Here is a 93246-nt window from a genome sequence, read left to right as displayed (position 1 = left end):
GTCATGCCGGGCCTGGCGACCACGAACTCCTTGATCAGGAGCTACGAAAAAGGTAACGGGGGGTGACGGGATGGACGACCTCGGAGCGCGGCTTCGGCGCGCACGCGACGACGCCGGAATCAGCCTCGCCGCGATGGCTGCCCGGACCCACTTCAGCAAGCCGCTGCTCGGGCTGCTGGAAACCGGGAAACGCACCATCAAGCCCGAACACGTCGTCGCGTACTCTCGCGCTCTCTGCGTGCCCGTGGCGGCCCTGTACGGGGCCCCGGACGACCCGCTGCGGGTCGCGCACGAATGGCTGGTGTCCGACACCCCCGCCGCCCGGCACACCGCCGCAGGACGCCGCGTCGGCGCCACCCTCGCCGCCGAGCTAGAGGAACGGGTGGTCGAACTCCGCCACCTCGACGACGTGATCGGCGGAGGCGACCTCATCCCGCTCGTCCGGCGCGAACTCGCCGACACCGAACGCGTGGTGAAGGAATCGAGCTACAGCGCCGACACCGGCCGCCGACTCCTCACCGCCGTCGGCGAACTCGCCCAGCTCGCCGGGTGGGTCGCCAGCGACGCCGGACAGTACGCCGAAGCGCAACACGTGTACCTGTCCGGCGTGTCCGCCGCCGCCGACGCCGGAAACCGGCCCCTCGCCGGGCAACTCCTGTCCAGCCTCAGCTACCAGATGGCGAACCTCGGCGACCCCGCCGACGCGGCGCTCCTGGCCCGCTCCGCCGTCGCCGGTGCCCGCGACGCCACCCCCGTAGTGCGCGCGCTGCTGCTCGAACGGCTCGCCTGGGCGTCCGCCCGGTCCCGCGACACCGACGCCACCCGCCGCACCCTCGACGCCGTCGACGACGCCTACGCGGCCCGCTCGACCGGCACGGAAGAACCGGAATGGGTGTACTGGCTCGACCGAAACGAAATCGACGTCATGGCCGGACGCTGCCTCATCGAACTCGGCGACCCGGCACGCGCGGAACCCCTCATCACCCACGCCGTGGACGCCTACACGCCCGAACACGCCAGGGAAGTCGCGCTCTACCGGACCTGGATCGCCGAGGCGTACGCCCGGTCCGGTGAACTCGACGCCGCGCGCTCCGCGCTACGGGCGGCCCGCGAGTCAGGCGACGGCGTCAACTCGACCCGGCTCGCCGTCCGCGTCGAACACGTCGCCCGGCTGGTCGGAGCGGACGCATAACGCCCGCCCCGGGCCACCGCGCCGACCCGGTAACCTACGCCGAACTCGCGTGAGAACCGGGGCAGCAGTTGCGAGTCAGGCTCGGTCGAACTGCCGCACCTTGGCCGCGTCCCGGCGCACCGGGGCCCGGCCGATCGGCTGGACCGGCGCGGGGCCCGGGTCCAGCTTCGGGATCGGCAGCTCCACCGGCTCCTCGGTCACGGTGAACCGCTCGCCGTGGTGGATCAGGTCCAGTGCCGGCCCGTTGAGCACCCGGTACGTCGCCGCTTCGTGCCCGATGGACACCTGGAACCGCGTTTCGCGGAAGGCGAGGCGGAACGTCAGGCCGTTGAGCTCGTCCGGCAGCCGCGGCGCGAACGACAGCTGGCCGCCGAAGTCCCGGAAGCCGCCGAATCCGGCCACGGCGGCCTGCCAGGCACCGGCCAGCGACGCCATGTGCAGGCCGTTGCGGACGTTGTTGTGCACGTCGTGCAGGTCGGTCAGCGCGGCTTCGGCGAGGTAGTCGTAGGCCAGCTGCAGGTGGCCGACTTCGGCCGCGATCACGGCCTGGGTGCCCGCGGACAGCGAGGAGTCGCGGACCGTCCGGGCTTCGTAGTAGGCGAAGTCGCGGGCTTTTTCCTCGGGGCTGAACGAATCCCCGCACAGGTGCAGGGCGAGCACGAGGTCGGCCTGCTTGACGACCTGCTTGCGGTAGAGGTCGAAGTACGGGTAGTTCAGCAGCAGCGGGTAGAAATCCTCGTCGGTGGCGGCGAAATCCCACTCGTCGTGCTGCAGGAAGCCTTCCGACTGCGGGTGCACGCCGAGTTCCTGGTCGTACGGCAGCGCCATCGCGTCCGCCGCGGCGCGCCAGGAATCGATCTCCGCGGTGTCCACTTCGAACTGTCCGGCGACGTCCGGATGCCGCTGGCACACGTCGGCCGCGGCGAGCAGGTTCTTGCGCGCCATCAGGTTCGTGTAGACGTTGTTGTCCGCCACCGCGGAGTACTCGTCGGGCCCGGTGACGCCGTCGATGCGGAAGTGCCCGTGGTGGTCGTAATGCCCGAGGGACGCCCACAGCCGCGCGGTTTCCAGCAGCAGTTCCGCGCCGCAGGTGCGCTCGAAATGCTCGTCCTGGGTGGCGTTCACGTAGCGCACCACGGCATCGGCGATGTCCGCGCTGACGTGGAACGCCGCGGTCCCGGCCGGCCAGTACGCGGAGCATTCGGCTCCGTTGATGGACCGCCACGGGAAAGCCGCGCCGCGCAAGCCGAGCTGGGCCGCGCGTTCCCTCGCTTTGTCTATTGTGGAGTGTCGCCAGCCGAGCGCGTCGCGGGCGGCGTCCGGCATCGTGTACGTCAGCACCGGCAGGACGAACGTCTCGGTGTCCCAGAACGCGTGCCCGTCGTAGCCCGGGCCGGTGAGGCCTTTCCCGGCGATGGCCCGGGTTTCGCCGCGGGCGCCGGCCTGCAGCAGGTGGAAGAGCGCGAACCGGACCGCTTGCTGGAGTTCCGGGTCGCCGTCGATTTCGATGTCCGATGTGGCCCAGAAGTCGTCCAGGAACTGACGCTGTTCGGCGGCCAGTCCTTTCCAGCCGGTCTGCCGGGCGCCGGCGAGCGCGGCTTCGACCTGCGCGCGCAGCGCGGGTGCGGACCGTTGCGCGGACCAGCCGTAGGCGAGGAATTTGGTGACCCGCAGCCGTCCGCCCTTGGGCACGTCGACCGCGGCGGTGAGCCGGGCGAGGTCCTCCTCCGCGTGGATGCGGGTGCGCAGGCCGTCGTCCACCTCGATCTTGTGGTCCATCGCGGCGGCGACCCGCAGCCCGGACATCCGGGTCTGGTGCACCAGCACGGCCTGATAGCCCGCGGCGTGGCAGAACTCGCCGACCAGCGGCGCGTCGAGCGCGGCGGCGACGCGCGGGTCGTGCGTGTCCGACTCGACCGGTTCGTTGGCCAGCAGGTCGGACTGGACGACGAGCTGCAGGTCCTCGTCGAGCGGTTCGACCTCGTAGCGGATCGCGGCGACCGCGCGCTGGGTGAAGGACACCAGCCGTTCGGTGGTCACCCGCACGCGCCGTCCGGTGGGGGAGGACCACTCGGTGACGCGGCGCAGCGTGCCGCGGCGGAAGTCGAGCACGCGGTCGTGCGCGGTCGCGATGCCGTAGCGCATGTCCAGCGGTTCGTCCTCGACCAGCAGCCGGATGATCTTGCCGTCGGTCACGTTGACGACGGTCTGGCCTTCCTCCGGATAGCCGTAACCGCCCTCGGCGTAAGGGAGTTCGTGCTGTTCGTAGAAGCCGTTGAGGTACGTGCCGGGCAGCCCGCGCGGTTCGCCTTCCTCGAGGGTGCCGCGCAGTCCGATGTGCCCGTTCGAGACCGCGAAGGCGGATTCGGTGCGCTGCAACGCATCCACGTCGAGGCCGCGCCAGCGCAGCTCCCACGGCGCGCATTCGTAACCGAGGTCCGTCACTTGTCCTCCAGCAGTTCGGCGAGGTCGTCCACCACGACGTCGGCGCCGTGCGCGCGCAATGCGGCAGCCTGGGCTTCGTCTTCCCGGTTCACGCCCACGACGTACCCGAAACCGCCGGCTTTGCCCGCTTGGACACCGGATTGCGCGTCCTCGAACACCACCGCCTGCTTCGGGTCCACGCCGAGCGCCTTGGCCCCGGCCAGGAACGAATCGGGCGCCGGCTTGCCTTTCAGGTGGTCGCGGCGGATGACCAGGCCGTCCACGCGGGCCTCCACGAAGCGGGACAGGTCGGCCGCGTCGAGGACCTTCGCGCCGTTCGCCGAGGAGGTCACCACGGCGATCCGCAGCCCGGCTCGCTGGGCCGCCTCGAGGTAGCGCACGGAACCCGGGTACGGGTTCACGCCGCGCTCGTCGATGATTTTCAGGACGAGTTCGTTCTTGCGGTTGCCGATGCCGTTCACGGTCGGCGCGTCCACGGGATCGTCCGGGCTGCCTTCGGGGAGTTCGATTCCGCGGGAGCGAAGGAATTCCCGGACGCCGTCGGCCCGGGGGCGGCCGTCCACGTAGGTGGAGTAGTCGGCGTCGGTGAATTCCTGGAAGGCGTCGCCGTCCTTGCTGCGCAGGTATTCGTCGAACGTCCGTTTCCACGCCTCGCGGTGGAGCACGGCCGTCCCGGTCAGTACGCCGTCCAGGTCGAAGAGGCAGGCGGTGATGGTGTCGGGCAGTCCGATCATGCCTGCAACGTACCTGTCCTGGGGGAGGTTCGCGGGGTGTTGGCGTGGGCGGCTCGTCGCCTGGCGGCGACATTGCGCCCGGGTGAGTGGCGTGGGGCACCCCGAAGCTTGATTGTGCTGACGGTTCGGGGGTGCTTGTCAAGGCGGGAAANNGGGAAAGCGTGCCTTGACAAGCACCCCCGAACCGCAGAGAGGCTTCGTATCGGGGTGCGGGGGAGGGGCTGGGTGCCTCGATCTTTGGGTGCGGCGGTGCGGTTTTAGGTCCTTCACGGAAAGTCAGGCGGCGCCTACTCGGCGGTCGAAGACCAGGCGTTCCGCGGCGCGCAGGCCTACGCTGATCGCGCCGGTGAGGACGCCGTCGTCGCCTAGTTCGCCTTGTACCACTGTGGTGGTTAACGGGGTGAAGGCGCGAAGAGCTCGGTCGATCGGTTCCAGCAGCAGGTCTGCTGCCGTTCCTACGCCGCCGCCTAGGACGATGAGTTCCGGGTCGATCACCGCGGCGACCGAAGCGACGGTGTAGGCGAGCCGGTCTGCCTCTGCCGACACCGCGCGTTGCGCCAGTTCGTCTCCCTCGCGGGCGAGGCGGAAGACCTCACGGGCGGAGCGTGCGGTGCCCAGGCCGAGTTCGCGGGCGCCCCGGACCACCGACTGGGCGGCGGTCGCTTCTTCCAGGTGCCCGCGCGCGGGCGGTTCGCTGGGTTCGTCGGTCACGCGCGTGCGGCCGTAGGGCAGATAGCCGATTTCGCCCGCCGCGCCGGTGGCGCCTCGGAAGACCCGGCCGTCGACCATCAAACCCATGCCGACGCCGGTGCCGATGGTGATGCAGCCGACTACCGACGCTCCGCGCGCGGCGCCGCTTTCCCATTCGCCGACCGCGGTGAGGTTCGCGTCGTTCTCCACCAGCAGGTCCGGCCCGAGCACCTGCTCCAGGTCGTCGAGCAGGCCCGGCCGGCCCCAGCCGGGCAGGTTGGGCGCATGCCGGAAGCAGCGTTTCACCGGATCTGCGACGCCGGGGGAGCCCAGCACGCGGACCACGATGTCGTCGCTGGTCAGCCCCGCCTCGGCGACGATGTCCGTCGCCAGTTTGCCCAGCGCGGAGATCAGCGCGCTGCCGGAGCGGGCCGTGTTGCGCACGTCGCGCCGGGCGACCGTGGTGCGGCCCAGGTCGGCGACCGCGACCCGGATGTGCTCGCGGCCGATGTCCAGGCCCAGCACGTATCCCGCGGTCGGGTCCGCCTCGTAGAGCACCGCGGAACGGCCGGTGCCGGTGGACGTGTGCCCGGTCGCGCGGGCGAGCCCGGCGGCCTCCAGCGCCAGCAGCGCCTGGCTCACCGTCGGCTTCGACAGTCCGGTGTCCTTGGCCACCTGCGGCCGCGTCGCGGGCCCGCCGCGGCGCAGCAGGTCGAGCACCGCCCGCTGGTTGATCCTGCGCATCCCGGCCGGGGTGCCGACCGGTGGTGTACCCGACCCTGCCACCTGCTGAGTTTCCTTCCCGTTCGGACTTCCGTCCTGCCACGGTAACCGGATTCGCCCCGCTTTGGCAGGAAAGTTTCTTTTCTTCCGGCTCGGGCGGGCAGGCGGGAGATCTTGCCCCCGACGATACGGGCTCGGCAGTCCGGACCCGGGTACGGCACGCGGAGTTTGCCGTCGGCTAGCCGACCCGGTCAGGCATCCGGCAGCCAGTTGCCGTGGAACCCCGCGGGCACGCGAGAAGGCAGATGGACGGTCGCGACCGGGTCCGCCTCGATGTCCTGCGCGTCGAGCACCACCAAGTCGCTGCGGTCGTTCGGGCCGTCGTAGACATAGGCGAGCAGCCAGCCCGCGCCGTCCGGACGGTCCTCCGCCGGAACGAAAACCGCTTCGCCCGGAATGTGCCCGTCCGGGAACAGATGCTCGCGCGAGGAGTTCGCGTGCAGGTCGTAGCGGCGGAGCACGAGCGGGCCCTCCGCGCCGTGCCGTCCGGTGACGTGCCCGAAACGGGCGTCGAGCCCGGCGAGCCGGTCGTCGATGCGGGGGGAACTCGCCGTCGCGGTCGTCGAGCGGATCCTCGGTCACGGCGCCCGCGCGCGGGTCGATCGTCCACCGCCACAGCACGCCGTCCGGGGCCGGCACATCCGGCTGGAAAAGCTGCTCGTACCGGACGACGTGCACCACGATCCGGCCGCCCGCGGTGTCGTGCGCGTTGAGAGTGTGGAAGACGTAGCAGGGATCGATCTCGAACCAGCGCACGCCGTCCTCCGGCCGTTCGCGGCTGAGCAGGCCGAGCCGCGCGCCGTACGTGTCGCTCCAGCGGTGCGGCAGGCCGCCGTCGGTCCCGCGGTGGAACACCACCGGCAGGTCGAAGAACACCACGTGCCGGCGGGTGAGCGCGAAGTCGTGCATCATCGTCAGACCGGGCACGTCGATCGGCTGCCGCAGCACCAGTTCCCCGGCGGCGTCGGCGCGGTAATAGCTCACGTGCGGGGCGGTGAGGCTGCCGTAGCCGAAGAAATGCAGTTCGCCGGTTTCCGGGCAGATCTTGGGATGCGCGGTCATCGAATCGGCGAGCTTGCCGTCGAAATCGTAGACGCCGACGGTGTCGAGATCCGTGGTGATTTCGTACGGCAGCGAGGATTCCACGAGCGCGAGCGTGCGTCCGGCGTGGTTGACGACGTGGGTGTTGGCGACGCTCGACCGGAGATTCCTGCTTCCGTCGGCGTTGTAGAGCAGGGGATTCGGGAGGTCGAAGCTCTCGGTGCGCACCCAGCGATTGCGATACCACGCCGCCCGCCCGTTTTCCAGTCGCACGCCGTGCACCATGCCGTCGCCGGTGAACCAATGCGCGCTGTCCTGGCGGGGATTCGGCCCGTTGCGCAGGTACCAGCCGGTGAGCTCCGGCGGCAGCACGCCGGTGACCGGCAGGTTGTCGGCGGTGAGCTCGTCGTGGACCGGGGCGTAATGGCTCTTGAGGTGGAAATCGGTGGTAGCCATCAATTCACGCGGCTTTCTGGGCGCGAGCCCGGACAATGCGCGGGTAGCGAATGGTGAACGAGATCGGAATCGCGAAGCCGAGCACCTTGATGACGATCAACCCGACGGTGGCGTGCGGCGCGTAATGCAGCAGCACGGCTTCGGCGATTCCGGCGAGCGTGAAACTGGCCGCCCACACCGCGGTGATGACGACGTTGACCCGGCGAAAGACTTCCGTCGCGGCGATTTCCGGCGGCGCCATGGTTTTCGCGATTCCCAGCGTGAACGGCCGTTTCGCGGCGATCGACCCCCAGGCGGTCACTGCCAGCCAAAGATCGGTGAGCGCGCCGACGTAATCCCGCAGCGGCGAGGCCGGGTCGCTGAAGGACCAGACCGAGAGGGCGGCGAAGAAGGCGACCGCGGAGACCTCGATGAACAGCGTGTCCCAGCCCTTGCCGCGCCGGCGTTCGAGCAGGAGCAGCCCTCCGGCGAGCACCAGCCCGGTCAGCCCGGACCACCGCCAGTCGGCCTGCGTCGACACGACCGCGAAGGCGATCCAGGGAAGGAAACTCTTCAGGTAGTTCATCGGTGCCCCTCGTCCACATTCCAGTAGTGACATGTCAAAGCTAGAACGTGCGGACTGGACATGTCAATAGTGGAAGGTAGGGTGAGGGCATGACGTTGCGACACGCGGTGCTCGGACTGCTCGCCACCGCCCCGGGAAGCGGCTACGACCTGCTGAAACGCTTCGAAACGGCGATGGCGAGCGTCTGGACGGCCACGCAGAGCCAGCTGTACGGGGAGCTCGGCAAGCTGGAGAGCGCCGACCTGATCGAGGTCTCCGCGGAGGGCCCGCGCGGCCGCAAGGAGTACGCGATCACCGAGGCCGGGCGCGCGGAACTGCGCAAATGGCTGCTGGAGGACCGGGCGCCGGCGCCGCGGCGCAACGAGATGCTGCTGCGGGTGTACTTCCTGGGCGAGGTCACGCCGGAGGAGGCCCGGGGCTTCTTGCGCAGGCACGGCGCTTTCGCCGAGGGGCTGGGCGACGAGCTGGCGAACCTGGAGGCCTCGATCGACTGGGACGACAGCGATCCGTCGCTGTACGGCCGCTTGGCGCTGGAATGGGGCAAGCGGTACGCGGCGATGGAACGGGACTGGGCGGAGTGGGCGGCGGAAACGATCCGCGCCCGCCGCGGGTGACGATCGTGCCCGGCAACGAGTCCCGCCACGGCGGCGACGAAGCCGTCTTCGCCGGTGATCTTCGGGACGAGGGCGAGCCGGAGGCCGAGTTCCATCCCGGCGTCGCCGCCCGGTTCCCGCGCAAGAACGCGGCCGCGGGAGTGCTCGCCCGCGACGAACACGGCCGGATCCTGTTCGTCAGTCCGACCTACAAGCCGTTCCTGGAGATTCCCGGCGGCTTGGTCGAAGACGACGAATCCCCGCTGGCCGCGTGCCGTCGGGAGGTCCGCGAAGAACTCGGCATCGACCTGTCGGTCGGACGGCTTCTCGTCGTCGATTGGCTGCCCTCGCACGGCGTTTGGCGGGACAGCCTGCAGTTCGTCTTCGACGGCGGGGTGCTGAGCCGCGACCGGATCGGGGCGATCCGCCTGGCCTCGGACGAGGTGAGCCGGTTCGAGTTCCTCGAACTGGCGGCCGCGCGTGCGCGATTGCGTCCGTCCAAGGCGCGGCGGATCGCTCTGGCGCACCAAGCGTTCCTGGACGGCGAGACGGTCTACGGCGAGTTCGGCCGGAGGCTCGGGTAGCGAAGCCTCCGGCCGTGCCGGGTCACGCGTCGGAAGACCGCTTCCAGAGGTTGATGTCCTCGTCGGTGGCGTGCTGGTCGATCTCGGCCAGCTCCTCGTCGGTGAACGACAGGTTGTCCAGCGCGGCCACGTTGTCCTCCAGCTGCTTGACGCTGCTGGCCCCGATCACCAGCGACGTCATCCGCGGATCCCGCAGGGCCCAGGCCAGCGCCAGCTGCGCCAGCGTCTGCCCCCGTCGCGCGGCGATCTCGCCCAGCGCCCGGATCTTGCCGAGCTTCTCCTCGGTGATCGTGTCCGGGTTCAGCGACTTCCCTTGCGCCGCGCGGGAATCCGCGGGCACTCCGGAGAGGTACTTGTCGGTCAGCAATCCCTGCGCCAGCGGCGAAAACGCGATGCACCCGGCCCCGACCTGCTCGAGCGTCCCGAGCAGATCGTCCGCCTCGGTCCAGCGGTTGAACATCGAATACGACGGCTGGTGGATCAGCAGCGGCGTGCCCAGGTCGCGCAGCAGCTGCGCGGCTTCGGCGGTCCGCGCGGAGTTGTAGGACGAGATCCCGACATACAGCGCCTTGCCCGACCGGACGGCGCGGTCGAGCGCGCCGACGGTTTCCTCCAGCGGCGTCTCCGGGTCGAACCGGTGCGAGTAGAAGATGTCGACGTAGTCCAGCCCCATCCGGCCGAGCGACTGGTCGAGGCTGGCCAGCAGGTACTTCCGCGAGCCCCATTCGCCGTACGGGCCGGGCCACATGTCGTACCCGGCCTTGGTCGAAACGATCAGCTCGTCGCGGTACGGCTTGAGGTCGCTCGCCAGCAGTCGGCCGAAGTTCTCCTCGGCGCTGCCGTAGGGCGGGCCGTAGTTGTTGGCCAGGTCGAAATGCGTGATGCCCAGGTCGAAAGCCCGGCGGACGATGTCGCGCTGGACGGTGAGCGGACGGTCGTTCCCGAAGTTGTGCCACAGCCCGAGCGAGATCGCGGGCAGCTTCAAACCGCTGCGCCCGCAGCGGCGGTAGGGCATCGAATCGTAACGGGCGTCAGCGGCTGTGTAAGTCACGCCGCGATGCTAGCCGCGAGGCTCGGCTGATGCCCGTGCACGGCGGGTGCCCAGCCGGCCAGTGGGCAAAAGACGGTTTTGCGCGCGACATCCCATTTGACTCCGTACTATGCGGTCGACCGTGGGTACGACGACGCCTGGTGAGGGTTTTCATGGCAATGCTTAGCCGGTTCGCGCCCGGGCTGGCGCTCGTCGTGCTGGCCGCGGGATGCGGCGGTGCCAGCCCGGCGGAGACGTTCTCGAAAACGAACGCCTGCGAGTTGCTGGCGACTGCCGCGCGGGGGACGCCGATCGACCCGCAGCGAAGCGAGTACCAGCTGGCGGAATCCACCTCGGCTGGGGGCGTCGGCGGCTGCCGCACCGAGTGGAACCCGCCGTCGGGCAAGCTGACCGGCGGCGACCTGGCCGCGACCCTCGAGCTGGGCGAGGCGGAAGACTGGAGCGGGCACAGCGAGCCGAGCACCCAGGCCGGGCACGAAGTCCGGAAGGACACCACGAAAGCCGGCGGCGGATGCCGGTACCAGGTCCGGATTCCCGGCTCCGACGCGGCGGTGCAGATCTGGTACCTCGACCGGTCGGTGAGCAACGAAGGGTCCTGCCCGGTCGCGAAACGATTGGTGGACCAGGTCATTCCGCGCCTGCCGTGAACCGGCTCCGCTGCTCCCGACACGGGCCTGCTGTCTGAGCGGTGCTGGTGTCCCGTCCATGGATCGGATGAATGCGCCGGCGAGGCGCGGTTTGCCGTGCTGATTCCGAGGGCTCGGCGACGATCGGTCCGATGTCTGCCCGGCGGGACGCCGTTCGACGCGGCCGCCCAGTACAGTGCAGGTGAGCGATCGCTTAGGGAGGCCACGTGGGCACCGGGTTTTTCTCGTCCGTCGACGACGTGTCGGCGCAGCTGGCCGAGGCCGGATACCTCGCGTCGACCGCGGTCGCGACCACGGTCTTCCTCGCCGACCGGCTGGGGAAGCCGCTGCTGGTCGAGGGCCCGGCCGGGGTCGGCAAGACCGCGCTGGCGACGGCGGTCGCCGAGGTCACCGGCTCGCGGCTGGTGCGGTTGCAGTGCTACGAGGGCATCGACGAGGCCCGCGCGCTGTACGAGTGGAACCACGCGAAGCAGCTGCTGCGGATCACCGCGGGCCGCGACGAGACGTGGGACGAGGCGCGCACCGACATTTTCGGCGAGGAATTCCTGCTCCGCCGCCCGCTGCTGACCGCGATTTCCGGCACCGAGCCGACCGTGCTGCTGATCGACGAAACGGACAAGGCCGACGTCGAGATCGAGGGCCTCCTGCTGGAGGTGCTCGGCGATTTCCAGGTGACCGTGCCGGAACTGGGCACGATCACCGCGACGCAGCAGCCGTTCGTGGTGCTGACGTCGAACGCGACGCGCGAGCTGTCCGAGGCGTTGCGGCGGCGGTGCCTGTTCTTGCACATCGATTTCCCGGACGAGGATCTCGAACGCGAGATCGTCCGGCTGAAAGTGCCCGGGATCGAGGCCGCGCTGGCGGATTCGGTGGTCCGGGTGATCGCCGCGCTGCGGGCGATGGACCTGCGGAAACTGCCGTCGGTGGCGGAGACCGTCGACTGGGCGCGCACGCTGCTGGAGCTGGGTGCGGGCGCGCTGGACGAGCGGGTGGTGCGCGAGAGTCTCGGCGTCGTGCTGAAGCATCAGGACGACATCGCTAAGGCCGGGGCCGGGCTGCGTCTCGACCAGGTGCTGGACGCGTCGTGACCGCCGCGCCGGGCCTGACCGGACGGCTCGCCGAATTCGTGCGGGCCCTTCGGGCGCAAGGCATCCCGGCCGGTCCCGGCGAGACGGCCGACGCGGCGGCCGCGCTGGAGGTGCTCGGCCTGGACGACCGCGAACTGGTCCGCGAAGGGCTCGCCGCCGCGCTGGTCCGCCGGGGCGGGCAGCGGACGGTGTTCGACGCCGCGTTCGACCTGTATTTTCCCGCCGGCGTCGGCGCCCCGGAGCTGGCGCGCGAAAATCCGCCGCGGGACCGGGAGGAACTGCGGGAAGCGCTCGCCGCCGCGTTGGCCGAAGGCGACGACCAGGCGCTGGACCAGCTCGCCGGGCTCGCCGTGGACCTGCTGGGACAGTACGGCGTCGGAACCGGCCCTGGCGGCGGGTACTCCGCGCACCAGACGCTCGACCGCCTGCAACCGCAGACGCTCATCGCCCAGGTGCTCGCCGCGATGCGCGCCTCCGGCTCGTCGGAGGAGTTCGCCGACCGGCTCGCCCGGGACGAAATCCGCCGCCGCGTCGAGGGTTTCCGCGGCCGGGTGCGGACCGAAGCCCGCCGTCGAGCGGCCGAACTCCGGGGCCGCGAACGGATCGCCAAGCACGCGATCGCTCCTGCCGCGGACCGCGTCGACTTCCTTCTCGCCAGCCGCACGCAATTGGCCGAACTGCGGCGCACCATCCAGCCGCTGTCCCGCAAACTCGCCACCAGGCTTGCCGCGCGTCGCAAACGCACCACACGCGGCCAGATCGACTTGCGCCGAACGCTGCGTCGTTCACTCTCCACTGGCGGCGTGCCCTTGCGCCCAGCCTACCGGCATCGGCGGCCCGGCCGCCCGGAAATCATCCTGCTGTGCGATCTTTCCGGCTCGGTGGCGGGGTTCGCGAACTTCACCATGCTGCTGGTGCAGGCTTTGCGGGACCAGTTCAGCAAAATCCGCGTGTTCGGTTTCGTCGACAGCACCGACGAGGTGACCCATCTCGTGGACACCGGCGCCGCCGATCCCGAACAGCTGGGCGCGCGAATGCTCAGCGAAGCCGCGGTCGTCCGCTGGGACGGCCACAGCGATTACGGCCGTGCACTGGGGCAATTCACCTCGCACTGGCTGGACGCGGTGGGTCCGCGAACGTCAGTCCTCATCCTGGGCGACGCCCGGACGAACGGCGGCGACCCGAACCTCGACGCCGTCCGCGCGATCCGCTCCCGAGCCCGGCACGTCCACTGGCTGAACCCCGAGCGCCGGTCCCTGTGGGGAACCGGCGATTCGGCCGCGCCGGACTACGCGGAACTGGTGGAGATGCACGAATGCCGGAACGCGCAGCAGCTGGGCGTGCTGGTCACACGCCTGCTGCCGACTTGAGCCAGCCCTCAACCTCCTTGCGCAGCAACGCTTTGGTCTCCTCCGGCGCGAACGACGCGTCCACCGCGTTGCGCGCCAGCTGAGCCAGGGCCTCGTCGGCGTACCCGAAAACTTCCCTCGCCCGAGTGAATTCGTCGGTGATCGTGGTGCCCGTGACGTCCGGGACATCCGTGTTGAGCGTGACTTTGAGTCCTGCCTCGACCAACCGGGGGAGCGGATGCTCCGGGAGGGACGGCACGAGTCCGAGCGTGACGTTCGACGAGGGGCACACCTCGAGCGCGATCCCGCTTTCCGCTGTCCGGGCAGTCAGTTCCGGGTCTTCCAGAATGCGGATTCCGTGCCCGATCCGCTCCGCGCCACCGATTCCGAGCGCCTCGCGAATGCTCTCCGGCCCGGCGTCCTCGCCAGCGTGATGCACCAGGTGCAGCCCCGCCTCGCGCGCCCGGACCAGCACCTCCCGGAACGGGGCGAGCGAGTGCTTTTCCTCGCCGGCCATCCCGATCGCGATGACCTCTTCATGCCGCGTGGCCAGCTCCAACGTCTTCTCCGCCCGGTCGACCGACCTCCGCCGTGAGTGGTCGAGAATCAGCCGCCAGTGCAGCCCATGCTCTTTCCCGCCCTCCGACAGTCCTTTGAGGACGGATTCCAGCGGAAGCTCAAGATCGCCGACGCGTTCCCCGTGCGAGGCGGCGGTGAAGGTGACCTCGACGTACCGAGTCCCCTGCGCCGCTTCGTCCGCACAGAACTCGCGCGCGATCCGCTCGAAGTCCGCGGCCTCGCGCAAACACGACCGAGTGAGACTGTTGCGATCCGCGAACGCCCGAAACCCGTCGAACGCGGCCGGTCTGTCCGGCACCTGGACTCCGTGGACGGCCGCGAGTTCCTTCAGCGTGCCCGGGCGGATGGTGCTCTCGAGGTGGACGTGGAGATGGACCTTGGGAAGGGCCGAAAGATCGCGCACGCGTGGATGATGCCTGCCACGGCGTCCCCTGTCATCCAAGTTTCGCCGGGAACCCGGGACGGCCAGTCGACGTTGGGTGGGTGACGGAGGTTTCCGCAGGGGAAGGGACTTTGCGCGATGGCTTTGATGAAGAAACTCACCATGCTGGCCGGTGCCGCGGGCGCGGTGTCGTACGTGCGGAAGAACCCGGAGAAGGTGAACGAGGCCGTGGGCAAGGCGGCGCGCTTCGTGGACGAGAAGACGAACGGGCGCTACCACTCGCAGATCGCGGGAGCCGTCCGCAAGGTCTCGGACACGACCCGTCCGCGGACGGCTGAATGAGCTCTGGCCTGACTCGGGTGCGGGCTTTTTGGGCCTGGCCGTGAGTCGAGGCGTGCGAGGTTCGTTGGTTGGCGCGTGTCGCGACGAGATGGAGCAGGTTCGCGAGTCCGGGTGTGTCGCGGCGAGGTAGGGGCGGACTCGTGGGCCGGGATGGTTGTGCTGCGGCGTGGTTGGCTCGTGAGACTGGCTGGGTTGCCGCGAGGCCAGCGGGTCTGGGGTTGTTGTCCTGAGGCGGGATTGGGTCGTTTGCTTGGGCGCAATGCGCTGGGCAGGGCTGCGGACGTGCGGTGTGGTGGGCACGGAGTTGCGCGGGTTCGGCTCACCGCTGCAAGAGAGGGTCGCAGGTTGCGGAGAGCTGCGCTGGGGCAGGGGAGGTTCCCCGGTGCGCGCGTGCTGCCCCGAGGCTGAGCCGTGGGTCCGGGGTGTGTCGCGGTCAGACGGGCTGGCTCGCGGGTCCTGGCGTGCTGCGGTGAGGTAGTGCGGGCCTCTTGAGCTCGAGTCTGTTGCCGTCAGGCAGTCCTGGCTCGTGTGCCGAGGTGCTTGCGCAGAGGTAGGGCGGTCTCGTGGGTCCGGGCGAGCTGCGTCGAGGCGGGCTCGCGGATGTTCGGTCGGGGTTCGTCCGGCCCGGCCTGACCCCGTTCGCCCGGGCTCGTGCCGCCCCGGCTGCCCCGTTCAACCAGGGGGCTAGTCCGCCCCAGCCCTCACTCTTCGGCCAGCGTCGCCAGCACGCTCTCCCCGTACTTGGCCAGTTTGCTCTCCCCGACCCCGCTCACCGTGCCCAGGACGTCGAGCGTCGTCGGCATCATCGCGGCGATCTGGCGCAACGTCGCGTCGTGGAAGATCACGTACGCTGGCACGCCTTGTTCCTTCGCCGTCGCCGCGCGCCAGGAGCGCAAGCGCTCGAACACCGGGGCCGCCTCCGGGGGCATCTCGATCGGCGCGGCTGGCGTGCGGCGGGACGTTCGCGGGGCACGCGCCGGGCGTTCCGGTTCGCGGCGCAGCTGCACTTTCTGGGAACCGTTCAGTACCGCGGTCGAGCCTTCGGTCAGCACCAGCGATCCGTAATCTCCTTCGACCGCCAGCAGGTTGCGCGCCAGCAGTTGCCGCACCACCGCGCGCCATTCCGGTTCGCGCAGTTCGGTGCCGATGCCGAAGACCTTCAGCGTGTCGTGCTGGAACTGGGTGACTTTCGGGGTCGTCTTGCCCAGCAGGATGTCGATGATCTGGCCGGCGCCGAACTTCTGCCGCCGCTCATTGCGCAGACGGACCACTGTGGACAGCAGTTTCTGCGCGGGAATGGTGCCGTCCCAGCTTTCCGGCGGGTTCAGGCAGGTGTCGCAGTTCCCGCACGGCTCGCCGGACTGCCCGAAATACGCGAGGATCTGCGTGCGCCGGCAGTCGACCGTCTCGCACAGCGCCAGCATCGCGTGCAGATGCTGGGCCTGAAGGCGGCGATGCCTCTCGTCGCCCTCGGAGTTGTCGATCATTTTACGTTGCTGCACCACGTCTTGCAGCCCGTAGGCGAGCCACGCGGTGGACGGCAGTCCGTCGCGGCCCGCGCGGCCGGTTTCCTGGTAGTAGCCTTCCACGGACTTCGGCAGGTCCAGGTGCGCGACGAACCGCACGTCCGGTTTGTCGATGCCCATGCCGAACGCGATCGTGGCGACCACGACGAGCCCGTCCTCGCGCAGGAACCTCGCCTGGTTCGCCGCGCGGGTCGCCTTGTCGAGCCCGGCGTGGTAGGGCAGCGCCGGAATTCCGTTCTGCACCAAGAAATCCGCCGTCTTCTCCACGGACGCGCGGGACAGGCAGTAGACGATCCCGGCGTCGCCCTCGTGCTCGGTGCGCAAAAAGTCGAGCAGCTGCTTCTGCGGCGAGTTCTTCGGCACGATCCGGTACTGGATGTTCGGCCGGTCGAAGCTCGCGACGAAATGCTTCGCGTCGTCCAGGCCGAGCCGCCGCGAGATTTCCTGGTGCGTGGCCTCGGTCGCGGTGGCGGTGAGCGCGATCCGGGGCACGTCCGGCCAGCGTTCGTGCAGCGACGACAGCATCAGGTAGTCGGGCCGGAAATCGTGGCCCCACTGGGAGACGCAGTGCGCCTCGTCGATCGCGAACAGCGCGATCTCGCCGCGGTCGAGCAGCCGCACGGTGGACTCGACCGACAGCCGTTCGGGCGCGAGGTAGAGCAGGTCGAGTTCGCCCGAGACGAACGCCTCCTCGACCTCTTGCCGCTGCGCGAAATCCTGCGTGGAGTTGAGGAATCCGGCGCGCACGCCGACGTTGCGCAACGCGTCGACTTGGTCCTGCATCAGCGCGATGAGCGGCGAAATCACCACGCCGACGCCCGGCCGCACCAGCGCCGGGATCTGGTAGCACAGCGATTTCCCGCCGCCGGTGGGCATGAGCACCAGCGCGTCGCCGCCGGAGATCACGTGCTCGACGATCTCCTCCTGGTCGCCGCGGAACGCGTCGTAGCCGAAGACGCGCTGCAAGGTCTCGAGAGCGGGGGAACGGGTGGCCTGCTCGGCCAGGTCGGGGTGCGCCACGCGGCCGATTCTAGGGCGGCGGACCGTCCGGGCGAGCCTGCCCCGCCGGGTCCGGCGCGAGAGTCCCCGTCGCACCGGCCGTTTTCGGCGCCTGCGGCAGGTCCGGTCGCGCAGGGTGAACAGCAGGGCGACTGGTGGCGGCGCGGATGAAGGGGCCCTTCACAACACCCTCGTGACAGACAGTGCCGAGTCGGTGGTCCCAGTGCCATTCGGCCTCGGTCCGGAGGCGCACAATGGGATCCGTGGCTTTTCCGATCCATGACCTGACCGGGTACTTCTCCGGCGAATGGCAGCTCGCGCGCGAAATCGTCGACGTCGACGGGGCGGCGCTGGGCGAAGCGAGCGGCCGCGCGACGTTCACCCCGGACAACGGCGTGCTCGTCTACCACGAGTCGGGAGAGCTGCAGCTCGGAGCGCATCGCGGACCGTTCGTCCGGACGCTGCACTACCGGCCGGCCGGAGGTTCGCGCGCCGCGGTGCACTTCGACCACGGCGGGTTCTTCCACGACTTGGACCTGGCGACCGGGGAGTGGACGGCCGACCATCCGTGCGCCGCCGACTGGTACCGAGGGGCGTATCGCGTGCTCGATGCCCGGCGGTGGGAGCAGGAATGGGTCGTGACCGGCCCGGCCAAGGACCACGTGATCACTACCCGGTTCTCCCGGGTGGAGTGAGGGCTTCGCGAGTCAGCGCACGATTCCGCACCGCCTTGCGGCGGACATCGAAGTGTCTTTACTTGCGCCGGTTGCGCAGGATCACCAGCAGCACCGCGATCGCGGAAACCGCGCAGGCCGCGGTGATCACCATGCCCGCCCAGGCGGGGATCGCGATCCCGGCGATGTTGTCGAAGCCGGGCAGGGCGCGGGGCGCGGTGATCGCCACGAGGCCCTCCGTTCGCGTGGTCGGCGTGCGGGTCGTTGTCGCGCCGCATTTTACCCGACGTCGGTCGTGCCCGTCAGGTCCGAAGTGGACAGTCCCGGTCACCGCTGGTAGTCAACGGTTTTTGCCGTGCGGAAGCGGTTCTGCCGGTGCGAGTGGACCCCTCGCGCCGGTTGAGTCACAGTGCTGGGCGCCGACGGATCTTCGAGGCATGATCGAGGCAAGCGCACGACGACGAAGGAGGAGCGCGAGATGAACGTGGCCGATCTGCTCGTGGACGGATTCGGCCGGGTGCGGGAAGTGGTGCACCAGGCAGTCGAGGGGCTGACCGCGGAGCAGCTGGCGGCGCGACCCGGCCCGGACGCCAACCCGATCGGCTGGCTGGTCTGGCATCTGGCGAGGGTGCAAGACGACCATGTCGCCGACGTCGCGGGCGCCGACCAGCTCTGGACAGCCAAGGACTGGCGCGAGAAATTCGCCCTGCCGTTTCCGGCCGGCGACATCGGCTACGGACACAGCAGCGCGGATGTGGCGAAGGTGCGGCCGCCGTCGCCGGATTTGCTCACCGGCTACTACGACGCCGTGCACGAGCACACGGTGTCCTGGGTGGCCGGCCTGGACGAGGCGGCGCTGGACCGCGTGGTCGACGAAGCCTGGAACCCGCCGGTGACGCTGGGAGTGCGGCTGGTCAGCGTGCTGTCCGACGATCTCCAGCATGCCGGGCAGGCCGCCTACGTGAGGGGGTTGCTGCTGGGATGACGCGGACGGGTTGACGAGGTGGGCGAGTGGCGGCCCTGCCTGGGATGGCGAGAGTCGGCTGCGGCGGGCGGCTTGGCGAGCGCCGAGTTCCTGTCCGGATAACGGCAGTCGACTGCGAACGGTTGCCTTGATTGGCTGAGCGCAGTGGCTCGCGGTCAGAAGGCAGGGTGGCGTCGGCCTGCAGGCTGAACGCGGCTGGCCAGCGACGCCCGGCGGTGGCTGGCCCCTGCGTGGCGAGATGCGGATCGGGGGCGCGGCCAACCCGAGCGGCTGAGCGGTGCGGGCGGTTTGGGGCGCGGCGTTGTGCGAGGTTCGAGCGGCTGTGGGATGTCGGCGGTTCCGGGCTGCGGCGATGTGCGCGGTCGCGCGACTCTGGGATGTCGGCGGTTCCGGGGCGCGGGGTTGTGGGCGGTCTGGCGATTGTGGGATGTCGGCGGTGTGCGGGGTCGGGCGACTGTGGGATGTCGGCGGTTCCGGGGCGCGGCGGTGTGGGCGGTCGAGCGACTGTGAGATGTGGGCAGTTCGAGCCGCGACGGACTCACTCGTACCCCGTTCCCCGGTGGTCCGGCAGGCGGCGCGGGCCGGGGCCGTCCTGGCCCAGTTGGTCGTTCGGGTTGGCGAGGCGGCATTTCGCCAGGGACATGCAGCCGCAGCCGATGCAGTCGTTCAGCTGGTCCCGGAGCTGTTCCAGCTGGCGGATGCGCTGGTCCAGGTCGGAGCGCCAGCAGGACGAGATGCGGGACCAGTCGGCGCGGGTCGGGGTGCGGTCGTCCGGGAGGAGGGCCAGCACGTCGCGGATCTGTGCCAGCGGCATGCCCACTCGCTGTGACATGCGGATGAACGTGACCCGCCGCAGGGTGTCGCGGCGGTAGCGGCGCTGGTTGCCCGCGGTGCGCCTGCTGCGGATCAGGTTCTCGTCCTCGTAGAACCGCAGGGCCGACGCCGGCACGCCGCTGCGGTGGGAGAGTTCGCCGACGGTCAGTTCGGGCGGGTCCGTTTTCGCCATGCGCTCAGCATAGCTTGACTTAAAGGGAGCTTGAAGTTCGAGACTCGCTTCCGGAGGCGGGAAACCTGTTCCGCCCCGGTGCGAAGGAGAAAAACGTGTCCGAAGCTCCCGTCCGGCTCGCTGTGCTCGTCGGCAGTGCCAGGGAAGGGCGGTTCGCCCCGACGGTCGTGCGCTGGTTCGCCCGCCAGGCCGACCGGCACGGCGGGTTCGCGGTCGACGTCCTCGACGTAGCCGAGATCTCGCTGCCGCTCGCGATGAACGGCGAGGGGGCCGCGCCGGTCGCGGCCCGGCTCGACGCGGCGGACGCGTTCGTCGTGGTCACGCCGGAGTACAACCACAGTTACCCGGCCGCGCTCAAGAACGTCCTCGACTGGTTCCGCACCGAATGGCACGCGAAACCGGTCGCATTCGTGTCGTACGGCGGGATTTCCGGCGGGCTGCGCGCGGTCGAGCACCTCCGCCCGGTCTTCGCCGAACTGCACGCGGTCACCATCCGCGAGACGGTGAGCTTCCACGGGGCGTACAGCCGGTTCGGGGAGGACGGCGAACCGGTCGACCCGGCCGCCGAGACCGCGGCGAAGGCGTTGCTCGATCAGCTCGAATGGTGGGCTCGCGCGTTGCAGGAAGCCCGGTCGGTGCGGGCTTATCCGGCCTAGTCCGGCCGGAACCGGGGTAGGCGAAGCGCCGGGGGTCGCCCTGGCCGGTCGAACGGGGGTGGTTGAAGCGCCGAGGGTGCTGGGCTAACGGTGCGACACTCCGGCCAAGCTCTCGATCGCGAAGCTTGTGCCCGGATTAGCACGAGAGGGGAAGCCGGGGCGGTGTCGCAGGACGGAGGGAGTGGTGGGTCGGGGGACGGTGCGGGAGGTTGGCCGAGGGCTGCGCTGGGAGCGGTGCCGCAAGCCGACGGGGAGGGGGAGTCGAGGCGGTGTCGCAGAGCGGGAGAGTCGTGGCCCGGCGGCGGTGCCGCAGGTAGGCGGGGACGTGGTGCGGTCGGTGCCGCACGCGGATGGAGCGGGGGCGGTGTCGCAGGACGAGGGAGTGGTGGCCGGGCGGCGGTGCCGGAGGCAGGCGGGGACGTGGTGCGGTGCCGCAGGTCGGCGAGTGCTGCGCCGAGAGCGGTGCCGCAAGTTGGCGGGAGGGGGTGTCGAGAACGGTGCCACAAGCTTAAGGGAGCGGGGAGCCGACAGCAGCGCCCCAAGCTGGCGGAAAGCTGAGTCGGGGCGGTGCCACAAGGCGAAACCGCACCGCCCCGCTCGCGGCAAAACGCTCAAGCCGCCTTGCTGTCCACATGAGACCGCCGGGCGAACGCGGGCGCGTGTTCCGGTCGCAATCCCACGCCGCCAAGGTAAGCGGTAACCCTGGAAAGCGCGGGGAATCGTTGCACCATCCGCATCGGTGCGGGCAAGCGGTTCAGGGTTCCGTCGAGTGCGGGGCGCAGCAGCATTTCGTGTTCGCCTCGCTGGCTGGACTGCACGGCGACCGTGGGCAGCAAACGGCGGCGGCGTACCGCCGCGAGGCGGGACACCGGGACTGCCCCGCGCCGCAACGGTTCCGCGAGGAGTCGTGCGGTGGCGACGGCGTCTTGCACGGCCAGGTTCACCCCGACGCCGCCGACGGGGGACATCGGGTGTGCCGCGTCGCCGATGCACAGTGCGCCCGGGGCGTGCCAGCGCGGCAGCAGGCCCATCGTCACCTCGAGCAGCTTCACGTCGTCCCATGAGCGCACAGCGGACAGTTGCGACGGGGTCCAGCCGAACAGCTCGCCCAGCCGGGAGCGGAAGCTTTCGATGGGGGCGGACCGCAATTGCGCGTCTTGGCCGCGGGGGATGAGGTACGAGGTCTGGTAGTAGTCGCCGCGGTCCATGGTCACCGAGGCGTATCCGGGGCCGAACCGGGCGAACACCCCCGGCTCGCCCGGTTCGGCTTTCGGCACCCGCACTTGCCAGACGTCCATCGGGACCTCCGACTCGCGCAGGGCGAGGCCGAGTTCGCGGCGCACGGTCGACCAGCGGCCGTCGCACCCGACCGTGAGCGGGGCTTCCAGTGCGACGACGGCGCCGGTTTCGTCGCGGTAATCGACTCCGGTGACGCGTCCGCCCTCGCGGCGCAGGGACACGACGGAAGCCCCCATGCGCAGGGTGAATTTCGGTTCCGCCGCACCGGCTTCGGCCAGCAGGCCCAGGAATTCGGCTTGCGGCACCATCGCGATGTGCTTGTGCGGGCCGCGCAGCCTGCTGAAGTCGGCGGCGATCACGGTTTCCTCGCCGATCTCCATTTTCATCCGCTCCAGGACCGAACGGGACAGGGCGGCGAACCGGTCGCCCAGGCCCAGTTCGTCCAGCAGCCGCAGCGTCGACGGGTGCACGGTGTCGCCGCGGAAATCCCGCAGGAAGTCACGGTGCTTCTCCAGCACCACCACCTCGACCCCGGCCCGGGCCAGCAGCAGGCCCAGCATCACGCCGGCCGGACCGCCCCCGGCCACCACGCATCCGGTCCGCTCCATCGGGACCTCCAATCTTAGAGACGCTCTAAGTTTAGAGTAACGCTAAGATCCTCGCCATGACCGGGTTGCGGGAAGAGAAGAAGCGGCGGACCCGCCAAGCGCTGATCGAGGCCGCGCTCACGCTGTTCGACGAGCAGGGCTACGACGGCACGACCGTCGCCGAGATCTCCGCGCGGGCCAAGGTGTCCCCGGCGACGTTCTTCAACTACTTCGCGACCAAAGAGGACGTCGTCTTCGCTGATCAGCATCTCTACGACGAGGTGGTCGACGAGGTCTTCGCCGCGGCGGAGCCAGGCGCGCCGGTCGCGGAGATGGTGACCCGGACCGTGCACGCGCTGGCGACGGCGGACGCGTGGAGCTTTCCGCTGGACCATCCGCTCACCGAGGTGCGGACCCGGCTGCTGGCCGGAGTGCCCGCGTTGCGCGCGGGCTATCTGCTGCGCAACGCCGCGGTGGGGGACCGGTGGGCGGAGAAGCTCTACGAAACGTGTGCGCCGCAGCTGGATCGGGTCGAGGCCGCCGCGCTGACCGGTGCGGCGCTGGGCGCGTTGGAGGCGGCGTTGCGGCAGGTGCCCGAAGGGCACAGCGCGACGGAAGTCGTCCTGGGGGTCGTCGAGCGGGTGGTGCACGGGTTTTTGCCCACGACGCCCGGCTAATTGCAGTACAGGGATTCGAGCTTGGTGTCCGAGGCGACCACGGTGATCCCTTTGCCGATCGGCTGCCCGGACGACGCCAGCGACGCGGAGACCGTGCAGACCACCTGCTGCAGCCCGATCGGGTACAGCAGTTTCATCGATTCGCCGACGGTCACGGTCACCGGTTGCGCCGAAGTGTCGACTGTGACGTGCCGGCCGGGCGGGAGCATCGAGTAGAACCCCTCTTGTTCCTCCGTCCGCGTCGGGCCGCCGAACAGTTCCGTCAGCACCGTCGTGGGCGTCGCGTCCCTCGCCCAGGCGCGCTGCACCGGGCTGAGCTGTCCCGCGTAGACGAAGTAGAGCGTGATCTGCGGACGCGGCTCGCCCAGCTGGAATCCGCCGGGAGCGTCGCCGGCGGGGACCACCCCGGTCGGCTGGATGCCGCAACCGGCCAGCGCCAGAACCGAAATCAGGGCGACGAAGAGCCTCCGGTGTTTCATCGCTCCTCCTGCGCGGCGCGGGGCAGCCGGAGCGTGAACCGGGCTCCGTCGCCGGTGTTTTCCGCTTCGATGTCGCCGCCGTGCAGCCGGGCGTTTTCCAGCGCGATGGACAGACCGAGGCCGCTGCCGTCGGACCGGGCCCGCGACGTGTCGGCCTTCGCGAAGCGGTCGAACACCTTCGGCAGCACCTCCTCGGGGATGCCCGGGCCGTGGTCGGCGACCGTGAGGAAAACCGTCGTGTCGTCGGTGCTCAGCCGGATTTCGACCGGCGGTGCGCCGTGGCGCAGCGCGTTGCCGACGAGGTTCGCGACCACCAGGTCGAGCCGCCGCGGGTCGACCGGCACGGTGACGTTCGGCAGGTCGGCCGCCACGGACTCGGTCCAGCCGCGGGCGGCGAGGCTGTTGCTCACCGCCTCGGCCAGGTCGACCTCTTCGATCCGCAGCTCCGCGCGTCCGGCGTCGAACCGGGAGATCTCGACCAGGTCCTGGACGAGCCGGGTCAGCCGCCGCGTTTCGGCCGACACCAGCCGCGCCGCCACGGCGGTGTCGGAGGGCAGCTGGTCGGCGTCCTCGTCGAGAACGTCGGTGACCACGTTCATCGCGGCCAGCGGGGTGCGCAGTTCGTGCGAGACGTCCGCGACGAACCGGCGCGCGTCGGCCTCCATCTCGCGCAGCGAGCCGACCGTGCGTTCCAGTTCCGCGGCGGTGTGGTTGAACGTGGTCACCAGCTGAGCCAGCTCGTCGGAACCCTTGGCGGGCAACCGCACGTCGAGCTGTCCGTCGCCGAGTTTGCGCGCCGCGGAATTCAGCGCGCGCACCGGCTGCAGCACCTGCCGCGCGGCCAGCAGCGCCAGTGCGACCGCGATCGGCAGGGCCAGCGCGGTCATCTGCCACGCGCGCGTCGCCAGCTGCTCGATCGCCGCCTGCTGGGTGGCCAACGGCACCGTTTTGTAGACCTCGATGCCGGTGTGTTCGCCGCGCGTCGCGCCGTAGCGCAGCAGCGGCATCCCGATGTAGAGCACCGGCTGTCCGCCCTCGATGACCCGCTGGAACTGGACCGAGGTCCCGCCGGCGACCGCGCTGCGCAGGCCGGCGGGGATTTGCGCCGGATTCAGCCCGACGCGCGAATGCAGCGACCCGAACACCACGGTCGTGATGCCCTTGAGCGAACTCGCCATGTTGTCGAGCTGCCGCTGGTCGGGCGGCAGGGTCAGCTGCGGCAGGTAGGTCCGGACCTCGTCGCGCAGCTGCACCATCGCCGGATCCTGCACGCCGGCCAGGATCGTGTTGCGCGCGGACACGTAGCTCGCGCCCGCCGCCGCGCCCGCACCGACCAGCGTCATCGCCGCGAACGCCAGCACCAGCCGCAGGCGCAGCCCGGACACCCACGACCGGAGCCGTTTCACGACCCGGCCCGCCTCACGAGCGACCGAACCGGTAGCCGAAACCGCGGACCGTCTGCACGTGGTCCGGCCGCGCCGGAACGTCCTCGATCTTCGCGCGCAGCCGCTGCACGCAGGCGTCCACCAAACGGGAATCGCCGAGGTAGTCGTGGCCCCACACGGCCGAGAGCAGCTGGCTGCGGCTGTACACCTGGCCCGGCGTGCGCGAGAGCTCCAGCAGCAGCTTCAGTTCGGTCGGCGTGAGCGAGACCGGCTCGTCGTGCTTGCGCACCAGCATCCCGGCCCGGTCGATCACCAGGTCGCCGTGCTGTTCGGGACCGGCGGCACCGGGCTCGGCGGCGGTGCGGCGCAGCACCGCGCGGATCCGGGCGTCGAGCACGCGCGGTTCGATCGGCTTCACGACGTAGTCGTCCGCGCCCGCTTCGAGGCCGGCGACGACGTCGAAATCGTCGCTGCGCGCGGTGAGCATGATGATCGGCACCTGGCCGAGCGCGCGGATCCGGCGGCACGTCTCGAACCCGTCGATGCCGGGCAGCATCAGGTCGAGCACCACCAGGTCCGGCGTCCGTTCGCGCAGCTGCGCCACGCCGTCCTCGCCGGTCGCCGCGGTGTGCACCGTGTGTCCTTGCCGGCGCAGCGCCAGTTCCATTCCCTCGCGGACGGACGCGTCGTCCTCGATCACCAACACCACAGCCACAGGGGCCATTATTCGGAATGCCCGCGGATTCGCGCGAGCCGGGCGGATCTTGTAGCGAAACCATGACACGGCACTGACGAGATCCCGAAATCCCGCGGCCAGGGTCGAAGACATGGCAGTGCTGACTCCTGAACCGCAGACCGTGCCCCTGTCCGCGCCGCGCCACGCGCTCGCCCCTCCCCGGCGGTCGCGGACCGCTGTGCTGATCGCGGCGGCGCTCGGGTTCGCCGGCGCGTTCGCCGTGGCGTACCTGCTGTTCGTGCGGACCGAGGCCGGACAGCGCGCCGAGGACGGCGTGGTCCGCTTCGCGCAGCGCCTCCCGCGGTCCACTGTGGACTGGGCGCGGCCGCTGGCCGGGATAGACGGCGTCGAGGTGTTCGGGGCGGCCGGGATCGTCATCGTGGCGCTGGCGCTGCTGCGCAAGCGCTTCGCGCTCGGGGTGACCGCGCTGGCGCTGTATTTGCTGCCGCTGGCCGCCGCGCAGCTGCTCAAGATCTACCTGCTGGACCGGCCGGACGTCGGCTCGACCGGAGCCCCGCACCACAACAGCTTTCCGAGCGGGCACGTGAGCGCGGCCACCGCCGTGCTGCTGGCGCTGGCCGTGGTGCTGCCCGCGCGGTTCCGGACCTGGGTGCTCGCCGCGGGTGCGCCCGGCGTCGCCTGGGTGGCCGCGGCGACCGTCGCGCTCGGCTGGCACCGCCTGTCGGACACCGTGGGCGCCTGCCTGCTGGTGGCCGCGGTCGTGTCGGCGGGCGCGGCGGTCGTCTCGGCGAGGCGTCCGGACGGCGGCCGGATCCCGCCGGTGCTGACCGCGGTCGCCCTGCTCGGGCCGGTAGTGGTGGTGCTGGGCGGGTACGCGGTGCTGGCGTCGGCGACGTCAGTGCCGGCCCGGTTCGTGGCGGCGCTGGTGCTGGCGGCGCTCAGCGCGGTGGCGGTGGTGTTGCTGGCCGCTGGACCGCTCCGGCGGGTGAACTTCGACCCGTCCGGGGCACGGAACCGGGTCAAAGGGGGCGGGGTCTAGTGAACGGCGATTCCGGTGCCGACCGCGAACGTCGCGTTACGACGGGTTGCGGCGCGGTTTGATCCGCACCGCGGGCAGCGGGGGAGCGGGCAGCCGCGCCGGGCCGCCGGGGTACGGCTCGATCGCGCCGAACTGGTCGGAATTCGCCTCCCACGCCGCGCGGTACTCGGCGATCTCCTCGTGGCTGCGGCCGACGAAGTTCCACCACATCAGGATTTCCTCGCCGAACGGCGGCCCGCCGAGCAGGATCACTCGCGCCGGTTCCGCCCCGGGGTTGCGCAGCTCGAGCTTCGCCGCGCCGATGCCGAGGTAGCCGAGCTGAGCGCGCTGCAGCGGGGTGCCCGCGAAAACGACCTCTCCGGTGTCGAGCAGGACGCCGTGCTCGAAGGACGGGTCCGCGGCGAGGCTGAGGCTCGCCCCCGGGTCGAGGACGATTTCCGCGCCCAGCAACGGGGTGAAGGTCTTCACCGGCGAGGTCGCGCCGGCCAGCGTGCCGAGGAAGACGCGCGCGACGGCGCCGTCGAGTCCGGTGGCCGGGGGCGCGTAATGCTGGAAGTCGCGGGCGGTGTGCCGGTGCTCGTCCGGCAGCGCGACCCAGAGCTGGACGCCGTGCAGCGTCGTGGTTTCCGGCGTCGACACCTCTTCGTGGCAGATGCCGTGCCCGCCGGTCATCAGGTTCAGTTCGCCGGGGCGGACCATCGCGTGCGAGCCGAGGCTGTCGCGGTGTTCGATCTCGCCGGTGAACAGCCAGCTCACCGTCTGCAGCCCGGTGTGCGGATGCGGGCCGACGGACATGCCGCCGCTGACCGAGGTGTCGTCGGGGCCGTAGTGGTCGGCGAAGCACCACGCGCCGATGAGCGACCGCTGGCGCTGCGGCAGGGTGCGGCGGACCGGCATCGCCCGCGGTCCGCCGAGCGGGACGGAGCGGGCGTCGAGGATCTCGACCTTGCCCGGGTCGACCGGGTCGCCGCCGCACTCGAGTTCGGCCGGGTCGGCCTCGACGTTGCTCATGCCTGACACGATAACCGGCGGTCAGCGGGCGAGGCGGTTGCGCAGCCAGTCGAGCGCCGTCGGGAGTGCGTTCAGCACCGAGATGTGCCCGTCGTGCGGACGGAGCCACAGCTCGGCGTCCGGGAGGTTCCGCAGCAGCCATTCGCTGTGGCTGGCCGGGACGACGCGGTCGTCGCCGCCGTGCACCAGCAGCACCGGAACCCGCACGTCGGCGGCCGCGAAGCCCCACGGCGCGACATACGCGAGGTCGTCGTCGGCTTCCGCGGCGACGTCAGCCGCCGCACCCGCGTCCTGTCCCAGCGGGCCCCACGTGCCGCGCAGCGCCGCCCAGTCCGCGTCGGTGAAACTCGCCGGGTCGAATTCCCGCGTTTCCCCGTGCCGCAGCCGGGTTTCGCGGCCCTCGCGGGCGGCCCGCAGCCAGCTGTCGTCGGCCATCCCGCCGTACCAGTCGTATTCCTCGGAGAATGGGGCCAATCCGGCGAGGGACACCGCGGCCAGCACCCGATCCGGCAGTCCCGCGGCGCAAGCCAATGCGTGCGGACCGCCGCCGGACGCGCCCGCCACGGCGAACCGCGGCAGGTCCAGCGCGTCCGCCAGGCGCCGCACGTCTTCGGCAGCCGAGCCGACCGTCCGTCCGGCCTTCGGAGTGGATTCGGCGTATCCCGGCCGGGCATAGGAAACGAGGCGGAATCCGCGCGCCGCGGCGGCCTCCGCCACCGGCGGCAGCAAACGGCCGGATTGCGGAGTTCCGTGGTGCCACACCAGCGGAAACCCGTCGCCCCCGCTGTCGTGCACTCGAAGATTCCGGCCGTCCGGCAGCGGCAGATCCGCGGTGGTCGTCCCCATTCCGAGGACTCTAGCCAGTCCGCCGCGTGCGATCGGCGAAATTGTCCCAGGCTTGGCGCACCAGCGCGGGATGCGCGAGCAGGTCCGACGCGGTCCGGGCCAGCGCCGCCGCCGTCGCGAGCAGCACGGTCCGGGCGCGCGGCGAGCCGGTCGCTTCGGCGAACGCCCGGCTGCCGACCGCGCGGACCGGATCGTGGAGCGCGACCGACGGATGGATCGTCGGCATCCGCACGCTCAGATCGCCCACCTCGGGCCGGCCGGGGACCGCCGCGATGCCCGACGGGGCCGCGTGGATCCCGCACGCCGCGAGATGCCGGGCGAAATGGCCGGACAGCACGGGGTTGTCGTGGAACCGCGCGTGAATCGGGCCGAACCGTTCGACATTCGCCTTGGTTCCGGTCGCCATCGCGGCTCCCTCGGCGGCGGTGGTCACTTCGGTGACGACCCGGCCGAGACTTTCCGCGTCCGGCGCGCGCAATCCGAACCGCGCCTCGGCGAAATCGGGCACCACATCGGTGGATTCCCCGCCGTGCGTCACGATTCCCTGTACAGCCGCACCGGCGGGCAGCCGGGCCCGCAGCGCGGCGATCGCGGTGAACACCTGCACCAGCCCGGCGACCGCGTCGGTGCTGTCTTCGGGGGCGGGGCCGGAATTCCCGTGCACGGTCACCCGCAGTTCGGTCCGCGCGGCGAGCGGCGCGGCGGCCCAGGTGTGCACGCCGGGCTGGAAAGTCAGCACCGCGTCGATGCCGTCGGCCGGGCGGTCGGTGACGACGACGGAACCGGATTCCAGTGTCCGGACGGTCGCCAGCGCCGCGCCGACGACCGCCGCGGCGACGAGGTTGTGCCCGAATTCCCGGCGCCGGTCGGACGGGAGCAGCAGGGCGACGCACGGACGCCCGCTGCCGTACCGCGCGGTGCGTCCGGTGAGGTCGAACCCGGCCTCGGCGAGCGGACCGAGATCCGGCTCCCGCTCGCCGTCCGGTTCACGGGACCAGGCCCAGAGCCGCTCGGCGAGCAGTTCGATCTCGTGGTCGGTCCGGTCGTGCCGGTCCTCGTCGGACTCCATGCCGCCCAGGTACCCACCGGGCAGCGATTCGATCCCCTCCGGAAGTGGGTAATTCGGCCGTTGGCGCGGCCGGGCCGGTGCGCGAGGGTCGCTGCCATGACAGCGGGAAGCTACCGGGTGCTGCCGGCCGAGGTGTCGGCGATCGTGAAGAACGTGGAAGGCCTCGGCGCCGCGGCGTTCTCGGCCGTGCGCGACCTCGAAACCCTCGTGATCGACTCCTTGTCGTTCGCGGGCATCGGCAGCGGGGTCGCCGCCGCGAACACCTTGCTGCAGTCGAAACTCGTGTCGTCGCTCGGCGATTTCGTGAAGCTGATCGAGCAGGTCAACGGCAAGGTGCGGCACGCGGCGCAGAACTACGCCGACGCCGACACCGCGGTGGCCCACGGCTACGGCGGCGGGGGAGCCGGGGCAGGCGGCGGCGGTGCGGCCGCTGGGGGTGCCGCACCGCGGCAGCTGGACGACCGGGTCGTCGATTCGATCATGCGGTCCGAAGGCGCGACGGGCGAACAGGGCGGGGTGCGCGAGGCGTACGGCTTCCGGGAGAGCATGCACAACGGCTACGACCAGATCATGGCCGCCCGCGAGCGGTACGGCGTCGGCAGCGCCGAGGAACGCGCGGTGGTCGCGCAGCTGATGACCGCGAACGCGCGCCATGCCGGGGCGCTGGAGTTCAGCGACCCGGGCGCGCAGGCGGCGATCATGTCCGGGGCGCACATGCGCGGCGCGGGCGGCGTCCGGGCGATCCTGAACCACATGGGCGGCGCGGACATCGTGCGGAGCGCGCGCACCCTCGACCCGGCCGCGGTCGAGCAGCTGCGGAGCCTGTCGCCGGAGGAGTTCCAGCAGCAGTTCCACGACGCCCGGATCGAATACGACCGGGAGATCTACGGCGACACGACCACCCGGCAGAACGGGCACACGCAGAACTGGTGGGACCGCTACGGAAACGGGCTGACCCAGCGCTACGACCGCGAGCAGCGGGAGTTCCTGCGGCTGTCGCGGTGACCCCGCTTCAGTCCAACTCGGACAACCGGGCCGTCAGGTCCTCGACGAGCCGCTTCAGCAGCTGGTCGAGGAGCTGGCGGTCCTCCTCCGTCCAGCCGCTGAGCGCGGAGGAGAACCAGCCTTCGATCACCTCGACGTAGCGTTCGGTCGCGGCCTTGCCTTCCGGGGTCAGCTCGATCAGCCGGGCCCGCTGGTCGTCCGGGTCGGCCACCCGGCGCACCAGGCCGCGGCTTTCCAGGCCTTGCACCTGCCGGGTCACGTGCGGCCCGACGACGTTCATCCGGTTGGCGATCTCGCCCACCCGCAGCGGCTGGCCCTCGATGTGCAGGATGCCGAGCACGCTCATCGCCGGCCGCTCCAGCGGCAGCCCGGTCGCCTCGACCGCGCGGTCGAAGAGCTTTCCCCGGCGCAGCGTCCCGCTCAGCTCGTTCAGCCGGGGGAGCAGGTCCCGGAGCAGGGAAGAGACGGCGGACATCGCGGGCTCCTTGATTAGATACCTAACTTAGGTATATGGTCGGGTCACCGGGATCGCGCGAAGCGGTTCCGGCCGGTCTCGAAAATGATACCTAAGGTAGGCATCTATCGCCTGCCGGGGGAAGGGGAGAACCATGAACGGGAGTGTGCTGATCTCGGGGGCGAGCATCGCGGGCCCGGCGCTGGCGTACTGGCTGAACCGGTACGGCTTCGCGGTCACCGTGGTGGAGAAGGCGCCGGCGGTGCGCGGCGGCGGGTACCCGATCGACACGCGCGGCCCGGCCGTCGAGGTGCTGCGGCGGATGGGCCTGGAGGACAAGGCGCGGGCGCGGCACGTCGCGACCCGGCGGCTTTCGTTCCTCGACGCGGACGGCGGCGTCATCCAGGGCGTCGAACCGGCCGTGCTGACCGGGGACCGAGCGGGTTACGACATCGAGCTGGCCCGCGGCGATCTCACCAGCCTGCTGTACGACGCGGTCCGCGACGACGTCGAGTTCCGCTTCTCGGAGTCGATCGCCACGCTGAACGACCGGGGCGACCGGGTCGACGTGACGTTCACCAGCGGCCGGAGCCAGACGTTCGACCTGGTCATCGGCGCGGACGGGCTGCACTCGAAGACGCGTTCGCTGGTCTTCGGGCCGGAGGAGCGGTTCCACCGCTACCTCGGCTACTGCTTCGCCGGGTTCACCATGCCCAACGACCTCGGGCTGTCGCACGAAGGCGTGGTGTGGGCGGTTCCGGGCCACAGCGCGGCGCTCTACGCCACCGGGGACGGCGACGGCGACATGCACGCGTTCCTGCTGTTCAGCCGGGAGGACGCGCCGTTCCACGCCTTCGCCGACCCGCGGGCGCAGCGCGACCTGGTCGCCGGCTACTTCGAGGGAGACGGCTGGCTGGTGCCCCGGATGGTCGAGGCGATGCGTACCGCCGATGACCTGTTCTTCGACGTGGTCAGCCAGATCCACCTGCCGGTCTGGGCGAAGGGCCGGGTCGCGCTGGCCGGGGACGCCGCGCACGCGACGTCGTTCCTCTCCGGGCAGGGCTCGAGCCTCGCGATGATCGGCGCGTATCTGCTGGCCTACGAGCTGGCCGAGGCCCCGCACGAGGAGGCGTTCGCGGCGTACGAGAGCCGCTCGCGGGAGTTCGTCGAGCGGAACCAGGCGCTGGCCACGGGCGGGGCGCCGGTCATGGCGCCGCGCACCGAAGCGGAGCTGGAAGCGCGGAACGCGGCGCTGCGGTCGATGGACGGATTGCCGGGGGAGGAGCACAACGAGGTGCACACGTTGCTGACGCTGCCGCCGGAGCGCGCGACCGTCTGAGCCTCGGTGGGCGAGTCGGGCTCGGACGCGCCGTCGCGGCGTGCGAGGCTACCCGGCGGCATTGCGCGGTGACGGAACGGGGCGGGATGAACGCGATTGCGCGCGGCGGCGGGATGCTCGCGGCGATTTTGGTGGTCGTCGGCGGCACGGCCGGGCTCGGGGTGGCGCTCGGGCTCGGCTCGACGGCGATGCTGGCCGGGCTGACCGCCTTGTTCTGTTTCATCGCCGCCACCGGCGGGCCGTTGCGGCCGGACCTGTGGCTGCTCGCCGCGTTCGCGCCGGCGGTCGTGCTCGGCGGCGCCGGGCCGCGGCTGCTGGGCGAGGTGTCGCCGGTCGCGTCGATCGCGTTGCTCGTGCTGGTGGTGTTCGCGGCGGCGCTGGTGCCCGCGCTCGGGTCGCGGTATGTGACGGTCGGGCTCGGACTCGGCATGGCCACGGTGTTCGGCTACGGCTTCCAGCTGAGCGGAGCGGCCAGCCCGGTGCAGATCATCTGCGCGCCGGCGCTGGCCGTCGGGGTCGTGTTCGTGCTGCGGCTGCTGATGGGGCTGAGCGATCCGGGCAAGCCGACCCGCACCGCACTGGCCGACGCGCTCGCCGGACCGGACCGCGTGAGCGCGGAGCGGGCGGTGCGGTTGTGGGTCACCGACCGGCCGCGGGCCTGGCAGGCGCGGGTGCTCGCCGGCGGCGCGCGCTACCACGGCACCGCCGCGTTGCTGCGGGACCGGCTGCGCGTCTTCGACGAAGAACAGGCGGCGGCGGTGACGCGCGTGCTCGAGGCCGCGGACGAACAGGTCGGGGCGCTCGCGGAAGCCGTGCGGGCCAAGGCGGTTTCGGAGCCGCCGGAGATCGAACGGGTCGACCCGGACGTCGCGCTGCCCGGCGACACCGGCGCGCTGCTCGACGAAGCCTGGGCGGGGCTGTGCGCGATCCGGGAAGCGGTGCTGAACCGCGACGAGTCCATTGTGGACTTCCCGCGGCATCTCGTGCGCGAGGCGTTGCGGCGCGAGGCGACCGGGGTGTTTTCGTGGCGGTCCGCGCAGTTGCGGCACGCGTTGCGGTGCGCGCTGGGGATGCTGGTCGCGGCGGTGATCGCGATGTTCCGTCCGGGCGACCCGCTCACGGTCTCGTTCCTGATGACGACCTTCGCGCTCATGCAGCCGGAATGGCGGGACACGCTGGCGAAGGCGGGGCAGCGCGCTGCCGGTGCGGCGGCCGGGGCCGTGGTGCTGGCGGTCGCTCTGTGGCTGTTGCCGCCGGGCGCGTTGCTGCCGCTGGGGATTGTCGCGCTGCTCGTCGGGTTCCCGTTCATGCAGGTGCAGCCGATGGTGTTCAACGGCTGCATGGTGCTGATGAGCGTCGGGATGAACGCCACGACGCGTCATCTGGACGCGGTTTCGGTGCTGGTGGAGTATCTGCTGCTGGTTGTGCTGGCGGTGGTGATCGGGCTGCTGTTCGGCTTCGCCGCGGTGCCCGGGGTGCCGAAACCTTCGGTGGCACAACGGCTTGCCGACGCCGTCTCCGAGACTGGCGAGCTGCTCGCGTCGGTGGCGGAACGGCTGCGCGGCGGAAGCAGCCGGCGCGAGGTCGGGCTGCGGTTCCGCGCCGCGGCCCGGACGCATCAGGACCTGCTGAGTCCCGAGCCGGGCAGCCGGGAGCCTTCGCCGGAGCAACGAGAAGCCCTGGAAGAGGCCGGGCAGGGATTGCGCGGTCTCGCGGCGTCGGCGGGCGCGCTGCTGCAACGGGACGCGCAGTCGGCGGCGATGGCGTCCTTCGCGGAGGCCGCGGCGGGTGCGCTGGCCGGGAACGGGGAACTGCCCGCGCGTCCGGTGGACGCGGACGAGGAGGAGCGGTTGCTGGCCGACCTCGTCCGAGCTGACCTGCTGCGCGTGCATCGCGGCGCGGAGGTGCTCGCGGGCTGAAAGGGCGCCGGATGCTTCCCTTGCGTCCCTTCACCTTGCGCGTTCGCGGTGTCACCATCCGGACATGAGGAAACTCCCGCTCGCCCGCACCGCGACGGTCGCCGCGTGCATGGCGCTGCTGTTCCCGGTATCCGCGGCGTACGCCGATCCGCCGCACAACCTGCCGCAGAACGCCAACGGATACGAGCAGTCCTTCTCGCCCGCCTACGACTACGACGGCGACGGTTGCTACGCCACCCCGGCGATCGGTCCGGACGGCACCCTCGCGCCCGGCCTCAAGACCACCGGCGCGGTCAACGGCAACTGCCACGACAAGTCCGACCTCGACAACTCCCAGACCTACTCGCGCTCGACGTGCAACCACGGCTGGTGCGCGGTCGTCTACGCGAGCTACTTCGAGAAGGACCAGGCCGTCGACGGCAGCGGCCTTGGCGGGCACCGGCACGACTGGGAGCACGTGATCTCCTGGATCGACCAGTCGTCGAACCAGGTCGAGTACGTCACGACCACGCAGCATTCCTCCCAGGTGACCTACCCGAGGTCGAAGGTGAGCTTCGACGGCGCCCACCCGAAAGTGGTCTACCACAAGGACGGCCCGGGCACGCACTTCTTCCGCCTCGCCGACGCCCACGACGAGCCCCCGGAGAACCACTACCACGACTGGCGCTACCCGCCCCTGGTCGGCTGGGACGGCTGGCCCTCGACCGCCCTGCGCGACCGCCTGATGGGCGCGGATTTCGGCGCCGCGACGATCAAGATCAGCGAAGGCCGGTACCAGGACCTGCTGGAGAAGTCGAAGCCGTCCGGAATCCCCTTCGCCCCGCGCGGCTGACCCGCCAACGCCACCCCGAAAACCGCAGCCGCCGCACCCGACGATCGAGGCACCCAGCCCTGGCCCTGCACCCCAAGACCGTCAGCACAATGGAGCTTCGGGGTGCCCCACGCGACACATCTCACCCCAGCGTCAAGAGGAAATCCGGGTAATAGTAAGCACCATGGACTCCGCGCTCCCGCTGGACGGAATCACCGTCGTCTCCGTCGAACAAGCCGTCGCCGCCCCGCTGGCCACCCGCACGCTCGCCGACCTCGGCGCTCGCGTGATCAAGGTGGAACGGACAGACGGCGGGGACTTCGCCCGCGAATACGACCACGTCGTCCACGGCACCGGCGCGCACTTCGTCTGGCTCAACCGCGGCAAGGAATCCCTCGCGGTGGACCTGAAAACCGAGGAAGGGCGCGACGTGGTGCGCCGCCTGATCGCCCGCGCCGACGTCTTCGTGCAGAATCTGGCCCCGGGCGCGGCCGCGAGGCTCGGCTTCGGGTCCGAAACCCTGCGCGCCGACCATCCGGAACTGGTGACCGTCGACCTCTCCGGCTACGGCACCGGCGGCCCCAGGGAGCAGCGCAAGGCCTACGACATGCTGGTCCAGGCCGAAGCGGGCCTGATCGGCATCACCGGCACCCCGGACACCCCGGTCAAGACCGGCATCCCGACATCCGATATCGCCTCCGGAATGTACTGCGCGCAGGCGGTCCTGGCCGCCCTCCTGCGTCGCTGGCGAACCGGCCAGGGCGCGACAGTCGAGGTGACGATGCTCGAAGCGACTGTCGAATGGATGGGCTACGCGATGTACAGCCAGATGTACTCCGGCCGCCAGCCCGCGCGGATGGGCCTGAGCCATGCCTCGATCGCCCCCTACGACGCGTACCCGACGAAAGACGGTCAGATGCTGATCGGCGTCCAGAACGACAGCGGCTGGCGAACCCTGGTCACCTCGGTCCTCGAAGCGCCGCAACTGGCCGAAGACCCGCGATTCACCACGAATGTGCTGCGCGTGCAGCACCGCGCGGAATGCGACGCCGCGGTCGCCGCCGAAACCGCCCGATGGTCCACAGTGGACTTGGACGAGCGGCTGGCGCGGGCGGGAATCCCGGCGGCGCAAGTGAAACAGGTCGCCGACGTCGTAGCCGATCCGCAGCTGCGCGCCCGCGACCGCTGGCGGAAAATCGGCACCGAGCACGCCGCCGTCGACGCCCTGCTGCCGCCGGTGACCTTCGCGGACGTCGAGGCGCGGATGGGCGACGTCCCGGCGTTCGGCGCGCATACCCGTGCGCTGCTTGAAGAAGCCGGGACCGACGCGGACGACCTGCTGCGCCGGGGGATCGCCGCCGAGCCGCGTTGACAGTTGTATGGTGCATCTCTAGCATGCGGGGACATGCCGGGAGAAGACCGCGACGGCGACGCCCTGGACGCTATCCACCGCGCGATCATCCTGTTTTCCCGCGGATCCCGGGTGCGTTCGAACGAACTGTACGAGGGGCTCGGGTTCGTGCAGTACACGATGCTGTCCTCGATCGACCTCGCGGACTGCGCGCACGCGGCGGATCTCGCGCAGGAATACGGGCTCGATCCCTCGACGGTCAGCAGGCAGCTCGCGGAACTGGAGAACGCCGGGCTGCTGGTGCGCGGCCCGGATCCGCGGCATTCGCGTCGGCAGCGTCTTGAGCTTACCGAGGCCGGGCGTCGCGCGCTGGCAATTACCCGTGCGGCACAACGGAAACGGCTCGAAGACCGGCTCCGGGACTGGCCGAGCGGAGATGTGGCGGAGTTCGGGCGGCTGCTGACCAAGTTCGTCGGGTCCTGACAGTCCACAGTAGACTTATCCGCGCGGCGGCCGCTGATTTGCCGCCGGTCGTCGCGGGCCCCGGTCAGCCGCGGCGGATCGGGCCGAGCTTCGCGGAAAGGTCCTCGGCGAGATCGGCCGGACGGGGCGGCCCGGCCGCGCGGTCGGCGGCCCAGGCGAGCGCGAGCCGGCTCGGTTCCCAGCCGTCCTCGTCGATCCGGACCAGCTTGAACTCCGGCGGCGAGAACAGCCGGCCGATCAACGACGCCGGCGCGTAGGACACGAGGGCGACCAGCCGCCGGTTGAAGACCCGCGCGGCCATTTCGACTTCGCCGCCGCGGCCGCTGACCGCGCGGACGATGTTCCGGACGCCGCGGTTCGCGAGCCTCCGGGTCAGCGCGGCGAGGATGAGCGGGTTCGGCCGGGCGAAATCGATGACCACCTCGCGGTCGCGCAGCTCCTCGATGTGCACGAGATCGCGGCGGGCGAGCGGATCGTCCGCGCGGACCGCGATCGCGCCCTGGTATTCGGCGACGGTCCGGGCCCGCAGCCGCTGGTCCTCGACAGCGAGGTGGATCAACCCGAGTTCCAGATGCCCGGACACGAGTTTCGCGGTGACCTCGGCGGCCGAACCGGCCACCTCGAACGTCGCCGGGACAGCCAGCCCGCCGACCGCGGCTTCGAGGTCTTCGAGCAGATCCGACGGCGCGTACGCGGTGGCTCCGACCCGGATCGGCGCGCCGTCCCCGAGCACTCCGGCCGCGATGTCCTTGAGGTTCTCGACCTGGCGCAGGATCGCCCGCGCCGGGCCGAGCAGCGCCTCGCCGAGCGGGGTGAGCCGGACCTCGTGGTAGTGCCGTTCGAACAGCGGGCCGCCGAGTTCCCGTTCGAGCAGCTTGATCTGCTTGCTGAGCGGCGGAGGCGTGATCCGCAGCCGGTCCGCCGCGCGCTTGAAGTGCAGTTCGTCGGCGACCGCGACGAAGTACTTCAGGCGGGTGAAATCGATCTCCATCGTCCAATGTCCAGCGAGGCGGCGGGTCGGGGCGATCATACGGCGGGCAGCGGCATCCGGCGGGTCGCCGGGCGGGCTGGGGGATGCGGTGCGGGGATGAGGGTCGGCGCGGCTGGGTCTCGGGGGAGGGGTTCGGCGGGCGCGGGATGGTTCGGCGGTGCGGTCGGGTAGGGCGTTGTTGCTTGGCGCAGCCGGGGCTTCGGGTGAGGGGGCGGTGAGGAGCGGGGCGGTTCGGCGGTGCGGTCGGGTAGGGCGTTGTTGCTTGGTGGCGGCGGGTCGTGGGTTGAGGGGTTCGGTGGGGCACGGGGCGGTGCGGTCGGGTGGGCGTTTTCACTTAGCGTCGCCGGGTCTTGGGTTGAGGGGGTCAGTGAGGCGCAAGGCGGTGCGGTGGGGCGTTGTTGCTGGGTGGCGCCAGGGTGTGGGTTGACGGGATTGGCGGGGCATGGGGCGGTTCCGTGGCGCGGCGGGTCGGGAGGGTTCTCGCTTGGCACCGCCGGGTCTTGGGTTGAGGGAGTCGGTGAGGCGCGGGGCGGTGCGGTCGGATGGGGCGTTTTCGCTCCACGCCGCCGGGTCCTGGGGATGGGCGCGGGGCGGCGGTCGGGCCGGGAGGGGCGTCTCTTGGCGCCGTCGGATCGTGGGCTGACCGGATCAGCGGGTTGCTGGAGCGGGGCGGGCTGTCGGGCCGTGGAGTGCTCGGCGTGAGGCCGCCGAACCCGGCGCGAGGGAACAGCCGAGGCACCGGGCCCGGCTTCGCGCGGAAAGCGAAAGCACTCCCGCCGTTTCGCTTGCCGCGCATCGCCTGCCCGCTTCCGCTCATCCGGCGCGAGCGGCGCGCCCCTCCTGGTCCTCCGGTGCCTCCAGCACCCCGCGCGCGATGAGCCCGGCCGTCTCGGCAGCGCTCAGCCCCAGCAGTTCGGCGGCGATCTCGAACGTCTGCTCGCCCAGCAGCGGCGCCTGTCCCAGCGGCGGATCGGCGACGTGTGCGGCGTGGATCTGCACGTTCTCCAGCACGTACGGCTCCTCCGCGTACGGATGCAGCTCCTCCCGAAACGCCCGCCGCTCGCGGTAGTGCTCCCATTCCGGCAGGTCAGCGGCCCGCAGCAGCGCCCCGGCGGGAACGCCGGCGGCTTGCAGCCGCTCCATCGCCGCGAACGGGGGCTGCCGCTCCGTCCACTCGGTCACCGCGGCGTCGATCCGGGGCCGGGAAGCGGCGCGGCCGGCGCGGGTGGCCAGACCCGGGTCGGCGGCCAGGTCGGGACGGTCCAGCACCGAGCACAACGCGCCCCAATCCGCGTCGTTTCGCACCGTGACCGCGAGCCAGTCGTCGTCGCCGGCGGTCGGGAAGATGTCCCAGGGCGCGTCGTGCGCGGGCTCGGTCAGGTGATGTCCTCGGCGGGCCAGGTCTTCGGCGGCGATGCGGTCCGCGAAGTGGCTCAGCATCACCTCCGACTGCGCGACGCTCACCGCGCCGCCCTCGCCGGTCCGTTCGCGCCGGACCAGCAGTGCCAAGGCGGCCAGCGCGCCGATCCGGGCGCACACGTGGTCCGGGTAGACCGTGACGGCGTCGCTGAACGTGCCCGGTTCGCCCGGATAGATCCACTCGCTGGTGAGTCCGGTCGCGGCGCGCACGAGCGGGCCGTAGCCGAGGCGTTTCGCCCAGGGGCCGGTCGGGCCGAAGGCCGAGCTGTCGACGACGACGATGCCGGGGTTCACCTCGGACAACGCGGCCCGGTCGAGCCCGAGCGAGGCGATGACCCCGGGTTTGAAGTTGGTCAGCACGACGTCCGACTGCGCGACGAGCCGCCGCACCAGCGCTTGCCCCTCGGGAGCGCGCAGGTTGACGCCGATGGCGCGTTTGTTGCGGTGCCCGGCGGCGAAACCGTGCGACATCAGGCCGGGCAGCGCGGCGCGGGAACCGTCCGGGAAAGCGGAGTTTTCGATTTTGACGACGTCCGCGCCGAGGTCGCCGAAGAGCCGTCCGGTGTCGCCGCCGACCACGATGACGCCGAGGTCCAGGACCCGGATCCCCTCCAGCGGGCGCCCTTCGCCGCGACGAGGGCGGGCGGCGAGGATCGGCGCGGCGGCGACTCGGGCGCCGGTGTCCGGGCCGGCGACGGCGCGGTGTCCGTCGATCTCGGCGATTCCGGCCGGGACCGGGGCGACGAGCCCGGGCGACAGTTCGGTGTCGCGGAAGAAGCCGCGGGCGGCGAGCTGGTCGGTGTGGAGTGCTTCGGCGAGGGTGAGCACCGCGGCGGTCGGCACGCCGTGGCGCTGGCCCTCGGACTCCAGCGAAGCCCGGGTGCGGCCGGCGAAGAAGCGGCCGATCGCGGGCAGCAGGTCCGGCGACGCGAAGCGTTCGCGCACCTGGTCGTACTTCGGATCGGCGAATTCGGCCGGGCTGCCCATCCAGGCGAACATCCCGCGCCACTGCCGTCGCGACAGCAGGCAGATCCGGACGTATCCGTCCCGGCAAGGGAAAATCGGGTACCGGTGGCGTTCCTCGGTGCGTCCGCGCGGCAGCTCGGCCAGCGGCACCCCGGCGGCAGCGCTGCCGACCATGCCGAAGGCCGGGTCCAGCGTTTGCATCGCGCCGTCGAGAACGGAGAAGTCGATGCGGTCGCCGCGTCCGGTGCGCAGCCGGTCGAGGTACAGGCTCACCGCCTGGAACGCGGCTTGCGCGGCGGCGACGTGGTAAGGCAGTTCGCCGGGCGGCAGCAGCGGCGCGCGGCCGGGGATGCCGGACCGGGAGAGTTCGCCGGTCAGCGCGTGGAAGACCGGGGTGGTGGCCTGCCAGTGCCGCCGGGTCGTGGCGCGGCCGAAGTCGCTGACGGACAGGACGACCAGCGCGGGATGCCGGGTGCGCAGGCCGGGGACGTCGAGCAGCTCTTCGGCGGGCGAACCCGGCGGGGTGGTCTCGATCAGCAGGTCGGCGTCGGCCAGCAGCTGTTCCCAGCCGTGCGAGCCGGGTTCGGCGGTCGCCTGGGCGAAGCCGTGCCGGTCGACGGCGGTGCCGATCGCGACCCCGTCGACGACCGGTCCGGTGGCGTCTTCGCCGGTGACGCCGGCCAGGACGACCCGGGTGACGCGCGCGCCGAGATCGGCCAGCAGCCGTCCGGTCGCGGTCATCGGGCCGGAGGACAGATCGAGCACGCGGACCCCGGAAAGCGGCGGGTCGTAGGCATCGGGCACGGAAACCAGCCTCCTCGGGGCTCAGCTGCGGCGGACGGCGCGGAAGGGCAGGTCGCGGTCGATCTCGGGTTCCTTGGGAAGGCCGAGGACGCGTTCGGCGATGATCGTGCGCTGGATCTGGTCGGTGCCGCCGCCGATGGAGGTGAAGAACGCGTTGAGCGCCAGGAAGTTCACGTCGTCGGCGACCGGGTTTCCGTCCCCGGCGAGCAGGGTTTCCGGACCGGCGATGTCGGTGCGCAGCCGGCCCTCGGCGTGCAGGACGCCGGACATCGCGAGCTTTCCCAGCGACATCACCGAACTCGACGTGCCCTGTTCGGCGGCGGCCTTGGCCCGGGCGTTGTTCAACGCGTTGAGTTCGCGCAGGGCGAGCACGGTGGCCAGGCGGTCGCGGATCACCGGGTCGTCGAGCCGGCCGCGTTCCCGGGCGAGCCCGACGAGGTCGTCGGCGATCGAGCCGTGCCGCGACGCCCGCGCGCCGTCGCCCATGATCGAGCGTTCGTAGGCCAGCGCGGTCTGCAGCACGCGCCAGCCCTTGCCCTCGTCGCCGACCAGGTAGTCGGCCGGGATTTCGACGTCGGTCAGGAACACCTCGTTGAAATGCGCTTCGCCGGTGATCTGCACCAGCGGCCGGATGTCGACGCCCGGCTGGTGCATCGGCACGACGAAATAGCTGAGGCCCTTGTGCTTCGGGACGTCCCAGTCGGTGCGGGCGATCAGCAGGGCGTAGTCCGCGGTCTTCGCGCCGGACGTCCAGACCTTCTGGCCGTTGACGATCCAGCGGTCGCCGTCGCGGACCGCGGTGGTGCGCACTCCGGCCAGGTCCGAGCCGGCGCCGGGTTCGCTGTAGAACAGGCAGGTCCGGGACCGTTCGGTGAGAACGTCGTAAAGCAGGTCGTTCTTGAGCTTCTCGGTCCTGAACGCGAGGACGGTGTTGGCCGGGATGCTGTGCTTGTCCTGCCGCGCGCCGGGCGCGCCGACCGCGTCGAACTCGGCCGCGATCACGTCGGCCAGCTCGGCCGGGTAGGCGCGGCCGAACCATTCGACCGGCCAGGTCGGCACGGCGTACCCGGCCGCGACGACTTTCTCCCGCCACGCGACGTGTTCCGGGGTGGTGCTCCAGCGATCGGGAGCCGGGGCGAGTCCGTTCCATTCCGCGGCGAGCCACGCGCGGACTTCTTCGCGGAGCTGGTCCGCGCTGGGGAGGGTGGTGGTCATGGTCAGGCCCCCTTCGAGACGAGGTAGCGCTCCCGGTGCAGCCGCGAGCCGCCGAACAGCTGCGCGCCGGAGCGGGCGCGGCGCAGGTACAGGTGCGCCGGGTGTTCCCAGGTGAAGCCGATCCCGCCGTGCATCTGGATCGCGGACAGGGCAACGGTTTCGTACGCTTCCGCGCAGGCGAATCCGGCGAGGGCGATCGCGCCCGGGCTGCCGTCGGCCGCGGCGTGCCGGGCGGCGGAGGTCGCCGATTCGACCTCGAGGAGACGGTCCGCGGCGAGGTGCTTCATCGCCTGGAAACTGCCGATCGCGCGGCCGAACTGCACGCGGGTCTTGAGATATTCGACGGTCGTGTCAAAGATCTTGCGAGCGCCGCCGGCTTGTTCTCCGGCCAGCGCGATTACGCTGAGGTCCAAGGCTTTCTGCACGGCTTCCCGGCCCGCGGTGCCGAGTTGTCGTGCTGGGGTGTCAGCGAAGGTGAATTGGGACAGCCGCACGGTGGGGTCGAATACCGACAGTGCGGTGCGAGTGAAGCCTGGCGCGTCAGGTGCGACTTCGAAGATGCCGATGTCGTCGCCAGTGCGAGCTACGACGAGAATGACGTCGGCAAGCTGGCCGAAGGTCACGTAGGGCGTGGTTCCGGTCAGGGTTCCGTTTGCTTGTACCGCAATGCTTTCGGGGGTCCAGGTGCCGCTGATGGCGACGGTGCCGATCGAGGAACCGTCGGCGAGCGCGGGCAGCAGACGGCGTTTGTCCTCTTCGGACCCGGCGGCGTCAATGAGGGTCGAAGTCAGCACGGCGCTGGACAGGAAGGGCGACGGCAGCAGCGCCGCTCCGATTTCCTCCGCGACGGCTTCGAGTTCTTCCGCGCCCAGGCCCACCCCGCCGTATTCCGTCGCGATCAGCAGGCCGGGGAGTCCGAGTTCGGCCAGTTGTTTCCACAGGTGCGGGTCATAACCGGACTCTGTCGCCATTACGCGGCGTACGTCTGATTCGGTGCAGCGGTCCGCGAGCAGGTCGCGCACCGCCTCCCGCAGCTGTTCGGTTTCCGCGGCGCTGATCGCCATCGCCGGACCGCCTTTCCCGTCGTCGGGTCTCGATTCCCATGCTGGGTCCGGAAAACGGCGGTGTACATCACGGATTCCGACACCGGCAGGTTTCCCGGAGCGACATGGGCGCACGTGTCGCGGTCGCTCATCTGCCGGTGTCCCGACCGGTCGTTTACGCCGCGTCAGCGGGATGCGAACGTGGAGGTGCGACCATCGGTCGGGAACGGAGTGCGAGGATGACGAGCAGGCGGGAGACCCCGGCGCGGCGGAGGGCGGCGATCGCCGGTCTCGGGCTCACTGAGCTGGGAAAAGTCTACGGTCCGAGCGCGCGGCAGTTCGCCGCGCAGGCCGTCCGGCGGGCGGCCGCGGACGCCGGGATCGGGCTGTCGGACATCGACGGGCTGCTGGTGTCCGCCGGCACGACGCCCGGGGTCGACCTGAGTCTGCAAGTCGACTTGGGACTGCGGGACCTGCGCCTGTTCACCCAGATGCAGGCATTCGGCTCGACGGCGGGCGCGATGGTGCAGTACGCCGCGATGGCCGTCGAAGCGGGCATGGCCGACACCGTGGCCTGCGTGTTCGCCGACGCGCCGCTGCAGCGGGGCAAGGCGACCGGCGCGGCCTACGGCGGCCGGCGCACCACCCCGACCGGCTGGGGGAGTCTGCTGGGCGCCAGCGGGTTCGCCGGGCCGAACACGTTCTACGCGCTCGCCGCGCGACGGCACATGAAGACTTACGGCACCACGAGCGAGCAACTCGGCGCGATCGCGGTCGCGCAGCGTGCGTGGGCGGCGAAGAACCCGCTGGCCCAGCTGCGGGACCCGATCACCCTGGCCGATCATCAGGCGTCGCGGTTCATCGCGGAACCGTTCCACCTGCTGGACTGCTGCCTGGTCTCCAACGGCGGCGCGGCGGTGATCGTGACTTCCGCGGAACGCGCGGCGTCCTTGGCCCAGCCCGCGGTGCAGGTGCTCGGCTGGGGACAGGCGCACCCGGGCAATTCCTTCCGCCGCAACGACAATTTCGGTCTCGTGAGCGGCGCGGCGCGGTCCGGTCCGGCGGCGATGGAGATGGCCGGAGTGACCATCGAGGACATCGACGTCGCCGAGATCTACGACTGCTACACCTTCACCGCGCTGCTCACCCTGGAGGACTACGGGTTCTGCGGCAAGGGCGAAGGCGGCGAGTTCGTCGCGACGCCGGGCATGCTCGGCCCGGACGGCAAGCTCGCGGTCAACACCGGCGGCGGCCAGCTGTCGTCGTACTACCTGTGGGGCATGACGCCGCTGTCCGAGGCGATCGTCCAGGCTCGCGGACAGGGCGGCGAACGCCAGGTGCCGAAGCACGACACCGTGCTGGTTTCCGGCAACGGCGGAATTCTGGACCACCACAGCACGCTCGTGCTCGGCGCGGCGTGAGCGGAGGGAAGATCATGCGTATCAACCCAGTCGCGCGCGACGAAGAGTCCGCGGCGTTCTTCGACGGCACCGCGGTCGGCGAGTTCCGCCTGTTGCGCCGGCGCGGCACCGGCGAATACCTGGACCCGCGCACGGTCCCGGACCCCGACGACGACCTCGAGTGGACGGCCGCCGCGGGAACCGGCACGGTGGTGTCGTGGTCGGTGGTGCACAAACGGGCGCGCGACGGCGGCGAACCGGAGCGCGTGGTCGTCGGCATCGTGGAGCTGACCGAGGGACCGTGGTGGTGGTGCCGGCTCGACGCCGACCCGGACGCGGACCTCTGGCAGCTGCCGGTGCGGGCGGTCTTCGTGCCCTCCGGCCCCGATCCCGACCACGAAAACGTGCCGGTCTTCGCGCCGGCGGAGGAGGACGGCAATGCCCGCTGACGCCCCGGCCGCGCTCGTCGAACAGCGCGGACACGTCCTGGTGATCACGCTCAACCGGCCGCACGCGATGAACGCGGTCAACGCCGAGCTGAGCGAACTCGTCGGCACCGCGCTGGAACGGGCCGAGCAGGACCCGGAGACGCGTGTCGTCGTGCTGACCGGCGCGGGGGAGCGGGCGTTCTGCGCCGGCGCCGACTTGAAGGCCGTGTCGCGGGGCGAATCGCTCGCCGCGCCGGGCCACGAGGAATGGGGCTTCGCCGGATACGTGCGGCATCCGATTTCGAAGCCGACGATCGCCGCGGTCAACGGCTTCGCCCTCGGCGGCGGCACCGAACTCGCGCTGGCCAGCGACCTCGTCGTGGCGGCCGAATCGGCGAAATTCGGGCTGCCCGAGGTGAAACGCGGCCTCTTCGCGGCGGCGGGCGGCGTGTTCCGGCTGCCGCGGCAGATCCCGCGGAAGATCGCGATGGAGATGATGTTCACCGGCGAACCCCTGGACGCCGCCCGCGCGGCGACGCTGGGACTGGTGAACCACGTCGTCCCGGACGCCGACGTGCTGACCGAGGCGCTGGCGCTGGCGGAAAAGATCGCCGCGAACGCGCCGCTGGCGGTGCAGGCCAGCAAACGCGTCGCACTGAGCATTGTGGACGGTGCGATTCCGGCGGAGGACGGCGATTGGGACAACACCCGCGAAAACGCCGCCGGGGTGATGACGAGCGAGGACGTCCGAGAGGGGACGCAGGCGTTCGTCGAGAAGCGCGCGCCGGTCTGGCAAGCCGAGTAGCTGCCGCTTCGGGAACATCCGCGAGGGGAACCCTGCGGGAATCAGATTCCCTCAGGGTTCCCCTCGCGGCACCCGGTCAGTCCACTTTGGACGGATGCCGCGCCAGTGCGGTCACCTGGATGTCCATGTACGGGAACAGCGGCAGGTTCGACAGGATCTGGTGCAGCTCGTCGTGGTCGGCTACGTCCAGCACCGAGTAGTTCGCGTACTCGCCCGCGATTCGCCAGATGTGCGGCCATTTCCCGCTGCGCTGCAGTTGCTGGCTGTACTCCTTCTCGCGCGCGATGAGGGCGTCGCGGACCGCCGGGTCCAGGTCCGGGGGAAGGCGGACGTCCATCCGCACGTGGTAAAGCATGAATCTCCTGCCGAATCAGAGGGCCGGGTCGAGGACGAAGCTGTATTCGACGGTCTCGCCGTTTTCCGCGGGCTTGGGGTCGAGCAGCAGTTCCGGCTTCACCGCGGACGCGATGTCGTCGTCGTTGTGCTCGTCGCCGGGGAAGTACAGCTGCGCGGTGAGCAGTTCGTGCCCCGGTGCGGACACCTTGACGTGCAGGTGCGCCGGACGCCAGGCGTGCCAGCCCGCCGCCGCGATGAGTTTGCCGCAGGCGCCGTCGGTCGGGATCTGGTACGGCGCGGGGCGCACGGTGCGGATTTCGAAGCGGCCTTCCTCGTCGGTGGTGAAGGTGCCGCGCAGGTTCCACTCCGGGATGCCCGGCGCGAACTGCGAGTACAGCCCGTCGGCGTCCGCGTGCCACAGTTCGACCTTCGCGCCGCCCAGTGCTTCGCCGGTAGTCGACGTGACCTGCCCGGTCCAGGTCAGCGCGGTGCCCGGCTCGTTCTCCCGCGTCGGGACCGAGCCGCGCGCGCCTTGCTCGGGGGCGTCCGGAACGTAGTAGGGGCCCTCGATGGTGCCCTTGTTGCCCTTGCGGTGCTCGGTGGCGACTTCTTCGACGACGTGCTCGACCCAGACGTCGAGGAACAGCGGCCATTCGCCGTCCTCGCCGACGCTGATCAGCCACGACTTGAGCGCGTTGTACTCGTCGTAGGTCACCTTGTGCTTGCGGATCGTCGCGTGCACGGCCTCCAGCACCTCGCGGGCGAGCAGGCTGACCCGTTCCTTCGGGGTGCCCGCGACGCCGGCGAGCTTGTCGCTCTTGAACCGTTCGGTGGCGTTGGCTCCGGACGCGGCGGCGGTGGGGGAATGCGTGGCAGTCATGAATCCTCCTTGATCCATCGGGGGTTTCCGGCTCAGCGGTCTTGCCGGTAGTGCCGGAGCTTGCCGGGGTCGAGTTCGGCGCCGAGGCCGGCGCCGGGGCGGATGACCAGTTCGCCGTCCGCGATGCGCAGCGGTTCGGCGAGCAGGTCGTCGGTCATGTCGAGGAAGTTGGACAGTTCGCCGGGGCGGCGCGACGTCAGCTCGTACGCGGATCCAAACGCGACAGTGCACAGTGAACCGAGCTGGCCGTCGATCTGGTTGCCCATCACCACTTCCAGCCCCAGCCCCTCCGCGAGATGGTGCGTGCGCTGCGAACGCGTGAAGCCGGTGCGGGCGGTCTTGATGCTGATCGCGGTGGCCGACCCGCCGAGGATCTCGCGGGTCACGTCGGCCGGGGTCACCGCGGATTCGTCGGCGATGAACGGAACGTCCAATCGGGACACGAGCCAGCGGCGGCCGAACACGTCGTCGGCGGGGCACAGCTCCTCGGCGAACAGCAGGTCGAGGTCGGCCATTTCCCGCATCGCGCGGGCGGATTCCGCGGCCGTCCAGCCGCGGTTGCCGTCCACGTACAGGTCGACCTCGGCGCCGAACCGCTCCCGCAGCGCGCGCACCACCGCGGTGTCCAGGGAAACCGGACGGCGGCCGACTTTCACCTTGAATGTCGTGATGCCGTAGCTGTCGCGAATCCGCTCCGCCTCGGCGACCATCGCGGCGGGCTCGTCGAACCCGAGCATGTGCGAGACCTTCATGCGGTCGGTGTAGCCGCCGAGCAGTTCGGTGACCGAGACGTCGAGGCTTTGCCCCAGCGCGTCCCAGATCGCCATGTCCAAAGCGGACTTCGCGGCCGGATTGCCGACCGTGCGGGAAAGCCGGGCGTGCACGGTTTCGCGTTCGAGCAGGCTCAGGCCCACGACCTGCGGGGCGAACACGGTCTCCAGCACGGCCACGATCCCGGCTTGCGTCTCGCCGTAGGTGAACGGCCGCGGCGGTGCCTCGGCGACACCGACCACACCGTCGTCGGTGTGCACGCGGACCAGCACATGCTCGGCCGTGTGCACTTCGCCGGACGCGAAGCGCAGCGGTTTGCGGTAGGGGATGGCGAACGGGATCGCCTCCACCCGGGTGATCTTCATCGTGTCCTCCCTGACACGGGCACTTCGACGGGGAACAGCTCGCCGAGCGCGTCGAGCACGGCCGGGACCAGTGCCGAGGCCCGGTCGCGGTGCCAGGCGAGCGCGAGCTGGACGGTGGCCGCCCCGGCGAGGTCGCGGAACACGACCCCGGCCAGCGGCAGCGCCCGCGCGGACGCGGGGACGACGCCGACGCCGAGACCGCCGGCGACGAGCGCGAGCAGCACCGCGGTGCCGGCCGCTTCGTGCTCGCGTTGCGGGGTGAATCCGGCGTCGCGGCAGCTGCGCAGGACCGCTTCGTTGACGACGGAATGGCTCGCCGGATAGGTGACGAAAGCTTCGGCGCGCAGGTCGCTCATCGCCACGACCGGTTCCACCGCGAGCCGGTGGTCGGCCGGGACGGCGAGCACGAGCGGCTCGGTCTCGATGACGTGCACGTCCAGGTCGCCGCCGGTGACCGGCGGCCGCAGCACGCCGATGTCGAGCGTGCCGTCGCGCAGCTGCGCGCACTGCTCGCCGGTGAGCAGGTCGGCGTGCACTTCGAGCTCGACCTCGGGCAGCCGGTGCTGCAGCGCGCGGGCGACCTGCGGCAGGTGCGACAGCGCGGCGGTGCCGGTGAAGCCGATCCGGGCGAGCCCGCGCCGTCCGTCGGCGATGCGCCGGGCTCCGCGCGCACCCGCCTCGACCGCGTCCAGGATCCGCTGCGCTTCGGCCAGGAAGAACCGGCCGGCCGGGGTGACCTGCACCTGCCGGGTCGTGCGGCTGAGCAGGGCGACGCCCAGCTCGTCCTCCAGCTGCCGGATCGCGTGCGAAAGCGCGGGCTGGGCGAGGTGCAGGCGTTCGGCGGCGCGGCCGAAATGGCAGGTCTCGGCGACGGCGGCGAAGTACCGCAGGTGGCGCAGTTCCATCGGGCTGCCTCCTCACCGGCTCCTCGCGTGGTCTCGCTCACCGTAAGTTCCGGCATTGAGTGAAGACAAGGAGCGGTTTGCGTGGGATTGATAAACGACATCGAATAATCGCACCCTGGGTCAGGACTGGGACTTGCCCTGGTGTGGCCGGGGCCACGGGCTGGCACAGTGCGGGAAACGCCCTGGTGGGGAGCCGATCAGTGCAGATCAGAGGCCCGTTGGAGGAGTCATGACCGACACGCTGGACCACGCCGCTTCGGTAGTCGCGGACGCGGTGGTGGAAGACCCGGAGGCGGGCGTCTACCGCGCGAACCGCCGGATCTTCACCGACGAGGAGATCTTCGAACTCGAGATGAAGCACATCTTCGAGGGCAACTGGATCTACCTCGCGCACGAGAGCCAGCTGCCGAACCCCGGCGACTACTTCACCACGACCATCGGACGCCAACCGGTGGTGATCACCCGCGACAAGGGTGGCGAGCTGCATTGCCTGATCAACGCCTGCGCGCACCGCGGCGCGATGATCTGCCGCCGCAAACGCGACAACCGGCCCACGCTGACCTGCCCGTTCCACGGCTGGACCTTCCGCAACGACGGCAAGCTGCTGAAGGTCAAGGACCCGGACGGCGCGGGCTACCCGGAGTCGTTCGACACCGGCGGCTCGCACGACCTGACGAAGGTCGCCCGCTTCGACTCCTACCGCGGGTTCCTGTTCGGCAGCCTCAACCCGGACGTCCTTCCGCTGACCGAGCACCTCGGCGACGCCACGAAGGTCATCGACATGCTCGTGGACCAGTCGCCGGACGGACTTGAAGTGCTGCGCGGGGCCTCCACGTACACCTACGACGGCAACTGGAAGGTCCAGGCGGAGAACGGCGCGGACGGCTACCACGTCACCGCGACGCACTGGAATTACGCGGCCACCACCGCCCGGCGCAACACCGGCGAATCGGCGAACGACACGAAGACGCTCGACGCCGGTTCGTGGGGCAAGTCCGGCGGCGGGTACTGGTCGTTCCCGCACGGGCACCTGTGCCTGTGGACCTGGGCGGGCAATCCGCAGGACCGGCCGCTGTGGCCGCGGATGGCGGAGCTGAAGGAGAAGTACGGCGCCGCCAAGGGCGAGTTCATGGTGCGCGGGTCCCGGAATCTGTGCCTGTATCCCAACGTGTACCTGATGGACCAGTTCTCGACGCAGATCCGGCACTTCCGGCCGATCGCGCCGGACAAGACCGAGGTCACCATCTACTGCATCGCGCCGAAGGGCGAGAGCGCGCGGGCGCGGGCGTGGCGGATCCGGCAGTACGAGGACTTCTTCAACGCCTCGGGCATGGCGACGCCGGACGACCTGGAGGAGTTCCGGTCCTGCCAGCTCACCTTCCGCGCGACGGCCGCGCCGTGGAACGACATGAGCCGCGGGGCGCGGCATTGGCTCACCGGGCCGGACGAGGTCGCGTCGTCGCTCGGGCTCGACGGGGTCGTCTCGGCCGGGCGGAAGAACGAGGACGAGGGACTTTATCCGGTGCAGCACGGGTATTGGCAGGAAACCCTGCGCGCGGCGATCGCCCGCGAGCAGGCCGTTCGAGGAGAGGCCCGATGACCGCCGCCGCCGAGAAGACCATCACTCAGCACGACGTAGAGCAGTTCCTCTATCGCGAGGCGCGGTATCTGGACGACCGCGAGTTCGAGAAGTGGCTGGAGTGCTACGCCGACGACGTCGTGTACTGGATGCCGTCGTGGGGCGACGACGATCTGCTCACCGAGGACCCGCAGCGCGACATTTCGCTGATCTACTACCCGAACAAGGGCGGGCTCGAGGACCGGGTGTTCCGGATCCGCACCGAACGGTCGAGCGCGACGTCCGTTCCGGAGCCGCGGACCAGCCACAACATCACGAACGTCGAGCTGATCGAACGGCACGGCGACCTGGTGGACGTGCGGTTCAACTGGCACACGATGTACTTCCGGTACCACACCGTCGACCCGTATTACGGGACCTCGTTCTGCACCGTCGATTTCTCCGGCCCTTCGCCGTTGATCCGGCGGAAGACCGTGGTGCTCAAGAACGATTACATCCACCACGTCGTCGACGTGTACCACTTCTGAGCGGAGGCGGTCATGAACCACCGGATCGCTCTGTCCTTTGAGGACGGTGTCACGCGCTTCGTCACGTGCGCGCCGGATCAGACTGTCGCGGACGCGTCCTATCGGCAGCGCATCAACATTCCGCTCGATTGCCGCGACGGTGCGTGCGGAACCTGCAAAGCGTTCTGTGAATCGGGGGAGTACGAGGGCGGGTCTTATCTCGAAGACGCGTTGAGCGCGGACGAAGCCGAGCGCGGCTATGTGTTGCCGTGCAGCATGAAGCCGAAGTCCGATCTGGTGTTGCAGATCGCGAGCACGTCGGCGGTCGCGAAGACGCAGGCCGCGGAACATCGCGGCACTCTTGTCGCGCTGGAACGGCTTTCGCCGACGACGATGTCGCTGACGGTGGAGATCCGGGACCGGGACCGGCTCGCGTTTCTGCCCGGGCAGTACGTGAACATCACGGTTCCGGGGACCGAGGCGACGCGGTCCTATTCGTTCAGCAACGCGCCGGACGACGAGCGGCTGACCTTCCTGGTGAAGCTCACTCCGGGCGGCGTCATGTCGGAGTACCTGACCGGGCGGGCGAAATCCGGTGACGGGCTGACGTTCACCGGGCCGCACGGCAGTTTCTTCCTGCGTGAGACGGACCGGCCGGTGCTGTTGCTGGCCGGCGGCACCGGGCTCGCTCCCATTCTGTCCATCGTGCGCACGATGCGTGCTTCCGGCGCGACCCGGCCGGCGCATCTGGTGTATGGGGTGAGCACCGACGATGACCTGGTCGAGACGGAGACGCTGGAGAAGCTGGCGGCCGAAGTGCCGGGGCTGACCTGGGATTACTGCGTTTCGGATCCGGGGAGCGCCGCGCCGAACAAGGGCTACGTGACCACGTTGATCCGGGACGAGCACCTGCACGGCGGGGACGTCGCGGTGTACCTGTGCGGTCCGCCGCCGATGGTCGAGGCGGTGCGGGGGCACTTCGCGTCGGCCGGATTCGAGCCGACCGGGTTCTACTACGAGAAGTTCGCGCTGGCCGCGCCGGTGCGGACCCCGGAGATCCCGGTCGAGCCGGTTGCCGCGGCGCTTCCGGAGCCCGAACCGGAGCTGGAGTTCGTCGCGAGCCGCGCGCTGGCCGGGCAGGAGCTGTTCCCGGCGGCCGAACTGGTCCCGCTGCGGGCCGGAGCGGCGTTGTCCGCGGCGGAGGAAGCGCGGGTCGCGCGCACGATCGCGGGACAGGAAATGCTTCCGCCGCCGGAGGAGACGCCGGGCGAGTACGAGATCGGCGAGGAACACCCGTCGGTGCACGAATCGGACGCCGTTTTCGAGGCCCGGCAAGCCCTCGAACTGGGTGCGGTCGAACTGACCATCGGGCGGCTGACCTCGCGCCAGCTCGCCGGATACCGGCTGCTGGCCGAGTCGACCGTGCCCTATGTGGACGGTGACCGGTTCCTGGACGCCGCTGCCTACACCGAAACCAACGCGGCGTTCCACGACTACCTGTTCACCCTTACCGGGAACGAGCACCTCCTGCAGGCGTATCAGGCGCTCGGGGTGAAAGGCCACATGGCCGAGACGCTGCGCAACGCGACCTGGTGCCATCCGCGCTGCACGCAAGACCACCTGGACCTGGTCGCCGCGTTCGAGTCCGGCGATCGGGCGGCCGCGCGCCGGCTGGTGGCCGAGCACGCGGAGCGGTCGAAGGTCACCACCCGGCGGGCCATGGGCGGCGCGGCGGCCGGGCCGAAATTCCTGTCGCCGGGACGGTTCGCGGGCAAGGTCGTGGTGGTCACCGGCGCCGCGCAGGGGATCGGCGAGGCCACCGCCCGGCGGATCGCCGCGGAGGGCGGCACGCTGGTGCTCGCCGACCGGTCCGGCCTGGTCAGCGGCCTGGCCGACGAATTGCCCGAGGCCGCGGCGGTGGTCGCGGACCTGGAGACCTGGTCCGGCGCGCAGGCGGTCGCGGAAGCCGCGCTGGCCCGGTTCGGCCGGATCGACGTGCTGGTCAACAACGTCGGCGGCGCGCTGCGGTTCAAGCCGTTCACCGAATTCGCCCCGGACGAGATCGAGGCGGAGCTGCGCCGGTCCTTGCTGACCACGCTGTTCTCCTGCCGGGCCGCGCTGCCGTCGATGGCGCAGCGGGGCGGCGGGGTGATCGTCAACGTCTCGTCGGCGGCCACCCGCGGCATCCACCGGATCCCGTATTCGGCGGCGAAAGGCGGGATCAACGCGCTCACCGCGTCGCTGGCCTTCGAGTACGCCGGCGCGGGCATCCGCGTGGTCGCGACCGCGCCGGGCGGCACCGAAGCCCCGCCGCGGCGGATCCCGCGCGGCGGCCCCGATCCGGCCACCGACCAGGAACGGGAGTGGTTCCAGGCGCACATCGACCAGACCGTCGGGTCGTCATTGCTCAAGCGGTACGGCACCCTGGACGAGCAGGCCGCGGCCATCGCGTTCCTGGCCTCGGACGAGGCCTCGTACGTCACCGGCACCGTCCTGCCCGTCGCCGGGGGCGATCCCGGCTGACGGCGGCGTTCGGCGAAACGGGGAGGACCGTGACCGGATCGGCGGCGGAGGAGCTGGCCGGCCTGCTGTCCCGGGCGGGTCGCGCGGTACTGCTGTGCGGTCCGGCCGGATGCGGGCGCACCACGCTCGCGCGGCGGGCCGCCGAGGCGTTCGCCGGGCCGGTGCTCCACGCGACCGCGGCGGAATGGGAGAGCGACAGCGCGTTCGCCGTGCTGCGGCAGGTGTTCCCGGACGTGCCGACGGAAGGCGGGCCGCTGCCGGTCGCGGGGCGGATCGCGGCGGAGCTGGTTCCGGGGACGTTGCTGGTGGTCGACGACGCGCAGCTGGCCGATGCGGACTCGGTGCGGGCGCTGTCGTCGTTGCTGCGGCACCATCCGGCGGCACGCGCGACGGTGCTGCTCACCGCCGCGACCGGTGATTCCCGTGCTCGCGCGGACGTCTTGGAGCTGCTCTCGCGGATGTCCGCCGAGGAGGTCCGGGTGCCGCCGCTCGATGCCGCCGAAGTGTCCGAAATGGCCTCGACGCGCGGCATCGCGTTGCATCCGACGATGGCCGAACGGCTGTGCCGTCACACGCTTGGCCGCCCGCGCCATGTCGTGCAGCTGCTGACCGAGGTCCCGCGCGCGACCTGGGCCGGGTTCGATCCGAATCTGCCCGCACCGGCCGCGGTCGCCGCTTCGGTCCGCGAACGAATCTCGCGGCTTTCTCCGGCGGCGGAACGGTTTGCCGCGGCCGCGGCGGTGCTCGGGACCGGGGCGGCGGTGCGGTCGGTGGCGTCGCTGGCCGATCTCGACGGCGACCCGCTGCCGGTGCTGGACGAGGCGTGCGCGGCGCGGCTGGTGGAACTCGCGCCGCGCGGGCTCGCCGAGGTGGGACCGCCGGATCCGATGGTGCGCGCGGCGGTGCTCGCCGAACTGGGGCCGGAGCGGCGGTCGAAGCTCCAGCGGCGGGCGGCGGAGCTGGTCGAGGATCCGGCGCGGAGCTTGCGGCTGCTGGTCGCGGCCAGTCCGGTGCCGGACGCGAGCGTCGCGGACCGGCTGGACGCGCTGGCAGTGGAGCGGGCCGCGGCGGGGGCGTGGGGGACGGCCGCGGTGCTGCTCAACGACGCGGGGCGGCTCACCGAAGACGCGGAGCTTAGGCAGGCGCGGATCACCCGGGCAGTCGACGCACTGATCGGAGCGGGCGACGTGTTCCGGGCCGCTGCGCTCGCCCCGGAAGTCGAGAGCGTGCGCGAGACCCCGTTGCGGGACGCGGTGCTGGGCTACCTCGCGGTGGTGCGGGGCCGGGCCGCGGAAGCCGGCGGACGGTTGAGCCGGGCCTGGGACATCGTCAACGCGTCGAGGGATCCAGAGACGGCCGCGTTGATCTGTCAGCGGTACGTCCTTGACGCGCTCTGCCGGTACTCCGCGGAAGACCTGGTGCGGTGGGCGGACCGCGCGCTGGACCTGGCCGTGCCGGAGACTCCGGCGGCGGTGGAGGCGGCGGCGATCCGGGGCCTCGGGCTGGCCGCTTCGGGGCGGGCCAAGCAGGCTCGGCGCGATTACGCGCAGCTGGCCGAGCGGATCCGGCACGGCGCGCAGGCGCAGCGGGTCGTGATGGCGCGGGGATGGCTGAATCTGCTCACCGACCGGATCGACGACGCCCGGGTGGATCTGGAAAGCGCGGTGCCGACCAGCTATCTGGGCGGGTCGGCGCGGATTTCGTTGTGGGCGCAGGCTTGGCTGGCGCGGACGTTGTTCCTGAGCGGGGAATGGGACGACGCGTTGCGGGTGGTCCGGGAAGCGCTCGTCTTGGTGGACCGGACGGGGATTGTGCTGACCGCGCCGTTGCTGCACTGGACTTCGGCGGCGGTGCACGCGTTGCGCGGGGACCAGGGGCGGGCCGAGGAAGCGTTGCTGGCCTGTGCTGCCGGTCCGCAGGACTACGAGATCATGCGCGTGCCCGCGCTGCTGGCGCGGGCACAGGTCGCCGAGGCCGCGGCGGATTCCGCTGGGGTGCTGCGTGCCCTGCATCCGTTGACGCGGCGGACCTTGCCGACTTCGGTGGACGAACCCGGGCATTGGCCTTGGCACGACTTGTACGCGCATGCCTTGGTCCTCAGTGGACGGACCGAGGAGGCGGACGCGTTTCTGGCTCCGCACGAGCGGGCCGCGGGGAAACGCGAGCACGCCTCGGCGCGGGCCCGGTTGGCGGCGGCGCGCGGGCGGTTGCTGGGCGCGCGGAACGAGCACGCGGGAGCGGCGGCGGCGTTCGACGCGGCGCTGGAGATGATCGGATCGTTGCCGTTGCGGTACGACCAGGCGCGGATCGCGTTCGCGTATGGACAGACGTTGCGGCGGCTGGGACGGCGCGCCCGGGCGGACACGCAACTGGTCGCGGCCCGGGACGGATTCGCGTCCATGGGGGCGGTGACCTATGTGGCTCGATGCGAGCGGGAATTGCGGGCCGGGGGCGTGCATCTGCCCCGCAGCGGAGTGGATCGGCTGACGCCGCAGGAGGAAGCGGTGGCGCGGATGGTGGCCCAGGGACAGTCCAATCGGGAGGTGGCCGCGGAGTTGTTCTTGTCGGTGAAAACCGTGCAGTACCACCTGACGCGGATTTACGCGAAGCTCGGGATCCGGGGGAGGACCGAGCTGGCGGTGTTGCGTTCCGCGGACGAATGAGGGCCTCCTCGCCGGCAACGGCGGGGAGGCCCTCGATCGTCCACTATGGACTGTAGGTCAGCGGCACTTCGGCGCGCCGTCGGTGATCGCCACTCCGCGGACGGTGCCGTTGTCGGCCGGGGTGAATTCGAAGCGCCAGCCCGGTTTTTCCGCGATGGGCAGCTCGAACCGCCCGGCCGCGCCGAGCTTCAGGCCGCGCGCGTCGTACGCCTTGTGCAGGTCGGCCAGCGAGGATCCGATGCCGATGCCCTCCGCGGTCTTGGCGTCGGGCGGGGCGCCGAGGGCGTGCAGGCCGTTCTTGCCGAAGGACGCGCCACCCGCCGCGGCGAACGCCTTGTCGCGTTCTTCCCGCTTGCCCGCCAGGTCGGCGCTCGCCATCGCGGAGTCGGCCGCCAGTTGCGCCGCTTCCGCGTCCTGGGCGGCGGCTTTGGCCAGCTCCGCGGCGGAGGTGCCGGTGCTGTGCTTCGCTGCCTTGTCCGCCGCGTCGGACTTCGCGTAGAGGTCGTCGGCCTTCCGCTGTGCCTCGGCCTCGGCGGCCAGCTTGGCCGGGTCCGGCGCGGGGCCGCCCTGCCAGCTCAGGACCGTGCAGCCGTCCAGCGCGGAGACCGGGGCGCCGGCGAGTTTCCCGGTGGCGAGCGCCGCTTCTTTGGCCATCCCCGGGGCGACGCCGCGGTACCCGGCCGCGCCGAAGGGCTCGGGCCGCGCGGCGGCGGATTCCGCCGGCGCCGCGGCGGTTCCCGGCGAACACGCCGCCAACGCGGCAACCGCGGCAATCGCGGCGGCGATGGACAGGACAGAACTCTTGGGCAAGGCGATTCCCCTCGTAAGAGACCCGGTGTGCCGGGCCGTCGTTCCCGGCGCACCGGGATATCGATCAACTTACCGGCGGGGACCACCGGATTTCCGCGACCTCGGCCGACCGCTCGCGAGGGGAACCCGAGGGTCCCGGAGCTCCCCTCGCGGACGGAATCAGCCGCGGATGTCGAACGTCCAGCGCGCGTGCGCGCCGGGACCGACGACGAGGGTCGAGCGGCCCAGCTTCTCGACGTGCCTGGTGCCGGCGGGGTGGTTGAGGGCCAGGTCGATCTGCCGCAGCCCGACCTGGTCCGGCGGAACCGCGTCGAAGCGGATCGTGGTCATCCCGTCGGACGCGAGGGCGCCGTGGGGGAACTGGCGCACCGCCATTCCTCCGGCGCGCAGCAGCGGCAGCGTGCTGTCGAGGTCGCGGGCGGTGATGCCCAGGCGGATGCCGGTGACGTCGCGCATCTGGTGGTCGCGGTAGTCGTCGGGCAGGTAGCGGTCGCGGCTGACGTCGCCGGGGTACTGCGCGGGACCGGTGTTGCCGCGCGGGTCGGCGAAGTACTCCGGGCGGTATTCCATGCCCCAGGCGCTGAAGGCGTCGTACTGGTCGGTGGTGAGGACCGCGTCGAACCACGGGACCGGCTTGCCGTCGCCGAAGTCGCGGGTCTGCTCGAACAGCACCGGGTTCGCGAGGCCCGCGTCGCGCAGGCGCTGGACCACTGTGGACAGTTGACCGGCGTGTTCGACCGAGACTCCCAGGCCCGCCGAACCGAGGTCGCCGTCCTTGCCGGGGACGTCGCCGATCCCGAACAGCTCCAGGTAGGTTTCCCGGCCCATCAGGTACCGGCCGGTCCACTTCTCGCCGCCCGCGCCGGTCGTGGTGCGGACCTGGAAGTTCGCGAAGTCCTTGAGATAGGCCGAATGTTCGATGGCGTCGGCGGTCTCCCGGTCGAGAACGCCGTAGGAATGGTTGAAGTGCAGCAGGGCCGGCTCGTCCGCCTGCGCGGTGGCGGCGCCAGTGGTGGCCAGGGCCAGCAGCACGGCCAGGAACTGGAGGATGGTCCGGGTTCTTCGTGGTGTCGACATGGCGGAGCAGCGTAAGGCGGACAGGCGCGGCCGGTGGGGGGTTTCCGGGAACTCGACCGCAACGGCCTACCGAGAATGTCTTTCTCATTGTCCGGTGAAGTGGAAATTAGTTCACTTGGAGCAGTGACAGTGCATCACATTTAGTAACAGAATCGGGTCCTCGTGCCGTCCGATCGGGTGGCACGTCGCGAGGGCATCCGAAAGGACCTGTCATGACCACTCCCCACTGGGGGCCCGCCGGGAGGGCGCGCCGCCGCCTGACCGGAGCGGTGCTCGCCGCGGCCGCCGCCCTGCTCGTGGCGACCGCGCCGGCCGCCGCGGCCGCACCTGCCGCGGCCGCGAGCACCTCGGCCGAGACTCCGGACAACCATCAGATGGGCGCCTCCGTCCGGGCGCACGACCCCGGCGGCCCGGCGGCCGCGCCGGCGTCGGCCGAGACGACCACCGCGGGCATCGACGTGAGCAGTTACCAGGGCGCGGTCGACTGGCAGTCCTGGTGGAACCAGGGCAAGCGGTTCGCCTACGTCAAGGCGACGGAGGGCACCGGATACCAGAACCCGGACTTCGCCCAGCAGTACAACGGATCGTATGGCGTCGGCATGATCCGCGGCGCGTACCACTACGGCCGTCCGGATCTGTCCGGCGGCGCGGCGCAGGCCGACTACTTCGTCGCGCACGGCGGGGGCTGGTCCGGCGACGGCAAGACCCTGCCCGGCACGCTCGACATCGAATGGGGGCCGAACTCGGCCTGCTACGGGCTGAGCCAGTCCGCGATGGTGTCGTGGATCAAGGCGTTCAGCGACGAGTACCACGCGAAGACGTCGCGCTGGCCGGTGATCTACACGGCGAACAGCTGGTGGACCCAGTGCACCGGCAACCAGGGCGATTTCAGCTCGACCAACCCGCTGTGGGTGGCGGCGTACGCGTCGTCACCGGGGACGCTGCCGTACAACTGGGGCTTCTACACCTTCTGGCAGTACACCTCGACGCCGCTCGACCAGGACTACTTCAGCGCGGGCATCGACCGGCTGAAGGTGCTGGCCACCGGCTGACGCGGGCAGGTCCGGGAGCCGGGTCCGGCCGGGCTCCCGGACGGGGCCGCGCCCAGGCGACGACCGCCAGACCGGCGAGCGTGCCCGGCAGCCCGGTCGCGACTTTCGCCGCGACCAGCCAGGGGTTGTGCGGGGCGAGGCCGAGCAGCCCGGTCACGCCCGCCCGGACGAGGAAGCCGGCGGCGAGGAGCGCGGTCGCGAGCGCGAACCGGCGGTGGTCGGCGCGGCCAGTCCCGCCGCGCGCCACCGCCGCCCAGCCGATCCCGACGAGCGGGCGCCGGACGACGAGCGACCCGGCCAGCACCAGCGCCGCCAGCAGGTACCAGACGAGGTCGGGCAGGAAGAGCCCGCCGCCGGATCCGGTCTGCCAAGCGACGAACCCGGCGATGGCGACGCCGGCCAGGCCGCCGAACGCCGGCCCCTTCGGATCCCCGCGCCGGATCCGGACCGCGGCGAGCACGGCGGCGAGGACGGCCGCGGCTGCCACGGCGATTCCCGTGCCCGCGACGGCGTTGAGCGGCGCGAGAACCGCCGAGGGGATCGCGGACAGCACTATGCCGCCCGGCGTGTCGATCCGCGGCGGGCGGTCGCCGGCCGGCCGCGTGTCGCCGGACCGCGGTCTCGCCGCGGGGTTCGCTGTGCGGCGGGGAAAACGCCGCCTCATTTCAGTGCTTCCGATACTGACCGGGCCGCTTGGTCCGGGGCGTCGCCGTACCCGATCGCCAGCCGCACCAGCAGATCCGCGAGCGTCGCCCGTCCCGCGGCCTCCGGCAAAGCTCCGCTGAGCACCATCGTCGCCAGCCCGTGCTGCGTGCTCCACACCTGGGCCGCGCCCATTTCCGCTTGCTCCGCGGGCACGCCGGGAAACCGGCCGGCTCCCACGGCCTCGGCGAAAATCTTACGCAGCAGCAGGAAACAGGCCTCGCCCGCGCGGTCGTCGTCCAGCGGACGGTCGACGAACATCGCCCGGTACAGGTGCGGTTCGGCCATTCCGAACCGGAAAAAGGCCGCCGCCGCTCCGGCGAGGGCGGCCACCGGGTCCTTGCCGGGCGGGTCCAGCGTGGCTTCGAGCCGGCGGAATCCCTCCAGCCGCACCTCCCGGCGCAACTGCTCGACACTGCCGAAATAGGTGTACACCGCTGTCGTCGACACACCCAGTTCGCGGGCCAGCCGCCGAGTCGACAAGGCCGGGCCGCCTTCCTCGGCGAGCACTTGGGCGGCCGTTGCCAGAAGGCTTTCGCGAAGCGCGGCGTCGCGCTGTCTCGGGCTCACGCCCAGGATAGTAATACAGTGTTGCGTAACGGTGCAACGCTAAATTCCGGGCAGCGCTTCCAGGACCGCGCTGACGATCCGCCGGGTCTGCGGCTAGCAGGTTGCCCAGGTGGTCAGCGGAACGCTCGGTTCGACGAGTTCGCTCCAGGCCCAGCCGGGCAGCATGCGGGCGGCGCTGGGGCGGCTCAGCAGCACCGCGTCCGCCTCGACGGCCTCCGCGCAGGCCAGCGCGTTTTCGGTGAACCGGGCGAATCGCCAGTTCGGCGACACCCCGAGCCCGTGCGCCGCGGCGAGCATCCGGTCGTGTCCCGCCGGCGCCTGGGCCCGCGCGTGGGCGAGCACCCGGACGTCGTCGAGGTCCCGCAACCGGCACTCGGCGCGGCCGAAAAGCGGGTGGCCGGGCCGGATCGCGACGCCGAACGGATGCTCGAACAACATCCGCCCGTGCAGGGTGGACGGCGGGTTCTGGTGGACCAGCCCGATGTCGATCCGGCCCTCGCCGAGCATCCGCAGTTGCTCGGTGCTGCTGGCGTCCAAAAAGGACAGCGCGGCGCCGGGTGCCTGACGGCGGATCTCCGCCAGCGCCGCGAGCACCCAATCCTGCGGAATCCCCGGCGGCAACGCGATTTCGACCTGCTCTTTGACCGGCGCCGCGGACCGCGTGACCTCCCGCGTCGCGTCGGCGAGCCGCAGCAGCTGCCGCGCGTGCTCGTGCAATGCCCGGCCGGCCACCGTCGCCTGCACGCCAGTCGGCACCCGGTCGAACAAGGGCGTGCCGAGTTCGCGTTCGAGGACGCGGATCTGCCGGGTCAGCGCGGGCTGCGACATCATCAGCGACGCGGCCGCCCGGCTGATCGACCCCTCGGTGAACACGGCGACGAAGTACCGCAGCTGGCGCAGTTCCATACCCGGGGGTTATACCCCTTGGTTTGCGCCGTCGCGGGCGACGGCGGACGCTGGACGGCGACGGACGCCGAAGCCGGAAGGAGCCGCTGTCCCGATGAGCAACCGCCAAATCCAGGTGCGCCGGGTCTACGACGAGCCGGAATCCTCCGACGGCGCGCGGGTCTTGGTCGACCGGTTGTGGCCGCGCGGAGTGAGCAAGGACCGCGCGCATCTGGACGACTGGCTCAAGCAGATCTCCCCGTCGACGGAACTGCGCAAGTGGTACGCGCACGACCCCGACCGCTACGAGGAATTCGCGAAACGCTACCGCTCGGAACTCGAAGAGCCGGAACGCGCGGAAGCACTGGACCACTTGCGCGCACTGGCGAAAAAGGGCCCGCTGACTCTGCTGACCGCGACGAAGCGCAGCGACATCAGCGAGGCAGCGGTGCTGGCCGACCTGCTGCGCGCGTAGCGGTCAGGAAGTGCCGACCGCGATGCCGTTGCGCTCGGCATACCGGCTGCCCCATTCGTACAACGCGGTCAACGCCGGGCGCAGCTCGTCGCCTTCCGGGGTCAGCCGGTACTCGACCGTCGGCACCCGGCCGTCCACCTCGGTCCGGTGCACCAGCCCGGCCGCGGCCAGCTCCCGCAGCTGCTCGGTCAGCACCTTCTCGGTGATCGACGGAATGGCCCGGCGCAGCTGGCCGTACCGGTGCGGTCCTTCCTTGAGCCGCGCCAGGATCACCGGTTTCCACTTCCCGCCCATGACGTCGACGGCCAGCTCGACCGCACAGGAGTAGCGCGCTTTCATTCCTCCATCATCGCCCGCCGCGGGTACGCACCGGCAAGTGCGTACTAGGCGCGCCGCTCGCCGCGTGCTTGGCTGATCCGGTGATCATCGAGTACCTCCGCTACCGCATTCCCGACGGCGGGCAGGCGGCTTTCGAGGACGCCTACCGGCGCGCGGCCAAGTCGCTGGCCGCCGCCGAACAATGCCACGACTACGAACTCGCTCGCGCGGTCGACGAGCCGGGCAGCTATGTCCTGCGCATCGTCTGGACTTCCGCCGAGGCGCACCTCCAGGGGTTCCGGGCCGGCCCCCATTTCGCCGCGTTCTTCGCCGAGATCCGGCCCTATGTCGAAAGCATCGAGGAGATGCGGCACTACGCACGCACCGAGGTCGCCGGTCCGGGCGGCGCGGTGCCGACGCTGTACGAATGGGCCGGGGGAGCGGCGGCGCTGGCCAGGCTGACCGAGGCGTTCTACGCGAAGGTGCCCGGGGACGACCTGCTCGCCGAGGTGTTCGCCGGGATGAGCCCGGACCATCCCGCGCACGTGGCGGCCTGGCTCGGCGAGGTGTTCGGTGGCCCGGCCGAGTACACCGCGAGGCACGGCGGGCACGCGCACATGGTCGGCAGGCACGCCGGCCGCGCGATCACCGAACCGCAGCGGCACCGGTGGGTTTCGCTGCTGCTGGCCACCGCCGACGAGGTCGGATTGCCCGCCGATCCGGAGTTCCGGGCCGCGCTCGCCGGCTATCTGGAATGGGGGAGCAGGCTCGCGGTGGCGTTCTCCGCACCGGACGCCGGGCCCGCGGCCGACCAGCCGGTGCCCCGGTGGGGCTGGGGTTCGGCTCCGCCGTGGACCGGAAGCTGATCCGGGCTACCCCGTCCGGCGCGAGCGCCGGATGATTCCGCGTACCCCAAGCGCGCAGATCGCGGAGCACAGCACCAGAAACAGCCCGGGACCTCGTCTGCCGCCGAACTCCCCGCAGCGGGAAATCGTCGGCTGGTCGTGCGAGCACCCGGCCGAGGATGACGTCGTGGTCGTGCACGGTCTCGATCTCGCGCAGCAGCACGCCGGGCAATTCCGCGGTGCCCCAGCAGGAAGCTCCCAATCCGGCGCTTCGAAGCGAACTCCATGGCGGGATCCGAAGCGGCCGCACGCTCGGCTTGCGGTTCCGCCAGCACGTTGGCGCAAAACCGCCCGGCGGCGCGGCGATCATCCTGCTGATGAGGCACGAGCGCAGCGCCGACGGTGGGCGATACTGCGTCGCGTGGAACAAGCGGTGCGGACTGCGGACGGGATCCGGCTGTGGGCTGCCCGGGCGGGAAACGGCGAACCAGTCGTCTTCTGCCACGGCGGCCCGGGTCTGTGGGACATGATGGCGGACGTCGCGGCCGACCTCTCGGCAGCTGCCTCGGTCTGCCGCTGGGACCAGCGAGGATGCGGCCGATCACAGCGTCAGGGCCCGTACTCGGTCGAGCGGACGATGGCCGATCTCGACGCGGTCCGCGCCCATTTCGGCTGGGACCGCGTCGCGCTGCTGGGCCATTCCTGGGGCGCGCAGCTGGCGTTGCGCTACACGCTGGCGCATCCGGACCGCGTGACGAAGCTGATTTACGTCTCCGGCACCGGAATCGACGACGACTCGACCTGGCACCCGGACTACGAGCGCAACCTCCGCGCCGCACTCGGCGGTCATTTGGCGCGCTGGGAGTCGCTGCAGCGGCGGGACCGGACCGCGGAGGAAGACCGGGAGTACTGCGTCCAGCAATGGTCCGCGGACTTCGCCGACCGCGAGCACGCGTTGCAGCACGCCGAAGCGATGGCTGATCCGTGGTTCGGCGTGAATTTCGAGTGCAACGCGGCCCTCAACCACGAGCGTTCCCCCGACCTGCGTGGTCAGTGCGAAACGCTGCAAGTGCCGACGTTGATCGTGGACGGGGCGGACGACATCCGTCCGCGGTGGGCGGTGGATTCGCTGGAACGGGCGCTGCCGGTGGCGACCCGGGTGCGGCTGTCCGCCGGGCACCTGCCGTGGGTGGAGGATCCGGCTGGCTTCCACTCCGCGGTGCGCGGGTTCTTGACCGTCGACTGCCGCGCCGGAGCTTCCCGTCCGAGAGATGCGCCAGCCCCTCCCGCGCGACGCCCTGCCGAACGCGGTGATTCGGCGTGCCGTCGGCGATGCTCTCGGCCACCCCGAGACAGTGCCACCATCCGCGCCGGTGGTGTCCCGGTTGCCGGAGAGTCCTTTGTGGACGATCAGTTCCAGGCAGGTTCGGCCCCGCGCGGCCGAACCATCGGGTACAGCTCTTGGGTGACCTGCCGCGCGGCGGCCACGACCAGCGGCGCGACGCGCTCCAGCGCCGTGTGCGCGTCGCCGACCAGGGAGATCGCGGCCTCCGGTCCTTCCGGGCCTCGGACGGCAGCGGCGACGCAGGAGATGTCCGGGAAACACTCGCCGCGATCGAAGGCGAGGCCGTTGCGATCGCGGATCCAGCCGAGTTCGCGGTGCAACGTCACCTGGTCGCAGATCGTCCGGCTGGTCTGGCGGCCGAGCGCCGGCGGGATCCGGTCCTCGACCTGTTCCGCGGGCAGCCACGCGAGCATCGCCTTGCCGAGCGCGGTGCACTGCGCGGGCGCGCGGCCGCCGACGCGCGACGGGACGACCGCGGCGAACCGGCCGCCGACCTTGTCCAGATACCGGACATCCGCGCCGTCGAGGATCGCCAGATGCGCGACCATTCCGGTGCGCAACTGCAGTTCGTGCAGCACCGCCGCGGCCGCTTCGCGCAGTTCGAGGTGGTTGCCGCCGGTGCCGCCGAGGTTCAGCGCCCGGGCACCGAGCGCGTACCCGGACGGCGAATGCGACAGCCACCGCAGCCGCACGAGCTGGTCGAGGATGCGGTGCGCGGTCGAACGGGGGAGACGGGTCGTGCGCGCGACCTGTTCGAGCGTGAGCCGGGTGCTCGGAGCGGCGAAGGCGTCGAGGATCAGCGTCATCCGCTCGACCATCGACGGCGGCAGGGCGCGGTTCGGCGAGGGGTCCGTCGCGACAACCGTCATGCTGTGCTCCTCGCGGACGAATTGAAATTGTTTCTAGTTTTGGACGGTAGCACGGCGTCCGGGCGCGGCGTCAACACGCGGCGCGCCGCTTTCACCCCGCCCAAGTGGCAGGGCGGCCTGGAGTGTGCCCCGCAGCGAAGTCCGCCGTGTTCGCGCTGACCGCGGTGAGCGGGAGGGCGCCAGGGCCGAGGACGACTTCGTGGAAGGCGCGGACGTCGAAGGCGCTACCGAGTGTCCGCGCGGCTTGCTCGCGCAGTTCCCAGAACTTGAGGAAGCCGAGGCGATAGCCGAGCGCTTGGCCGGGCATGTCCGTTGAGTAGCGCAGCGTTTCGGTGTGGATCTGCTGCGGCGATTCCAAGGTCGTGGACGCCATGTACGCCGCCGCCTCCTCCAGGGACCAGCCAAAGGCGTTGAGCCCGGTGTCGACGACGAGTCGTTGCGCAGTGAGGCGCTGGTGCACGTAGTGGCCGTACCGGTCCCAGGGGTCGGAGTAGAGGCCCATTTCCATCCCGAGCGAGGCGGCGTATTCGGCCCAGCCTTCGGTGTAGGCGCCGAGCAATTCGGGGGCGAACCGGCCGCGGATCGGGTGCAGCGCGGTGTCTTCCTCTTGGCGCGCGAGGTGGAAGTGGTGCCCGGGAACGAGTTCGTGGAAGATCAGGGTCGCCGCGTTGATCTGGGATCGGCCGTCGAGCCCGGATCCGTTGTAGCGATAACGACCCGCGGGATGGGCTGGCCCGGGTGGTTCGTAGTAGCCATAGGACAGTCCGGCTTCGAGTTCCGGATCGAGGCGTTCGACCGCGTGCGGCGCCTTGGGCATCACCGAGAACCATTGCCCGAGCAGCGGTTCGATGGCGGCGAGGTGACGCCGGTAGGTCGCGGCGACGTCCTCGGCGCGGCGGGCGTGGAATCGTTCGTCCGCCTCGAGCACGCTCCGGTAGGCGGCTTCGTCGCCGTCGAACCCGGCCTCGGAGCGCAGTTTCGCCATGTTCTCGGTGAGCTCGGCGACCTGGGCTTGCCCGAGTTCGTGCACCTGCTCCGGCGAGATGTCGTAAGAGGCGTACTGCCGTACCAGCCGCCGGTAGGCTTCCTCGCCGCCGGGGTAGCGGGCGAGCCCGGCTCCCGGTGCCGCGGTGTCCCGCGCCGGACCCTCGAGGTAGCGCAGCAGGGAGTCGACCGCGGGGAGAATGTCGTTCGTCGCGGCGCGGCCAAGCCCGTCGGCGAGCTTGCCTCGCAGCGCCGGGGAGAGGGGCTCGACGCGGTGCTCGTCCAGGGTGAGCCACCGCTGCATCGCGGCACGCAGGCCGGCGACGGCGGAGACGGCGGAGACGAATCCCGGCAAGGCCGCTCGCGGTGTTCCCCACCCGCGCTCGGCCTGCGCACGAAGCTTCGCCTCCGCGCCGCGTACCCGCCGAGCGAGATCCCTTGCGAGGGAACGGAAACGCTCGACATCGGCGTTCGGGTCGGCGAAGGTGATCGCGTCGAACGCTTGGGGCGCGGTGAAACTGAGGTCGAACAGTTGGTAAGGCGCGACCGGGAAGTGCCACCACCACGACTGGTCCGCGCCCGCCCAATGCTCGGCGATGAAGCGCAGCAGCGCGACCGTGTCCCGCTCGTCCCGGCCGAGCGCGGCCTCGTCGATTCCGGCGAGTGCCGCCCGCACGGACCGCCCCGTCGCGGTCCGTTCTTCCGCCTCGTCGAGCGACCCGCTCGGCAGGTGCTCGACGGGGTGGCCGGCGCGCAGCGCGTAGTGCGGCTCGGTGCGCAGGACGTGGTCCCACACCCGGTCGGCGAGGGCTCGGACGGTCGGGGCCATGAGCGTCTCCTTGCTCGGTCGGATGCGCGCGGGTCAGTGCGCGGCGGTCAGCCGCGCGGGGAGCCGGAAGGACACCGCTGCCACCAGCGCGCCTACCGCGCCCGCACCGAGGAAGACCCAGGTGATGGCGTTCCAGGTCGGCAGCTGGGTGCCCGGAATCAGATCGAGGGCCATGACGGTCGCGGCCAATTGGGCGCCGACCGCGTTGCCGACGGCGCGCAGCACGTAGGCGAGCCCGGTGACGCTGGCGACGCGGTCGGCGGGAAGCGTGATTGCGATGATGTTGACGCCCTGGGTGAGCCCGGTGCCGATGGCCACGCCGACCAGCCCGGCGCCGACGGCGAGCACGAACGCGCTGGACCGGCCGCTCACCATGATCAGTCCCGCCGCGACCAGCAGCACCCCGGAAAGCACCATGACCATGCGCGACCCGACCAGCCGTTCCAGCCGGCCGGTCAGCGGGGCGGAGATCGCGCCGAGCACCCCGAGCGGGAACATGATCAGCCCGGTGGCGACCGCGGTCGACCCCAGCCCGTACCCGGTCGCCGCCGGCGCGGCCGCGATCCTCGGGACCGCGATCATCAGCACCGCCGAGGACACCCCCGCGGCGAACGCGGTCACGTGCACGATCAGCACCGAGGAGCCGCCCAGCCGCAGGTCCACGAGGGGGTCGGCGACCCGTCGCTCGACGAGCACGAACCCCGCCAGCGCGACGATCGCCGCCGCGCCCAGCCCCAGCACGGGAGCCGAGGTCCACCCGGTCGAAGCGACGAACGTGATGGCCAGCAGGAGCGCGACCACTCCGAGGCCGAGCAGAGCAGCGCCGATCGAATCGACCCTGCCGCGCGCCGAAGGCGGGTAAGAGGGCATCGCGACGACCGCGAACCCCAGCAGCGGAACGAGCACGATCAACGCCATCCAGTACAGCCACTGGTACGGGAGCGTGGACAGGAGCGGCCCGGCCAGCAGCACCCCGGCCGCGTTGGCGACGGCGAGTCCTCCGACGAACAGGCCGTTCGTCCGGCGCAGCCGCTCGGGCGGTTCGGTGTCGCGGACGATGCCCACGGCGAGCGGCACCAGGCCGACCCCGGCGCCTTGCAGGCCCTGGCCGATCGCGAACACCAGGACCGAGGAGGCCAGCCCCGCGGTCGCGATCCCCGCGAAGACGATCGCGAGCACCCCGAGGAAAACGCCTCTCCGGTCGCGGATGTCGGCGAGCCTGCTGACGACCGGGGTGGCGACCGCGCCCACGAGCGCCATCGCCGAGATGATCCACCCGGCTTCCGCCTGGGTGGCGCCGATTCCGCGTTGAATCAGCGGCAGCGCGGGCACGATCATGGCTTCGAGCAAGCCGTAGACGAGCACGGCGCCGACCAGCAACGCGCTCACCGATCGCGTGCGGCCCCGAGTCGCCGGCCGGCCGCTCGCCACAGTTTCATTTTTCATCGGGCGCCACCTCCCGCCTCGACCAGCCGCTTGAGCGTGGCGAGTTCGGCGTCGAAGCGGAGCTCGTTCGCGGCCCGGTAATCGTCCGCGGTCGTCCCGCCGTCCATTTCGTGCCGGCTGTAGACCTCGTAGCTCACCAGCGTCGAGCCGGCCAGCGGGACGAGCTGCCACGCGGCCCACCCCGGATCGTGCGGCGCGCCGGTCAGCAGCTTCACGACCTTGCGGAAGGGCGGTTCGAGCACCACCGTCTCGACGGCGAGGCGGTACTCGACGCCGTCGACCTCCTCCCGGGCGACCCGGACCTCCCCGACGGCGCCCTCCTCGCCGGATTCCCGGACCGGTTTCGCCCCCTGTTTCCACCTGTCCGGGTCGAGCAGCAACGGCCAGACCGCTTCCGGTTCCGCGAGGATCTCGACGGCGTTGCGGGTGACCAGGTCGACCATTCGTGCGGACATGAATACCTCCAGGCGGGGGGCGAAGGCGGCGAACCCGGCACCCAGCTTGCGATGCGGACTCGCCGAGGAGAATTGGGCAAACGTCGGGCAGTTCGGCGCCGCGGTCCGACATCTGGCGAAGGCGACGTCTGTCGCGCGCCGGGGCCGGGAGTCGCGACGTTTGGCCAGGGCCGGACGCCGCGGCGAATCCTAAGCTGAACGCCACGATTGGCGCGGAACGCGTTCCTTGCCCACGCAGAACCGAGGAGCCCGGGTGACGACGGAAACGGCGGACGGAAAGACCAATGAGCAGGTCGTGACGGTCGGGGCGGTGACGTTCACCGACGAGCACCGCTGGCTGCGGGAGAACAGCCCGGAAACGCTTGCCTGGCAGGAACGGGAGAACGCCGCCGCCACGGCCGCGATCCGCGGCTGGGCGCATTTCGCCGAGATCCGCGACCAGCTCGAACGGACCGTCGCGGACCAGCCGTCGAACGCGGAGATCTGGGGGACCACGACGCCGCGCCGGATGGGCCGGTTCTGGTTCCGCCTCGCCGCGGTGGCCGCCGAGGATCCGACGCTGGGCCTGTGGGTTTCGGAGACCGCGGACGGCCCTCGCACTCTTCTCGTCGACCCGCGCGACCCCGCGTTCGGCCAGGACGCGCAGTTGCTCTGGTACGAACCGACCCCCGACGGAACCCGGGTCGTGTTCGCCGCCTACCCGCTGGGACAGGCGATCGGCACGCTGCACGTCGTCAGCACCGAAGACGGCCGGCTGCTGCCCGTCGAGGCGCCGCGCCACATCGCCGCGGGCGCGACTCCCGGCTGGCTGCCGGACGGTACCGGCTTCTACACGGCCGACCGCACGGACGCCGGCGAGCATCGGCTGCGCTTCGTCCCGGTCACCGCGGGCACCGCCGGCGAGGCCGACACCGTGTTTCCCCACGACCAGCTCCCGCACAACACTTTCACGCTCACCGCCCAGGTGTCTCCGGACGGCGCCCGCGTCGTCGCCCTCGCCGGACAGCACGAGCAGATCGCCTGCCGCCTCCTGGACCGCGCCACCGGCGAGTGGCGGCCCTTTCTCCCCGCCGATTACCCCGGCGAATGCCACGGGGTGTGGTACGACGACGACACCTACGTCGCGGTGGTCACCGCCGGCGCGCCCCGCGGCCGGGTGGTCGCCATCCCGGTCGCCACCTCCGCCGACGAACGCACCTGGCGCGAACTGGTGCCGGAGTCCGAAGCGGTCCTGCGGTGCGTCCGCACGCTCGGCGACGACCTGGTCGTCTGCGAGATCCGGGACATCGCCGTGGAATTCCGGGTGGTCGGCGCGACCGGCGAGGCGAAGGCGGCCATCCCGATGCCCGGTTCCGGTTCCTCGCCGACCGCGATGGCCGCCCGCCGTTTCGAGCGTTCCGCCGAGCTGACGTTCACCCACGAGACCTTCCGGCAGGCGTCGGTCGACTACCGCTACCTGCCCGAAACGAACGAACTCGGCCAGCTGAGCGAGAGCAGCCGGGCCTTTCCGGACCTGGCCGTCGAGCGCGGGTTCGCCACCAGCCGGGACGGCGCCCGGATCCCGTACTTCGCCGTCCACCGGACCGATCTCGACCGCAGCACGCCGCAGCCGGCCCTCATCGAAGCCTACGGAGGCTTCAACCAGGCGCTGATGCCCCACTATCTCGGGAATGTCGGGCCGTTCCTCGCCGCGGGCGGCGTGTACGTGCAGGCGAACCTTCGCGGCGGAGCCGAATACGGCCGGGAATGGTACGAAGCCGGACGCCTGGCCAACAAACAGAACACGTTCGACGACCTGTTCGCGGTGGCCGACGAGCTGATCGCGACCGGGGTGAGCGAACCCGGACGGCTGGCGTTCTACGGCAAGAGCAACGGCGGCATGCTCGCCGGGGTCGCGCTCGTGCGGCGGCCGGATCTCTGGGGCGCGGTGGTGGCCGATGTCCCCCTGCTGGACATGCTGGAATTCCAGAGCCCCGACAACCCCGCGGCCACGGAAGCGCGCGGGGCTTTCCTCGAGGACTACGGAGACGTCACGGACCCCGAGGATTCCCGTCGTCTCGCCGCCTTTTCCCCGTACCACAACATTCGCGTCGGCGTGCGGCACCCGGCTGTGCTGCAGATTTTCGGGGAACACGACTTCGGCTGCGAGCCGTTCCACGGCCGCGTCTTCACCGCGCGGCTGCGCGCGGCCAGCGCCGCCAACAAGCCGTTGCTGCGGGTCCGGAAGGACTACGGACACCTGCCGGCGACGCGAACGCAGGCCATCGAACACCACGCCGAGATCCTCGCGTTCGTGATGGACCACCTCGGCATGACGCCAGCCGCCGGCTAGCCGGAGGAGGTCGTGCCGTCGGGCGTCAGCAACGGCGTGCCTCGCAACAACGGCGGGGCGCGCGGTCTTGGGATGCCGTGGCCGGTGCGGGCTCGGTCAGGACACGGAGCGGAGCGGGGCGGAGGAGCTTTCCGGAGTCGCCGCGGTGGTCTGGTCGCGGTAGGCGGCGGCAAGGGTGCGCAGTTTCAGTCCCAAGTGGAGGGTGAGCCGGTCCTCGCCTCGGTTCAGGTCGCAGCCGGTGATCGCTTCGACGCGTTTGAGCCGGTGGTACAAGGTAGCCCGGTGCACCTTGAGTTCGCCCGCGGTACGGGCGACGTCGCCCGCGTTGTCGAGGAACGCTTCCAGGGTGGTGACGAGTCCGCGCTGGCCGTCTTCGCGTTCCAGCGTGGCGAGCGCGGGCATCTCCGCGGCGGCGAGCAGATCCTCGGCGGGCATTTTCATCAGGAGCGCGTAGGGGCCCAGCTCGTCCCAGCGGGCGATCGGCCCGATGGACGGCACGAGCTGGGCCGCGCGCACCGAGAGGAATGCCTGCCGGTACGACTCGATGGTGTCCTCGATCCGGGAGACGGGGCCTCCGAGGCCGAGGACGAGTTGTCCGTCGTGGCGGGTGAGCTGGTCGAAGCGCGCGGTGAGGCGGTCGCAGACGGTGTCCAGCTCGCGACGCGACAACGGCCGCGGCTGGGCGAGGACCAGCCAGGCCCGGGACTTGTTCGCGGCGACGAGCGCGGCTCCCGGCACCGGACAGTACTGCGCGATCGTGTCCTGTGCGTCCTCGAGCGCCGCCTCCATGGCGACCGCCTGCGGGGATTCGGCTCCCCGGTGCTGCACGCCGAGCACCTGGAAGTGCATGGCCGTCGCGGGGAACAGCTGCTCGGCACGCAGGTCCTCGACTGCCTGCGCCCGGATGGCGGGGTCGGTGGCCACCAGCTCCCACAGGATCGCCTCGTGCCGGGCCCGAGTCCGTTCGTGCACGATGAGGTCCCGGTACAGCACGACGCCGGCGCGTTCAGCGGCTTCCCGCGCGCTCTCCTTGTCCTGCTCGGTCAGCGTGTCGTCGGGGTCGATGAGCCACAGATAGCCCAGCAGCAGACCGGCGCAGCGGATCGGGACGCACAGCCGCGGCAGCGTTCCTTCGTTCGGCACGACCACCAGGCCCGGGCTCGTCCACTGCGCGATGCCGTTGGCGAGGATCTGCTCGCACAGCCGCGGGTCGAGCGAACGGTTGAGCACCGAGAAAACCCGCGTGGGGTCCTCGTCGCCGAAATGGCGGCTCGCCGCGAGCAGCCGGATCTGCGGGTCGTCGATCGCCACCGACCGCTGCAGCCGCTCGGCCAGGCTGTCCACGACCTCCTGCAGTTCGTCAGCCATGCGCGCTTACCTCCGCTGGAACGGGCCAGGGTCCACCATCCCGCACCACGCCTTCGAGGACAAGCGACACCTGTCGTACCCGGCGGCGGTCCGGTGCGACAGACGACGCGTGCGGGCTTCGGAACCGGCAGCGCGGCGGGGACGACAGCGGTCGCGGTTTCGCGCGCGGAGATGCGGCGATTGCTTGATGCCGCGTGCCTCCGGGCCTGCCGACAATGGCGGGGTCATCGTGCGTGATGGTTGCGGCGCACGGGGTTACCGTGAGGGGAGTGGGGTTCCATGGCCGCCGATGTCGTGGTGATCGGTTCGGGTGTCGTCGGTGCTTCGATCGCGCTGGAACTCGGCAGACGCGGGTGGCGGGTGACGGTCGTCGACAAGGCCGGCGCGCCGGGGCACGGTTCCACGGCCGCTTCGAGTGCGGTGGTGCGGTTCAACTTTTCCACGCTGGCCGGGGTTTCCGCGTCCTGGGAGGCGCATTTCGCCTGGGCGGCATGGGCGGAACACCTCGGCTGCGACGTCGGGCAGCTGGCCAGGTTCGAGCGGTGCGGGCTGGCGATGCTGGACGTCCCCGCCGCGCCGCGGTCGGCGTACGTGCCGCTGTTCAAGGAGGTCGGCGTCCCGTTCGAAGAGTGGTCGAGCGCGGAACTGCGGGAACGGATACCGGGGATCGACGTCGGCAGTTACTGGCCGCCGAAACGCCTTGACGACAACCGGTTCTGGGCGGACGCGGAGTCCACATTGGGCGCGGTGTACACGCCGGACGCGGGGTTCGTGAGCGATCCGGCGCTGGCGGCGCAGAACCTGGCCGCCGCCGCGCGCTTCCACGGTGCGAAGTTCCGGTTCCACACGACCGTGTGCGGCGTCGAGCGGGCCGGTGGCCGCGTCAGTGCGGTGGTGCTGGGCGACGGGAGCCGGATTCCGTGCGCCGTGGTGGTCAACGCCGCCGGTCCGTGGTCGACGCGGGTCAACGAGCTGGCCGGGGTGGGTGCGGATTTCACGGTGTCGTGCCGGCCCTTGCGCCAGGAGGTCGCGCACGTGCCGGCGCCGCCGGGGTATCAAACGGGCTCCGGGGTCGGGATTTCGGTGGCGGACATGGACCTGGGGACGTATCTGCGCGGCGAGGCGGGCGGGGGCCTGCTGGTCGGCGGCACGGAACCGGAGTGCGATCCGCTGCAGTGGGCGGACGATCCGGACGCGGTCGCCGCGCACCCGACCATGGCGGTGTTCGAGGCGCAGGTGACCCGTGCCGCCCGGCGGCTGCCCGAGCTGACGGTCCCGAACCGGGCGCGGGGGGTCGTGGGGGTCTACGACGTCGCCGACGACTGGACCCCGATCTACGACCGCACCGAGCTCGACGGGTTCTACGTCGCCATGGGCACCAGCGGCAACCAGTTCAAAAACGCCCCGGTCGTCGGCAAGTTCCTCGCCGCGATCATCGAACAGACCGAGAACGGCGCCGACCACGACGCCCGACCGGCACGGTATCTCGGCGAGCACACCGGGCTGGAAATCGACCTCTCGGCCTTCTCCCGCAAACGCCCGCGCAACACGGAAAGCTCGGGCACGGTGCTCGGTTGAGCCGCGCGGCCTGCCGTGGTGCGGGGCGGTCTGGAAGGTCCTAAGCAGACAGCGAGGTCTTTTTCCCGCCCGGTCCAGGCCGTTGGCCAGCGGAATCCTCGGTCCGGGTAGCGCTGCCCGGTCAGGACGCCGCGAGTGTGTCCGCCTTCGTCTGCGTGCCTGCCGTCAGGTGATCGTCCGGCCGTCCGCCGGGCAACGCGATCGCGGGCAACCGGCCGCGCTCCCGGCTGTCGAACCCGATGTGCGACGGGACCCGCCGCGCGGGGCCGCGTCGTCCCGCTCACCGGCAGCGGCGGCGTCCGGTGGGAGGATCGTGCGCGAGGATGGCCTGATCACGAGCGGAGGAGTCGCGGTGCCGAGAGTCGCCGAAAACCGGGCACCGGCCATGCCGAGTTCGCCCGCGCAGCGGGAGCGCTACCGGCGCATCCTGCGAGCGGCCGCGGACCACGGCGCCGAGCATGGTCTCGACCGGATCCAGATGCTCGACGTCGCCCGCGACGCCGGGGTCGCCATCGCCACGCTCTACCGGTACTTCCCGTCCAAGACGATCCTGTTCACCGCGCTGCTGCACAGCCAGGTCGAGCAGCTGGACCGCATCAGCGTCCCGGTCGAACCCGGCCAGGACCCGGCGGAGGCGGTCGCGCGCGTGCTGGTGGCCGCCGCCCGCCGGCTGCTGGAGCGGCCGCGGCTCGCGCAGGCGATGCTGCAGTCGAACAACGCGACGGTCGCGGGGGAGTCGCCGAACCTGGCCCCGACGGTCGAGTTCGCCGACCTGGTCCTGCGCGTCGCCGGGGTGGCCGAGCCCGGCGACCACGACCGCCGCCTCGTCCGGCTGATCGAGCAGACCTGGTACGGCGTGTTGACGTCGCAGCTGAACGGGCACATCACCGCGGAAGAGGCCGAGGCGGACACGGTGCTGGCCTGCCGGTTGCTGCTGGCCGACCTGGGGCGGCCGACTGATCGACCCGGCCCGGCGGGTTGAGCTCTCCTGCGGCCATCAGGTTCGTGGCTGTCCGGGCACTGACAGGTCCGGCCGGACAGGTTCTCCCGGTGAGCGGGATCAGCCCGCCGCGCGCACCGGGGTCGCCGTAGCGTCGCGGCTTGTCCTGGAACCCGGCTCAGGAGGCCGTCATGCCGCGCACCGTCGTCGTCACCGGAGCGAGTTCGGGGATCGGGGCGGCGCTCAGCGGTCTCCTCGCCGAGCGCGGCGACCAGGTCGTCGGCGTCGACCTCGCGGGCAGCGACGTGGACGCGGACCTCTCGACCCGGCAAGGCCGCGCCGCGGCCGCCGAGGAGGCCGGCGAGCGCACTGGGCACGTCGACGCGGTGGTCACCTGCGCCGGCACGTCGAACCCGGGCGAAGGCATGGTCACGGTGAACTACTTCGGCAGCACCGAGTTCGTCGAAGCCCTGCAGCCGTTGCTCGCGAAATCCGAGGCGCCGCGGGTGGTCCTGGTCGGCTCGATCTCCGGCGCCCAGCCGAACGACCCCGCGGTGGTCGACGCCTGCCTGCGCGGCGACGAGCAAGCCGCGTTGACCGCCGCCCGCGCGGTGATCGCGGACAATCGCGCGTTCCAGCTGTACCCGTCCTCGAAATCCGCGATCGCGCAATGGGCGCGCCGGACGTCCGTTTCGCCAGGCTGGGCCGACGCGGGGATCGCGGTCAACGTGGTCGCCCCCGGGGTGGTCCGGACCCCGATGACCGACGAGCTTTTCGCTGACCCGAAGATGAAAGCGGTGATGGACAAAGCAGTCCCGATGCCGCTGCACGGTTACGCGGCTGCGGAGGACGTGGCACGAGTCCTGGCCTATTTCGCGGACGCCGCGACCACGCACATCACCGGCCAGGTCGTCTACGTCGACGGCGGCGCCGAAGCGACCCTCCGACCGGCGGCGCACTACTGATGACGGCCTATGCCGAGAACGTCCCGTTGTCGCCTATACCCCATGACGACGGCATCGACGCCGCCGTCGCGGCTGCGCGCCGGGTGGTCAGCGCGCTCCTGCACGCGGGTGCGGACAGCGCCGCGCCGATGCCGGACCTCGCCCGCGACCTCGACCGGATCGCCGCCCAGCTCGAAGAACACGCGCCCGAGCGGCCGGAACGGTTGATCGGAATGTGGGCCGGGCGACCGCGGCACGATCCGGTCACCGGCCCGGAAAACGCACTCGCACCGCCGCTGCGCCTGCACGGCCTGCCGGACGGTTCGGTGACCGGAACGGTGACGCTCGGCCTGCCTTACCAAGGTCCGCCGGGCTGCGTGCACGGCGGGATTTCCGCGCTGCTGCTGGATCACGCGCTCGGCGTCGCCAACAGCTGGGGGCCCGGGCCGGACGGGATGACCGGCACGCTCCGCGTCCGTTACCACCGGACGACCCCGCTGTTCGAGGAATTGACGATTCGCGCCCGCCAGGAATCCACCGAGGGCCGCCGTATTCACACCACCGGCGAAATTGTCGCCGACGGTCAGGTCTGCGTTTCGGCGGACGGCATTTTCGTGGCGAGACACGTCGCGCAACCGGTTGCCCAGGACGAAGGAGGCCGATGAACACGCTGGCGGGCCGGGTGGCCCTGGTAACCGGCGCCGGGCAAGGCGTCGGGCAAGGAATCGCGCTGGCACTGGCAGGGGAGGGGGCGTCGGTCGCGGTGCTCGGCCGGACGCGCGCCAAGCTGGACGAGACCTGTCGTCTCGTGCGCGAGCGGGGCGCTTCCGCGGAACCGTACGAATGCGATGTCGCGGACACGGCGTCGGTTCCCGGCGTCGTCGAGGAGGTCGTTTCGCGGCTCGGCCGCTTGGACATACTGGTCAACAACGCGTACTCCGGTGCCTTCGGGCCATTGTTGAAAATGAGCGAAGAGGATTTCCGGCGCGGTTTCGAAACCGGGCCGTTCGCCGCGTTCGCGTTCATGAAAGCCGCCCATCCGCATTTGAAGGCGACCGGAGACGGCTCGATCGTCAACCTGGTCACGTCAGCGATGGTGCGCTGGGATCCGACCACCTACGGTGCTTACGCCGCAGCGAAACAGGCGTTGCGTTCGCTGTCGCGCACTGCTGCGGTGGAGTGGGCGCGCGACGGGATCCGGGTCAACTCGATCGCTCCGCACGCGTTGTCTCCCGGGCTGAAATGGTGGACCGAGCACCATCCCGAAGAAGCCGCGGAATTCGTCGCGACCATTCCGATGGGCCGGATCGGCGAATGCGAGGAGGACATCGGCCGCGCCGTCGTCGCCCTGGTCGGCCCCGATCTGCGTTATCTGACCGGGGTCACCGTGCCGCTTGACGGCGGCCAAGCCTTCTTCGGCTGAGCCTTTCTGCGGAGACCTCGCGGTGGCTGCCGTTTCCGCCTTCGACACCACTGAACAGCCGATCGCCGACCGCTGCTGTCTCTGGCCGTGCGGATGCTCTTGCTGCGTGTGATGAGGGGCCTCGTGAGCGCCAGTCTCCCGGTCACCGAGACTGGCGGAGCGGGCCGCCTCCTCCGTTTCCTACCGTGGCATCGTGACTTCCCCGACCCCGGCCCCGCCCGACCCGCTGGCTCCCGCTCGGCTCGGACCGGTGCGGTTGCGCAATCGCGTGGTCAAGGCGGCGACCTACGAGGGGCTCAGCCATCGCGGCCAGGTCACGCGGGATCTGGTCGATTTCCATGTCGGTTACGCGAAGGGCGGCGTCGGGATGACGACGGTCGCCTATTGCGCGGTCGCCAAGGACGGCCGTACCGACCGGCATCAGATCTACTGGGCCGACGAAGCCCTGCCCGGGCTGCGCGTGCTCACCGACGCGGTGCACGCCGAGGGCGCGGCGATCTCGGCGCAGATCGGGCACGCTGGGCCGGTCGCGAATCCGAAGGGCAATGGGCTTCCCGCGCTCGCGCCGAGTCGGTATTTCCCCAAGGCGACGTTCAGTTTCGCCCGGGAAATCGACCACGCCGGCATCGAACGCGTCAAACGCGCCCACGCCGAAGCGGCCGTGCGCGCCATCGAATGCGGCTTCGACGCGATCGAGGTCCACTTAGGGCACAACTACCTGATCAGTTCCTTCCTCAGTCCGAAACTCAACCGCCGCACCGACGAATACGGCGGCTCGCTCGAAAACCGCGCCCGGCTCGCGCGCGACACGATGCGCGCGGTGCGCGACGCGGTCGGCGACCGGATCGCGGTGATCGTGAAAATGAACATGGACGACGGCGTTCCCGGCGGATTCTGGCTCGACGAGGCGATTCCGGTGACGCAGTGGCTCGAAGCCGACGGCAGCTGCGACGCGCTGGAGATGACCGCCGGTTCGTCGCTGCTCAACCCGATGTACCTTTTCAAGGGCGATGCCCCGGTCCGCGAGTTCGCCGAGGTGCTCCCACAGCCGCTGAAGTTCGGCGTGCGGGCGGTGGGGAAGCATTTCCTCCGCGAATACCCGTACCGGGACGCGTTCCTGCTCGAAGACGCCCGCCAGATCCGGGCCGCGGTGAAGCTGCCGATGGTGCTGCTCGGCGGGATCACCGGCCGCGCGTCGATGGAGCTGGCGATGCGGGAGGGGTTCCAGTACGTCGCGATGGGCCGGGCCCTCCTGCGCGAGCCGGACCTGGTGAACCGCATCGCGGCCGAGCCGGAGACGCCCTCGTTGTGCATCCACTGCAACAAATGCATGCCGACCAACTTCACCGGGACGCGCTGTGTGCTGGTCGACCGGACTGCCACGAGGGGCGCGGAGTGGGGCAAGCCCGCGGGGTACGCGGGCTGAATCGCGGCCTGGTATCCCGACCGGCGCGGCCGCTGGCGTGGCAGCCCTGCTCAGGCCGCGGCACCCAGCTCACGTCTCCCCGGGCAGCTCGATTCGTCCGCGGGTACCGCCTCCGAAGCGGCAAGCGTCCCGTCGTCCGCCGGAATCATGCGGCCGGTGCTCGGTTTTCTTTCCGGGCAGGGAAACCGCCACGTCCTCAACCTAGCATTTGTTTGGTAAGCTGAGCGCTCCCGGCGAGAAGGAGCAGCATGCCCGTCAGCTTCGACCTGACCGGTCGCGTCGTCCTCGTCACCGGCGGAGCGCGCGGCGTCGGCGACGGCATCGTGGCGAAGTTCCTCGAAGCGGGGGCCGCGGTCGAGATCTGCGGGCGCACCGAGCCCGGGAAGCTGCGCGAGGCGGACGGAAGGCAGCCGCGGTTCACGCAGGTCGACGTGCGGGAGCCGGAGGAGGTCCAGCGGTGGCTGGCGAACATCGGCGAGCGGCACGGACGGCTCGACGTCGTGGTCAACAACGCCGGCGGCGCGCCGTTCGCGCAGTTCGCCGAAGCCTCGGCGCGGTTTCACCGCAAGATCAACGAGCTCAACTTCCTAGCGGCGGCATACGTGCTCCACTCGGCGTACCCGATCCTGCGCGAGACGCCGGGTGCCTCGGCGGTGAACGTCACGTCGATCTCGGCGCGGCGGCCCAGTCCGGGCACCGCGGTGTACGGTGCGGCCAAGGCGGCGCTGGAAAGTCTCACGACCAGCTTGGCCGTGGAGTGGGCGCCGCGGGTGCGCGTCAACGCGGTCAGTTGCGGTTTGGTCGCGACGCCCGGTTCCGAGGACCACTACGGCGACCCGGCGCAGCGTGCCGCGGTCGCCCGGACGATCCCGCGGGGTCAGTTCGCGTCGCCGGCCGAGGTCGGGCAAGCCTGCTTGCTGCTCGCTTCGCCGCTCGCGAGCCACGTCAGCGGAGCGGTGCTCAATGTGGACGGAGGCGGCGAGTGGCCCGCGTTCCTCCAGCACACCCCGAACGCCTGAGGAGGCCCCTGCCGTACCCGAAGCCGTGATCGTCTCCTCCGCTCGCCGATCGGGCGGGCGTACCAGGGCTCGCTCAAGGAGCTGCGGCCGGACGACCTCGCCGCGCAGATGGTCGAAGCCGCGCTGGCCGCGGTTCCGGAGGTCGACCGGATCGACGACCTCATGCTCGGCTGCGCGCAACCGGCCGGGGAACAAGCGTACAACCTCGGCCGGATGGTCGCGCTGCGGCTCGGCCTCGACCCGGTGCCCGGTACGACCGTGCACCGTTATTGCGCGTCACGAAGAACCCGTTGTACGCCGACGCGATGGCCGTGACCGAGAAGCGGGCAGCGGGCGGTCTGCAGTGGACAGACCCGCGTAAAGACGACGCGCTGCCAGACGTCTACCTCGCGATGGGCGAGACCGCGGAGAACGTCGCGGACCATTGCGGAGTGTCCCGGGCGGACCAGGACGCCTTCGCGGTGCGCAACCAAAACCTCGCCGAGGCGGCGGGGGAGTTCTGGCAGAAGGACATCACCCCGGTGACGTTGCCGGACGGCAGTCCGCGGACGACAGTCCGCGAGCGGGCGTGACGATGGCGAAGGCATCCCAGCTGAAGCCGGTCTTCCGGCCGGCCGGGACGGTGACCGCGGCCAACTGCTGCCCGCTCAACGACGGAGCGGCCGCGCTCGCGGTGATGAGCGACGTCCGGGCGCGCGAGCTGGGCATCCGGCCGCTGGCGCGGATCGTCGCCACCGGAGTGTCGGCGCTGAGCCCGGAGATCATGGGGCTCGGGCCGGTCGAGGCGAGCCGGCAGGCGTTGGCGCGGGCAGGACTGTCCGTTGCGGACATCGACCTGGTCGAGATGAACGAGGCGTTCGCCGCCCAGGTGCTGCCGTGCGTCGACCAGCTCGGCCTCGACCTCGACCGCGTCAACGTGCACGACGGCGCGATCGCCCTGGGGCACCCCTTCGGCTCAACCGGTGCGCGGATGGCGACGACGCTGCTGCACGGCCTTCAGGAGAAGGACGCGACCTTCGGCCTGGAGACGATGTGCGCGGCGGGTGGACAGGGCATGGCGATGGTGCGGGAACGGCTCGCCTAGCCGAGGTTTCGCCGATCGGAGCGCTCCCTGCCGCGGGACGGTTCGGTCGGAGCCGAATCGTCCCGCAGCCAGGATGCGGTCATGGATTCCGTCGTGATCGATCCGCCGGTGCTCTATCCCGGCACCCCCGTCGTGTTGCTGTCCAGCGCGAACGCCGACGGGACGACCAACCTCGCCCCGATGTCGTCGGCCTGGGTGCTCGGCCGCACCGCCGTGCTCGGCTTCGGCAGCACCGGCCACACCTTCGCCAACCTGCGCGACCGGCCGGACTGCGTGCTGAACTATCCGAGCGCCGAGCTGTGGCCGGCCGTCGAGCGCCTGGCCGGGCTGACCGGCGCCCCCGTCGTGCCGGCGGAGAAGGCCAGCCAGTTCCGGACCGAGCGGGACAAATTCGGCGCCGCCCGGCTCACCCCGGTCTCGGCCGACCTCGTCGCGGTCGACCGGGTCGCGGAATGCCCGCTCCAGGTCGAATGCCGGGTGACCGCCGCGCGCCACCGCGGGGATCCCGCTCCGGGCATCGTCGAGGCCGAGGTGCTCCGGGTGCATGTCCATCCCGCGCTCGCCGAAGCCGACCTCCGGCACGTCCGCGTCGCTGCCTGGGAACCGCTGTTCTACGTTTTCCGCCACTACCTGGGCCGGGGGCCGGAACTCGGCCGGACCTTCCGCGCCACCACGGCCGAATCCGCTCCGGCGAGCCGCCGGTGAACTCCCTGGGCACGCTCGTCGTTCCGACGCGGGTCCGGGGCGGGCGGATCGCTCGCTGGAGAACAGGGGAAACCGCCGCCCGCGTCGGTCAGCCCAGCTCGCGCTTCACGATCTTCCCGCTGGCGTTCCGCGGCAGCTCGTCGATCGCCACGAACTCGCGCGGCACCTTGAAGTTCGCCAGCCGCTCCCGGCAGTACTCGCGCAGCGCCTCCGCATCCAGCCCGGCCCCGTCCCGCAGCGTCACGTAAGCGCGGCCCGCCGAGCCCATCCGGTCGTCGTCCACGCCGATCACCGCGGCCTCCACGACGTCCGGATGGGTGCTCAGCACGTTCTCCACCTCGGCCGGGTACACGTTGAACCCGCCGACGGTGAACATGTCCTTGAGCCGCCCGGTGATCTTGACGCACCCGTGCTCGTCGAGCTGCCCGACGTCGCCGGTGTGCAGCCAGCCGTCGGCGTCGATGGCCGCCGCGGTCGCTTCCGGATCGTCGAAATAGCCGAGCATCACGAACTCGCCCCGGATGAGGATTTCGCCGTCGGCGCCGACCGGCACGTCCTTGCCCTCGCCGTCGACCGTGCGGATCTCCAGTCCGGGCACCGCCGGACCGGTCGTGTGCGCGACGTGCCGGGGGTCCTCGTGCGGCCGCGACTGGGTGGCCACGACGCACTCGGTGAGCCCGTACGCCTGCGCGACCTGCTCGAAGCCGAGGATTTCCCGCATGTCCGAGAACAGGTTCTCTGGCACCGAGGCCGCGCCGGCGATCGCGAACCGCAGCGACGACAGGTCGAACTCCGGGCGGCGCGGATGGTTGATCAGCGTGGTGAAGACGGTAGGCGCACCGGGCAGCACCGAGATGCCAGCGCGCTGGATCAGCTCCATCAACGCGACCGGGTCGAACGTCGGCACCGGGTAGATCGCCGTGCCCGCGGTGATCGCCGCGACCACCCCGGCCTTGTAGCCGAACGAGTGAAAGAAGGGGTTGACGATCGCGTACTTGTCGGCCGGGGTGAGCGACGCGCCCCTCGCCCAGACGTCCGCGACGCCGATCGTCTGTGCGTGCGTGCTCATCACGCCCTTGGGCACGCCGGTGGTGCCCGAGGTGTACAGAATGTCCGCGACCGTGGAAGGCGTCACCGCGGCTTCGTCGACCGAGGGCGCCGACTCCGCCCGAGCGAGGAATTCGTCCCACGGCAACGCGACGCCGTCCGAACCAAGGTTGACCACGGTGTGCAGCCGCGGAAGCCCGGGAATCGCACCGGAACCGCCGACGCGGGCCGCGGCCGCGGTGAGCATCCCGAGGTAGTCGTTGCCGAGAAACCCGTTGCACAGCACCAGCACCGAAGCGCCGGATCGCTCCAGCACCACCCGTGCTTCCTCGCCGCGGTACCGCGTGTTGATCGGCACCAGCGCCGCGCCCAGGCATTGCGCGCCCAGGAACGTCAGGATGAACTCGACCCGGTTCGGCGACCACACCGCGACCCGGTCGCCGGACCGGACCCCGGCCGCGGCCAGCGCGCGGGAAACGGCGCGCGCTCGCTCCCGCAATCCGGTCCAGGAGAGCTGTGTCGTACCGTCGACCACCGCCGGAGCTTCGCCGTGGCGGCGGGCGGCTTCGTCGAGCAGGGCGGGCATCGTGCGCGGGGTCGACACGCGGGTCTCCTCACTGAACAAGTGCTTGTTCGGTAGCATAGGGGAAAGCAGCGGGCAGGAAGGGATCCATGCGATGACTCCGCGCACCGGCCGGGCCCCGGCCAAGAACGGCGGCACCCGGCGCGGCGAGCTGCTGGGCATCGCCGCCCAGCTGTTCGCGACCCGGGGCTACTCCCAGACCACCGTCCGCGACATCGCCGACGAGGCGGGCATCCTTTCCGGGAGCCTGTACCACCATTTCGCGTCCAAGGAGGACATGCTCCGCGAGATCCTCAAGGAGTTCATGGACGACCTGCTGGCCGCCTTCGCCGGGATCGCCGGGAAGGACGGGCCGCCGCGCGAGAAGTTCGACGCGCTGGTGCACACCGCCTTCGCGACGATCCACGAGCGGCCGTTCGCGGTGGCGCTCTACCAGAACGAATCGGCCGTCGTCGGCAGCCTCGCCGATTTCGAGTTCGTCGGGAAGACGTCGCTGAAGATCGAAAAACTGTGGCTCGGCGTGCTCCAGGCGGGCCGGGAGGCCGGCGAGTTCCGCGACGACCTCGAGGCGAGCCTCGTGTACCGGTTCATCCGGGACACCGTCTGGACGTCGGTGCGCTGGTACAACCCGCGCGGAAAGCTCCGCCACGACGTCGTGGCGGAGCAGTACCTCGCGATGCTGTACGGCGGCCTGCTCGCCGGCTGAGCGGTTCAGGACCGGGGCTCCTTGACCTCCCGGTCCCGGGCGTTCCCCGGGTCGAGCACGGTGCGGATCAGGTCCAGTTCGTGCTCGTCCGGCGCCCGCGACACCCCGGCGCCGCTGAAGTCCAGCTCGAAGCCGGTCTTCGAGCGCACCTCGTCCTCGGTGACGCCGGGGTGCAGGGAACGCACCTTCAGCCGCCCGTCCTCGTCGTAGTCGAGCACCGCGAGGTCGGTAACCACCACGCCGAGGTCGTGGAACCGCAGCGCCGTCGACGGGTGCGCGCGGGCCCGGTCGTTGCCGACGCCGGACACCACGTCCACCCGCTCCACGAACACCCGGCTCGAATGCCGGCTCACCCAGTAGTCGGTGCGGTGGTTGACGGTGTTGCCCGGTGCGCCGCGCATGCCGATGAGCTGGCGTTTCGGTTTCCGCCAGTCGCCGATGAGCGAGATGTTCTGGTTGCCGAACCGGTCGAGCTGGCTCGCGCCCATCATCGAATGCCGCCGTCCGGTGTTGAGGATGTCGAAGATCCGGCCGAACGGGGCCCAGCCCTCGACGGTGCCGCCGGCCGCGGCGGTCTTGCCGAGCGGCGGCGGGTCGGCCATCAGATGGCATTCGCCGTCGGAGAGCACCAGCTCGGGGGAGTGGGTGAGCCGCGCCAGCCGCGCGCTGATCGCCGGGACCGTGCCGACCGCGTGGGCCAGCACTTCGCCGGAGCCGCGCCACGCGTCGGAGCACGCGGCGATGCAGACCTCGGCGCGGGTCGCGGGGGCACTCATCCGGACTCCTTCTCGGTCGCGCGGTGGAAGGCGCGCACCGCTTCGTGATAGCTGGCCTCGTCGCCGGTCAGGTAGGTCTCGCGGAAGCGCTGCCACGATTCCTCGTCCTGCGCCGACTGCGCGTAATGGCGCTGGAACGCCTCGTCGCGGCCGTAATCCGGGTCGCACGAGGTGAAGTGCGCGCCGTTCGGAGCCTCGATCACGCCGTCCACGAACATCCGGCTGATCAGCAGCGAAGTCGAGCGCTCGGTGGCGGTGAGGTCCTCGGTGTCCACGATCTTCTCGACGCTCAGCAGCGTTTTGTCCGACGCCATCGCGAACAGGTCGTCGAAATACGGGTCCGGGCCGAGGAACTGTCCGTTGCCGAGGGTGTCGCTGCGATTCAGGTGCAGCAGCGAGACGTCCGGGCGCACCGCGGGCACCGCGAGGTAAACGTCGTCGTCATACGGCGACGCGACCGTCTTCAGTTCGGGGTTCATCAGCAGCACGTCGCTCTCCAGCCCGGCCCGTGTCGGCAGGAACGACAGCCGGTTGGCACCCGCCCGGAGCGCGGCGACGAACATGCCCTCGTCGTACTCGGTCGTTTCGACCCGGCCGCCCTCGCGCGCGGCGCGGAAATGCGGATCCAGCGGGATCGTGTCGAGCGAGACGAACCCGTAGATCACCCGGCGCACCTTGCCCGCCGCGCACAGCAGCCCGACCTCGGGCCCGCCGAAGGTGACCAGCGTGAGGTCCTCGACGTCGCTGCGCAGCAGTTCACGCACCATCGCCATCGGCTTGCGCCGCGACCCCCAGCCGCCGATCCCGACGGTCATCCCGGACCGGACGTACTCGGTGACGCCGGCCAGGGTCATGGACTTGCCGCCCATTCGTTCCTCCATCGTTTTCCGCTCAGGCGGGATCGGCCCGGATCAGGCACCGCTCCGAAGCCGGGCCCGGTGTTCGCGGGCGTCGCCGAAGAGCTGTGCCAGCGCGTGCGCTCGTTTGAAGTACAGCTGGGCGTCGTGCTCCCAGGTGATCGCGATTCCGCCGTGCAGCTGGACAGTTTCGGCCGCTACCGCGGTGAACGCCTCGCTGCACCAGGACTTCGCGTACGCCGCCTGGCGGACGACATCGTCGCCGTTGGCGGCCGCGAAGCCGGCTGCCCACGAGATCGAGCGGGCGGTTTCGACCTGGACCAGCATGTCCGCGACCCGGTGTTTCAACGCCTGGAACGAACCGAGCGGACGGCCGAACTGTTCGCGTTCCTTCAGGTGCGCGACCGTGCGGTCCAAACAGGACTGTGCGCCGCCGACTTGCAGTGCGGTGCAGGCGATCGCGGCGATGGCGTGCAGCCGGGGGAGTGCTTCGGAGAAGTCGGCGGTGAGCAGAGTCGCCGGGGTGTCGCGGAAATCGACGCGGGCGAACCGGAGCGTCTGGTCGACCGCCGGGGTCGCTTCGGCGATCGCGGCGGTTTCGAACAGCGCGGGGCGGCCCTCGGCCATCGCGACCACCAGCAGATGCGACGCCTGCGCCCCGTCCAGCACGAGGGTCGCGGCGCCGTTCAGGACTCCGCCCGAGGCGACCACGTCCGAACCGTCGGTCCGATGCCGCCCGGATCGATCCGCCCATGCCAGCGCCACGACCTCGCCCGCCGCGATCTCCGGCAGCAAGTCCGGCGCGTCCGCGGCCAGCAATGCCTGCGCGGCAAGCACCCCGGACCCCAGCAGCGGCGACGGGGTCAGGCTCGCGCCCAGTTCTTCCAGCACGACATGCGTTTCGAAGAGACTGAACCCGGCCCCGCCGTGCTCCTCGGGAATGGCCAGCGCCGCGACGCCGATCTGCTCGCACAACGCGGACCACAGCTCAGTGTCGTACCCGGACGGCGAGCCGATCGCGGCCCGCAAATCGGTCTTGGCGGCCCGCCGCTCGACCAGACCGCGGACGGCGGCGGCGAGGTCCCGTTGCTCGTCGGTCAGCGCGAAGTGCATCAGCGGTCCCTCATCAGGCTCTCCAGCACTCGCGCGCGGTGCGCGGCCGGGGTGCCCCAGCAGCCCACGAGCGCCCGGACGCGCAACAGCCACAAGCTCAGGTCGCATTCGAGCGTGTAGCCGATCGCGCCGTGCAACTGCAGCCCGGTGCGCGCGGCGAGCTGGGCCGCGTCGGACGTCGCCACCTTCGCCGCCGAGATCGAGCGGGCGTTCGGTTCGCGGGCCGCGCCGAGCAGCAGCGGACGCGCGAAGTCGAGCGCCACCCGGACGTCGGCGGCGGCGTGCTTGAGCGCCTGGTACTCGCCGATCACCCGGCCGAATTGCCGTCGCTGGCCGAGGTAGGCGACGGTGTCGGCCAGCATTCGCGCACCGCAGCCGAGCAGCTCCGCGGCGCAGGCGAGGCTGGCGAGGTCGAGTGCTTTTCGCCGGGTTTCCCGGGAGAGCGGCTGAATCTCGGCGGCGGCGGTGACCTCGAACAGATGCCGGGCGGGGTCGACCGACTGCAGCGAGCGGCCGATGTCCGCGCGGGCCAGCGCATCGCCGACCACAAAGACGTCCGTCGCGACATCCGCGTCCAGCGCGTACGGAGTGTCTGGCGCGCTCGCGAAACTCGCCACCGCAGCGCCGGAAGCCAGCGAGGACAGCAACGACGCGTCGGTGACCAGCACCGGCGCGGCGGCGATCGACTCGATCACCGGACCCGGCACCCCGTGGTAGCCGAGCCGCTCGAAGGCCACGACCAGATCGACCGGCGTTCCGCCGACCCCGCCGTGTTCCTCGGGCACCCCGAGCCCGGTGACGCCCAGCTCGGCGAGCTGTTTCCACAGCAGCAGCCCGGATTCCGGCCGCTTGGCCGCCCAGGACCGGGTGACGCCGGGGACGTCGGCCGCGCCCAGCAGGGCGTCCAGCGCCTCGGCGAACGCGCGCTGTTCGGCGGACAGCCGGAACTTCATGCCTGTGCCTTCCCGCGTTCGCCGCGGGGGAGGCCGAGCAGCCGTTCCGCGACGATGTTGCGCTGGATTTCGTTGGTGCCGGCGTAAATCGGGCCGCCGAGGGCGAACAGGTAGTCCTCGCTCCAGCGCCCGCGCAGCTCCTGCTCCGGGCCGAGCAGGTCCAGCGCCGTCTCGTGGATGGCGAGGTCGAGGCCGGTCCAGAAGAGCTTGTTCACGCTGCCCGCGGCGCCGACGTCGCCGCCGTGCCGCACGTGGTCGACGGTGTCCCAGGTGTAGAGCCGGTAGGCCTCGGCCTTGATCCACGCGTCGGCCACGCGGTCGCGCAGGTGCGGCGCCTCGGCCCCGCGCTCGGCCCAGAGGTCCAGCAGGCGGTTCGCCGCGGCGAGGAACCGGCCCGGCGAGCGCAGCGACAGCCCGCGTTCGTTGCCCGCCGTGCTCATCGCGACGCGCCAGCCGTCGCCGGCTCCGCCGAGGACGTCCTCATCGGGCACGAAGACGTCGTCGAAGAAGATCTCGGCGAATCCGCAGTCGCCGTCGAGCTGGGCGATCGGCCGGACGGTGACGCCGTCGGCGTCGAGCGGGAACAGGAAGTAGGTCAGGCCGCGGTGCCGTTCGGCGTCCGGGTCCGAGCGGAACAGGCCGAAACCCCAGTCCGCGAAGGGGGCGCGGGAACTCCAGATTTTCTGTCCGTTGAGGACCCAGCCGCCGCGTTCGTCGTCGCGGACAGCGGTGCTGCGGATCCCGGCGAGGTCGCTGCCCGCCTCGGGCTCGGACCATGCCTGCGCCCAGATCCGGGTGCCGTCGGCGGTACGGGGCAGGTGCCGCCGGCGCTGGTCGTCGGTGCCGTGCTCGAAGATGATCGGGGCCAGCAGCGAGATGCCGTTCTGCGCGATCCGGGTCGGTGCGCCGCTGAGGTAGTACTCCTCCTCGAACAGCACCCACTCGGTCAGCGTCGCGTCGCGGCCGCCGTACTCGGCGGGCCACGTGACCACGGACCAGCGCCCTTCGGCCAGCTTCGCTTCCCATTCGCGGTGCGCGCGGGCGCCTTCCTCGGTGTCCATCGACGGCAGCGGGCCGGGGCTGTTTTCCGCGAGCCAAGCGCGGGCCTCCGCGCGGAACTCTTCTTCCGCGGCGGTGAATTCCGGGCTCATGACTCTCCCGCGGCCTTCTTGTTGGCCTTCGCCATGGCACGCGCGTCGAGCCCGGCGAGCGAATCGGCGTCCAGTTCGGCGTTGTGCGCGTGCGCGGCGTGGTGCAGGCCGAACACCGAGTCCATTCCGGACCGCATGCCCATCAGGTCTTCCGCCTGGTTGACGGCCTTCTTGGTGAGCGCGAGACCCAGCTGCGGCATCTGCGCGATCCGCTCGGCGATCGCGAACGTCGCCTCTTCGAGTTCGGCGCGCGGCACGACGTGGTTGACCATGCCGAGCGCCTGTGCGCGGGCGGCGGTGAACCGGTCGCCGGTGTAGAGGAATTCCTTCGCCGCGCGCGGGTTCATCACCCACGGATGCGCGAAGTACTCGACGCCCGGAATGCCCATCCGCACCACCGGATCGGAGAAGAACGCGTCGTCGGAGGCCACGATGAAATCGCACGACCACGCGAGCATCAGGCCGCCCGCGATGCACGCGCCCTGCACCATCGCGATCACCGGCTTCGGGATCTCCCGCCACCGCCGGCACATGCCGAGGTAGACCTCCGACTCGCGGGCGAACCGCGAATCGACGCCCGCGCGGTCGGTGTGGTCCCACCAGATGACCGCTTTGCGCTCGAAGCTCTGGTCGACGTCGCGGCCGGGGGTGCCGATGTCGTGCCCGGCGCAGAAGTGCTTGCCGTTGCCCGCCAGCACGATCGCCTTGACGTCCGGGTCGTCCACTGCCGCGGCGAACGCGGCGTCGAGGGCGTAGGTCATCTTCGAGTTCTGCGCGTTGCGGTACTGCGGCCGGTTCAGCGTGACGACCGCGACCGGACCGCGCACCTCGTAGGTCACGACCGGCTCGTCGGTGCTTTCTTCGGTTCCGCTCAACGCGCATCACTCCCTCTCGGTTCGGCGGCGATGCTACCAAACAAGTGCTTGGTTTGGTAGCGTGGCCGGACCGGGACCGGCGGACCAGGAGGACGGGTGGATCTTCGCTACACCCCCGAGGACGAGCAGTTCCGCGCCGAGGTGCGCGAGTGGCTGCGCGACCACCTCGCGGGCGAGTTCGCCGCGCTGAAGGGGCTCGGCGGATCCGGGCGCGAGCACGAGGCGCCGGAGGAGCGGCAGGCGTGGAACCAGCATCTGGCCGCGCACGGCTGGACCTGCCTGGGCTGGCCGGTCGAGTACGGCGGGCGCGGGCTGAGCCTGCTGCGGCAGGTGATCTTCCACGAGGAGTACGCCCGGTCGAACGCGCCGGCGCGGGTCAATCATCTGGGCGAGGAGCTGCTCGGGCCGACGCTGATCGCGCACGGCACCGACGAGCAGCGGCGGCGGTTCCTGCCGGGGATCGTCGGGGTCACGCAGCTGTGGTGCCAGGGCTATTCCGAGCCGGGCGCCGGGTCGGATCTGGCCGGGGTGCGCACGCGGGCCCGGCTGGAGGGCGGCGAGTGGGTGATCGACGGACAGAAGATCTGGACGTCGCTCGCCCAGCACGCGCAGTGGTGTTTCGCGGTGGTGCGGACCGAGCCGGGGTCCCGGCGGCACGCCGGGCTGTCGTATGTGCTGGTGCCGATGGATCAGCCCGGGGTCGAGGTGCGGCCGATCCGCCAGCTGACCGGGACCAGCGAGTTCAACGAGGTCTTCTTCGACGGGGCCCGGACCGAGGAGTCGCTGGTGGTCGGCGCGCCCGGGGACGGGTGGCGGGTCGCGATGGCGACGCTCGGGTTCGAGCGCGGGGTGTCGACGATCGGGCAGCAGGTCGGGTTCGCCCGGGAGCTGGCCGGGGTGGTCGCGGCCGCGCGAGCGAACGGGCGGTATGACGATCCGGTGGTGCGGGACCGGTTGGCACGGGCCGCGGTCGGCCTCGAGGTGCTGCGGGTGCACGCGCTGCGGACCCTGAGCGCGTATGAAGCGGGGTCGCGGGGGCCGGAGGCTTCGGTGTCGAAGCTGCTGTGGGCTCGGTGGCACCGGGAACTGGGCGAGCTGGCGATGGAGGTCCGCGGAGGTTCCGCGTTGACCACAAACGGTTCCTACGATCTCGACGCGCAGCAGACGCTTTTCCTGTTCAGCCGGGCCGACACGATTTACGGCGGCTCGGACGAAATCCAGCGCAATATCATCGCCGAGCGAGTGCTCGGCCTGCCTAGGGAGCCGCGACCGTGAGCGCTAAACCGGAACAGCCCGCGCCCGATTACGTTCCTGGGCACGGGTTGCTCGCTGAACGCGTGATCGTGGTGACTGCGGCGGCGGGCGCGGGTATCGGGGCCGCGGTCGCCCGGCGGTGCCTGGAGGAGGGCGCCCGGGCGGTCGTCCTCGGGGACACGCACGAGCGGCGGCTGGGCGAGGCGGCTTCCAAACTGGGCGCGGAATTCGGGGCCGAGCGGGTCGCTTCGGTGGTGTGCGACGTGACCAACGAGGAGCAGATCGCTGCGTTGCTGGACGCGGCCGAGCCGTTCGGCGGGGTCGAAGTCATGGTGAACAACGCCGGTCTCGGCGGAACGGCGTCCATCACCGAGATGACTGACGCGCAGTGGTCGCTGGTGCTCGACGTGACGCTGACCGGGACTTTCCGGTGCATTCGCGCGGCTTCCCGGCGAATGATCGCTCGCGGCGTCCGGGGCGTGATCGTGAACAACGCTTCGGTGATCGGCTGGCGGGCGCAGGAAGGCCAGGCGCATTACGCGGCGGCCAAGGCCGGGGTGATGGCGTTGACCCGGTCCGCGGCGATGGATCTGGCTCCTTCGGGGATCCGGGTCAACGCGGTGTCGCCCAGTCTGGCGATGCATCCGTTCTTGGAGAAAGTCACCACCGCTGAGCTGCTCGCCGAGTTGAAGGGGCGCGAGGCGTTCGGGCGGGCCGCGGAACCGTGGGAAGTCGCCAATGTAATGGTGTTTCTCGCTAGTGCGTATTCGTCCTATCTCACTGGTGAAGTCGTCTCGGTGAGCAGTCAGCATCCCTGATCCCGCAGGAGGATTTCGTGCCTGAGGCATATGTGGTCGACGCGGTCCGCACTCCGGTGGGACGGCGCGGCGGGGCGCTCGCCGGAGTGCATTCCGCTGATTTGGGGGCGCATGCGATCACAGCGCTGGTTCGGCGGACGGGGATCGATCCCGGTGCGGTGGACGATGTCGTGTTCGGGTGCTGCGACACGATCGGTTCCCAGGCCGGGGATGTCGCTCGGACGGCCTGGCTGGCGGCTGGGCTGCCGGATCACGTGCCGGGCGTGACGGTGGACCGGCAGTGCGGGTCCAGCCAGCAGGCCGTGCATTTCGCGGCGCAAGGGGTGCTGTCCGGGACCGCGGATCTGATTGTCGCCGGCGGAGTGCAGAATATGTCCGCGATTCCGATTTCTTCCGCGATGGTCGTCGGCCAGCAGTTCGGGTTCAGCACGCCGTTCGCGGAGTCGCCGGGGTGGGTGGCTCGGTACGGGACGCAGGAAATCTCGCAGTTCCGGGCGGCGCGGATGATCGCGGAGAAATGGGGTTTTTCCCGGTCTTCGCTGGAGGAATTCGCTTACGAGAGCCATCGGCGGGCATTGGCGGCTATCGATGAGGGGCGATTTGCCCGGGAGATCTCGCCGGTCGGCGAGTTTTCGGTGGACGAGGGGCCTCGGCGGGATACTTCGCTGGAGAAGATGGCGGGGTTGAAGCCGCTGGAAGAGGGCAGCCCGCTGACGGCCGCGGTGGCGTCGCAGATCAGCGACGGCGCCGCGACGTTGTTGCTCGCTTCGGAGAAGGCGGTCGCGGAGCACGGGTTGACGCCACGGGCTCGGGTGCATCACCTCAGCGTGTACGGGGCGGATCCGGTGTGGATGCTGACCGCGCCAATTCCGGCTACCCAACGGGCGTTGGAGAAGGCTGGGATGTCGGTGGAGGAGATCGATCTGTTCGAGTGCAATGAGGCGTTCGCACCGGTGGTGTTGGCTTGGATGCGGGAGACCGGGGTGCCGCACGAGAAGGTCAATGTGAACGGCGGCGGGATTGCGCTGGGGCACCCGATCGGGGCTACTGGGGCTCGGTTGATGACTACGTTGTTGCATGAATTGGAACGGTCTGGGGGGCGGTACGGGTTGCAGGTCATGTGCGAGGGGGGTGGGCAGGCGAATGTGACTGTGCTGGAGCGGCTTTAGGGTGCGGTTCCGGCGGGGTGGTGCGGTGGGGCACCCCGAAGCCTGATTGTGACTACGGCGCGGAGGTGCTTGTCAAGGCGGGAAAGCGTGCCTTGACAAGCACCTC

84 protein-coding genes and 3 pseudogenes are annotated in these 93246 nt (G+C 70.8%); 43 read left to right on the top strand and 44 right to left on the bottom strand.

Features of this window, described 5'->3' with window-relative positions; genetic code table 11:
• The first annotated feature begins 70 nt into the window (after positions 1–70).
• Positions 71–1192, top strand: a complete 1122-nt coding sequence (locus L942_RS32595; protein ID WP_051166407.1) for a helix-turn-helix domain-containing protein — start codon at positions 71–73, stop codon at positions 1190–1192.
• Between the two features lie 75 nt (positions 1193–1267).
• On the opposite strand, the gene L942_RS32590 is transcribed toward L942_RS32595, so the two are convergent.
• The 5 genes and pseudogenes from L942_RS32590 to L942_RS32570 all read right to left on the bottom strand — a co-directional run bounded on the left by L942_RS32590 (position 1268) and on the right by L942_RS32570 (position 7906).
• On the bottom strand, positions 1268–3637 hold the full coding sequence (locus L942_RS32590) for a glycoside hydrolase family 65 protein (protein ID WP_037367679.1): 2370 nt from the start codon (positions 3635–3637) through the stop codon (positions 1268–1270).
• Entirely contained in the window at positions 3634–4371 is a 738-nt protein-coding gene (locus L942_RS32585; RefSeq protein WP_037367677.1) for an HAD family hydrolase, read from the bottom strand. Before L942_RS32585 ends, L942_RS32590 begins: the two co-directional genes overlap by 4 nt.
• A 276-nt stretch (positions 4372–4647) precedes the next feature.
• Positions 4648–5805, bottom strand: coding sequence for an ROK family protein (locus L942_RS32580; RefSeq protein ID WP_440201350.1), 1158 nt, complete (start codon positions 5803–5805; stop codon positions 4648–4650).
• 630 nt (positions 5806–6435) lie between these two features.
• Positions 6436–7341 (bottom strand): annotated as a pseudogene (locus L942_RS32575) (carotenoid oxygenase family protein); the annotation flags it as partial.
• Positions 7342–7345: 4 nt separating this feature from the next.
• Positions 7346–7906 (bottom strand): hypothetical protein, encoded by a 561-nt coding sequence (locus L942_RS32570; protein ID WP_037367675.1) that lies wholly within the window; start codon positions 7904–7906, stop codon positions 7346–7348.
• 89 nt (positions 7907–7995) lie between these two features.
• Here L942_RS32570 and L942_RS32565 point away from each other — a divergent pair, with 89 nt between their 5' ends.
• A complete protein-coding gene (locus L942_RS32565) occupies positions 7996–8520 on the top strand; it encodes a PadR family transcriptional regulator (RefSeq protein ID WP_106965114.1) in 525 nt (174 codons plus the stop codon).
• A gap of 5 nt (positions 8521–8525) precedes the next feature.
• Positions 8526–9083 (top strand): NUDIX domain-containing protein, encoded by a 558-nt coding sequence (locus tag L942_RS32560; RefSeq protein WP_106965117.1) that lies wholly within the window; start codon positions 8526–8528, stop codon positions 9081–9083.
• 22 nt (positions 9084–9105) lie between these two features.
• On the opposite strand, the gene mgrA is transcribed toward L942_RS32560, so the two are convergent.
• Positions 9106–10134 carry an L-glyceraldehyde 3-phosphate reductase gene (gene mgrA / locus L942_RS32555; protein WP_037367674.1) on the bottom strand — a complete coding sequence of 343 codons (1029 nt, stop codon included), beginning with the start codon at positions 10132–10134 and terminating at the stop codon, positions 9106–9108.
• A gap of 152 nt (positions 10135–10286) precedes the next feature.
• Here mgrA and L942_RS32550 point away from each other — a divergent pair, with 152 nt between their 5' ends.
• The 3 genes from L942_RS32550 to L942_RS32540 all read left to right on the top strand — a co-directional run bounded on the left by L942_RS32550 (position 10287) and on the right by L942_RS32540 (position 13239).
• Complete coding sequence (locus L942_RS32550; protein WP_158684570.1) at positions 10287–10781, top strand: hypothetical protein; 495 nt, start codon at positions 10287–10289, stop codon at positions 10779–10781.
• Positions 10782–10987: 206 nt separating this feature from the next.
• Positions 10988–11869, top strand: coding sequence for an AAA family ATPase (locus L942_RS32545; protein WP_009080300.1), 882 nt, complete (start codon positions 10988–10990; stop codon positions 11867–11869).
• Positions 11866–13239: a vWA domain-containing protein gene (locus L942_RS32540; RefSeq protein ID WP_037367669.1), complete on the top strand. Its 1374-nt coding sequence runs from the start codon at positions 11866–11868 to the stop codon at positions 13237–13239. Before L942_RS32545 ends, L942_RS32540 begins: the two co-directional genes overlap by 4 nt.
• Here the strand turns inward: L942_RS32540 and add are convergent.
• The gene (gene add / locus L942_RS32535) at positions 13217–14200 is read right to left on the bottom strand and encodes an adenosine deaminase (RefSeq protein WP_037367668.1); all 984 of its coding nucleotides are present in this window, start codon (positions 14198–14200) and stop codon (positions 13217–13219) included. The genes L942_RS32540 and add overlap by 23 nt on opposite strands.
• 117 nt (positions 14201–14317) lie before the next feature.
• On the opposite strand from add, the gene L942_RS32530 reads away from it, so the two are divergent.
• Complete coding sequence (locus tag L942_RS32530; RefSeq protein ID WP_037367667.1) at positions 14318–14521, top strand: antitoxin; 204 nt, start codon at positions 14318–14320, stop codon at positions 14519–14521.
• Between the two features lie 701 nt (positions 14522–15222).
• Here L942_RS32530 and recQ read toward each other — a convergent pair.
• Positions 15223–17067, bottom strand: coding sequence for a DNA helicase RecQ (gene recQ / locus L942_RS32525; protein ID WP_037367666.1), 1845 nt, complete (start codon positions 17065–17067; stop codon positions 15223–15225).
• A gap of 242 nt (positions 17068–17309) precedes the next feature.
• Between recQ and L942_RS32520 the strand changes: the two genes are divergently transcribed.
• Entirely contained in the window at positions 17310–17741 is a 432-nt protein-coding gene (locus L942_RS32520; protein WP_235079536.1) for a DUF6314 family protein, read from the top strand.
• A 58-nt stretch (positions 17742–17799) separates the two neighbouring features.
• On the opposite strand, the gene L942_RS44600 is transcribed toward L942_RS32520, so the two are convergent.
• Entirely contained in the window at positions 17800–17949 is a 150-nt protein-coding gene (locus L942_RS44600) for a hypothetical protein (protein ID WP_158684569.1), read from the bottom strand.
• Between the two features lie 249 nt (positions 17950–18198).
• Between L942_RS44600 and L942_RS32515 the strand changes: the two genes are divergently transcribed.
• Positions 18199–18705: a mycothiol transferase gene (locus L942_RS32515; protein WP_037367664.1), complete on the top strand. Its 507-nt coding sequence runs from the start codon at positions 18199–18201 to the stop codon at positions 18703–18705.
• Between the two features lie 538 nt (positions 18706–19243).
• On the opposite strand, the gene soxR is transcribed toward L942_RS32515, so the two are convergent.
• The gene (gene soxR, locus L942_RS32510; RefSeq protein WP_037367662.1) at positions 19244–19711 is read right to left on the bottom strand and encodes a redox-sensitive transcriptional activator SoxR; all 468 of its coding nucleotides are present in this window, start codon (positions 19709–19711) and stop codon (positions 19244–19246) included.
• Positions 19712–19806: 95 nt separating this feature from the next.
• Here soxR and L942_RS32505 point away from each other — a divergent pair, with 95 nt between their 5' ends.
• The gene (locus tag L942_RS32505; protein WP_037367661.1) at positions 19807–20367 is read left to right on the top strand and encodes an NADPH-dependent FMN reductase; all 561 of its coding nucleotides are present in this window, start codon (positions 19807–19809) and stop codon (positions 20365–20367) included.
• Between the two features lie 611 nt (positions 20368–20978).
• Here L942_RS32505 and L942_RS32500 read toward each other — a convergent pair.
• A complete protein-coding gene (locus L942_RS32500) occupies positions 20979–22214 on the bottom strand; it encodes an FAD-dependent oxidoreductase (protein ID WP_037367660.1) in 1236 nt (411 codons plus the stop codon).
• Positions 22215–22270: 56 nt separating this feature from the next.
• Here L942_RS32500 and L942_RS32495 point away from each other — a divergent pair, with 56 nt between their 5' ends.
• Positions 22271–22870, top strand: a complete 600-nt coding sequence (locus tag L942_RS32495) for a TetR/AcrR family transcriptional regulator (RefSeq protein WP_051166406.1) — start codon at positions 22271–22273, stop codon at positions 22868–22870.
• Here L942_RS32495 and L942_RS32490 read toward each other — a convergent pair.
• The 3 genes from L942_RS32490 to L942_RS32480 all read right to left on the bottom strand — a co-directional run bounded on the left by L942_RS32490 (position 22867) and on the right by L942_RS32480 (position 25449).
• Entirely contained in the window at positions 22867–23349 is a 483-nt protein-coding gene (locus L942_RS32490) for a hypothetical protein (RefSeq protein ID WP_037367659.1), read from the bottom strand. The genes L942_RS32495 and L942_RS32490 overlap by 4 nt on opposite strands.
• Positions 23346–24692: a sensor histidine kinase gene (locus L942_RS32485; RefSeq protein ID WP_200863002.1), complete on the bottom strand. Its 1347-nt coding sequence runs from the start codon at positions 24690–24692 to the stop codon at positions 23346–23348. Before L942_RS32485 ends, L942_RS32490 begins: the two co-directional genes overlap by 4 nt.
• Positions 24693–24768: 76 nt before the next feature.
• Positions 24769–25449, bottom strand: a complete 681-nt coding sequence (locus tag L942_RS32480) for a response regulator (RefSeq protein WP_037367657.1) — start codon at positions 25447–25449, stop codon at positions 24769–24771.
• 112 nt (positions 25450–25561) lie between these two features.
• Here L942_RS32480 and L942_RS32475 point away from each other — a divergent pair, with 112 nt between their 5' ends.
• The gene (locus L942_RS32475) at positions 25562–26470 is read left to right on the top strand and encodes a phosphatase PAP2 family protein (protein WP_037367656.1); all 909 of its coding nucleotides are present in this window, start codon (positions 25562–25564) and stop codon (positions 26468–26470) included.
• A gap of 36 nt (positions 26471–26506) precedes the next feature.
• Here the strand turns inward: L942_RS32475 and L942_RS32470 are convergent, their stop codons facing one another.
• Genes L942_RS32470 through L942_RS32460 form a run of 3 tightly spaced genes read right to left on the bottom strand, consistent with a single transcriptional unit; the run spans position 26507 to position 29396 of the window.
• Positions 26507–27481, bottom strand: a complete 975-nt coding sequence (locus L942_RS32470; protein ID WP_037367655.1) for a pirin family protein — start codon at positions 27479–27481, stop codon at positions 26507–26509.
• 21 nt (positions 27482–27502) lie between these two features.
• Positions 27503–28327, bottom strand: coding sequence for an alpha/beta fold hydrolase (locus L942_RS32465; protein ID WP_037367654.1), 825 nt, complete (start codon positions 28325–28327; stop codon positions 27503–27505).
• Between the two features lie 10 nt (positions 28328–28337).
• Positions 28338–29396: a peptidase dimerization domain-containing protein gene (locus L942_RS32460; protein ID WP_037367651.1), complete on the bottom strand. Its 1059-nt coding sequence runs from the start codon at positions 29394–29396 to the stop codon at positions 28338–28340.
• 96 nt (positions 29397–29492) lie between these two features.
• Here L942_RS32460 and L942_RS32455 point away from each other — a divergent pair, with 96 nt between their 5' ends.
• Positions 29493–30401, top strand: coding sequence for a hypothetical protein (locus tag L942_RS32455; RefSeq protein ID WP_037367650.1), 909 nt, complete (start codon positions 29493–29495; stop codon positions 30399–30401).
• Positions 30402–30408: 7 nt separating this feature from the next.
• Here the strand turns inward: L942_RS32455 and L942_RS32450 are convergent, their stop codons facing one another.
• Positions 30409–30876, bottom strand: a complete 468-nt coding sequence (locus L942_RS32450) for a MarR family winged helix-turn-helix transcriptional regulator (protein ID WP_037367649.1) — start codon at positions 30874–30876, stop codon at positions 30409–30411.
• A 133-nt stretch (positions 30877–31009) separates the two neighbouring features.
• Between L942_RS32450 and L942_RS32445 the strand changes: the two genes are divergently transcribed.
• From L942_RS32445 to L942_RS32425, 5 genes are all read left to right on the top strand, one after another.
• Positions 31010–32194, top strand: coding sequence for an FAD-dependent monooxygenase (locus L942_RS32445; RefSeq protein WP_037367648.1), 1185 nt, complete (start codon positions 31010–31012; stop codon positions 32192–32194).
• A gap of 86 nt (positions 32195–32280) precedes the next feature.
• Complete coding sequence (locus tag L942_RS32440; RefSeq protein ID WP_037367647.1) at positions 32281–34113, top strand: FUSC family protein; 1833 nt, start codon at positions 32281–32283, stop codon at positions 34111–34113.
• Between the two features lie 64 nt (positions 34114–34177).
• Positions 34178–34945: an NPP1 family protein gene (locus L942_RS32435; RefSeq protein WP_037367646.1), complete on the top strand. Its 768-nt coding sequence runs from the start codon at positions 34178–34180 to the stop codon at positions 34943–34945.
• Between the two features lie 163 nt (positions 34946–35108).
• Entirely contained in the window at positions 35109–36296 is a 1188-nt protein-coding gene (locus L942_RS32430) for a CaiB/BaiF CoA transferase family protein (RefSeq protein WP_037367645.1), read from the top strand.
• A 33-nt stretch (positions 36297–36329) separates the two neighbouring features.
• A complete protein-coding gene (locus L942_RS32425) occupies positions 36330–36758 on the top strand; it encodes a MarR family winged helix-turn-helix transcriptional regulator (RefSeq protein WP_037367644.1) in 429 nt (142 codons plus the stop codon).
• Positions 36759–36822: 64 nt separating this feature from the next.
• Here L942_RS32425 and L942_RS32420 read toward each other — a convergent pair whose 3' ends face one another.
• The 4 genes from L942_RS32420 to L942_RS32405 form a co-directional block, all read right to left on the bottom strand.
• Complete coding sequence (locus L942_RS32420; RefSeq protein ID WP_037367694.1) at positions 36823–37749, bottom strand: LysR family transcriptional regulator; 927 nt, start codon at positions 37747–37749, stop codon at positions 36823–36825.
• Between the two features lie 813 nt (positions 37750–38562).
• Positions 38563–40938, bottom strand: a complete 2376-nt coding sequence (locus tag L942_RS32415; protein WP_037367643.1) for a CaiB/BaiF CoA-transferase family protein — start codon at positions 40936–40938, stop codon at positions 38563–38565.
• A 21-nt stretch (positions 40939–40959) separates the two neighbouring features.
• Entirely contained in the window at positions 40960–42153 is a 1194-nt protein-coding gene (locus tag L942_RS32410; RefSeq protein ID WP_037367642.1) for an acyl-CoA dehydrogenase family protein, read from the bottom strand.
• Positions 42154–42155: 2 nt separating this feature from the next.
• Positions 42156–43217: an acyl-CoA dehydrogenase family protein gene (locus L942_RS32405; protein ID WP_037367641.1), complete on the bottom strand. Its 1062-nt coding sequence runs from the start codon at positions 43215–43217 to the stop codon at positions 42156–42158.
• A 218-nt stretch (positions 43218–43435) separates the two neighbouring features.
• Here L942_RS32405 and L942_RS32400 point away from each other — a divergent pair, with 218 nt between their 5' ends.
• The 3 genes from L942_RS32400 to L942_RS32390 are packed head-to-tail and all read left to right on the top strand — an operon-like array spanning position 43436 to position 45829.
• Positions 43436–44617 (top strand): thiolase family protein, encoded by a 1182-nt coding sequence (locus L942_RS32400; RefSeq protein WP_037367640.1) that lies wholly within the window; start codon positions 43436–43438, stop codon positions 44615–44617.
• 14 nt (positions 44618–44631) lie between these two features.
• Positions 44632–45045, top strand: a complete 414-nt coding sequence (locus tag L942_RS32395; RefSeq protein ID WP_037367638.1) for a Zn-ribbon domain-containing OB-fold protein — start codon at positions 44632–44634, stop codon at positions 45043–45045.
• Positions 45035–45829 (top strand): crotonase/enoyl-CoA hydratase family protein, encoded by a 795-nt coding sequence (locus L942_RS32390; RefSeq protein WP_037367636.1) that lies wholly within the window; start codon positions 45035–45037, stop codon positions 45827–45829. Before L942_RS32395 ends, L942_RS32390 begins: the two co-directional genes overlap by 11 nt.
• A gap of 76 nt (positions 45830–45905) precedes the next feature.
• On the opposite strand, the gene catC is transcribed toward L942_RS32390, so the two are convergent.
• From catC to L942_RS32370, 4 genes are read right to left on the bottom strand one after another with little or no spacing between them, the layout of a single operon-like run.
• Entirely contained in the window at positions 45906–46184 is a 279-nt protein-coding gene (catC, locus tag L942_RS32385; protein WP_037367634.1) for a muconolactone Delta-isomerase, read from the bottom strand.
• Positions 46185–46199: 15 nt separating this feature from the next.
• Positions 46200–47045 (bottom strand): catechol 1,2-dioxygenase, encoded by an 846-nt coding sequence (catA, locus tag L942_RS32380; protein ID WP_037367633.1) that lies wholly within the window; start codon positions 47043–47045, stop codon positions 46200–46202.
• 32 nt (positions 47046–47077) lie between these two features.
• Positions 47078–48181 (bottom strand): mandelate racemase/muconate lactonizing enzyme family protein, encoded by a 1104-nt coding sequence (locus L942_RS32375; protein WP_037367631.1) that lies wholly within the window; start codon positions 48179–48181, stop codon positions 47078–47080.
• Positions 48178–49086 (bottom strand): LysR substrate-binding domain-containing protein, encoded by a 909-nt coding sequence (locus L942_RS32370; RefSeq protein WP_037367630.1) that lies wholly within the window; start codon positions 49084–49086, stop codon positions 48178–48180. The genes L942_RS32375 and L942_RS32370 overlap by 4 nt, the downstream gene beginning before the upstream one ends.
• 229 nt (positions 49087–49315) lie before the next feature.
• Between L942_RS32370 and benA the strand changes: the two genes are divergently transcribed.
• Genes benA through L942_RS32350 form a run of 4 tightly spaced genes read left to right on the top strand, consistent with a single transcriptional unit; the run spans position 49316 to position 56357 of the window.
• Positions 49316–50686 carry a benzoate 1,2-dioxygenase large subunit gene (benA, locus tag L942_RS32365; RefSeq protein ID WP_037367629.1) on the top strand — a complete coding sequence of 457 codons (1371 nt, stop codon included), beginning with the start codon at positions 49316–49318 and terminating at the stop codon, positions 50684–50686.
• Positions 50683–51192 (top strand): benzoate 1,2-dioxygenase small subunit, encoded by a 510-nt coding sequence (benB, locus tag L942_RS32360; RefSeq protein ID WP_037367628.1) that lies wholly within the window; start codon positions 50683–50685, stop codon positions 51190–51192. Before benA ends, benB begins: the two co-directional genes overlap by 4 nt.
• A 12-nt stretch (positions 51193–51204) precedes the next feature.
• Positions 51205–53694 (top strand): benzoate 1,2-dioxygenase electron transfer component BenC, encoded by a 2490-nt coding sequence (gene benC, locus L942_RS45655; RefSeq protein WP_037367627.1) that lies wholly within the window; start codon positions 51205–51207, stop codon positions 53692–53694.
• Positions 53695–53723: 29 nt separating this feature from the next.
• Positions 53724–56357, top strand: a complete 2634-nt coding sequence (locus L942_RS32350; protein WP_081655325.1) for a LuxR C-terminal-related transcriptional regulator — start codon at positions 53724–53726, stop codon at positions 56355–56357.
• Positions 56358–56414: 57 nt separating this feature from the next.
• On the opposite strand, the gene L942_RS32345 is transcribed toward L942_RS32350, so the two are convergent.
• The gene (locus L942_RS32345) at positions 56415–57167 is read right to left on the bottom strand and encodes a hypothetical protein (RefSeq protein WP_200862999.1); all 753 of its coding nucleotides are present in this window, start codon (positions 57165–57167) and stop codon (positions 56415–56417) included.
• Positions 57168–57326: 159 nt separating this feature from the next.
• Positions 57327–58244: a DUF5829 family protein gene (locus L942_RS32340; RefSeq protein ID WP_106965113.1), complete on the bottom strand. Its 918-nt coding sequence runs from the start codon at positions 58242–58244 to the stop codon at positions 57327–57329.
• 212 nt (positions 58245–58456) lie between these two features.
• On the opposite strand from L942_RS32340, the gene L942_RS32335 reads away from it, so the two are divergent.
• Positions 58457–59296, top strand: a complete 840-nt coding sequence (locus tag L942_RS32335; protein WP_200862998.1) for a GH25 family lysozyme — start codon at positions 58457–58459, stop codon at positions 59294–59296.
• Here L942_RS32335 and L942_RS42265 read toward each other — a convergent pair.
• From L942_RS42265 to L942_RS32320, 3 genes are all read right to left on the bottom strand, one after another.
• Positions 59253–59849: a DUF3159 domain-containing protein gene (locus L942_RS42265; protein WP_051166405.1), complete on the bottom strand. Its 597-nt coding sequence runs from the start codon at positions 59847–59849 to the stop codon at positions 59253–59255. The genes L942_RS32335 and L942_RS42265 overlap by 44 nt on opposite strands.
• A gap of 107 nt (positions 59850–59956) precedes the next feature.
• Entirely contained in the window at positions 59957–60568 is a 612-nt protein-coding gene (locus L942_RS32325; RefSeq protein WP_081655323.1) for a TetR/AcrR family transcriptional regulator, read from the bottom strand.
• A 93-nt stretch (positions 60569–60661) separates the two neighbouring features.
• Positions 60662–61474 (bottom strand): LysR family transcriptional regulator, encoded by an 813-nt coding sequence (locus L942_RS32320; protein WP_051166403.1) that lies wholly within the window; start codon positions 61472–61474, stop codon positions 60662–60664.
• Positions 61475–61568: 94 nt separating this feature from the next.
• On the opposite strand from L942_RS32320, the gene L942_RS32315 reads away from it, so the two are divergent.
• Complete coding sequence (locus L942_RS32315) at positions 61569–61928, top strand: DUF488 domain-containing protein (protein WP_037367625.1); 360 nt, start codon at positions 61569–61571, stop codon at positions 61926–61928.
• 3 nt (positions 61929–61931) lie between these two features.
• On the opposite strand, the gene L942_RS32310 is transcribed toward L942_RS32315, so the two are convergent.
• Positions 61932–62267: a winged helix-turn-helix transcriptional regulator gene (locus L942_RS32310; RefSeq protein WP_037367624.1), complete on the bottom strand. Its 336-nt coding sequence runs from the start codon at positions 62265–62267 to the stop codon at positions 61932–61934.
• Positions 62268–62347: 80 nt separating this feature from the next.
• Here L942_RS32310 and L942_RS32305 point away from each other — a divergent pair, with 80 nt between their 5' ends.
• Both L942_RS32305 and L942_RS46050 read left to right on the top strand, forming a co-directional pair.
• Positions 62348–63112, top strand: a complete 765-nt coding sequence (locus L942_RS32305; RefSeq protein WP_037367623.1) for a group II truncated hemoglobin — start codon at positions 62348–62350, stop codon at positions 63110–63112.
• Between the two features lie 31 nt (positions 63113–63143).
• Positions 63144–64241 (top strand): annotated as a pseudogene (locus tag L942_RS46050) (alpha/beta fold hydrolase); the annotation flags it as partial.
• Between the two features lie 260 nt (positions 64242–64501).
• Here L942_RS46050 and L942_RS32295 read toward each other — a convergent pair.
• The 4 genes from L942_RS32295 to L942_RS32280 all read right to left on the bottom strand — a co-directional run bounded on the left by L942_RS32295 (position 64502) and on the right by L942_RS32280 (position 69019).
• Positions 64502–65305, bottom strand: a complete 804-nt coding sequence (locus L942_RS32295; RefSeq protein WP_037367620.1) for an IclR family transcriptional regulator — start codon at positions 65303–65305, stop codon at positions 64502–64504.
• A 91-nt stretch (positions 65306–65396) separates the two neighbouring features.
• Positions 65397–67118 carry a DUF885 domain-containing protein gene (locus L942_RS42260; protein ID WP_051166402.1) on the bottom strand — a complete coding sequence of 574 codons (1722 nt, stop codon included), beginning with the start codon at positions 67116–67118 and terminating at the stop codon, positions 65397–65399.
• 33 nt (positions 67119–67151) lie between these two features.
• Positions 67152–68564 carry an MFS transporter gene (locus L942_RS32285; RefSeq protein WP_051166401.1) on the bottom strand — a complete coding sequence of 471 codons (1413 nt, stop codon included), beginning with the start codon at positions 68562–68564 and terminating at the stop codon, positions 67152–67154.
• Positions 68561–69019 carry an SRPBCC family protein gene (locus L942_RS32280; RefSeq protein WP_106965111.1) on the bottom strand — a complete coding sequence of 153 codons (459 nt, stop codon included), beginning with the start codon at positions 69017–69019 and terminating at the stop codon, positions 68561–68563. The genes L942_RS32285 and L942_RS32280 overlap by 4 nt, the downstream gene beginning before the upstream one ends.
• Positions 69020–69272: 253 nt before the next feature.
• Between L942_RS32280 and L942_RS32275 the strand changes: the two genes are divergently transcribed.
• Entirely contained in the window at positions 69273–71351 is a 2079-nt protein-coding gene (locus L942_RS32275; RefSeq protein WP_037367618.1) for a prolyl oligopeptidase family serine peptidase, read from the top strand.
• Positions 71352–71447: 96 nt separating this feature from the next.
• On the opposite strand, the gene L942_RS32270 is transcribed toward L942_RS32275, so the two are convergent.
• Entirely contained in the window at positions 71448–72719 is a 1272-nt protein-coding gene (locus L942_RS32270) for a PucR family transcriptional regulator (protein ID WP_037367617.1), read from the bottom strand.
• Positions 72720–72998: 279 nt separating this feature from the next.
• Between L942_RS32270 and L942_RS32265 the strand changes: the two genes are divergently transcribed.
• From L942_RS32265 to L942_RS32225, 9 genes and pseudogenes are all read left to right on the top strand, one after another.
• A complete protein-coding gene (locus L942_RS32265; protein WP_037367616.1) occupies positions 72999–74297 on the top strand; it encodes an NAD(P)/FAD-dependent oxidoreductase in 1299 nt (432 codons plus the stop codon).
• A 352-nt stretch (positions 74298–74649) separates the two neighbouring features.
• Entirely contained in the window at positions 74650–75279 is a 630-nt protein-coding gene (locus L942_RS32260; protein WP_037367683.1) for a TetR family transcriptional regulator, read from the top strand.
• A gap of 149 nt (positions 75280–75428) precedes the next feature.
• Positions 75429–76202: an SDR family oxidoreductase gene (locus L942_RS32255; RefSeq protein ID WP_037367614.1), complete on the top strand. Its 774-nt coding sequence runs from the start codon at positions 75429–75431 to the stop codon at positions 76200–76202.
• The gene (locus L942_RS32250; protein ID WP_037367613.1) at positions 76202–76846 is read left to right on the top strand and encodes a PaaI family thioesterase; all 645 of its coding nucleotides are present in this window, start codon (positions 76202–76204) and stop codon (positions 76844–76846) included. The genes L942_RS32255 and L942_RS32250 overlap by 1 nt, the downstream gene beginning before the upstream one ends.
• Positions 76843–77604: an SDR family NAD(P)-dependent oxidoreductase gene (locus L942_RS32245; RefSeq protein WP_037367611.1), complete on the top strand. Its 762-nt coding sequence runs from the start codon at positions 76843–76845 to the stop codon at positions 77602–77604. Before L942_RS32250 ends, L942_RS32245 begins: the two co-directional genes overlap by 4 nt.
• 190 nt (positions 77605–77794) lie before the next feature.
• A complete protein-coding gene (locus tag L942_RS32240; RefSeq protein WP_037367610.1) occupies positions 77795–79030 on the top strand; it encodes an NADH:flavin oxidoreductase in 1236 nt (411 codons plus the stop codon).
• A 248-nt stretch (positions 79031–79278) separates the two neighbouring features.
• The gene (locus tag L942_RS32235; RefSeq protein WP_037367609.1) at positions 79279–80049 is read left to right on the top strand and encodes an SDR family oxidoreductase; all 771 of its coding nucleotides are present in this window, start codon (positions 79279–79281) and stop codon (positions 80047–80049) included.
• Positions 80050–80074: 25 nt separating this feature from the next.
• Positions 80075–81133, top strand: a pseudogene (locus tag L942_RS32230) (acetyl-CoA C-acyltransferase).
• A gap of 81 nt (positions 81134–81214) precedes the next feature.
• Positions 81215–81838 carry a flavin reductase family protein gene (locus L942_RS32225; RefSeq protein WP_037367608.1) on the top strand — a complete coding sequence of 208 codons (624 nt, stop codon included), beginning with the start codon at positions 81215–81217 and terminating at the stop codon, positions 81836–81838.
• Between the two features lie 88 nt (positions 81839–81926).
• On the opposite strand, the gene L942_RS32220 is transcribed toward L942_RS32225, so the two are convergent.
• Complete coding sequence (locus L942_RS32220; RefSeq protein WP_326929371.1) at positions 81927–83489, bottom strand: AMP-binding protein; 1563 nt, start codon at positions 83487–83489, stop codon at positions 81927–81929.
• Positions 83490–83562: 73 nt separating this feature from the next.
• Between L942_RS32220 and L942_RS32215 the strand changes: the two genes are divergently transcribed.
• Complete coding sequence (locus L942_RS32215; protein ID WP_081655321.1) at positions 83563–84174, top strand: TetR/AcrR family transcriptional regulator; 612 nt, start codon at positions 83563–83565, stop codon at positions 84172–84174.
• Between the two features lie 5 nt (positions 84175–84179).
• Here L942_RS32215 and L942_RS32210 read toward each other — a convergent pair whose 3' ends face one another.
• The 6 genes from L942_RS32210 to L942_RS32185 are packed head-to-tail and all read right to left on the bottom strand — an operon-like array spanning position 84180 to position 89899.
• Entirely contained in the window at positions 84180–84950 is a 771-nt protein-coding gene (locus L942_RS32210; protein WP_037367606.1) for a CoA-transferase subunit beta, read from the bottom strand.
• Positions 84947–85819, bottom strand: a complete 873-nt coding sequence (locus L942_RS32205; RefSeq protein WP_037367604.1) for a CoA transferase subunit A — start codon at positions 85817–85819, stop codon at positions 84947–84949. The genes L942_RS32210 and L942_RS32205 overlap by 4 nt, the downstream gene beginning before the upstream one ends.
• A 42-nt stretch (positions 85820–85861) precedes the next feature.
• Positions 85862–86920, bottom strand: a complete 1059-nt coding sequence (locus tag L942_RS32200) for an acyl-CoA dehydrogenase family protein (RefSeq protein ID WP_081655320.1) — start codon at positions 86918–86920, stop codon at positions 85862–85864.
• Entirely contained in the window at positions 86920–87873 is a 954-nt protein-coding gene (locus tag L942_RS32195) for an acyl-CoA dehydrogenase family protein (protein ID WP_037367602.1), read from the bottom strand. Before L942_RS32195 ends, L942_RS32200 begins: the two co-directional genes overlap by 1 nt.
• Complete coding sequence (locus L942_RS32190; protein WP_037367600.1) at positions 87870–89024, bottom strand: acyl-CoA dehydrogenase family protein; 1155 nt, start codon at positions 89022–89024, stop codon at positions 87870–87872. Before L942_RS32190 ends, L942_RS32195 begins: the two co-directional genes overlap by 4 nt.
• Positions 89021–89899 carry an enoyl-CoA hydratase gene (locus L942_RS32185; protein WP_037367598.1) on the bottom strand — a complete coding sequence of 293 codons (879 nt, stop codon included), beginning with the start codon at positions 89897–89899 and terminating at the stop codon, positions 89021–89023. Before L942_RS32185 ends, L942_RS32190 begins: the two co-directional genes overlap by 4 nt.
• 96 nt (positions 89900–89995) lie before the next feature.
• Here L942_RS32185 and L942_RS32180 point away from each other — a divergent pair, with 96 nt between their 5' ends.
• Genes L942_RS32180 through L942_RS32170 form a run of 3 tightly spaced genes read left to right on the top strand, consistent with a single transcriptional unit; the run spans position 89996 to position 93140 of the window.
• Complete coding sequence (locus L942_RS32180) at positions 89996–91174, top strand: acyl-CoA dehydrogenase family protein (RefSeq protein ID WP_037367596.1); 1179 nt, start codon at positions 89996–89998, stop codon at positions 91172–91174.
• Positions 91171–91971 carry an SDR family oxidoreductase gene (locus tag L942_RS32175; protein ID WP_037367594.1) on the top strand — a complete coding sequence of 267 codons (801 nt, stop codon included), beginning with the start codon at positions 91171–91173 and terminating at the stop codon, positions 91969–91971. Before L942_RS32180 ends, L942_RS32175 begins: the two co-directional genes overlap by 4 nt.
• 17 nt (positions 91972–91988) lie before the next feature.
• On the top strand, positions 91989–93140 hold the full coding sequence (locus L942_RS32170; RefSeq protein WP_037367592.1) for an acetyl-CoA C-acetyltransferase: 1152 nt from the start codon (positions 91989–91991) through the stop codon (positions 93138–93140).
• Positions 93141–93246: the final 106 nt, after the last annotated feature.

It is taken from the genome of Amycolatopsis orientalis DSM 43388 (assembly GCF_000411975.1).
GTDB lineage: Bacteria > Actinomycetota > Actinomycetes > Mycobacteriales > Pseudonocardiaceae > Amycolatopsis > Amycolatopsis orientalis_D.
This window is presented reverse-complemented; position numbering and strand designations above follow the sequence as displayed.

What these genes read in the sequence shown, in the direction of transcription:
- L942_RS32595 (WP_051166407.1), top strand. Translation starts at nt 71, where the DNA reads ATGGACGACCTCGGAGCGCGGCTTCGGCGCGCACGCGACGACGCCGGA.
- L942_RS32585 (WP_037367677.1), bottom strand. Translation starts at nt 4,371, where the DNA reads ATGATCGGACTGCCCGACACCATCACCGCCTGCCTCTTCGACCTGGAC.
- L942_RS32580 (WP_440201350.1), bottom strand. Translation starts at nt 5,805, where the DNA reads ATGCGCAGGATCAACCAGCGGGCGGTGCTCGACCTGCTGCGCCGCGGC.
- L942_RS32570 (WP_037367675.1), bottom strand. Translation starts at nt 7,906, where the DNA reads ATGAACTACCTGAAGAGTTTCCTTCCCTGGATCGCCTTCGCGGTCGTG.
- L942_RS32565 (WP_106965114.1), top strand. Translation starts at nt 7,996, where the DNA reads ATGACGTTGCGACACGCGGTGCTCGGACTGCTCGCCACCGCCCCGGGA.
- L942_RS32550 (WP_158684570.1), top strand. Translation starts at nt 10,287, where the DNA reads ATGGCAATGCTTAGCCGGTTCGCGCCCGGGCTGGCGCTCGTCGTGCTG.
- L942_RS32530 (WP_037367667.1), top strand. Translation starts at nt 14,318, where the DNA reads ATGGCTTTGATGAAGAAACTCACCATGCTGGCCGGTGCCGCGGGCGCG.
- L942_RS32515 (WP_037367664.1), top strand. Translation starts at nt 18,199, where the DNA reads ATGAACGTGGCCGATCTGCTCGTGGACGGATTCGGCCGGGTGCGGGAA.
- soxR (WP_037367662.1), bottom strand. Translation starts at nt 19,711, where the DNA reads ATGGCGAAAACGGACCCGCCCGAACTGACCGTCGGCGAACTCTCCCAC.
- L942_RS32500 (WP_037367660.1), bottom strand. Translation starts at nt 22,214, where the DNA reads ATGGAGCGGACCGGATGCGTGGTGGCCGGGGGCGGTCCGGCCGGCGTG.
- L942_RS32495 (WP_051166406.1), top strand. Translation starts at nt 22,271, where the DNA reads ATGACCGGGTTGCGGGAAGAGAAGAAGCGGCGGACCCGCCAAGCGCTG.
- L942_RS32490 (WP_037367659.1), bottom strand. Translation starts at nt 23,349, where the DNA reads ATGAAACACCGGAGGCTCTTCGTCGCCCTGATTTCGGTTCTGGCGCTG.
- L942_RS32485 (WP_200863002.1), bottom strand. Translation starts at nt 24,692, where the DNA reads ATGACGCTGGTCGGTGCGGGCGCGGCGGCGGGCGCGAGCTACGTGTCC.
- L942_RS32475 (WP_037367656.1), top strand. Translation starts at nt 25,562, where the DNA reads ATGGCAGTGCTGACTCCTGAACCGCAGACCGTGCCCCTGTCCGCGCCG.
- L942_RS32470 (WP_037367655.1), bottom strand. Translation starts at nt 27,481, where the DNA reads ATGAGCAACGTCGAGGCCGACCCGGCCGAACTCGAGTGCGGCGGCGAC.
- L942_RS32465 (WP_037367654.1), bottom strand. Translation starts at nt 28,327, where the DNA reads ATGGGGACGACCACCGCGGATCTGCCGCTGCCGGACGGCCGGAATCTT.
- L942_RS32460 (WP_037367651.1), bottom strand. Translation starts at nt 29,396, where the DNA reads ATGGAGTCCGACGAGGACCGGCACGACCGGACCGACCACGAGATCGAA.
- L942_RS32455 (WP_037367650.1), top strand. Translation starts at nt 29,493, where the DNA reads ATGACAGCGGGAAGCTACCGGGTGCTGCCGGCCGAGGTGTCGGCGATC.
- L942_RS32450 (WP_037367649.1), bottom strand. Translation starts at nt 30,876, where the DNA reads ATGTCCGCCGTCTCTTCCCTGCTCCGGGACCTGCTCCCCCGGCTGAAC.
- L942_RS32445 (WP_037367648.1), top strand. Translation starts at nt 31,010, where the DNA reads ATGAACGGGAGTGTGCTGATCTCGGGGGCGAGCATCGCGGGCCCGGCG.
- L942_RS32440 (WP_037367647.1), top strand. Translation starts at nt 32,281, where the DNA reads ATGAACGCGATTGCGCGCGGCGGCGGGATGCTCGCGGCGATTTTGGTG.
- L942_RS32435 (WP_037367646.1), top strand. Translation starts at nt 34,178, where the DNA reads ATGAGGAAACTCCCGCTCGCCCGCACCGCGACGGTCGCCGCGTGCATG.
- L942_RS32430 (WP_037367645.1), top strand. Translation starts at nt 35,109, where the DNA reads ATGGACTCCGCGCTCCCGCTGGACGGAATCACCGTCGTCTCCGTCGAA.
- L942_RS32425 (WP_037367644.1), top strand. Translation starts at nt 36,330, where the DNA reads ATGCCGGGAGAAGACCGCGACGGCGACGCCCTGGACGCTATCCACCGC.
- L942_RS32420 (WP_037367694.1), bottom strand. Translation starts at nt 37,749, where the DNA reads ATGGAGATCGATTTCACCCGCCTGAAGTACTTCGTCGCGGTCGCCGAC.
- L942_RS32410 (WP_037367642.1), bottom strand. Translation starts at nt 42,153, where the DNA reads ATGACCACCACCCTCCCCAGCGCGGACCAGCTCCGCGAAGAAGTCCGC.
- L942_RS32405 (WP_037367641.1), bottom strand. Translation starts at nt 43,217, where the DNA reads ATGGCGATCAGCGCCGCGGAAACCGAACAGCTGCGGGAGGCGGTGCGC.
- L942_RS32400 (WP_037367640.1), top strand. Translation starts at nt 43,436, where the DNA reads ATGACGAGCAGGCGGGAGACCCCGGCGCGGCGGAGGGCGGCGATCGCC.
- L942_RS32395 (WP_037367638.1), top strand. Translation starts at nt 44,632, where the DNA reads ATGCGTATCAACCCAGTCGCGCGCGACGAAGAGTCCGCGGCGTTCTTC.
- L942_RS32390 (WP_037367636.1), top strand. Translation starts at nt 45,035, where the DNA reads ATGCCCGCTGACGCCCCGGCCGCGCTCGTCGAACAGCGCGGACACGTC.
- catC (WP_037367634.1), bottom strand. Translation starts at nt 46,184, where the DNA reads ATGCTTTACCACGTGCGGATGGACGTCCGCCTTCCCCCGGACCTGGAC.
- catA (WP_037367633.1), bottom strand. Translation starts at nt 47,045, where the DNA reads ATGACTGCCACGCATTCCCCCACCGCCGCCGCGTCCGGAGCCAACGCC.
- L942_RS32375 (WP_037367631.1), bottom strand. Translation starts at nt 48,181, where the DNA reads ATGAAGATCACCCGGGTGGAGGCGATCCCGTTCGCCATCCCCTACCGC.
- L942_RS32370 (WP_037367630.1), bottom strand. Translation starts at nt 49,086, where the DNA reads ATGGAACTGCGCCACCTGCGGTACTTCGCCGCCGTCGCCGAGACCTGC.
- benA (WP_037367629.1), top strand. Translation starts at nt 49,316, where the DNA reads ATGACCGACACGCTGGACCACGCCGCTTCGGTAGTCGCGGACGCGGTG.
- benB (WP_037367628.1), top strand. Translation starts at nt 50,683, where the DNA reads ATGACCGCCGCCGCCGAGAAGACCATCACTCAGCACGACGTAGAGCAG.
- benC (WP_037367627.1), top strand. Translation starts at nt 51,205, where the DNA reads ATGAACCACCGGATCGCTCTGTCCTTTGAGGACGGTGTCACGCGCTTC.
- L942_RS32340 (WP_106965113.1), bottom strand. Translation starts at nt 58,244, where the DNA reads ATGTCGACACCACGAAGAACCCGGACCATCCTCCAGTTCCTGGCCGTG.
- L942_RS32335 (WP_200862998.1), top strand. Translation starts at nt 58,457, where the DNA reads ATGACCACTCCCCACTGGGGGCCCGCCGGGAGGGCGCGCCGCCGCCTG.
- L942_RS32320 (WP_051166403.1), bottom strand. Translation starts at nt 61,474, where the DNA reads ATGGAACTGCGCCAGCTGCGGTACTTCGTCGCCGTGTTCACCGAGGGG.
- L942_RS32315 (WP_037367625.1), top strand. Translation starts at nt 61,569, where the DNA reads ATGAGCAACCGCCAAATCCAGGTGCGCCGGGTCTACGACGAGCCGGAA.
- L942_RS32310 (WP_037367624.1), bottom strand. Translation starts at nt 62,267, where the DNA reads ATGAAAGCGCGCTACTCCTGTGCGGTCGAGCTGGCCGTCGACGTCATG.
- L942_RS32295 (WP_037367620.1), bottom strand. Translation starts at nt 65,305, where the DNA reads ATGACGGTTGTCGCGACGGACCCCTCGCCGAACCGCGCCCTGCCGCCG.
- L942_RS42260 (WP_051166402.1), bottom strand. Translation starts at nt 67,118, where the DNA reads ATGGCCCCGACCGTCCGAGCCCTCGCCGACCGGGTGTGGGACCACGTC.
- L942_RS32285 (WP_051166401.1), bottom strand. Translation starts at nt 68,564, where the DNA reads ATGAAAAATGAAACTGTGGCGAGCGGCCGGCCGGCGACTCGGGGCCGC.
- L942_RS32280 (WP_106965111.1), bottom strand. Translation starts at nt 69,019, where the DNA reads ATGTCCGCACGAATGGTCGACCTGGTCACCCGCAACGCCGTCGAGATC.
- L942_RS32270 (WP_037367617.1), bottom strand. Translation starts at nt 72,719, where the DNA reads ATGGCTGACGAACTGCAGGAGGTCGTGGACAGCCTGGCCGAGCGGCTG.
- L942_RS32265 (WP_037367616.1), top strand. Translation starts at nt 72,999, where the DNA reads ATGGCCGCCGATGTCGTGGTGATCGGTTCGGGTGTCGTCGGTGCTTCG.
- L942_RS32255 (WP_037367614.1), top strand. Translation starts at nt 75,429, where the DNA reads ATGCCGCGCACCGTCGTCGTCACCGGAGCGAGTTCGGGGATCGGGGCG.
- L942_RS32250 (WP_037367613.1), top strand. Translation starts at nt 76,202, where the DNA reads ATGACGGCCTATGCCGAGAACGTCCCGTTGTCGCCTATACCCCATGAC.
- L942_RS32245 (WP_037367611.1), top strand. Translation starts at nt 76,843, where the DNA reads ATGAACACGCTGGCGGGCCGGGTGGCCCTGGTAACCGGCGCCGGGCAA.
- L942_RS32235 (WP_037367609.1), top strand. Translation starts at nt 79,279, where the DNA reads ATGCCCGTCAGCTTCGACCTGACCGGTCGCGTCGTCCTCGTCACCGGC.
- L942_RS32225 (WP_037367608.1), top strand. Translation starts at nt 81,215, where the DNA reads ATGGATTCCGTCGTGATCGATCCGCCGGTGCTCTATCCCGGCACCCCC.
- L942_RS32215 (WP_081655321.1), top strand. Translation starts at nt 83,563, where the DNA reads ATGACTCCGCGCACCGGCCGGGCCCCGGCCAAGAACGGCGGCACCCGG.
- L942_RS32210 (WP_037367606.1), bottom strand. Translation starts at nt 84,950, where the DNA reads ATGAGTGCCCCCGCGACCCGCGCCGAGGTCTGCATCGCCGCGTGCTCC.
- L942_RS32205 (WP_037367604.1), bottom strand. Translation starts at nt 85,819, where the DNA reads ATGGGCGGCAAGTCCATGACCCTGGCCGGCGTCACCGAGTACGTCCGG.
- L942_RS32200 (WP_081655320.1), bottom strand. Translation starts at nt 86,920, where the DNA reads ATGCACTTCGCGCTGACCGACGAGCAACGGGACCTCGCCGCCGCCGTC.
- L942_RS32195 (WP_037367602.1), bottom strand. Translation starts at nt 87,873, where the DNA reads ATGAAGTTCCGGCTGTCCGCCGAACAGCGCGCGTTCGCCGAGGCGCTG.
- L942_RS32190 (WP_037367600.1), bottom strand. Translation starts at nt 89,024, where the DNA reads ATGAGCCCGGAATTCACCGCCGCGGAAGAAGAGTTCCGCGCGGAGGCC.